At 48.8% G+C, this 115343-nt stretch carries 101 protein-coding genes (2 of these 101 cut by a window edge); 53 read left to right on the top strand and 48 right to left on the bottom strand.

All coding sequences use genetic code 11. From position 1 onward, the window contains the following. The 3 genes in view from LRP49_RS10630 to LRP49_RS10620 are tightly spaced (each overlapping or abutting the next) and all read right to left on the bottom strand, a layout consistent with a single transcriptional unit that may run on beyond the window. Positions 1–2233, bottom strand: the 5' portion of a protein-coding gene (locus LRP49_RS10630; protein WP_274142107.1) for an efflux RND transporter permease subunit. It extends 875 nt beyond the left edge of the window; the window shows 2233 of its 3108 coding nt (coding positions 1–2233); it begins with the start codon at positions 2231–2233; its stop codon lies off the left edge, out of view. Further along, the gene (locus LRP49_RS10625; protein WP_274142106.1) at positions 2230–3558 is read right to left on the bottom strand and encodes an efflux RND transporter periplasmic adaptor subunit; all 1329 of its coding nucleotides are present in this window, start codon (positions 3556–3558) and stop codon (positions 2230–2232) included. The genes LRP49_RS10630 and LRP49_RS10625 overlap by 4 nt, the downstream gene beginning before the upstream one ends. Further along, a complete protein-coding gene (locus LRP49_RS10620; RefSeq protein ID WP_274142105.1) occupies positions 3555–4199 on the bottom strand; it encodes a TetR/AcrR family transcriptional regulator in 645 nt (214 codons plus the stop codon). The genes LRP49_RS10625 and LRP49_RS10620 overlap by 4 nt, the downstream gene beginning before the upstream one ends. 495 nt (positions 4200–4694) lie before the next feature. Here LRP49_RS10620 and leuA point away from each other — a divergent pair, with 495 nt between their 5' ends. From leuA to LRP49_RS10565, 11 genes are all read left to right on the top strand, one after another. Next, positions 4695–6251 (top strand): 2-isopropylmalate synthase, encoded by a 1557-nt coding sequence (gene leuA / locus LRP49_RS10615; protein ID WP_274142104.1) that lies wholly within the window; start codon positions 4695–4697, stop codon positions 6249–6251. A gap of 2 nt (positions 6252–6253) precedes the next feature. Continuing rightward, positions 6254–7342, top strand: coding sequence for a 3-isopropylmalate dehydrogenase (gene leuB, locus LRP49_RS10610; RefSeq protein ID WP_274142103.1), 1089 nt, complete (start codon positions 6254–6256; stop codon positions 7340–7342). Positions 7343–7383: 41 nt separating this feature from the next. Then, on the top strand, positions 7384–8799 hold the full coding sequence (gene leuC, locus LRP49_RS10605) for a 3-isopropylmalate dehydratase large subunit (protein ID WP_274142102.1): 1416 nt from the start codon (positions 7384–7386) through the stop codon (positions 8797–8799). A gap of 9 nt (positions 8800–8808) precedes the next feature. Beyond that, complete coding sequence (leuD, locus tag LRP49_RS10600; RefSeq protein ID WP_274142101.1) at positions 8809–9411, top strand: 3-isopropylmalate dehydratase small subunit; 603 nt, start codon at positions 8809–8811, stop codon at positions 9409–9411. An 85-nt stretch (positions 9412–9496) separates the two neighbouring features. Next, a complete protein-coding gene (locus LRP49_RS10595; protein ID WP_274142100.1) occupies positions 9497–10249 on the top strand; it encodes a DUF4344 domain-containing metallopeptidase in 753 nt (250 codons plus the stop codon). Positions 10250–10301: 52 nt separating this feature from the next. Beyond that, positions 10302–11108, top strand: coding sequence for a DUF547 domain-containing protein (locus tag LRP49_RS10590; protein ID WP_420791540.1), 807 nt, complete (start codon positions 10302–10304; stop codon positions 11106–11108). Between the two features lie 257 nt (positions 11109–11365). Beyond that, complete coding sequence (gene thiB, locus LRP49_RS10585) at positions 11366–12364, top strand: thiamine ABC transporter substrate binding subunit (protein ID WP_274142099.1); 999 nt, start codon at positions 11366–11368, stop codon at positions 12362–12364. A gap of 24 nt (positions 12365–12388) precedes the next feature. Next, on the top strand, positions 12389–13981 hold the full coding sequence (gene thiP, locus LRP49_RS10580) for a thiamine/thiamine pyrophosphate ABC transporter permease (RefSeq protein ID WP_274142098.1): 1593 nt from the start codon (positions 12389–12391) through the stop codon (positions 13979–13981). Beyond that, on the top strand, positions 13974–14663 hold the full coding sequence (gene thiQ / locus LRP49_RS10575; protein WP_274142097.1) for a thiamine ABC transporter ATP-binding protein: 690 nt from the start codon (positions 13974–13976) through the stop codon (positions 14661–14663). Before thiP ends, thiQ begins: the two co-directional genes overlap by 8 nt. A 93-nt stretch (positions 14664–14756) precedes the next feature. Beyond that, positions 14757–15758 carry a GGDEF domain-containing protein gene (locus LRP49_RS10570; protein WP_274142096.1) on the top strand — a complete coding sequence of 334 codons (1002 nt, stop codon included), beginning with the start codon at positions 14757–14759 and terminating at the stop codon, positions 15756–15758. 182 nt (positions 15759–15940) lie between these two features. After that, positions 15941–17377, top strand: a complete 1437-nt coding sequence (locus tag LRP49_RS10565; RefSeq protein ID WP_274142095.1) for a transporter substrate-binding domain-containing diguanylate cyclase — start codon at positions 15941–15943, stop codon at positions 17375–17377. Positions 17378–17425: 48 nt separating this feature from the next. Here LRP49_RS10565 and LRP49_RS10560 read toward each other — a convergent pair whose 3' ends face one another. Further along, positions 17426–18799 carry a PhoH family protein gene (locus tag LRP49_RS10560; RefSeq protein ID WP_274142094.1) on the bottom strand — a complete coding sequence of 458 codons (1374 nt, stop codon included), beginning with the start codon at positions 18797–18799 and terminating at the stop codon, positions 17426–17428. Between the two features lie 357 nt (positions 18800–19156). Between LRP49_RS10560 and rapA the strand changes: the two genes are divergently transcribed. The 3 genes from rapA to LRP49_RS10545 all read left to right on the top strand — a co-directional run bounded on the left by rapA (position 19157) and on the right by LRP49_RS10545 (position 24011). Next, positions 19157–22075, top strand: a complete 2919-nt coding sequence (gene rapA, locus LRP49_RS10555; protein WP_274142093.1) for an RNA polymerase-associated protein RapA — start codon at positions 19157–19159, stop codon at positions 22073–22075. Positions 22076–22205: 130 nt separating this feature from the next. Further along, complete coding sequence (gene rluA / locus LRP49_RS10550; protein WP_274142092.1) at positions 22206–22958, top strand: bifunctional tRNA pseudouridine(32) synthase/23S rRNA pseudouridine(746) synthase RluA; 753 nt, start codon at positions 22206–22208, stop codon at positions 22956–22958. Positions 22959–23057: 99 nt separating this feature from the next. Continuing rightward, positions 23058–24011 carry a D-2-hydroxyacid dehydrogenase gene (locus LRP49_RS10545; protein WP_274142091.1) on the top strand — a complete coding sequence of 318 codons (954 nt, stop codon included), beginning with the start codon at positions 23058–23060 and terminating at the stop codon, positions 24009–24011. A 64-nt stretch (positions 24012–24075) separates the two neighbouring features. Here the strand turns inward: LRP49_RS10545 and djlA are convergent, their stop codons facing one another. After that, complete coding sequence (gene djlA, locus LRP49_RS10540; protein ID WP_274142090.1) at positions 24076–24903, bottom strand: co-chaperone DjlA; 828 nt, start codon at positions 24901–24903, stop codon at positions 24076–24078. A gap of 160 nt (positions 24904–25063) precedes the next feature. Between djlA and lptD the strand changes: the two genes are divergently transcribed. The 6 genes from lptD to LRP49_RS10510 are packed head-to-tail and all read left to right on the top strand — an operon-like array spanning position 25064 to position 31763. Beyond that, the gene (gene lptD / locus LRP49_RS10535) at positions 25064–27412 is read left to right on the top strand and encodes an LPS assembly protein LptD (RefSeq protein ID WP_274142089.1); all 2349 of its coding nucleotides are present in this window, start codon (positions 25064–25066) and stop codon (positions 27410–27412) included. A gap of 20 nt (positions 27413–27432) precedes the next feature. Continuing rightward, positions 27433–28731, top strand: a complete 1299-nt coding sequence (gene surA, locus LRP49_RS10530) for a peptidylprolyl isomerase SurA (RefSeq protein ID WP_274142088.1) — start codon at positions 27433–27435, stop codon at positions 28729–28731. Next, a complete protein-coding gene (gene pdxA, locus LRP49_RS10525) occupies positions 28718–29713 on the top strand; it encodes a 4-hydroxythreonine-4-phosphate dehydrogenase PdxA (protein ID WP_274142087.1) in 996 nt (331 codons plus the stop codon). The genes surA and pdxA overlap by 14 nt, the downstream gene beginning before the upstream one ends. Next, positions 29710–30516 (top strand): 16S rRNA (adenine(1518)-N(6)/adenine(1519)-N(6))-dimethyltransferase RsmA, encoded by an 807-nt coding sequence (gene rsmA / locus LRP49_RS10520; RefSeq protein WP_274142086.1) that lies wholly within the window; start codon positions 29710–29712, stop codon positions 30514–30516. The genes pdxA and rsmA overlap by 4 nt, the downstream gene beginning before the upstream one ends. Before the next feature lie 21 nt (positions 30517–30537). Beyond that, the gene (gene apaG, locus LRP49_RS10515; protein ID WP_274142085.1) at positions 30538–30912 is read left to right on the top strand and encodes a Co2+/Mg2+ efflux protein ApaG; all 375 of its coding nucleotides are present in this window, start codon (positions 30538–30540) and stop codon (positions 30910–30912) included. Positions 30913–30926: 14 nt separating this feature from the next. Continuing rightward, the gene (locus tag LRP49_RS10510; protein ID WP_274142084.1) at positions 30927–31763 is read left to right on the top strand and encodes a symmetrical bis(5'-nucleosyl)-tetraphosphatase; all 837 of its coding nucleotides are present in this window, start codon (positions 30927–30929) and stop codon (positions 31761–31763) included. Here LRP49_RS10510 and folA read toward each other — a convergent pair. The 6 genes from folA to rplU all read right to left on the bottom strand — a co-directional run bounded on the left by folA (position 31760) and on the right by rplU (position 35809). After that, the gene (gene folA / locus LRP49_RS10505; RefSeq protein WP_274142082.1) at positions 31760–32239 is read right to left on the bottom strand and encodes a type 3 dihydrofolate reductase; all 480 of its coding nucleotides are present in this window, start codon (positions 32237–32239) and stop codon (positions 31760–31762) included. The two genes, LRP49_RS10510 and folA, sit on opposite strands and share 4 nt — an antisense overlap. 42 nt (positions 32240–32281) lie before the next feature. Next, on the bottom strand, positions 32282–32746 hold the full coding sequence (locus LRP49_RS10500) for a threonine/serine exporter family protein (RefSeq protein WP_274142081.1): 465 nt from the start codon (positions 32744–32746) through the stop codon (positions 32282–32284). Further along, positions 32743–33510, bottom strand: a complete 768-nt coding sequence (locus tag LRP49_RS10495; RefSeq protein WP_274142226.1) for a threonine/serine exporter family protein — start codon at positions 33508–33510, stop codon at positions 32743–32745. The genes LRP49_RS10500 and LRP49_RS10495 overlap by 4 nt, the downstream gene beginning before the upstream one ends. Before the next feature lie 137 nt (positions 33511–33647). After that, positions 33648–34820 (bottom strand): Obg family GTPase CgtA, encoded by a 1173-nt coding sequence (cgtA, locus tag LRP49_RS10490; protein WP_274142079.1) that lies wholly within the window; start codon positions 34818–34820, stop codon positions 33648–33650. Between the two features lie 402 nt (positions 34821–35222). After that, the gene (gene rpmA / locus LRP49_RS10485) at positions 35223–35480 is read right to left on the bottom strand and encodes a 50S ribosomal protein L27 (RefSeq protein WP_002536479.1); all 258 of its coding nucleotides are present in this window, start codon (positions 35478–35480) and stop codon (positions 35223–35225) included. A gap of 17 nt (positions 35481–35497) precedes the next feature. Next, entirely contained in the window at positions 35498–35809 is a 312-nt protein-coding gene (rplU, locus tag LRP49_RS10480; RefSeq protein WP_002536481.1) for a 50S ribosomal protein L21, read from the bottom strand. A gap of 270 nt (positions 35810–36079) precedes the next feature. Between rplU and ispB the strand changes: the two genes are divergently transcribed. Together ispB and LRP49_RS10470 are read left to right on the top strand one after the other, a co-directional pair. Further along, the gene (gene ispB / locus LRP49_RS10475) at positions 36080–37051 is read left to right on the top strand and encodes an octaprenyl diphosphate synthase (RefSeq protein WP_274142074.1); all 972 of its coding nucleotides are present in this window, start codon (positions 36080–36082) and stop codon (positions 37049–37051) included. 61 nt (positions 37052–37112) lie between these two features. Further along, a complete protein-coding gene (locus LRP49_RS10470) occupies positions 37113–37796 on the top strand; it encodes a DUF3313 domain-containing protein (protein ID WP_420791539.1) in 684 nt (227 codons plus the stop codon). Positions 37797–37855: 59 nt separating this feature from the next. On the opposite strand, the gene mdh is transcribed toward LRP49_RS10470, so the two are convergent. Next, positions 37856–38791, bottom strand: coding sequence for a malate dehydrogenase (gene mdh, locus LRP49_RS10465; RefSeq protein WP_078751067.1), 936 nt, complete (start codon positions 38789–38791; stop codon positions 37856–37858). A 303-nt stretch (positions 38792–39094) separates the two neighbouring features. On the opposite strand from mdh, the gene argR reads away from it, so the two are divergent. The 3 genes from argR to LRP49_RS10450 all read left to right on the top strand — a co-directional run bounded on the left by argR (position 39095) and on the right by LRP49_RS10450 (position 43008). Beyond that, positions 39095–39565, top strand: a complete 471-nt coding sequence (gene argR, locus LRP49_RS10460) for a transcriptional regulator ArgR (RefSeq protein ID WP_274142072.1) — start codon at positions 39095–39097, stop codon at positions 39563–39565. Between the two features lie 396 nt (positions 39566–39961). Further along, positions 39962–42520: a TRAP transporter permease gene (locus tag LRP49_RS10455; protein ID WP_274142070.1), complete on the top strand. Its 2559-nt coding sequence runs from the start codon at positions 39962–39964 to the stop codon at positions 42518–42520. Between the two features lie 50 nt (positions 42521–42570). Then, complete coding sequence (locus tag LRP49_RS10450) at positions 42571–43008, top strand: universal stress protein (protein WP_274142069.1); 438 nt, start codon at positions 42571–42573, stop codon at positions 43006–43008. 70 nt (positions 43009–43078) lie between these two features. Here the strand turns inward: LRP49_RS10450 and LRP49_RS10445 are convergent, their stop codons facing one another. Next, a complete protein-coding gene (locus LRP49_RS10445; protein WP_274142067.1) occupies positions 43079–43708 on the bottom strand; it encodes a flavin prenyltransferase UbiX in 630 nt (209 codons plus the stop codon). Further along, complete coding sequence (mpl, locus tag LRP49_RS10440) at positions 43701–45038, bottom strand: UDP-N-acetylmuramate:L-alanyl-gamma-D-glutamyl-meso-diaminopimelate ligase (RefSeq protein WP_420791543.1); 1338 nt, start codon at positions 45036–45038, stop codon at positions 43701–43703. The genes LRP49_RS10445 and mpl overlap by 8 nt, the downstream gene beginning before the upstream one ends. A 373-nt stretch (positions 45039–45411) precedes the next feature. Between mpl and fbp the strand changes: the two genes are divergently transcribed. Next, on the top strand, positions 45412–46428 hold the full coding sequence (gene fbp, locus LRP49_RS10435; RefSeq protein WP_274142064.1) for a class 1 fructose-bisphosphatase: 1017 nt from the start codon (positions 45412–45414) through the stop codon (positions 46426–46428). Between the two features lie 69 nt (positions 46429–46497). Here fbp and tamB read toward each other — a convergent pair whose 3' ends face one another. Further along, on the bottom strand, positions 46498–50223 hold the full coding sequence (gene tamB / locus LRP49_RS10430; RefSeq protein WP_274142062.1) for an autotransporter assembly complex protein TamB: 3726 nt from the start codon (positions 50221–50223) through the stop codon (positions 46498–46500). Then, the gene (gene tamA, locus LRP49_RS10425) at positions 50220–51941 is read right to left on the bottom strand and encodes an autotransporter assembly complex protein TamA (protein WP_420791542.1); all 1722 of its coding nucleotides are present in this window, start codon (positions 51939–51941) and stop codon (positions 50220–50222) included. The genes tamB and tamA overlap by 4 nt, the downstream gene beginning before the upstream one ends. A 153-nt stretch (positions 51942–52094) precedes the next feature. On the opposite strand from tamA, the gene msrA reads away from it, so the two are divergent. Then, on the top strand, positions 52095–52736 hold the full coding sequence (msrA, locus tag LRP49_RS10420; RefSeq protein ID WP_274142059.1) for a peptide-methionine (S)-S-oxide reductase MsrA: 642 nt from the start codon (positions 52095–52097) through the stop codon (positions 52734–52736). An 88-nt stretch (positions 52737–52824) separates the two neighbouring features. Here the strand turns inward: msrA and LRP49_RS10415 are convergent, their stop codons facing one another. Continuing rightward, on the bottom strand, positions 52825–53034 hold the full coding sequence (locus LRP49_RS10415; RefSeq protein WP_274142057.1) for a DUF1107 domain-containing protein: 210 nt from the start codon (positions 53032–53034) through the stop codon (positions 52825–52827). Between the two features lie 398 nt (positions 53035–53432). On the opposite strand from LRP49_RS10415, the gene LRP49_RS10410 reads away from it, so the two are divergent. Both LRP49_RS10410 and LRP49_RS10405 read left to right on the top strand, forming a co-directional pair. Then, a complete protein-coding gene (locus tag LRP49_RS10410; RefSeq protein ID WP_274142056.1) occupies positions 53433–53987 on the top strand; it encodes a YtfJ family protein in 555 nt (184 codons plus the stop codon). A gap of 288 nt (positions 53988–54275) precedes the next feature. After that, positions 54276–55187: a TIGR03899 family protein gene (locus LRP49_RS10405; RefSeq protein ID WP_274142055.1), complete on the top strand. Its 912-nt coding sequence runs from the start codon at positions 54276–54278 to the stop codon at positions 55185–55187. Between the two features lie 33 nt (positions 55188–55220). Here LRP49_RS10405 and cysC read toward each other — a convergent pair whose 3' ends face one another. Genes cysC through cysG form a run of 5 tightly spaced genes read right to left on the bottom strand, consistent with a single transcriptional unit; the run spans position 55221 to position 61380 of the window. Next, positions 55221–55841, bottom strand: coding sequence for an adenylyl-sulfate kinase (cysC, locus tag LRP49_RS10400; protein ID WP_274142053.1), 621 nt, complete (start codon positions 55839–55841; stop codon positions 55221–55223). 17 nt (positions 55842–55858) lie between these two features. Beyond that, on the bottom strand, positions 55859–57586 hold the full coding sequence (locus LRP49_RS10395; protein WP_274142052.1) for an SLC13 family permease: 1728 nt from the start codon (positions 57584–57586) through the stop codon (positions 55859–55861). A gap of 5 nt (positions 57587–57591) precedes the next feature. Further along, entirely contained in the window at positions 57592–59025 is a 1434-nt protein-coding gene (gene cysN / locus LRP49_RS10390) for a sulfate adenylyltransferase subunit CysN (protein ID WP_274142051.1), read from the bottom strand. A gap of 10 nt (positions 59026–59035) precedes the next feature. Beyond that, a complete protein-coding gene (cysD, locus tag LRP49_RS10385) occupies positions 59036–59944 on the bottom strand; it encodes a sulfate adenylyltransferase subunit CysD (protein WP_274142049.1) in 909 nt (302 codons plus the stop codon). Positions 59945–59958: 14 nt separating this feature from the next. After that, positions 59959–61380, bottom strand: a complete 1422-nt coding sequence (gene cysG / locus LRP49_RS10380; RefSeq protein WP_274142048.1) for a siroheme synthase CysG — start codon at positions 61378–61380, stop codon at positions 59959–59961. Between the two features lie 286 nt (positions 61381–61666). On the opposite strand from cysG, the gene LRP49_RS10375 reads away from it, so the two are divergent. Together LRP49_RS10375 and LRP49_RS10370 are read left to right on the top strand one after the other, a co-directional pair. Continuing rightward, a complete protein-coding gene (locus LRP49_RS10375) occupies positions 61667–63619 on the top strand; it encodes a bifunctional 2',3'-cyclic-nucleotide 2'-phosphodiesterase/3'-nucleotidase (protein WP_274142047.1) in 1953 nt (650 codons plus the stop codon). Between the two features lie 155 nt (positions 63620–63774). Beyond that, the gene (locus tag LRP49_RS10370) at positions 63775–64227 is read left to right on the top strand and encodes a GNAT family N-acetyltransferase (protein WP_274142046.1); all 453 of its coding nucleotides are present in this window, start codon (positions 63775–63777) and stop codon (positions 64225–64227) included. Positions 64228–64246: 19 nt separating this feature from the next. Here LRP49_RS10370 and LRP49_RS10365 read toward each other — a convergent pair whose 3' ends face one another. Continuing rightward, the gene (locus LRP49_RS10365; protein WP_274142044.1) at positions 64247–64870 is read right to left on the bottom strand and encodes a LysM-like peptidoglycan-binding domain-containing protein; all 624 of its coding nucleotides are present in this window, start codon (positions 64868–64870) and stop codon (positions 64247–64249) included. Between the two features lie 224 nt (positions 64871–65094). On the opposite strand from LRP49_RS10365, the gene LRP49_RS10360 reads away from it, so the two are divergent. Continuing rightward, positions 65095–65715, top strand: coding sequence for a BamJ family beta-barrel-assembly machinery protein (locus tag LRP49_RS10360; RefSeq protein ID WP_274142042.1), 621 nt, complete (start codon positions 65095–65097; stop codon positions 65713–65715). 66 nt (positions 65716–65781) lie between these two features. On the opposite strand, the gene LRP49_RS10355 is transcribed toward LRP49_RS10360, so the two are convergent. Next, the gene (locus tag LRP49_RS10355) at positions 65782–66726 is read right to left on the bottom strand and encodes a LysR family transcriptional regulator (protein ID WP_274142039.1); all 945 of its coding nucleotides are present in this window, start codon (positions 66724–66726) and stop codon (positions 65782–65784) included. 148 nt (positions 66727–66874) lie between these two features. On the opposite strand from LRP49_RS10355, the gene LRP49_RS10350 reads away from it, so the two are divergent. The 8 genes from LRP49_RS10350 to LRP49_RS10315 all read left to right on the top strand — a co-directional run bounded on the left by LRP49_RS10350 (position 66875) and on the right by LRP49_RS10315 (position 73902). Further along, complete coding sequence (locus LRP49_RS10350) at positions 66875–67423, top strand: rhodanese-like domain-containing protein (RefSeq protein ID WP_274142038.1); 549 nt, start codon at positions 66875–66877, stop codon at positions 67421–67423. Further along, complete coding sequence (locus LRP49_RS10345) at positions 67420–68334, top strand: quinoprotein relay system zinc metallohydrolase 2 (RefSeq protein ID WP_274142037.1); 915 nt, start codon at positions 67420–67422, stop codon at positions 68332–68334. The genes LRP49_RS10350 and LRP49_RS10345 overlap by 4 nt, the downstream gene beginning before the upstream one ends. 16 nt (positions 68335–68350) lie before the next feature. Continuing rightward, on the top strand, positions 68351–69133 hold the full coding sequence (locus LRP49_RS10340; RefSeq protein ID WP_274142036.1) for a quinoprotein dehydrogenase-associated SoxYZ-like carrier: 783 nt from the start codon (positions 68351–68353) through the stop codon (positions 69131–69133). 583 nt (positions 69134–69716) lie between these two features. Continuing rightward, entirely contained in the window at positions 69717–71465 is a 1749-nt protein-coding gene (locus tag LRP49_RS10335) for a methanol/ethanol family PQQ-dependent dehydrogenase (RefSeq protein WP_274142222.1), read from the top strand. Positions 71466–71618: 153 nt separating this feature from the next. Continuing rightward, entirely contained in the window at positions 71619–72071 is a 453-nt protein-coding gene (locus LRP49_RS10330) for a plastocyanin/azurin family copper-binding protein (protein ID WP_274142035.1), read from the top strand. A gap of 18 nt (positions 72072–72089) precedes the next feature. Next, positions 72090–72464 carry a hypothetical protein gene (locus LRP49_RS10325; RefSeq protein ID WP_274142034.1) on the top strand — a complete coding sequence of 125 codons (375 nt, stop codon included), beginning with the start codon at positions 72090–72092 and terminating at the stop codon, positions 72462–72464. 13 nt (positions 72465–72477) lie between these two features. Beyond that, positions 72478–73350: a quinoprotein dehydrogenase-associated putative ABC transporter substrate-binding protein gene (locus LRP49_RS10320; protein WP_274142033.1), complete on the top strand. Its 873-nt coding sequence runs from the start codon at positions 72478–72480 to the stop codon at positions 73348–73350. Between the two features lie 45 nt (positions 73351–73395). After that, positions 73396–73902, top strand: a complete 507-nt coding sequence (locus LRP49_RS10315; protein WP_274142032.1) for a DUF2380 domain-containing protein — start codon at positions 73396–73398, stop codon at positions 73900–73902. A 308-nt stretch (positions 73903–74210) separates the two neighbouring features. On the opposite strand, the gene LRP49_RS10310 is transcribed toward LRP49_RS10315, so the two are convergent. From LRP49_RS10310 to nosP, 6 genes are all read right to left on the bottom strand, one after another. Further along, the gene (locus tag LRP49_RS10310; protein ID WP_274142030.1) at positions 74211–74972 is read right to left on the bottom strand and encodes a phosphoadenylyl-sulfate reductase; all 762 of its coding nucleotides are present in this window, start codon (positions 74970–74972) and stop codon (positions 74211–74213) included. Next, positions 74965–76683 (bottom strand): assimilatory sulfite reductase (NADPH) hemoprotein subunit, encoded by a 1719-nt coding sequence (gene cysI / locus LRP49_RS10305; protein ID WP_274142029.1) that lies wholly within the window; start codon positions 76681–76683, stop codon positions 74965–74967. Before cysI ends, LRP49_RS10310 begins: the two co-directional genes overlap by 8 nt. After that, the gene (locus tag LRP49_RS10300; protein WP_274142028.1) at positions 76683–78506 is read right to left on the bottom strand and encodes an assimilatory sulfite reductase (NADPH) flavoprotein subunit; all 1824 of its coding nucleotides are present in this window, start codon (positions 78504–78506) and stop codon (positions 76683–76685) included. The genes cysI and LRP49_RS10300 overlap by 1 nt, the downstream gene beginning before the upstream one ends. Positions 78507–78727: 221 nt before the next feature. Continuing rightward, positions 78728–78958 (bottom strand): thymidylate kinase, encoded by a 231-nt coding sequence (locus LRP49_RS10295; protein ID WP_274142027.1) that lies wholly within the window; start codon positions 78956–78958, stop codon positions 78728–78730. 102 nt (positions 78959–79060) lie between these two features. Next, positions 79061–81697, bottom strand: coding sequence for a NahK/ErcS family hybrid sensor histidine kinase/response regulator (locus LRP49_RS10290; RefSeq protein WP_274142026.1), 2637 nt, complete (start codon positions 81695–81697; stop codon positions 79061–79063). Between the two features lies 1 nt (position 81698). Next, positions 81699–82904, bottom strand: coding sequence for a nitric oxide-sensing protein NosP (gene nosP, locus LRP49_RS10285; protein WP_274142025.1), 1206 nt, complete (start codon positions 82902–82904; stop codon positions 81699–81701). A 311-nt stretch (positions 82905–83215) separates the two neighbouring features. On the opposite strand from nosP, the gene LRP49_RS10280 reads away from it, so the two are divergent. Further along, entirely contained in the window at positions 83216–83881 is a 666-nt protein-coding gene (locus LRP49_RS10280; RefSeq protein ID WP_274142024.1) for a response regulator, read from the top strand. An 11-nt stretch (positions 83882–83892) separates the two neighbouring features. Here LRP49_RS10280 and LRP49_RS10275 read toward each other — a convergent pair whose 3' ends face one another. The 12 genes from LRP49_RS10275 to pedF form a co-directional block, all read right to left on the bottom strand. Beyond that, entirely contained in the window at positions 83893–85929 is a 2037-nt protein-coding gene (locus LRP49_RS10275; RefSeq protein ID WP_274142023.1) for an insulinase family protein, read from the bottom strand. A gap of 9 nt (positions 85930–85938) precedes the next feature. Further along, positions 85939–87069 carry a pyrroloquinoline quinone biosynthesis protein PqqE gene (gene pqqE, locus LRP49_RS10270; protein WP_274142022.1) on the bottom strand — a complete coding sequence of 377 codons (1131 nt, stop codon included), beginning with the start codon at positions 87067–87069 and terminating at the stop codon, positions 85939–85941. Next, complete coding sequence (gene pqqD / locus LRP49_RS10265; protein ID WP_274142021.1) at positions 87041–87304, bottom strand: pyrroloquinoline quinone biosynthesis peptide chaperone PqqD; 264 nt, start codon at positions 87302–87304, stop codon at positions 87041–87043. Before pqqD ends, pqqE begins: the two co-directional genes overlap by 29 nt. Positions 87305–87315: 11 nt before the next feature. Next, positions 87316–88074: a pyrroloquinoline-quinone synthase PqqC gene (gene pqqC / locus LRP49_RS10260; protein ID WP_274142020.1), complete on the bottom strand. Its 759-nt coding sequence runs from the start codon at positions 88072–88074 to the stop codon at positions 87316–87318. Between the two features lie 8 nt (positions 88075–88082). Beyond that, on the bottom strand, positions 88083–89000 hold the full coding sequence (gene pqqB, locus LRP49_RS10255; protein WP_274142019.1) for a pyrroloquinoline quinone biosynthesis protein PqqB: 918 nt from the start codon (positions 88998–89000) through the stop codon (positions 88083–88085). A gap of 131 nt (positions 89001–89131) precedes the next feature. Further along, positions 89132–89203: a pyrroloquinoline quinone precursor peptide PqqA gene (gene pqqA / locus LRP49_RS10250; protein WP_081796241.1), complete on the bottom strand. Its 72-nt coding sequence runs from the start codon at positions 89201–89203 to the stop codon at positions 89132–89134. A 149-nt stretch (positions 89204–89352) separates the two neighbouring features. Continuing rightward, the gene (locus LRP49_RS10245; protein WP_274142018.1) at positions 89353–91443 is read right to left on the bottom strand and encodes a NosR/NirI family protein; all 2091 of its coding nucleotides are present in this window, start codon (positions 91441–91443) and stop codon (positions 89353–89355) included. A 119-nt stretch (positions 91444–91562) separates the two neighbouring features. Next, the gene (gene exaC, locus LRP49_RS10240) at positions 91563–93071 is read right to left on the bottom strand and encodes an acetaldehyde dehydrogenase ExaC (RefSeq protein ID WP_274142017.1); all 1509 of its coding nucleotides are present in this window, start codon (positions 93069–93071) and stop codon (positions 91563–91565) included. A gap of 204 nt (positions 93072–93275) precedes the next feature. Continuing rightward, entirely contained in the window at positions 93276–93908 is a 633-nt protein-coding gene (locus LRP49_RS10235; RefSeq protein WP_274142016.1) for an MOSC domain-containing protein, read from the bottom strand. 62 nt (positions 93909–93970) lie between these two features. Continuing rightward, on the bottom strand, positions 93971–95740 hold the full coding sequence (locus LRP49_RS10230) for a PQQ-dependent methanol/ethanol family dehydrogenase (RefSeq protein ID WP_274142015.1): 1770 nt from the start codon (positions 95738–95740) through the stop codon (positions 93971–93973). A 132-nt stretch (positions 95741–95872) separates the two neighbouring features. After that, the gene (locus tag LRP49_RS10225) at positions 95873–96826 is read right to left on the bottom strand and encodes a substrate-binding periplasmic protein (RefSeq protein WP_420791538.1); all 954 of its coding nucleotides are present in this window, start codon (positions 96824–96826) and stop codon (positions 95873–95875) included. Between the two features lie 11 nt (positions 96827–96837). Beyond that, positions 96838–97293, bottom strand: a complete 456-nt coding sequence (gene pedF, locus LRP49_RS10220; protein ID WP_274142014.1) for a cytochrome c-550 PedF — start codon at positions 97291–97293, stop codon at positions 96838–96840. Between the two features lie 255 nt (positions 97294–97548). Between pedF and LRP49_RS10215 the strand changes: the two genes are divergently transcribed. From LRP49_RS10215 to LRP49_RS10200, 4 genes are read left to right on the top strand one after another with little or no spacing between them, the layout of a single operon-like run. Further along, a complete protein-coding gene (locus LRP49_RS10215; RefSeq protein WP_274142013.1) occupies positions 97549–98697 on the top strand; it encodes an ABC transporter substrate-binding protein in 1149 nt (382 codons plus the stop codon). An 11-nt stretch (positions 98698–98708) separates the two neighbouring features. Next, positions 98709–99701 carry a PQQ-dependent catabolism-associated beta-propeller protein gene (locus tag LRP49_RS10210; protein ID WP_274142012.1) on the top strand — a complete coding sequence of 331 codons (993 nt, stop codon included), beginning with the start codon at positions 98709–98711 and terminating at the stop codon, positions 99699–99701. A gap of 9 nt (positions 99702–99710) precedes the next feature. Then, complete coding sequence (locus LRP49_RS10205; protein WP_274142011.1) at positions 99711–100436, top strand: ATP-binding cassette domain-containing protein; 726 nt, start codon at positions 99711–99713, stop codon at positions 100434–100436. Continuing rightward, positions 100436–101224 (top strand): ABC transporter permease, encoded by a 789-nt coding sequence (locus LRP49_RS10200; RefSeq protein WP_274142220.1) that lies wholly within the window; start codon positions 100436–100438, stop codon positions 101222–101224. Before LRP49_RS10205 ends, LRP49_RS10200 begins: the two co-directional genes overlap by 1 nt. 72 nt (positions 101225–101296) lie before the next feature. Here the strand turns inward: LRP49_RS10200 and LRP49_RS10195 are convergent, their stop codons facing one another. The 3 genes from LRP49_RS10195 to dusA form a co-directional block, all read right to left on the bottom strand. Continuing rightward, entirely contained in the window at positions 101297–101938 is a 642-nt protein-coding gene (locus tag LRP49_RS10195) for a TIGR04219 family outer membrane beta-barrel protein (RefSeq protein ID WP_274142010.1), read from the bottom strand. 139 nt (positions 101939–102077) lie between these two features. Beyond that, the gene (gene pspG, locus LRP49_RS10190; RefSeq protein ID WP_274142009.1) at positions 102078–102344 is read right to left on the bottom strand and encodes an envelope stress response protein PspG; all 267 of its coding nucleotides are present in this window, start codon (positions 102342–102344) and stop codon (positions 102078–102080) included. A gap of 191 nt (positions 102345–102535) precedes the next feature. Continuing rightward, positions 102536–103516: a tRNA dihydrouridine(20/20a) synthase DusA gene (gene dusA, locus LRP49_RS10185; protein WP_420791537.1), complete on the bottom strand. Its 981-nt coding sequence runs from the start codon at positions 103514–103516 to the stop codon at positions 102536–102538. A gap of 565 nt (positions 103517–104081) precedes the next feature. Here dusA and LRP49_RS10180 point away from each other — a divergent pair. Both LRP49_RS10180 and LRP49_RS10175 read left to right on the top strand, forming a co-directional pair. Beyond that, positions 104082–105062 (top strand): porin, encoded by a 981-nt coding sequence (locus LRP49_RS10180; protein WP_274142007.1) that lies wholly within the window; start codon positions 104082–104084, stop codon positions 105060–105062. 285 nt (positions 105063–105347) lie between these two features. Then, positions 105348–105926, top strand: a complete 579-nt coding sequence (locus LRP49_RS10175) for a MarR family winged helix-turn-helix transcriptional regulator (protein WP_274142006.1) — start codon at positions 105348–105350, stop codon at positions 105924–105926. 50 nt (positions 105927–105976) lie between these two features. On the opposite strand, the gene LRP49_RS10170 is transcribed toward LRP49_RS10175, so the two are convergent. Together LRP49_RS10170 and LRP49_RS10165 are read right to left on the bottom strand one after the other, a co-directional pair. Continuing rightward, entirely contained in the window at positions 105977–107125 is a 1149-nt protein-coding gene (locus LRP49_RS10170) for an iron-containing alcohol dehydrogenase (RefSeq protein WP_274142005.1), read from the bottom strand. A gap of 91 nt (positions 107126–107216) precedes the next feature. Beyond that, positions 107217–108209 (bottom strand): LacI family DNA-binding transcriptional regulator, encoded by a 993-nt coding sequence (locus tag LRP49_RS10165; protein WP_274142004.1) that lies wholly within the window; start codon positions 108207–108209, stop codon positions 107217–107219. 178 nt (positions 108210–108387) lie between these two features. Here LRP49_RS10165 and nhaC point away from each other — a divergent pair, with 178 nt between their 5' ends. The 4 genes from nhaC (at position 108388) to LRP49_RS10145 (ending at position 112255) form a co-directional block, all read left to right on the top strand. After that, positions 108388–109833 carry a Na+/H+ antiporter NhaC gene (gene nhaC / locus LRP49_RS10160; protein ID WP_274142003.1) on the top strand — a complete coding sequence of 482 codons (1446 nt, stop codon included), beginning with the start codon at positions 108388–108390 and terminating at the stop codon, positions 109831–109833. A 77-nt stretch (positions 109834–109910) separates the two neighbouring features. Further along, a complete protein-coding gene (locus LRP49_RS10155; RefSeq protein ID WP_274142002.1) occupies positions 109911–111080 on the top strand; it encodes a MalY/PatB family protein in 1170 nt (389 codons plus the stop codon). Positions 111081–111317: 237 nt separating this feature from the next. After that, positions 111318–111776 (top strand): zinc uptake transcriptional repressor Zur, encoded by a 459-nt coding sequence (gene zur, locus LRP49_RS10150; protein ID WP_274142001.1) that lies wholly within the window; start codon positions 111318–111320, stop codon positions 111774–111776. A 17-nt stretch (positions 111777–111793) separates the two neighbouring features. Beyond that, a complete protein-coding gene (locus tag LRP49_RS10145; protein ID WP_274142000.1) occupies positions 111794–112255 on the top strand; it encodes a chemotaxis protein CheX in 462 nt (153 codons plus the stop codon). Between the two features lie 73 nt (positions 112256–112328). Here the strand turns inward: LRP49_RS10145 and pgi are convergent, their stop codons facing one another. Next, the gene (gene pgi, locus LRP49_RS10140; RefSeq protein ID WP_274141999.1) at positions 112329–113981 is read right to left on the bottom strand and encodes a glucose-6-phosphate isomerase; all 1653 of its coding nucleotides are present in this window, start codon (positions 113979–113981) and stop codon (positions 112329–112331) included. A 295-nt stretch (positions 113982–114276) separates the two neighbouring features. Here pgi and LRP49_RS10135 point away from each other — a divergent pair, with 295 nt between their 5' ends. Further along, positions 114277–114696, top strand: a complete 420-nt coding sequence (locus LRP49_RS10135; RefSeq protein WP_274141998.1) for a secondary thiamine-phosphate synthase enzyme YjbQ — start codon at positions 114277–114279, stop codon at positions 114694–114696. A 455-nt stretch (positions 114697–115151) separates the two neighbouring features. Next, positions 115152–115343 carry the 5' end (the start) of a hypothetical protein gene (locus LRP49_RS10130; RefSeq protein ID WP_274141997.1) on the top strand. It continues 1542 nt past the right edge of the window, so only the first 192 of its 1734 coding nucleotides appear in the window; it begins with the start codon at positions 115152–115154; its stop codon lies off the right edge, out of view.

Raw genomic sequence — 115343 nt, 5'->3', positions numbered from 1 at the left:
GGCCAAAATACGCAGCGCGAAGCTGTCTTGCGATCATTTGACCATTGATACCAAATGCCTCAGCCCCGGGGCGCAGTGTCACTTTGACTTCTTCCTTTCCTGGGCGCATATCATCAAGCACCCCGGAAACCCCTTGAAACTTTGTAATAAACTGCTGAATAGCGACGGAGGCTTCTTTGAGCTCATCCAAATCATCATGCTGCAGCCGAATATCAAAGTCGCGACCGCCGGGCCCCATTGCAGGTTGCTTAAACACTAACGACACCGGATCAGTCAATACGCCCGTTTCTTCTTCCCATTGCGCGAGAAAGTCATCGATAAGGGTTGATCGCACTTCTGCACTGCGCAAATCTAAGCGGACTGTAGCGATATGCTGACCGCTTTCATCTGCATCCGCATTGACGTTGAAGTGCTCTGTGATGTGCTCAATGAGAGGTTCACCGCCCTCTTTTTCTTCGCTCCAACGTTGTCCAATCCGATTGGCTGATGCCACGAGCGCATCGACCACCTGTTCGGTTTGAACCAGCGATGACCCAGGAGGCAAAATTACCCGCGCTTCTGCGATATCGCCATCCAACTCTGGAAACCCAACAAAGCGCACCGCACCAGAGACAATCAAGGACGCTGAGATAAGCAGCATAGCGATGACGCCACCAACAAAGGCATACCGCCAATCCACAGCCTTAGTGACCAGCTCCGCTAATTTCCCGGCTCTAAATGCTTCAAACCTCTCGAGAAATACACGCTTAAATGCAAGGTCGGGCTTAGGACTCCCTGCATTGGCAAGCGAGTGTTGCAAGTGGTGAGGGAGAATTAAGAATGCCTCAATTAGACTGAGGGTTAAAACCAGAATCAAGACCATGGGTACGACACGCAGCACCGCACCCATTTCACCTTGCAAGAAGATCAGACTGCCGAAAATACACACCGTGGTGAGATACGAGGAAACAACACCGGGCAGTACTTTCTTCACCCCATTCACCACCGCCTCTTCAAGCTTTTGTCCTCGGTCTATATGCGATGCGATCGACTCAGAGATCACGATGGCATCATCCATCATGATCCCGATTGCCATAAGAAGTGCGACCAAAGACATGATGTTGATAGACAGGCCAAGCTGCGCCATCAAGAAAAAGCTGCCTAGGAAGGCAACAGGAAGACCTGCAGCAACCCAGAATGAATAACGCAGTGAGAAAAACAGCCACATGACACCAAATACCAAGATCACCCCTTGCCATGCATTTCGCGTCATCATGGTGAGGCGATCCCAGAGCAAGGAAGAGAAATCATTGGTCAGATTTAGCGTCACGCCATCAGGGGCGATCAACTGTTGATCATCGACAAACGTCGCGACGCGGTCTTTGATCCGCAGGGCATCGTCTGCCTTATTCTTGCTGATCTTAAGAATCGCAGAGGGCTTTCCATCGAACCACACTTTTTGCTCGTCCAGCTCAAAGCGTTCAGTCAAGGTGGCGATATCCTGTAGCCGCACAACACCGCCATTCGGATCAGCCGCGATGACAATCCGGCCTAACGTTTCAGCGGCGATACGCCTTTCATCAAAACGAATTAACAGGCTCTTATCGGCAAGTTCGACATTACCACTCGGCAAGTTGATGTTTTGCGCCGACACTTCTGCAGCAATATCGGCGATGCTAAGGCCAAGTTGCCTAAGCGCACTCTCTTTTACCTCAATACGGATTTGTTTATCGGAGAAACCTGAAACGGTGACCAAAGGAACGTCGTATTGGTGTTTGAGGATCTGTTTGAGATCTTCCGCGTACGCTTTCAGCCCTACCCAATCGGTGTCTGCAGCAATCGCAACATCAACCACAGGTTCGTTCCAGTCTAACTCTCTGACAACGGGCGGTTCGATATCACTAGGGAAATTGTTGATGGCATTAATCTGGGTTTGAATGTCCACCAGCATGCGGGAGATATCCGCAATAGGCGTGAGCTTCACCACTAAAGATGCCGCACCTTCCAGTGCCTCACAGCGCGTTTCTTCGATATTTGAGAGGCCGTCAATGGCTTCTTCCATCAACAAACAAATGTTTTGCTCTACCTGCTCAGGGCTTGCACCGGGATAAGCAACGCTGGCGAGAATATAAGGGGGAGCAAACTCAGGAAAAGTCTCTCGCTTTAATTGCGGCAGCGCGGTCAGACCCAATAGGATCAGCGTCAGCATAAGTAGGTTTGCTGCAGTGGGGTGTCGCGCAAAAAAGCGGATCATGACGCATCCCCTTTCGCCTCATTTGACGCCTTTACAGCCACACCATTGAGAGTAACTGCACGCAAGGTCATTCCGGGGACTGCGGGCAATATGTCGTTCAACACCACAACCTGCCCTTTTTGCAGTGCGCCCTCAATCGCCACCAAATCGTCTTTCCTAAATAGCACCTCGATAGGAAGGACACGCAATTTACCTTCTTCCAACAGGTAAATATTGTCACCACGCAATGCCTGTTCCGGTATCACCCAATGCGGTCTGGCTTGCCCTTCAATGGACGCTTTAACAAACATGCCATTAACTAACGGTGGCAGTATCGCGTCACTATGGGCCGTGACACCTGTTAACGGAATTTCCAGAATAACACCGACGGTTGCCTGATTGAGATTGACCGTATCACTGAGGCGCGCGACTTGCGCTTGCCAATCACCTTGAAACGAGCCGCTGGACAAGGTGACCTTGGCGGTAAGATCGTCGAGAGGTGGCGTGTGCGTATCGCTTCTATCCAAACTGTCGATCAGCGTCTGCATATCGTGGATGGAGACTTGCGCATCGACTTCTACATCGTCCAACCCATGTGATACCAACATGATCTGTTGAGGCGTCACGACTTGATCGAGTTCGATGTTCACATCAGCAATTCGGCTGTCGATGGGTAATGTAATCTCTGTTTTTTCAAGGTTTCGCTGCGCTTGTTTTAAGGCAAGTTCGCTGGCTGCAAGTTCGGCTTGGGTGATTTTCTTATCATCGGGTAAAACGTTTAGTTGGGCGTCGAGATCCTGAACACGAGATTGTTGAGAAAGAAAAGATTGCTGTTCAGCATCGAGAGCAGATTGGGAGGTGAGGCCTTTTTGTTGAAGATTTCGTTTTCGCGCAAGTTCATCTTTGCTGAGTGCTAGCCTGCGCTGTTCAATCGACAAGGTCGATTTTAGGTTTTTTTCATCTAAATTGAGCCTCGCCAATCGCGCCTGTTTGGCGTTGAGATCAGCTTCAGCTTGAGCAACGGCTATTTGGTAATCGGTTGGGTCAATCTTCAAAAGTACCGTACCCGCCGCGAGGATCTGTCCTTTTTCCAAATCTGGATGGCGATAGATCACCTTGCCATTAACTTCTGCTATCGCCTGCCAAATATGCTTAGGTGTCACGCGGCCAAAACCCGTCACTTCTGGCGCAATCGGTAATCGCTGAAGTGTTACTACATCAACGTAACGAGCTTTAGACAAAGAAGGTTTAACGGGAATATCCGGACGGGTTTTTAGCGCGATAAACAGCACGGCTACCCCCACTGCAAGCGCAGGGAAAAACAACAACTTTCTTTTTAGTGTCATAGAGGAGGCTCTCCCTGGACCTTGAAAATTCCATGTTGTAACAGCGCAGCATTATGCCCAGCCAACCGAAGCAAGTAGCTTTCGTTCAAGGATATACCCTGCAACGCAGCCATGCCTTGAGGCATGATAAAGGGCAACACCATCAGGCTAAAGAAACTCATACGCGCCAACTCGGGATCGATATCATCGCGAAGTACCCCTTTTTCCTGAAAACGTGCAAACAACATTTGCTGCACAGGCAGAATAATGTCGTGAAACAGCTTCTCAATTGCTTGCCGTTGCTGATCCTGACCATCGAGCATCATGCAGCGAAAGATCAAAGAAGGCAGATTGGGGCCGACAGACATGACCTTATAAAATGCCTCTACAGCGTCATTTAGTGTTTCTACCCTTCCATCTTGGATGGCTTGTCGAAGATTTGCGATGATGGGAGCGGCATTTTCTCTGACGGTTGCCTCAAAGAGTCCCGCTTTATTGCCAAAGTAGTAGCGAATAAGTGCCACATCCACACTCGCACTTTCTGCGATCTTTCGGGTGGATACTTTGTCATAAGGTTTAGACAGGAAAAAACGTGTCGCCTCTTCAATAAGGGCTTCTCTTGCACGGGAAGTGCCTGTCGGACGTCCGGGTCGTTTAGCCATACGGCACCTTAATTCAACGCTGTTGAATTAATACTACGCTGCTAACTGACACATTTCTCACACTTTAATTCTACAGTTCCCCGTTTTGTGATGAATTTCTGAACGCCAAAAACAAGCAGAGAATAAAACCAGACTTAAGGCACTTTTGTGGTATTTTTCACCACACTTAACATTTTGAATAACGCATTCTTGTTATTTTCTATTTTGATATTGACGTTTTGGTGAACGGTTTGGTATTCATTTGTGCAGACCATTAAAGGATTCTGTAACAATGATGATGCGTATTTTCCTCCTAGACCTTCTACTTCTCGTGAACAATTCGCGCGGGTAGGTCATGGACAGAAAATAACATCCAAAAGACTTATAAAAACCCGCGCAGAAGCGCGGGTTTTTTCGTATGACCTGCCAGCAGTGCGGATTACTCATATCAATCTCAGTAAGTAGTGAAAAAACTGTTTGCGACATTGGTACTCAACGGCAACAGAGGGAACGACCATGAAAGACCGAGTCATCATATTTGACACCACTTTACGTGACGGCGAACAAGCGCTGTCTGCAAGCTTGACGGTTAAAGAAAAATTGCAGATTGCACTCGCGCTCGAGCGTTTGGGTGTTGATGTGATTGAGGCGGGCTTTCCCGTGTCTAGCCCGGGTGATTTTGAATCGGTACAAACGATCGCGAAAACGATCAAGAACAGCCGAATCTGTGCCTTGTCTCGCGCGGTCGATAAAGACATTGATGTCGCTGCCGAATCACTGAAAGTTGCCGAAGCCTTCCGAATTCACACCTTCCTGTCTACATCGACTATCCACGTTCAAGACAAACTGCGCCGTAGCTACGATCAAGTTGTAGAAATGGGTGTGAATGCCGTTAAGCGCGCACGCCGTTATACCGACGACGTAGAGTTTTCATGTGAAGATGCAGGCCGTACACCGATTGATAATCTGTGCCGCATGGTAGAAGAAGCGATCAAAGCCGGTGCAACCACGGTTAATATTCCCGATACCGTAGGCTACACCGTACCGGGTGAATTTGGCGGCATCATCGAGACCTTGTTCAACCGCGTACCCAACATCGATAAAGCAATCATCTCTGTCCACTGCCATGACGATTTGGGCATGTCAGTGGCAAACTCAATTGCAGCAGTGCAAGCAGGCGCACGCCAGATCGAAGGGACAATTAACGGCATTGGTGAACGCGCGGGTAACTGTGCATTGGAAGAGATTGCCATGATCATCAAAACACGCGGCGAGCTGCTGGGTGTGGAGACTGGCATCAACCACAAAGAAATCAGCCGCACCAGCAAGATGGTTAGCCAACTGTGTAACATGCCAATCCAATCGAACAAAGCGATCGTTGGCACCAACGCGTTCAGTCACAGTTCTGGTATTCACCAAGACGGCATGCTGAAAAACAAAAATACCTATGAAATCATGACACCTGAGTCGATTGGTTTGGGCCAAAAAGCCTTGAACCTGACCAGCCGCTCCGGTCGTGCCGCTGTGAAGAGCCACATGGACACCATGGGCTACAGCGAGTCAGACTACAAATTGGATACCCTGTACGAGTCTTTTTTGAAGCTGGCAGACCGAAAAGGCCAAGTCTTCGATTACGACTTGGAAGCGCTGATGTTCTTCAACAACTTGCAAGAAGAGGACGACTTCTACAAATTGAAGTACCTGAGCGTGCAAAGTGGCAGCGTGATGGCAACCACCAGCGTGACCTTGCAGTGTGGCGATGAGACCATCAGTGACGCTGCGATTGGTAACGGTCCGGTTGACGCCTTGTATCAAGTCATTTACCGCGTTACTGGCTACGACATTGTATTGGACAAGTTTGACCTGACCGCAAAAGGCGAAGGGGAAGACGGCTTGGGACAGGCAGATATCATTGCCAACTACAAAGGTCGCAAATACCACGGCACAGGTGTATCGACAGACATTATTGAAGCGTCAGGACAAGCTCTGCTGCACGTAATTAACAGCATCTACCGTGCTGATCGCATCGCACAAATTAAAGAACAAGCAACTTTGAAAACGGAGACAGTTTAACCATGGCAGGTACTTATAAGATTGCCGTTCTACCGGGTGATGGCATTGGTCCAGAAGTCATGCAGCAAGCACACAAAGTGCTGGACGCAGTGGCGAAGAAATTCTCTATCACCTTCGAAAAAGAAGAATATGACGTTGGCGGTATTGCCATCGACAATCACGGCACACCGCTGCCAGAGGCAACACTGAAAGGATGTGAAGCAGCGGACGCTGTTCTTTTTGGCTCAGTGGGCGGTCCAAAGTGGGAAAATCTGCCACCGAATGAGCAACCTGAGCGTGGTGCCCTGCTGCCACTGCGTAAGCACTTCCAGCTGTTCTGTAATCTGCGTCCTGCGCAAATTCACGCAGGTCTGGAAGCGTTCTCGCCACTGCGTGCAGATATTTCAGCGCGTGGTTTTGATATTGTCGTAGTACGTGAACTGACTGGCGGTATCTACTTTGGTCAGCCTAAAGGCCGTGAAGGCTCGGGGCCAGAAGAGAAAGCGTTCGATACCGAAGTTTACTATCGCTACGAGATTGAGCGCATTGCACGCATCGCATTTGAATCTGCGCGTCTTCGCCGCAATAAAGTCATGTCGGTAGACAAGGCAAACGTACTGCAAAGCTCAATCCTGTGGCGTGAAGTCGTCGAAGAGGTGGCTAAAGACTATCCTGATGTCGAGCTGTCACACATCTACATCGACAACGCGACCATGCAGCTCATCAAAGATCCATCACAGTTCGATGTGATGCTGTGTTCGAATATCTTCGGCGACATCATCTCTGATGAATGCGCAATGATCACAGGCTCCATGGGCATGCTGCCATCTGCTAGCCTAAACGACAGTAAGTTCGGACTGTACGAGCCTGCGGGTGGTTCAGCACCAGATATTGCGGGTAAAAACATTGCTAACCCAGTAGCGCAAATCCTGTCTGCCGCTCTCATGTTGCGTTATAGCTTGGGCGAAGAAGACGCCGCACGCGCTATTGAAGCCGCGGTAAGCCATGCACTTGAGGCCGGTGAACTGACAGCAGATCTGGCGGGTGATAAAACACCGCTGACCACCTCTGAAATGGGTGACAAGATTGCAGCGTACGTAAACGAAGCCTAAACGCACTGGAAGCGATAACGAATTATAAGGAAGACAGGGCAATGTCAGCGAAAACCCTTTATGAAAAAGTCTACGACGCCCATGTGGTAGTAGAAGCTCCGGGCGAAACCCCGCTGCTGTATATAGACCGCCACTTGGTGCACGAAGTAACATCTCCGCAAGCTTTTGACGGCCTGCGCCAACATGGCAGACCTGTTCGTCAGGTATCAAAAACGTTCGCCACCATGGATCACAACGTTTCTACAGAAACCAAAGACATTAACGCCTCAGGCGAAATGGCGAAGATCCAGATGGAAACACTGGCAAAAAACTGTGAAGAGTTTGGTGTCACCCTTTACGACATCAATCACCCTTTCCAAGGCATCGTTCACGTCATGGGTCCAGAACTGGGTATCACCCTGCCGGGCACCACTATCGTTTGTGGTGACTCCCATACCGCCACGCACGGCGCATTTGGCTCATTGGCATTTGGTATCGGCACCTCTGAAGTTGAGCATGTATTGGCAACGCAAACGCTGAAGCAAGGCCGCGCTAAGACCATGAAAATTGAGGTCAAAGGCAGCGTTGCTGACGGCGTAACCGCAAAAGATATCGTGTTGGCAATCATCGGCAAAGTCGGTCATGCAGGCGGCACAGGTTACGTGGTTGAGTTCTGCGGTCAGGCGATTGAAGATCTGACCATGGAAGGCCGCATGACCGTGTGTAACATGGCTATCGAGTTGGGCGCAAAAGCAGGCCTTGTTTCACCAGACCAAACCACGTTTGATTACCTTGAAGGCCGCAAGTTTGCGCCGACAGGCGCAAACTGGGATGCTGCGGTTGAATACTGGAAAACGCTCAAAACGGACGTAGACGCAGAGTTTGACGCGGTAGTCACTTTGGAAGCGACGGACATCAACAACCAAGTGACGTGGGGCACCAACCCAGGTCAGGTTGTAGGCGTGAACGATGTCGTTCCTGCGCCAGAGAGCTTTAGCGACCCAATTGAACGCCATTCCGCTGAGCGTGCTCTGAAGTACATGGGCATAGAAGCAGGCCAGAAAATCACTGACATCGCCATCGACAAAGTCTTTATCGGCTCTTGCACCAACTCGCGCATCGAAGACATGCGTGCCGCCGCCGCAGTCGCGAAAGGTCGCAAAGTGGCATCTGGCGTGCAGGCACTGGTGGTTCCGGGTTCTGAGCAGGTGAAAGCCCAAGCGGAACAAGAAGGTTTGGATAAAATCTTTATCGACGCAGGTTTTGAATGGCGCTTGCCTGGCTGTTCAATGTGTCTGGCAATGAATAACGATCGCTTGGGGCCAAAAGAACGCTGCGCATCCACCAGCAACCGCAACTTCGAAGGCCGCCAAGGCCGTGAAGGGCGTACACACTTGGTAAGCCCAGCAATGGCGGCAGCCGCAGCCGTTGCCGGTCACTTCGTTGATGTAAACAGCTTTGACATTCAAAACGGTTAAGGAGTCACCATGTCAGGAATTAAACAACATAAAGGCTTGGTGGCACCGCTGGACGCAGCAAACGTCGATACTGATGCCATCATCCCTAAGCAATTTTTGCAGAAAGTCACCCGCATTGGCTTTGGTCAACACTTGTTCCATGACTGGCGCTTTCTCGACGAAGCGGGCCAACAGGACAATCCAGAATTTGTTCTGAACTTCCCACGCTATAAAGGCGCAAGTGTACTGCTGGCGCGTGAGAATTTCGGCTGTGGCTCTTCACGTGAACACGCCCCGTGGGCACTGGCTGACTTTGGCTTTAAAGTGATGATCGCCCCGAGCTTTGCTGACATCTTCTACGGTAACTCCATCAATAACCAAATGGTGCCCGTGCGTTTGACTGAAGCGGAAGTGGATGAGCTGTTTACGTTTGTAGAAGCCAATGAGGGCGCAGAGATTGCACTGGATTTGGAAGCGCAAACCGTGACAGCAGGTGACAAAACCTATTCGTTCGAAATTGATGAGTTCCGTCGTCACTGCTTGTTAAACGGTTTAGACAGCATCGGCCTGACGCTTCAGCACGAAGCGAAAATTTCAGAGTACGAAGCGAATATCCCCCCATTTCTTGCATGATTTAATATCTCGCAACTAAGCCGACTCATCGAGTCGGCTTTTTCTATGCTTGGGTAGAGATTCTGGGCACTAAGGAAGGTCTACCATGCCGATACGCATTCATCTTTATGCACTCTTACTACTTTTTTTGTTTGCACCAACACAGAGCACCGCTAACACGGTACTGGTCTTTGACCCTGCGACGTCTAAAAGTGACAAGCAAGCAAAAAGATTGATCGAAAGCATCTCCAAAGACATGGTTAAGCTCGTCAATGCGGAAATGCCCGTCCCTGAAACGCTCACCATTCGTTATGGCGATCTTGATGGCCCACTGTTCGATCCTCAAACCTTGACGATACAAATGCCGTATCAATTTGTGCATTATGCCAAAGAAAGATTCGACAGCGTGCCGCCCTCTCAAGAGGGGCTAACCTCCGACGAAGCAACAGAAGCTGCAGTGCTTCACACCTTGCTGCACGAGTATGGCCATGCCTATCTGGCAATATGGGATTTCCCTGCGCTTGGCAAAGAGGAAGACGCCGTAGACAATTTCGCCACACTCATGATGATCCATTACTATGATGATGACTTGGCTTATGCGGGCGTCGACTTGTTCGCCATCGAGGACATGGATACAGAGTATTTCGACGATGTCGCGATGTGGGATGAACACAGCTTAGATGGTCAGCGGTTCGCCCAATCACTTTGTCTGATTTACGGCAGTAACCCAAAGAAATATGCTGACATTATGGACGAGGATCTGATTGAAATGGAACGCGATCAGTTTTGTCCGTTTGAGTTTGAACTTCAAACTAGAAACTGGATGCGCGTGATAGAGATGCTCAACGACATCGAATAAAAATACCAACAATACGGTCTACATACACATTCAGGGAAATATGAGTTATTTGATGATGTCTATTCGCGCACTTTTACCGTCTGCGGTTTTGGCGGTTATGATCTTTCCAGCAACACTTCATGCTGCACCTAAAAGCGATTTGTGGCCGATCTGGAACCAAAGCAATGACGCTAATGCAGCCACGTTTGATCACCAGAAATGGCAGCAGCTTCTTGATACCTACATCGTGGTTAACGGCCAACACACCCTTTTTAACTACAAAGCCGTCACGCCCACTGACAAAGCCTTGTTGGATCAATACATCATCGACCTGACTGCTCTGGACCCAAGAAACTACAACAAAGCAGAGCAGTTTGCCTATTGGGTCAATCTCTACAACGCCCTGACAGTTCAGCTGATCCTTGATGAATACCCCGTAAAATCGATCACCAAGCTCGGCGGCTTTTTGAGCTTTGGTCCATGGGATGACGATATCACCAAGATTGCAGGACAAACGCTGACCCTAAATGACATTGAACACCGCATATTACGTCCAATCTGGAACGATGAACGCATCCACTATGCCGTGAACTGTGCCAGCCTTGGTTGCCCTAACCTCGCACAAACCGCCTTTACTGGCAAAAACTCCAACGCCCTATTGAACGACGCAGCAATACAATTCACCAACAGTGATAAAGGCGCGAAGATAGATGAAAACACACTGACCCTGTCCTCCATTTACGAATGGTACGGCGTGGATTTTGGCGATAACGAACAAGCGATTCTCCGCGCCATTGATACGTATCGCGATGGTCAGAAGCTCGAAGGTTGGACAGGAAAAATCAAATACGATTATGACTGGAAATTAAATCAACCCTAGTTATATCAACCAGATCTCATACTCACAACAAAGGGCGCAGATTGCGCCCTTTGCTATCTCTATTACAACGTTTGGTTTACAATACTGACCATCTCGTGGGGAGCTGACACTGTCGGCTGAGAATGCGAACGCTAAACCCATTATCCAAACCGAGTTTGGGTAGAAACCTGATCCAGATAATGCTGGCGTAGGAATGAGATGTCACAAGCTCCCCGCTTTCGACCTCACCCCTCGCCACACATTGATGTGAGGCAACGATGAAATATTCCCTTTCAGCTCTGATGATAGCGATGACCATGGCCGGTCCCGCAATGGCTGACGAAAAAAACACCCTGACAGTTTATACCTATGACTCTTTTGCAGCCGATTGGGGCCCAGGCCCTGCGATAAAAAAAGCGTTTGAAGAACAGTGCGGCGGTTGCACGCTGAAGCTTGTCGCATTGGAAGATGGTGTCACGATTTTGAACCGTCTACGTCTGGAAGGTAAAAACAGCAAAGCCGATGTCATTTTAGGCCTCGATACCAACCTGATGGCGGAAGCAGAAAAAACGGGCTTGCTGGCCACACACGATGTTGATACCAAAGCAGTGAACCTGCCACAGGGCTGGAACAACCAAACGTTCGTGCCTTATGACTATGGCTACTTCGCGTTTGTCTATGACAAAACCAAACTCGAGAACCCACCGAAAAGCCTGAAAGAACTGGTAGAAACGCGTGACGATATTTCAGTCATTTACCAAGACCCTCGCACGTCTACGCCAGGACAAGGCTTAATGCTATGGATGAAATCCGTCTACGGCGATGACGTGACAGAAGCTTGGCAACAACTCGCGAAGAAAACAGTCACAGTCACTAAAGGTTGGTCTGAAGCATACAGTATGTTCTTAAACGGCGAGTCAGACATGGTGCTCTCGTACACCACGTCACCTGCCTACCATTTGATTGCGGAAAATAACCCGAATTACACCAGTGCTAACTTCGAAGAAGGTCACTACATGCAAGTAGAGGTGGCCGCGAAAGTCAAAAGCTCTGACAACCCAAAGCTGGCCGATGAGTTTATGCAATTCATCTTAAGTGACGGTTTCCAAAGCGCAGTGCCGACTGGCCAATGGATGTACCCCGTCACCAACATCACGCTACCTCAAGGCTTTGAGACGCTGTCTGTGCCAGCCAAAAGTCTGCAATTCACGCCTGAAAAGGTCGCTGACAACCGTCGCGGTTGGATCCGTGAATGGCAATCGGCACTGGTAAAGTAATTCATTCTGAGTGATAGAAAAAACGTGCTGAACCCTTCTCGCACATGGCCAGGTGTTATCTCGGCCACAATCATCGCGGTGCTCATTGGCACCGCGTTGTTTTCGCTGGTGACGCAAGCCCCGACGCTTGATGTATGGTCACTTTGGCAAGATCCATATCTTCAACACGTCACCCTATTCAGTATCAAACAGGCTTTCCTGTCTACACTGCTGTCGGTAGGTTTAGCGATTCCTGTCGCTCACGCCCTATCGCGTCGGACCTTCCTCGGGAAGACGCTACTACTGCGTCTTTTTTCAATGACGCTGGTGCTTCCAGTGTTGGTCGGTGTCTTCGGTATCTTGGCGATTTACGGAAAAAGTGGCTTTCTCGCTGACTGGCTACCCGCCATCGGCTTATCTTGGGATGTGAGTATTTACGGGCTGTCCGGGATTTTGCTGGCCCATGTTTTCTTTAACCTGCCCTTTTCCGCGCAATTGTTAGTACAAGCACTCGATCAAATACCCAGTGACCAACAACGGATCGCCTATCAACTCGGTATGCATGGCTGGCATCGATTTAGGTTGCTCGAATGGCCGTTTATGCGCCAGCAATTGCCACATGCGATTGGTCTGGTATTCATGCTGTGTTTTACCAGTTTCGCCACCGTCATGGCATTGGGTGGCGGTCCAAGCGCAACCACGATTGAGCTTGCGATATATCAAGCGATTCGCTTCGATTTTGATTTGCAGACGGGTGCAATTCTTGCGCTGTGGCAGTTACTGCTCTGTGGACTTTTCCACGTGGTAGCACAACGTTTCACGCGTCCTATTTCGCAGCAAGGCAAGGACAGCCATATCGCCTTATCCCTGAAGCTGGATAGCCCTGTCGCCAAAGTGTGGGACAGTGTATGGATTGGTGCCGCCCTGTTATTGGTCTTGCCGCCATTGGCGTCAGTTGTACTCAGCGGCCTTAATCCTAAGGCCATCGGCGTACTTAGCCAGCCCGAGCTTTGGCACGCAACATTCAATTCCTTACAAATTGCAGCAGGAACAGCGTTGTGTGCATTCATCCTTGGCAGTGCCATTGTACTCACCAGTCGGTTTTGGCGCCTTTCAGGTAAAGTTAGACGAGCAGATAGCATTGAAATGACAGCGTCTTTGGTGCTTGTGGTACCAAGTGTCGTACTGGGTACGGGATTCTTTTTAATGCTGCGCGAGCATATTGATGTTTTCAGCTCACCCTATTGGCTGGTACTGACGGTGAACACACTCATGGCGTTGCCTTACATCGTCAAGGTGCTGAGCCAGCCCGCGTTTCAACTTGCTCAGCAATATCAAAGCCTATGTAACAGTCTTGGAATTAAAGGGCTAAACCGCTTACGTCTTATTGAATGGCGGGCACTTCGGGCTCCGATTGGCCGCGCATTGGCAATCAGTTTTGTGCTTTCAACTGGCGATTTGGGCGCAATTGCACTTGTAGGCAGTCAAGATTTTCAAACCTTGCCTCTGTACCTTTTTCACTTAGTTGGTAGCTATCAAATGGAAGCAGGTGCTGCGGCAGCCCTTGTACTTTTTGGTTTAAGCCTGGGCAGCTATGCCCTTATTGAAGCGTTTATCGCGAGGAAACGTCATGCTTAACGTCAGTGATTTGTCCTATCAGTATCAGACGGAGACACTGTCTTTTTCCTTTACCGCACCCTCTGGTTCTATAACGGCGATTCTAGGCCCAAGCGGCGCAGGTAAAAGCACACTTCTGACATTGCTTTGCGGCTTGTTGCCGCCAAGTCACGGCAGCGTCTCTTTCAACCATGAAGCCTTTACGGATAAATCAGCACATGAGCGGCCACTCTCCGTGCTCTTCCAAGAGCACAACCTGTTCAGCCATTTGAGTGCCTTTGACAATATTGCATTGGGTATCAGCCCAAGCCTCTCTTTAACAACAGAAGATAAGCAACGCGTGCAAAAGGCGGCAAAAACGGTAGAGCTAGATACCTATCTCGACCGATTCCCCGGGCAACTTTCTGGCGGCCAAAAACAACGCGTAGCACTGGCTCGGTGTTTAGTAAGAGATCGCCCCTTATTGCTGCTTGATGAGCCTTTCTCAGCACTAGACCCATCACTCAGAAAAGACATGCTGTCCCAAGTTAAACAGTTGGCACAACAATTCGGGACCACGATTTTGATGGTTACACACCACCCCGAAGATGCAATTGCGATAGCAGACAGCGTACTGATTATCGATAAGGGGCAGGTTTCCCATCATATTGATATATCAGAACTTACTGCGAAAAATGAAAAGATAAGGCCTTATCTTTCATAAAGATATAACACACGCACTGGTTAAACATTGCGCATCAAATAACCGCATCTATACTTGTTTTTAAGACATTCAATTCAAAAGAGAGATGCGATTGTGACTGTAACCAGTATTGATGTGCTGGACTCAGTGGTAGACATTACTGCACAAACAGAGTCCGATACCATTTCTGAGAGCCTGATCACCACGGTTTTGCAGCTGACGCCCGCGAATCAGGTTTTGGTGTTGGACTACAACCCAGATACTTCCCCTGAGTTTTTGGTTGTCGCTTGTTCCGACATTTTTCTCTATGAGGAGGAGAAGGATGCCATTGAGCGAGTGCTTCGTGATTGCATCGCGACGGGTGAAAATGTCGTTGAGTATTGTAAAAAAGAGAACCAGTCTTTGCTCGCAGTGCCCGTGCGTTATGGTGAGAAAGATGAAATTCACGGTGTGGTTTTTTGTAAGACAGACCAACTCAAAGGCGATGAAGTTCAGCTCATTGAAGGGCTTGCACGGATTTACGAAAACTACCAGAAAATCATTTCCGCCAGTGAACGAGATGGCCTGACAGGTCTATATAATCGCAAAGTCCTGACAACAAAAATTGATCTCCTCCTTGATCGTTTTCTCATTCAAGGCAGTAGCATTACTGACGATCCTAGTCACCACCATTGGGTGTGCATTTTCGATATCGATCATTTCAAGCAAATTAACGATGCGCTAGGCCATGTTTTTGGCGATGAGGTGATTTTGCTTATCACTGCGCTGATGAAGCAGGCCTTTGATGAAGAGGATATTCTCTTTCGTTATGGGGGGGATGAGTTTGTCGTCATCATGCACCCTCAACCTCGTCAAGAAATGGAAAAAACGGTGCGAGACTTCATCAAAAGCGTCAAAGACAGAGATTATGGTCAGGCAAAAGATGTCTCAATTTCTATGGGTGCCGCATCGATTAATGATCAAGAACTAAACGCTATCACAGTGCTCGGCTTTGCGGATCAGGCTCTGTATAAGGCCAAGCAAAACGGTCGCAACCAAGTGGCATTCTACGAAGATCTTATTGCCTCGGGTGAATTGCAGTCACTTGTTCCTGAAGATGATGTGGAACTTTTCTAGAATATTGCAATGTTCGCGTGCTTCAACTATTTTGAAGTGCGCGAATTTGCGATGATAGTTGCAAATTAACACAGATCAACATGTTGACAAAAATACACTTTTCCAATTCCCAGACCCCTCTCCCTTGCGTATAATCCTCCGACAGAAAATCTAGACAGGTTGGTCAATCGAGTTTTAAGTTTATGCCAAGCACCCGCCAGTTCGCCGCAATTTCATTGACGTTGCTATCCATTTTGTTTCCTTTCCCTTCAATGGCAGATTCTAAGCCGTTGATCGTTACAGGCTCTTCTACTTGGCAGCCGTTCTCTTTCATTAATAGAGATGGTGAAGCCGATGGCATCATGGTTGATTACTGGCGACTCTATGCCAAAGAAAATAATCTGAATATTCAGTTCAACTTGCTGCCGTGGAGCGAATCGTTACAGTATGTGGCGAACACAGACAATGTTGTGCATGGTGGGCTAGGCTATACAGGCTCTCGTGCCGAGACGTTAGCATTTTCACGAGAACTTCCTCTCAAACGCTACAATGTGAGTCTGTTTGTTCAAAAAGATCTCCCTGTTGATGATCTTAACTTGCTTGATTCAGCAGTGGTTGGCACGGTCAAAGACAGCACTAAACATGCGTTTTTAATGTCGCGTATCCCGGAAGAAAACATCAAGTTGTTCCCGACATTTGGTTCACTTAATGACGCCGCTTACCGTGGTGAAGTCGATGTTTTCATTGATGACTTCAGTACTGCGCTTTACGACATGCGTCACACCGGAAACTCTGGCCAATTTACAGCAAGACGTAAGCTGTATTCATTCCCTTTGCACTTCGCAGTTAACAAAAACTCTCAAAACAGTCTCGCAGATATCGAGCGCGGACTGGAAAAGATTGATTTGGATGAAGTTAATGCGATTTACGACAAATGGTTACCACAAAACAAGCTGCATTCCGCACTGCCTTGGCTAAATAAGCACGCGCAACTCACTATTCTGATCAGCTCCATGCTGGTGATGGTTATTGGGCTGTTTTTCTACCGAAAGCTTCTGAAAAATCGTACGGAAGAGTTAAAGAGTGCTGTAGAAGCACTAAAAACGTCAGAAGAGCGCTTGGAATGTGTTGTACAAAATGATGCCCTGACAGGTGCTAAAACGCGTCACCAGTTTTATACCCTGCTTGCCGAAAAACGCTTCTCACCCTCGCCTTACGTAGTTGCGGTCTTGGATATCGATAGTTTGAAGCAAATTAACGACAGTTTCGGCCAAGATGTGGGGGATATGGTATTGAAGCACCTTGCGAAGCTGATCAGGCTGCAGTTTAGCGGCAGCACTGTTTCTGCCCGACTAGGTGGTGGTGAGTTCGGCGTATTGTTTGATTTGACCGAAAGCACCCAAGCAATGAAGCGCATCAAACAACTGCACAAAGTGCTGCAACTTAGTCCGTTACACATCGACCAACAAATCATTCCGGTCAAATTCAGTGAAGGGATCGCTTGTTACCCTTATGACGGGGAAGATGGAGAATCACTGGTTGCTATTGCCACGACGCGCATGCGTGCCAATAAGCCCAATTACAGCATGTTCGGCCACACGGATAACGATACCGACGTTACCGAACGACGCTGGGCATAAAACACAAAAGGGCAGCTAATAGCTGCCCTTTTACTTACCGGTTCCCGATTAAAGGTTTTCTTCGGCAAACTCCGCCAGTCTGCTTCGTACTACCCCATTGAGGTAGACGGTAGCACTGCCTTCGAAGTTCTTGAATCTCTCTACGATATAAGTAAGCCCTGACGTAACAGGTGTCAGGTATGGACTGTCTATTTGCGCAAGGTTACCAGAACAGACGATTTTGGTTCCTTCACCACAGCGCGTAATGATGGTTTTTAATTGCGACGCAGTTAAGTTTTGGCACTCATCCAGAATCACAAAGGCATTTTGGATTGAGCGGCCGCGCATAAAGTTGATGGATTTGAACTGCAAATTGGCTTTGTCCATGATGTAACGCATTGAGCCATCGGCACATTCATCGTTCTTGTGCAGTGCCTCTAATGTGTCCGTCACTGCACCGAGCCACGGCAGCATCTTCTCTTCTTCCGTACCGGGTAAGAAGCCGATTGATTCCGCGATCTCTGGGGTATTCCGGGTGACGATGATTTTGTCATACATCCCTTTCTCAACCACCTGCTCAAGTGCTGCCGCCATCGCAAGGATTGTTTTACCACACCCTGCAGGACCGGTAAGAATGACCAAGTCCACATGCGGGTCTAGCAAGGCATCCATTGCCATCCCTTGATACACGTTTTTCGGCCGCACTCCCCATGCTTCGCGATGCATCAAGCGCTCACGGCTGATATCTTTCAGATGTAGTTTATCGGCCTCAAGGCCAACAACACGCCCGGCAAACTCATCACTTTCATCAAGAATGTATTGGTTCACAAAGGTGTTATCAATCATGTCTCGAGGCATGGTATGGAGTGTCGAACGCCCGCTGGTTTGAGATTCAACTTGGCCAACTTGATCCCAAAAACTGCCTTCAACAACTTGAAACCCCTTGGTCAGCAATTTCACGTCATCAATGAGCTGGTCTGTGCGGTAGTCTTCCACGTAACGAACACCTGCACCTTTAGCACGTAATCGCATATTGATGTCTTTGGTCACCAATACCACCGTACGAGGAGCTCGTTTTTCTTGGAGGTAAAGCACTGCATTGAGAATTCGGTTGTCACCTGCTTTGTCTGCAAAGGCCTGAACCGTCTCTTTGATTTCAAAGTCAGCGAAGATGGAGACGGTCCCCGTGCTGCCTTCTTTGCCCACCACGATACCCTCAGATATCTGTTCGGGGGTTGCATCTTTAAAAATGTCTTCCAATGCACGAATGGCCACTCGTGCATCACGCGCGACATCACGTTTACTGTCTTTGATTCGGTCGAGTTCTTCGAGGACGGTCATGGGAATGACCACGTCGTGTTCTTGAAAGGAATAGATGGCGAAAGGTTCATGAAGCAAGATATTGGTATCCAGCACAAAGAATTTCCGTTCGGCATCGCCCATAGGCACCTCCTTGGTTGCGTAGGCTGAGTGAGTGACCTCACATAGCCCTAATGACTGGGTAGCAAGGTGATGCGACACAGTTATTGGGCTTCAATCTTAATCCTAAGACAAATTTCAGTTTTAACGTGTTGTGTACTGCACAATTTCATTAATTTGTTACCCATATGTTACGTGAGCCATTTTTCCTACTTTGACCGTGACCACGTTCACAACTTCAAGTACCATTGGCAACCATTTTCTCTGTGCTCATGATGGCCTACACTGTAGTTCTCAGATGGGCACGCAGGGCGTTAGCCCTTGATAGCCACACGGCTTATTTCCAATTTGTGTCAGCTTTAACCAGAGGTTTCTCTCCATATGCCATACGCCCTCGGACAACGTTGGATCAGTGATACTGAAAGCGATTTAGGTCTGGGTACTGTTGTTGCCCTCGACGCTCGTACTGTGACTCTGATGTTTCCTGCCAGCGAAGAAAACCGCCTGTATGCGCGCAGTGACGCGCCAATTACGCGAGTGATGTTTAATGTGGGTGACACCATTGAAAGCCATGAAGGCTGGTTCCTCACTGTTAGCCACGTTGATGAAGACAAGGGCATCCTGACCTACGTAGGCCAACGCACCGATACGGGCGAAGAGAACGTCATTCTCCGCGAAATCCTGTTGAGCCACCAAATTCGCTTCAACAAGCCTCAAGACAAGCTTTTTGCAGGCCAAATCGATCGCATGGATCGTTTCGCGCTGCGCTACCGCGCGCTTAAAAATCAATACGAACAACACAAAAGTCCAATGCGTGGCTTGTGTGGTATGCGCGCAGGGCTGATTCCTCACCAGCTATTCATCGCCCATGAAGTCGGCCGTCGACACGCACCTCGCGTTTTACTGGCTGATGAAGTAGGTCTGGGAAAGACCATCGAAGCAGGCATGATTATCCACCAGCAAGTGCTGTCTGGACGCGCGTCTCGTGTGCTGGTTGTTGTTCCTGAAACACTACAACACCAATGGCTGGTTGAAATGCTTCGTCGCTTCAATTTGCATTTCTCCATTTTTGACGAAGAGCGTTGTGTGGAAGCATTTGCCGATGCCGACAACCCGTTCGATACCGCGCAATTGGTGTTGTGTTCTCTGGATTTCCTGCGTAAAAGCCGCAAGCGCGCTGAACAAGCTGCTGAAGGTGAGTGGGATCTGCTGGTTGTCGATGAAGCGCACCACCTAGAGTGGAGTGAAGAGAAGGTAAGTCGTGAATATCAGGTGGTTGAAGGTATTGCCGAAAACACCCCTGGTGTGCTCCTGCTAACAGCGACACCAGAGCAATTGGGCCGTGAAAGCCACTTTGCACGTCTACGCCTACTGGATCCCGATCGCTTTTACGATTACGAAGCATTTGTGGAAGAAGAAACCCAATATGCGCCGGTTGCAGATGCAGTAAGTCAGCTTCTGTCTGATGAAAAGCTCAGCAACGATGCGAAAAACAGCATCACTGAACTGCTGTCAGAGCAAGATGTCGAGCCTTTGCTCCGTATCGTTGAAGCGACAGATATTGATGATGAACAGCGTCGTGATGCTCGCCATGAGCTGATTGACAACCTGATGGATCGTCACGGTACGGGGCGCGTTCTTTTCCGTAACACCCGCGCGGCAATTCAAGGTTTCCCACAGCGTCACCTGAACCTCTATCCGCTGGCATTGCCTTCTCAGTATCAAACGGCAATGCGCGTAGCTGGCATCATGGGTGGTGGCAACCAAAGCCTTGAGCAAAAAGCAGTCCAGTGGTTGTATCCTGAAGATATTTACCAGCAGTTCGAGGGCGAAAACGCGAGCTGGTGGGGCTTCGACCCGCGTATCGACTGGTTGTTGGATCTATTGAAATCTAACCGTCAGGAGAAGGTACTGGTTATCTGTTCCCGCGCACAAACTGCGCTGGCATTAGAACAAGCCCTGCGTGAGCGTGAAGGTATCCGTGGCACTGTCTTCCATGAAGGTATGTCTATCCTTGAACGCGACAAAGCAGCCGCTTACTTTGCACAAGAAGAAGCTGGCGCACAGGTGCTGATCTGTTCTGAAATCGGCTCAGAAGGCCGTAACTTCCAGTTTGCAAACCAACTGGTGATGTTCGATTTGCCAATGAACCCTGACTTGTTGGAGCAGCGTATTGGTCGTCTAGACCGAATCGGTCAGCAGCGTGACATCGAAATCCATGTGCCTTTCATGCAAGGCACGTCACAATCACTGCTGGCACGTTGGTACAACGAAGGCCTGAATGCCTTTGAAGAAACCTGCCCAACTGGCCGTGCTATTTTTGAACATGTGCAAGAAGACCTGCTTCAACTGTTGGCGAAAGGCAGCATTGATGACTCTCTGGATACCTTGATTGAAACCAGTGCGGAAATGCACCATCGCCTGAAGGCAGAACTAGAGAAAGGTCGCGACCGTTTGCTGGAAATGCATTCCAACGGCGGTGAAGAAGCAAAAGCCTTGGCTGAAAAAATCAGTGCATTGGATGGCGACACCAATTTGGTCACCTTCGCATTGGGTCTGTTCGATACCGTGGGATTGAACCAAGACGACAAAGGCGAAAACGCCATTGTCGTGACGCCATCAGAACACATGCTGGTTTCCAGCTACCCAGGCTTGCCGTATGAAGGTTGCACCATCACGTTTGACCGTGACACTGCGTTGTCGCGTGAAGATGTACACTTTGTTAGCTGGGAGCACCCAATGATCCAAGGCGGTATCGACCTTCTTCTGTCTGAAGATGTGGGTACCACTGCGGTTTCTTTACTGAAGAACAAAGCACTGCCCGTCGGCACTTTGTTCCTAGAACTGGTGTACGTGGCAGATGCGCAAGCACCGAAAAGCTCAGGTATCCATCAGTTCCTGCCAGCAACACCTATTCGCGTGCTATTGGATGCAAAAGGAAACGATTTGGCTGCGCAAGTTGAATTTGACAGCTTCCATCGTCAATTGAGCCCTGTGAATCGCCACTTGGCGAGCAAACTGGTTTCTTCAGTGCAAAAGCAAATTCACAGCTTGATCGAGCTGTCAGAACCGTTTGCGGAGAAACAATTGCTCGTTATCCGTGAAACAGCAGAAGCTGAAATGACGGCGAAGCTACGCGCTGAGCTCGATCGTCTTCAAGCACTGAAAGCGGTCAACCCAAACATCCGTGACGATGAATTGGAAGCCATTGAATCTCAAATGGGTGAACTGCGTACTTACATCAGTCAGGCGCAAATCCAGTTAGATTCATTACGCGTTATCGTGGTGAGTCACCAATAACCGCCACGTATTCTCGTCAGGACAAAGGCACCGCATCAACGGTGCCTTTCTTTTTTGTGGCCCTTTTTCAGCACTTTTCTTTCGAGGCTGTCGTGCTACACTTCCGCCCGTCTAACTTTCGAGCAAAAAAATGAGCAGCGACTTTATCTACAACCCGCCGACGGAGCCTTGGTTGGATGTCATTTATCAGGACGACGACATCATCGCGGTCAATAAGCCAAGCGGTCTGTTAACAAACCCTGGCCGCGACCCTGCACATCACGACAGTGCTTGGTCTCGCATTAAAGCTGAATACCCCACCGCGGAGTTGGTGCACCGTCTTGATATGTCGACCTCAGGTTTGATTGTTTTTGGTAAGCATAAAGATGCAGAGCGTCACCTCAAGGCACAATTTCGCGAACGCGTGACACATAAGCTCTATTACGCGCGCGTATGGGGTAACGTCGAACAGGATGAAGGACGTGTAGATTTGCCACTTATTTGTGACTGGCCTAACCGTCCAAAGCAAATGGTGTGTTTTGAAACCGGTAAACCCTCAGTCACTGACTATGAAGTCATTAAGCGTGAGAAAAAGACATCATTAGTACGCTTATTGCCGATCACGGGGCGTTCACACCAATTGCGTGTGCACATGCTTGCGTTAGAACACCCGATTGTCGGTGATGAATTCTATGCGCATCCTCAAGCGTTTAGATATTCTCCCCGCCTTCAATTACATGCTGGTGAGCTGAGCTTTTTGCATCCGGGAACCGGTGAGCCGATGCATCTTGCTGCACCTTGTGAATTCTACGCAGGGGCACCCAATGACACTTTATTGCAACGTGGCATTGTGGCGGACGCGAGTTTGATGCCGGAAGAAAAGCCGAGTCGTCGACGCAGATAACCGCTAAAAAACAACCTGGAGATGACTTTCACTGGTGTATTTATTCGACCATTCATCTTCAGGTTGTTACAGTATGGTGGTCGAATAAGGATATCTGCCATGGAAAAAATCGTCTTTCTGGATAGAGCCACGATCCCGGCTCACATCTCTCTCCCTGCCCCTGACTTTGACCACACGTGGCTCAGTTACGACGAAACATCCCCCGATGACGTGCTAGAACGCCTTGCTGACGCAACAATTGTTATCACAAACAAAGTGGTTTTATCGGCAGAATTACTCACCAAGCTTCCCAAGCTCAAGTTGATCGCAATCGCAGCCACTGGCTACAACAATGTCGATATTGATTGGTGCCATAAGCATGGATTAACCGTCTGTAATATTCGCGGCTATGCCACCCAATCTGTACCTGAACATGTGATGGCAATGGCGTTCTCCCTTCGTCGTAACCTTAACGCGTATCACCGCGATATCGAACTGGGAGCTTGGCAGGAAAAAAACCAGTTCTGTTTTTTCACCCATCCAATCGGTGACATTGCGGGCGCGACCATGGGGGTTATCGGTGGCGGAAGTTTAGGGAAAGCCGTAGCCAAACTCGCCTCTGCAGTTGGAATGACGGTACTCTATGCAGAACACAAGAACGCAAAAGCAACCAGAGATGGATATACGCCTTTTGATGTGGTTTTGCGCCAAGCTGACGTGCTCACCCTTCACTGCCCACTAAACGAGCAGACCCAAAACCTTATCGGGACAGAAGAGTTGTCTGCGATGAAATCCACCGCAATATTGATCAATACTGGCCGCGGTGGTTTGGTTGATGAAGTGGCATTATGCGAGGCACTCAGGAAGGGCGAGATCGCAGGTGCAGGTGTGGATGTGTTTACGCAAGAGCCTGCAACCAACACCAACCCACTGCTTTCTCATGCAGGGTTGCCAAATCTACTTTTGACGCCACATGTTGCGTGGGGTGCTGACTCCAGCATCCAAGCCTTGGCAAATCAACTGACGGATAACATCAATGCATTTATCCAAGGCAAGGCTCAAAATACGCTTTGAGCCTCAAGGTGAAGTGCCCACGCAGCCGGAAGGAGCTGCGGTACGAAAGCATCAATGAAAAGGGCTATTTGTAGCCCTTTTCCTTTTTCACTAAATCGTATGCGGCCTGAATTTCTTGCGCTTTTTGTTTCGCAATTTCCATCATTTCCGGCGGGAGACCTTTGGCTGCCAGTTTGTCAGGATGGTGTTCGTTCATCAGTTTGCGGTAGGCACGTTTCACCGTTTGACTGTTTGCATCCTCATCTACACCAAGGATTCTAAACGCATCTTTCAATCGCGCACCAGAGAAATCACCTTGCCACTGCTGCTGCCCAGTGTGACCTTGGCCTTGCTGCTGATAGAAATTGAAGGCTGCTTCTTGCATCGCCAGACGTTGATCAAGTTGCTGACGTGAAAAGCCAAGAATGCTCGCAACGGTATAAAGCACTTGCCTCTCATTGGGATGAACCGAGCCATCCGCATAGGCGGCTTGAATTTGCACTTCCAAGAAGAACTGAAGTAAATCAAATCGACCACCACAGTTTTTGCGCACCTCTTGCAACGTCTCTTCTAACGGAAAAGCACTTTCTTTACCTTCCCGAAAAGCATCTTGAGCCGCCCGACGCGCTGCCCCCTGCAACCCCATGCGATCCATTAAGTTAGACGCAAGACGGATTTCATTTTCCGTGACCTTGCCTTTTGCTTTGGCAATGTGTCCCATTACCGCAAACGTGGCATGGAAGTAGGCTTGCTGCCTCTCTTGTTGGTTCCCGCGGTAAAAACCGCCGCCCAATGACGCATTTTGACGCGCTTTGTCGAACTTATGCCCCAAAAACAAGCCTAATGCTAAGCCAAACCATTTACCGAGCAGGAAGCCAAAGAATGCCCCCAGCACTTTTCCCCAAACTGCCATGTTTCTTACTCTATTTGTTTAATTTCTCTCGTTTACGCCAGCAAGCAGGTGCCGTCTGGGTTGAATTGCATTATCATAACCCACATTTTTCAGCAAAATTTGCTAGGACACAGCGCAAGAGTATACCAGCGCTTCGTACCAACAACAGGATTGAGTTTTAATGTCACTGACTGCCAGAAGTTTTTTGTCCACTATGATTTGGCTCGCGCTGTACGGCCAAGCAGTAGCGGGTGAAACAAGTGTCGCACAGGGCAATCCCAACGCCTTGGAGATACCGAAAGGAACCTGTCTTGCGCCTGAGTACCGCTGTCTGACCAAAGACGAGCAGTCAGACGATGTCAACAATGCCCCTATTACGATAGTGGCAGACTCCGCTGAAGCCAAAGCAAACGAAAAATCAATTTACCGCGGAGATGTTGTTGTAAAACAAGGTCACCGTACCGTTCGCGCCGACGAAGCAATTCTTCGTCAACCTGAAAACATTGTCACCGCGGAAGGTAACGTTTATTACCATGATGGCGATATCGCCATCAAAGGTAAAACCTTACAAACCAATTTAGACAATGAAGACACCACACTTACTGACATCAATTACCAAATGATGTGTGAGCCGGGCCGTGGTGAAGCCAAGCGTGTGTTTAAAAATGGTACCACCTTCTACGAACTGGAAGACGGCACCTACACGACCTGTCCTGAAAAAGATGACAGTTGGCGATTTGTCGCGGGCAAAATCGAAAAAGAAGACAACGATATTTTTGCCGATCTCTACAATGCGCGCTTTGAAGTATTGGACACCCCGATATTCTATCTTCCCTACCTGCGCGTCCCCGTGGAAGATGGGCGTTTAACTGGCTTTCTATACCCATCTGTCAGCTGGAATGACAGTGATGGTTTTGAGCTAGAAACCCCGTTTTATTGGAATATCCACCCTCAAGCCGACATGCTCATTACGCCTAAGTACATGTCCAATCGAGGTCTGTTCATGGCTTTGGAACCGCGCTATTTAACCCGCGCAGGGGCTGGCAGCATGGTCATGGAATACATGGGGAAGGATCGACTGTATCCTGAGTTTGATAAAAGCTGGGGATTTAACTGGCGCCATAGCGGCATCCAAGATCATTGGAAGTACGATGTTGATTACAGCAAGGTTAGCGACATTAGCTATTTCTCGCGCCACACAGACTCTCGCGTAGGTAGCCGCGAAGACAATACGCTCTTGCAAACGGGCGATGTTTCTTATCGTGATCTCAATTGGGACAGTACGCTTTCTGTAAGGAATTTCCAGGCATTAAGTGAAAACACGTCGGTGTACCGCCTGCTGCCACAGCTATCCATGAACTACTACCACTCAGACCTTGCCTATGGCGTCGATTTCAAGATGCCATTCCAAGTGAGTAAGTTCGCCACAGACGATGACAGCAAACCAGATGCGCTGCGCGTGAATATCGCGCCAACATTTGTTCTTCCTTATAACCTTCCTTGGCTCAGTGCGTCTGCAGAAGGTAAGCTCTATTACACCTATTATGACCAATCCAACATTGATGGCGTAACTGGCAGGAATGGAGAAAAGTTAGAAGACACTGTCTCCCGAGTCGTGCCAATGGCAAAACTACATGCTGCTATCACGCTTGAAAGAAACGGGACGCTTTTCAACGAAGGTTATACACAAACACTTGAGCCGCAACTTCAGTATTTGTACATCCATGACGTTGACCAAAGTGGTATCTACAACCCAGTTAACTATGCGGGTGGCGGTTATGATACTGCGCGATTGCAAACAGATTACTACGGTCTGTTCCGTGCTAATCAATTCAGCAGCATAGACTACATCAACCCCGCGAATCAGTTCACGGTGGGTGCCGCAACACGCTTTTTTGATGATGGCTATAAAGAGCGATTTAATATTGCCTTTGGCCAGATTTACTATCTCGACAGACCTAGCAACCAAGGTAACACCTTAGTCGACTATTCAGCGTGGGCGGTAGAAAGTGAATTGAACCTCTACGATAACTTCTTTGTTCGCGGTTCAGTAGAGTACGACAGCAATATCAGTAACATGCAGTTTGGTAATGCAACGGTCGAATACCGTAAAAACAGTTTCTTTGCTCAAACCAGTTATCGGTATGTGGCCAAAAATTACATTGCTAGTACCACAGGTAATGACAATCTGGATCAAATCACGGAAGACGGCATATCACAGTTAGGTTTTGTTACTGGCTTCCCACTAACAAACAATCTCAGTGTGCAAGGGCAATATTTCCACGATTTGACGCAAGATCTACTTTTAGAAAATCAGCTTGGCATTACCTATACCTCTTCATGTTGGGCGATAGGCCTGAGTTACAACAAGTATCTTATGTCACGCAATAACATTAATGACCCAGCGCGATATGATAACAATATCTCTCTGTCTTTCAGCTTACTCGGACTTGGTGCCGGAGCTGGTTTTGGGGGAAGTTCGGACGGCAACGCCCTGGGCTATCGCAACCCGTTTGGCTTAAAAAATTAATTAAAACCTTGGAATTGCAAATGAATAAATGGACGAAAGCAGTACTGGCCATGGCAATCTCTGCCAGCTCGTTATCTGTCTCCGCAGAGCCGACCGAATTGGATCGTGTCGTCACGGTCGTGAATGAAGGCGTGGTGCTTTCTAGTGACATCAATAATCTGAAAAAAACCGTGGCATTAAATGCGAAAGCTGACACTTTGCCACCTCCAGATGTCTTAGAAAAACAAATTCTGGATCAGCTCATCATTGAAGAGCTACAACTTCAAGAAGCACAGCGAATGGGGATTCGCATCGATGATTCTCGTTTAGAGCAGGCCATTGCCAATGTCGCCAAAGATAAGAACATCACCGTTGCCGCACTAAGAAATCAACTGAAACAAAATGGCATTACATGGGCAGATTATCGTGAGCAAATTCGCCGCGAGATGACCATCGGGGAAGTGCGAAATATCCAAGTTCGTCGTCGTATCAACATTTTGCCGCAAGAAGTGGAGTCGCTGGCCGCTGAGATGAATGCACAAAATATGGAAAACGTAGAATACCACCTGCGCCATATTCAATTACGTGTTGACGAAGATGCAGACAAATCAGAGCGTGACGCCGTGCTGGCGAAAGCCAACAAACTGGTCGCAGAGCTGAAGAAAGGCAAAAACTTCGCGTCATTGGCCTTAGCAAACTCAAAAGGGCCGAAAGCCCTTGATGGTGGTGACTGGGGTTGGATGCGTCAAGAAGAGATGCCAACAATCTTCGCCGACCAAATCGGCAACAAGGGTAAAGGTGCCATCATTGGGCCATTTCGCAGTGGCGTTGGCTATCACATTCTAAAAATTGATGACGTAAAAGGCCTAGAGTCTGTTGCGGTCACGGAAGTGAAAGCACGCCATATCTTGATCAAGCCATCTATCATTGTCAGTGATGAGGGAGCAAAGCGTCAGCTCAATCAAATGATTGAACAAATTAAAAATGGCGATAAGACCTTTGAAGAACTGGCGAAACAATACAGTGCTGACCCAGGTTCTGCCGTTAAAGGCGGTGATTTAGGCTGGCAGACAACAGATATCTATGTCCCTGAGTTCAAGGACAAAGTCGATACTCTGCCAGAAGGACAAATCAGCGAACCCTTTAAAACGGTCCATGGTTGGCATATTGTCGAAGTTGAAGACCGTCGACAAGCCGACCGAACAGACGCTGCAATGCAAAACAGAGCATACCGCATCCTGTTAAACCGTAAGTTCAATGAAGAAGCGCAAGCTTGGCTTCAAGAACTGCGTGCAGGCGCGTATGTGGAACAAGTAGGTAATCTTGATGACAACAGTTAAGCCACAACGCATAGCAATCACACCTGGCGAACCGGCAGGTATTGGTCCTGACTTAGTACTAAGCCTTGCTCATGGTGACTGGCCCCATCAATTGGTTGTTTGCGGTAACAAAAACATGTTGGCAGAGCGTGCAACATTGCTCGGCATTGACGTGCGCTTTGAAGATTATGACCCAACCCTCGCACCCAAAGCACATGAAAAGGGTGTGATGGTTGTTTGTGACGAGCCTTTAGACGCCGATGTAATTCCTGGTGTGCTAAATGAAGCAAATGGTCGCTATGTCTTGAATACACTCACCCGTGCAGCCGAAGGCAACATGCAGGGTGAGTTTGCAGCCGTTGTCACTGGCCCTGTACACAAAGGTGTAATTAATCGCTCTGGGGTATCTTTTAGCGGTCACACCGAGTTTTTTCAGCACCATGCCAATGTTCAACAAGTGGTAATGATGCTGGCGACAGAAGGGCTACGCGTAGCCTTGGTAACAACACATATACCCTTGGCCTATGTGTCAAAAGCCATTACGGAAGAACGTTTATTTCAAGTTATTGAAATCCTAAATGAAGACATGAAGTCCAAATTTGGTATCAAAGAGCCTAAAATTTACGTCTGCGGCTTAAACCCGCATGCCGGTGAAGACGGCTGCTTAGGCCGAGAAGAGATTGAGGTCATCGAGCCAGCACTAGAAAAACTGCGTGAGCAAGGGTTGAAGCTGATTGGCCCATTGCCTGCCGATACTCTCTTCCAAGAGAAATACTTAAAAGATGCAGATGCAGTACTTGCGATGTATCACGATCAAGGTCTGCCTGTGTTAAAATTCAAGGGATTTGGAAAGTCGGTCAACATTACGCTTGGCTTACCTTTCATCCGAACTTCTGTAGATCATGGTACCGCATTGGATTTAGCGGGTACCGGAACGGCGGATACTGGAAGCCTGCGGACCGCGCTATCCCACGCCATCGAGTTAGTAGATAAAAAAGCATGAGCGATAATGTCCACTTAGGTCACCGCGCGCGTAAGCGTTTTGGCCAAAACTTCCTGAACGATCCGTACATCATTGACGGAATCGTATCTGCCATTAACCCATTGCCAGGTGAAAACTTGGTAGAAATTGGTCCAGGCCTAGGTGCGTTGACCGAGCCTGTCGCACGCGAAGTTGACAAACTCAGTGTTGTTGAGCTCGACCGCGATCTGGCGGAGCGTCTTCGTCACCATCCACAACTGGCTGACAAACTGACCATCTATGAAGGCGATGCGATGAAATTCGATTTCACGCAATTGGCTTCAGAAGAAAATCCACTGCGTATTTTTGGTAACCTGCCATACAACGTGTCTACGCCTTTGATGTTCCACCTCTTCACTTTTGCAGGCGCAGTGAAAGACATGCACTTTATGCTGCAAAAAGAAGTGGTTAACCGTCTGGCTGCTGGCCCAAACAGCAAAGCTTATGGCCGTTTGACCGTCATGGCACAATACTACTGCAAAGTGGTTCCGGTATTAGAAGTACCACCAAGTGCCTTCAAGCCTGCACCAAAAGTGGATTCAGCCGTTGTGCGTCTTATCCCGCACAAAGAGCTGCCACATCCAACAACCAACCTTAAGTGGTTGGAGCGCGTTTGCCGCGAAGGTTTTAACCAACGTCGTAAAACCGTCCGCAACTGCTATAAAACATTAGTAGATGTGGAAACACTGGAATCATTGGGTATCGACCCTACAGTGCGTCCGGAAAGCCTGACGCTGGCACAATTTGTGGCACTGGCAAACTGGATGGATGCTAATCACAAATAAGAAAAAGGAAACGCAACAGGGATGGTTAATAACAATTTTACGGTTCGGGTGCTCACGCACTACGTAGCAGAGCAGTCTGAACCGGATAAAAAGCGTTACGTTTTCTCTTACACGATCACCATTGAAAATAATGGTGATCGTGAAGCTCAACTACTACGCAGAAAATGGCTGGTTACCGATGCTAACGGTAAGAAACTGGTCATTGAAGGGGAAGGCGTGGTCGGCGAGCAACCTCTTATCGAGTCTGGTGATGAGTACACCTACACCAGTGGAACCTTGCTGGAAACGCCTGTGGGTGTTATGCAAGGTTTCTATACCATGCTCGGCCCTATCGAAAAAGAATTCGACATCGAAGTCGCTCCCTTCCGTCTCGCGATGCCTAACATTCTTCACTAATTTCAGGAGCTCGCGTGGCTACATACCTTGTCGGCGATATTCAGGGTTGTTATCGCGATCTACGCGATCTTCTTGATCTCGTTCACTTTGACCGTTCAAAGGATCATCTCTACATTGCAGGCGATCTTGTTGCACGTGGACCGGATTCACTTTCTGTCCTTCGCTTTGTGCGCGATTTAGGAGAGCACGGGCACACCGTGTTGGGTAACCATGATCTTCACTTGCTTGCTGTTGCAGAAGGGATCATGAAACCGAAAGCCAAGGACAAAACCCAGCCTATCCTTGATGCTGAAGATTGTGCTGAATTGCTTCTGTGGCTAAGACATCAACCTCTTTTGATCCACAAAGCTTTCCCTAATGGCCAAGCCCCGGGCTTTGTAATGACACACGCCGGAATACCGCCTTGCTGGAGCTTAGAAACAGCCACACAACAAGCACAAGGCGTAGAAGCAATATTGCAGAGCGACGACTACGTTTGGTTACTTCAGCATATGTACGCCAATGAGCCAGCAGTTTGGGATGCATCTTTGAAAGGTATTGAGAGCTATCGCTTTACTATTAACGCCTTAACCCGCATGCGATATCTCACCCCTGAGGGCGGTCTAGACATGCACTGCAAACGACCTCCTGAAGACGTTACCGACGGTAGTCTTGTCCCTTGGTTTGACGTTAAGAAACGCCAACCTATAGATGAAACGTGTATATTTGGCCATTGGGCAGCGCTTGGCGGCGTGATCAACGACCAGTTTATGGGATTGGACACTGGGTGTGTCTGGGGCGGATCACTAACGATGGTTCGATGGGAAGATGGGCAAAGATTCAGTCTTCCTTGCCCTATTCATGCGAGTTAACGATCGAGGATCGTGAATTCCATATCAAAGGCGTTTTTCTCATCCGACGCGTAGTGCTCTGAGTGGCTGGTTCGCCAGCCTTCACCCCATTCAGGAAATTGGGTATCGCCATCAACCTCTGCATTGATAAAGGTCAGGTACAGTCGATTGGCCAGCGGTAAACAGGCGGCATAAATCGCACCACCGCCAATGATCACCGCCTCATCAACGTCGTTCACCAACATCAATGCATCATCAATACTCACCACACTCTCTACGCCCTCAGCAGACCATTCTGCATTGCGGCTGATGACAATATTGCGACGACCAGGCAAAGGGCGGCCAATGGATTCATAAGTCTTCCGACCCATTATCACAGGCTTACCGAGTGTGTTTTGTTTAAACCAACCAAAGTCAGCAGGTAAATGCCAAGGCATGGCATTGTCTTTTCCAATCACTCGTCCTTTTGCCATTGCGGCAATCATGCTGATCTTCATTACGTTTACGGTTCCTATCCCCAAGAATGTTCTCGATACATGCTACACCACAGGCCTACGTCGGTAAAACAACAAGCCGGGCATTGCAAGGCCAATGGCTAACGCCGCAATAATAAATAGCGCACTGATCGCATTGTTGATCAACATGGTCCAAAGGGCGTCGCTGTAGCCTAGACTGTTGATCTCAACCAACGCAATCATGGCCTTAAAGGCAAAGACCCCAGGCACCATGGGAATGATAGCGGCAACGGTGAAAACTTTGGGGTGCGCAAGCAAACGCTGCGACCAGTACACACCAATCATGCCCACCAGCGTCGCACCACCGAGCGATGCCCATTCAATAGGTACACCCACATGCATCATTAAAAACCGACTTCCGTGCCCAAGTGCGCCACCTAATGCACAATATTTCAATGCTTTAACCGGCACGTTAAACACGAGTCCAAAGCCGACAGCAGGGATAGCGGCAAACAGCATGTCATGCAGCAATGCCAACAACAGTGTCATAACCACCCCCAGATACCCGTCAGATTCATCGCACCGATGATCCCAAGACTTGTAGCTAAGGTAAGCAGACTCGCCATTACCCATCGCGCAATGCCCATATTGATATAGCCTTTGACCATATCTGACACGGCGTTAATCAGCGGAAACCCGGGTACCAGCATCAGCACAGAAGAGGCCATTGCAAGGTAAGGCTGGTTACCCACTTGATGCATGGCACCTAGGCTAGAAACCAACGTGGTTACAAACGCGGTAATACCGAAATTTAGCAAGGGGTTAAAATGACGATGAGCAATTTCCTGCCTGACCAGCATGCCAACGAATGAAGCGACAAATGCCACCATAAATACCGCTGCATCGCCGCCGGATAAGCGACTGAAGCTCGCACAAGACAACGCAACCATAATGGCGACAAGCCAGCGGTTGTAACGCTCAGGAGAGAGTTTACCCAGCCGCTTTTTAACGGCGTCCTTATCCAATAATCCTTTTTCTGCCATGATGACAATGCGTTGGATCTCGGTGATCACACGCATGTTGATCCCGCGATCCGGACAACGACGCGCGGTTGTAATGCAATGTTGGTGGGTGATGGTCGTGATCACCATTGAGCTTGCAGATAAAGACAGTTCAACGCTGTCTAATCCCAATGCTTCTCCTAACCGACAGCACATATCACTGACTAATTTACTTTCAGCTCCGTGTTGAAGCAGCATTTGTCCCGTATGACTGACAAGCCGAGAGATATCCCTTTGTATCGGCTCACTCATTCCAATGACTTCTTGCACCCGTCTCTTTCCTTGTGACTTCTGATGTGAGGTATGTTTTTACGCCAGGTTGCGCTGAAATACTTTGATTTGGACAAAAAAAAACCGCCAATAAATGGCGGTTTTCTGAAATCAATGATTTACGGACGGTAAATGATCTCGACGTCGTAATCGTCTTCGTTCCAATCATCCCAGTCATCATCGTCGTCATCAGACTTAGACTGTTTCTTGATTTCTTGCTCGTGGTAATCATCCCACTTGAATTCCACTTTGCCTTCTTCTTCAGTTTGTTGAACAAGCTCAGTAGGCAGAGTGTCGATGAATTCCATCAAATCGTACGTTAGCTGTTGCGTGTGACCACGGTTAATAGCCGAAATCGCGTAATGAGGTTCATCCCACGCCAGAGCATCGAGCACGCGCTCCATTTGCTCTTCCGCATCTTCCTCTGACATCAGATCCAGCTTGTTGAATACGATCCAACGTGGTTTATCCGCCAGCTTATCACTGTAGCGTTGTAGCTCTTCAATGATGGTGAACGCATTGTCCACAGGATCAGAACCATCAACCGGCATCAGATCAATCATGTGCAGAAGTACACGACAACGTTCTAGGTGTTTCAAGAAGCGAATACCCAGACCCGCACCTTCCGCTGCACCTTCAATTAGACCCGGGATATCAGCAACAACGAAGCTCTTGTTATCCGCTACGCGCACAACACCCAAGCTAGGAACCAGCGTCGTAAACGGATAATCCGCGACTTTTGGTTTCGCCGCAGAAACGGCACGGATAAAGGTTGATTTACCTGCGTTAGGCAAACCCAACATCCCCACGTCAGCCAGCAGAAGCAGCTCAAGACGCAGGTGGCGTAGTTCACCCTTGGTACCCATACTCTTTTGACGAGGAGCACGGTTTACTGATGATTTGAATCGGGTGTTACCCAGACCGTGCCAACCACCTTTAGCAACCATGATCTTCATACCATGTTGAGTAAGGTCAGCAATGATTTCGCCGGTGTCTTCATCAACCGCACGCGTACCTACAGGCACGTTCATTACCAGATCGTCACCACGTTTACCGGTACAGTTACCGCCACGGCCATTTTCACCACGACCCGCAGCGTGGAAACGCTCAAAACGATAGTCGATCAGGGTGTTAAGGTTTTCATCTGCCAGCAGATATACGTCACCACCATCACCGCCGTCGCCACCATCTGGGCCGCCTTTCGGTACATATTTTTCGCGACGGAAGCTAACGGTACCGTTACCGCCATCTCCCGCTTCAACGCGGATCACCGCTTCATCTACAAATTTCATTTAATCTTCTCCATACCCTTCACATCCTTTTCGATAGAAAAGGTTTTACGTGTCATTGGGTTAACAATGGCGAATTAGCAGCACCCTGATGGAGCACTTCTGATTAATGATCCTAATGATCTTAGGATCAAAAAACACCCTGCGTTCAGATTCGTCTTCCTATATTCACGGTCTTATTTAATCGTGACAGGTGTGACGGTCGCGTGACGAGATCCTTTCTTATTCGTTGGGAATACCAATTACGAATGACGCGTTAGCTGCTCTGTCGCCTATGAGCGCTATCTACCCAAGTCACGTCTAAACTAAGCCGCTATATAAATGTGACATAGCGCAAAAGTCACTTGGATATACAACAAAAAGCCCCGCCGTAAGGCAGGGCTTCGTAATTAGAATCGAGTGCTATTACTCAGCTTCGATGCTAACGAATTTACGGTTCTTAGGACCTTTAACTTCGAATTTCACTTTGCCATCAGACAGAGCGAAAAGAGTGTGGTCTTTACCGCAACCTACGTTAGTGCCTGCGTGGAACTTAGTACCACGTTGACGAACGATGATGTTACCTGCAAGTACAGATTCGCCACCGAAACGCTTAACACCTAGGCGTTTGCTTTCTGAGTCACGGCCGTTACGAGTAGAACCGCCAGCTTTTTTATGTGCCATTTATCTCTTCTCCTAAATTAAGCGCTGATGCCAGTGATTTTGACTTCAGTGAACCACTGACGGTGGCCCATTTGCTTACGAGAATGCTTACGACGACGGAACTTAACGATTTTCACTTTGTCGCCACGACCGTGGGTAACTACTTCAGCAGTTACTTTTCCGCCTGCTACGAAAGGTGCGCCAACAGTGATTTCTTCACCGTTTGCTACCAGCAGAACAGAATCAAACTCAACAGTTGAGCCAGTTTCAATGTCTAGCTTTTCCAAGCGAATTGTTTGACCTTCGCTTACACGGTGTTGTTTACCACCACTTTGGAAAACTGCGTACATGGTTTTCTCCGCATTTCCGCACAGCCTACCGCGTTCAAAAAGTGTGCAGTGAGGGGTGCGCATTTAATTCATCAATAGGGCGCGAATTCTACGGCAAGAATCGCCTTCTGGCAAGGGGGTAATGAAAGAAAATTGGTGAAAACCTGTTCACTACTATTAACCTGTTTAAATACCACCTATAGCACAGTGTAGAGCGCGAATTTTTAGTGTACTATCTTCGCCAAAAAGACAGCAGTTTAACTGCATTCTTCCCTTGGACCGGACGCATCAATGGATTTTAACACCATCCAAGCACTTACTGCCGATGATATGGCAAAAGTGGATAAAAAAATACTCGCACAGCTTGATTCTGACGTTGCATTAATTAACCAACTTGGTTTTTATATCATCAGCGGCGGCGGTAAGCGTTTACGCCCTATGCTTGCCGTTCTGGCAGCGAAGGCACTCAACTATCAAGGTGAAGGCCACGTGACAGCCGCGGCCTTCATCGAATTCATTCACACTGCAACCCTGCTTCATGACGACGTGGTAGACGAGTCAGATCTTCGTCGCGGGAAAGCTACCGCCAATGCCATGTTTGGAAATGCGGCCAGTGTCTTAGTGGGCGATTTCATTTATACCCGTGCATTTCAAATGATGACCGAGCTTCGATCCTTAAGGATCCTCGATGTCATGAGCAGTGCAACCAATGTGATCGCAGAAGGTGAAGTATTGCAGTTAATGAACTGCAACGATCCTGACACCACCGAAGAAAGCTACATGCAGGTGATCTACTCCAAAACTGCACGTCTTTTTGAAGCGGCGACTCAGATTGGTGCGATCTTAGCTGATAGCCCAGAAGATATTGAAGCTGCACTTCAAGACTACGGCCGCTACCTCGGCACAGCATTCCAATTGATCGATGATGTGATGGATTACACCTCGCAAGGCGAGGAGATGGGCAAGAACACTGGTGATGATCTCGCTGAAGGTAAACCAACCCTGCCTCTATTACACGCCATGGCGAATGGTAAGCCTGAGCAAGCAGCAATGATCCGCGAAGCGATCGAGCAAGGTAATGGCTTAGACAAGCTCGAACCTATTCTCGCTTGCATGGAAGAAGTGGGCTCACTCGACTACACGCGACAAAGAGCAGAAGAAGAAGCTCAGAAAGCAATTGATGCGCTCGCACCACTGCCCGAGTCCGACGAAAAAGAAGCGCTCAAAGCACTCGCACTCATTGCGGTCCACCGCAAGAAGTAAGCAATACCAAACGCACCCACTGTGGTGCGTTTTTTTATACCTTGAGTTTAAGGAATATATTTTGAAGCCAGCATTAAGGAAGGCGGCCATTGCCGTGCTAAGCAGCGCATTGCTATTTGGGTGCGCCGCAGGAAACCGACCCCACGCAACCCAATTCACCTCTTATGCAGACTTTCAAGCGGGCCCTGAAGATGGTGTTGATCTCGTATGGGCACGCGTAGGACTTCGCAGTGAAGAGAGACTGAAAAACAAGCTAGCGCAATATGATTCAGTGGTTATCGATAGGATCTACGTGCTTACTACTGAAGAAAACCCATTGGATGACGAGCAAATTAATGAGCTCACTGCTTATATGGCAGAGCAGCTCAAAGAAAAGATCACCCCTTTTAAGCGTGTTGTAGACGTACCCGAAGAGAATACACTACGTCTTAGCATTGCTCTAAGTAACGTAGAAACTCCGAATCCTATTCTGGCCGTGACAAGCAGCTTACTGCCCGTAGGGCTGGGTATTTCCACGATATCCAAGATAGCCACTGGCGAGCACACAAATGTTGGCAGTGCGACTGTGGAGCTATTGGTTAGCGATGCAAATAATGACCGCCCTCTTTTTGCTGCCATCGATCGCGAATCAGGAAACAAAGATCTTTCTACAATGATCGACTCATTGGACGATGCAAAAGATGCGATCAACTGGTGGGTAGATCGTTTAGGCCGCACCATGGAAGGTAAGATCGCGATTCAATAACAAATCACAGGCACAAAAAAAGCGGCCAATGGCCGCTTTTTTTACATCAACAACATTCACTACTTAACGAATTCTTCGCCCAGTTTGATGTCGTTGCGCAGTGTGTCCAGCATCGCATCCAGTGCATTTTGCTCAAACGCGCTCAGAGGGCCGTGGTCCAGAATTTCTTCTACACCGTTTTTACCCAGACGAACTGGCTGTGCGAAGAAACGTGCATATTTGCCGTCACCTTCCACATACGCACACTCAACAACACCTTCCTCACCTTGCGCTGCGCGAACCAGTGATAAACCAAAGCGACATGCTGCTTGGCCCATAGACAGGGTTGCTGAACCGCCGCCTGCTTTCGCTTCTACCACTTCCGTGCCCGCGTTTTGGATGCGAGGTGTCAGTGCTGCCACTTCTTCTTCCGTAAACTCCACACCTTCAACCTGAGAAAGCAGAGGAAGAATGGTGACACCAGAGTGACCACCGATAACCGGTACACGTACTTGGCCTGGATCTTTGTCTTTCAGTTCTGCAACGAAAGTTTCAGAGCGGATGATATCCAGAGTGGTAACACCAAACAGACGGTTTTTATCGTAAACACCTTTTGCTTTCAGCACTTCCGCTGCAATCGCAACAGTGGTGTTAACTGGGTTAGTGATAATGCCAACCAGTGCTTTTGGACACACATCAGCAATTTTTTCACTTAGAGAACGAACGATGCCCGCATTCACATTGAACAGATCTGAACGATCCATACCAGGTTTACGCGCGACACCTGCAGAAATCAATACTACATCCGCACCTTCCAGTGCTGGAGATGGATCTTCACCGCAGTAGCCTTTAATCGATACAGGCGTTGGGATGTGGCTAAGGTCCACAGCAACACCAGGGGTCACAGGGGCAATGTCATACAATGCCAGATCTGAACCCGCAGGCAGACGGTTTTTCAAAAGCAGGGCTAAAGCTTGACCAATGCCACCGGCGGCGCCAATCACAGCAACTTTCATTTCGTTCTCCTTATATACGATTTTTAATTCAGACCTTCGGTTAACGTATAGGGCCCGCATTATGGTTTACTTTTTAGATAAGCGGGCGTACGTATGATAAAACCTAGCTGCATCATACGTGGCTTGGAAGGTTGCCGACAAGCTTATCACTCTAAGGATAAGCCCAGCCTCTCATTTTTCCTTCTTCGACCAGACAGCTAAGTTGAAAGGTGATAGGTGCGTCACTTTAATGCTGATTTTATTGCCCCAGCCTGAATCCTTATGCAAAAATGCGGCTTCCTGACATGGGGAAAAAGAAGACATATGCGCAATTCAGATAAACAAGATCTATTAGTAAAAGCGTTTAAAGCGATCTTAAAAGAAGAGAAATTCAGCTCGCAAGGCGAAATCGTCGAAGCACTGAAAGCGCAAGGCTTTGAAAATATTAACCAGTCAAAAGTCTCTCGCATGCTGACCAAGTTTGGTGCCGTGCGAACGCGCAACGCAAAAATGGAAATGGTGTACTGCCTTCCTGTTGAGCTAGGCGTCCCGACCACCAGTAGCCCGCTTAAAGAGTTGGTCATGGATATTGATTACAACGACGCATTAGTTGTTATCCATACTGGCCCAGGCGCAGCGCAACTTATTGCACGTCTACTCGATTCATTAGGAAAAGCAGAAGGCATACTGGGTGTTGTCGCTGGCGATGACACCATCTTTATTACGCCAACGCGTGCTACCACTACGTTGCAACTGTTTGATGCTGTGTGCAGCCTGTTTGACTACACGCGCTAATCAACCCTAACACGTCAAACTAGGCAGACTGTCAATGCAGACACTCTGCCTATTTTTTTGCCCATAAATATCCACCCATTTACCAATAACTGTCTCACAGTTAATACTTTCGTATTTTTCTCCACCCCTAGACCACATTTCAATGTGAAATATCATGACAAAATATTTCTTCGGTTTTAAATTTCGGAGAATGATTTGTTATCCTCATGGTCGCAAACTCAGATTTTCACCCAATAAACCAAGCCTTAATAGAGGCACCGCATTACACCAAAAGTCATTAGCCGGAGAGAGAAGCCGTAGGAAACGCGCTGTGAAGATAAGTCAGCAACATGGGATTTATCAGCCACTGATGTCAGGTGTTTTTACACTTTTATTTGCCAATTAAAGGACAATGGCATGACGAAGACGACCGAGACACCGCAAGAAGCGCAGGATATTGTCGCTCAAGCGGACACCGGGGCCCGTGCTCCATCCGGGATACCGGGACGAATCCTTTGGTTTGTTCCTTTGTGCTGGTCAATATTCCAGCTGTGGTATGCCTCACCATTCACCGTTGCGCTCAATGATACTGAAGCGCGTTCTATACATTTGGCGTTTGCTATCTTCCTGGCATTCACCGCGTACCCTGCTTTGAAAAATTCACCTCGTGACCGTATTCCACTGCAAGACTGGGTCTTTGCACTGGCAGGCAGTTTCTCAGCTGGATACCTTTTCCTTTTCTATTCCGAACTTGCGTCTCGCGCGGGTGCTCCCACCTCGTTTGACATTGTCGTCGCCGTAACGGGCATGATCCTGTTGCTCGAGGCTACGCGACGTGCGTTAGGCCCACCATTGATGGTGGTTGCGCTGGTGTTTTTGGTTTATACCTTTGCCGGCCCACATATGCCGGACGTCATCGCTCATAAAGGTGCAAGCCTCAACAAAGCCATGTCACATATGTGGCTTACCACCGAAGGGGTGTTTGGGGTTGCACTTGGCGTATCCACGTCTTTTGTTTTCCTGTTTGTTTTATTTGGTGCGTTGCTCGATAAAGCAGGCGCAGGTGGCTACTTCATTAAAGTGGCGTTCTCAATGCTCGGCCACATGCGTGGCGGTCCTGCAAAAGCGGCGGTTGTCGCTTCAGGCCTATCCGGACTGATCTCCGGTTCATCCATTGCCAACGTCGTAACCACAGGTGTATTCACCATTCCTTTGATGAAGCGTGTCGGCTTCCCAGGGACCAAAGCGGGTGCAGTAGAAGTCGCAGCGTCAACAAATGGTCAGCTGACACCACCTATCATGGGTGCGGCCGCATTCTTGATGGTGGAATACGTCGGTATTCCTTATATCGAGGTTATCAAAGCAGCCATTCTTCCCGCGATCATCTCGTACATCGCCCTAATTTACATCGTTCACCTTGAAGCCTGTAAGGCTGGCATGACGGGCTTACCACGCCGTCACCAATCCACTGTTGTCCAATCGCTACTGAGCTTTGTGACCATCGTGATTGGTATCTGTGTGCTGAGCTTTGCGGTTTACTACGGTATCGGCTGGACCAAAGATGTGTTTGGTGCTGCTGCTAGCCCAATCATCGCCGTCGCTATTTTCGCTGCGTATATCGCGCTGGTCCGCTACTCCTCACAATACAAAAAAGAAGCTGTAGAAGATCCTGCAGATACCGATCTTTCTGAACTACCTGATCCAGGTCCAACCGTTCGCTCTGGGCTTTACTACCTTTTGCCTATCGTTGTATTGGTCTGGTGTTTGATGGTCGAGCGCTTCTCTCCAGGGTTATCTGCATTCTGGGCCACCTTGTTCATGATGTTTATCGTTGTGACTCAGCGCCCTCTTATCGCCTTATTTAAAGGCGATGCGGCGTTGGGGACAGCACTGAAAGATGGTTTTGTCGACCTTGCTGAAGGCTTTGTCGCGGGCGCACGTAACATGATTGGTATCGGTGTGGCGACAGCCGCAGCGGGCATTGTTGTAGGTGTAGTGACCCTGACGGGGATTGGCTTAGTCATGACAGACTTCGTCGAGTTCATCTCCGGCGGTAACATCATGCTGATGCTGCTGTTTACAGCCATTATCAGCCTGATCTTGGGCATGGGCCTACCAACAACAGCAAACTACATTGTTGTTTCTACCCTCATGGCACCCGTTATTGTCACCTTGGGGGCACAAGAAGGCCTGATCATCCCTCTCATCGCCGTTCACCTGTTCGTGTTCTACTTCGGTATTCTGGCTGATGATACACCGCCAGTGGGTCTCGCGGCATTTGCCGCAGCAGCAATCGCAAAGTCGGACCCGATTAAAACCGGTATTCAAGGCTTTACCTACGATATTCGTACTGCGATCTTGCCGTTCATGTTCATCTTTAACACACAATTGTTATTAATGGATATCAGCGGCCCCGTTCACCTAATGCTCACTATCCTCTCGGCGACTGTCGCCATGCTAGTGTTCTCAGCCGCGACGCAAGGGTGGTGGTTTACCAAGAACAAGTGGTGGGAAACCATTTTCTTACTGCTGATTACCTTCTCGTTGTTCCGGCCTGACTATTGGTGGGATCAAGTGTATCCACCTACCAATGACTACCCTGGCTCTGCGGTCATTGATGTTGCAGAAAAACTTCCGGACGGACAGACGCTAAACCTACAAGTTCGTGGAGAAACGATTGATGGTGATATCGTGACTAAGCACGTACACCTGCCTATCGATACCGCGCAAGCGGAAGGCTTAGCCCGAGTCATGTCGACGGGTCTGGAGCTCCGTGATGAGGAAGGAGCCAAAGTCGTCGATATGGTTCAGTGGGGTAGCCCAGCCTCTAAAGCTGGTATCGATTTTGATTGGGAAATCGTTCAAGTCAGTACGCCAGCTGAGCGCCCGTCAAAAGAATGGGTTTTCGTCCCCACCTTCTTATTGCTGGGTGTGTTGGCTTGGAACCAACGCCGCCGAATTAAACAAGCTGCATAATTGCCGGGGCCTTACGGCCCCTTTCATCACAAAAATAGAGAGAATATTCAATGTATAAACACATTCTTGTCCCTGTTGATTTGAATGATGAAAGCTTTGCTGACAAGGCGGTGGAGCATGCTATTTGGCTTGCAGGGCAAACAGGTGCAACATTGCACTTGCTTACTGCGTTGCCAGGCATTCACAACTCAATGGTGCAGTCATATTTTCCTGAGGATGCCGCGAGGCAAATGAAGCAGGATGTGAGAAACAACCTTAAAGCCTTTGCAGAACGTATGATGCCAGAGGGCGTAGCCTATGATTTGTCTGTGGCAGAAGGTAAGCCTTACAAAGCTATCGTAAAAACGGCTGAGTCACTGGGCTGCGACTTAATCATCATGCCAAGCCACAAACGGTCGAGAGCGAATAAGCTCATCATCGGCTCCGTGGCGTCAAAAGTATTGGAACAATCCAAAGTCAACGTACTGATATTAAAGCCACAAAGCTGATGTAGGACGGGACAATCAAACGAAAAAAGGCGGTGATATACCGCCTTTTTCTATTTCGTCTGAGCCTATTTTATTTCCGCTGATCATAACCCCAGCGTGGCACTAACACTTGCTCGATCCCAAGATGATCCAAGATCCTTGCGACCATAAAATCGACCAAATCTTCGATGGTTTGCGGCTGGTGATAAAACCCTGGTGCCGCTGGCATGATGGTCACACCCATTTGAGAGAGCTTGAGCATGTTCTCAAGGTGCAATGTCGAGAAAGGTGTTTCTCGCACCACCAGCAGCAATTGACCCCGCTCTTTCAGTACGACATCCGCTGCGCGTTCAGCGAGATTATCTGACATGCCATGTGCAATCGCTGCTAACGACCCTGCAGAGCATGGGCATACGACCATTTTTTTCGGTGCCGCTGACCCTGATGCCACTGGTGAGAACCAGTCTTCCTTGCCGCAGACAACCAACTTATCGGTTGGCGCATTAAGATGCTCAATCAGTGCTGCCTTCGCAGCATCAGGCCCTGCTGGTAATTTGAGGCCGTGCTCAGTGGCAAGCACAACACGGGCAGCTGACGAGATCAGAAGATACACTTCATAGTCTGCTGCCAACAAACATTCGAGCAATCGAAGCCCGTAAGGAGCACCAGATGCGCCGCTCCATGCCAATGTAATGCGTTTATCCGTATTTGAATTAGCCATGAACTTCCTGAACGCTATTTTCAAGTGCAGACTGCAGTTTTCCGTGAATACCGCCAAAGCCGCCGTTACTCATCACCAAGACGACATCCCCTGCTTGCGCTGAACGGACAACGCCCTCTACCAACGCATCAATGTCACGATAAACCGAAGAAGGAGCTCTGCAATGTTTCGCTACGTCAACGACGTCCCATTTGATCTCTTCCGGTTGGAACATCACCACTTCATCTGCGGCATCCAGTGACGGCGCAATGTCGTCTTTGTGCACACCCATTTTCATGGTGTTAGAGCGCGGCTCTAATACAGCCAGAATACGACGTTCACCTACTTTGGCGCGAAGACCTTCTAGCGTCGTTTTAATCGCTGTTGGGTGGTGAGCAAAATCATCGTAAACCGTCACGCCACCAAACTCCCCTTTGTGCTCAAGGCGGCGTTTGGTGTTGATAAACTTGCCTAACGCTTCGCAGGCCAAATCTGGCGTCACACCGACATGACGGGCAGCGGCAATTGTCATCAATGCATTGTTGACGTTGTGGTCTCCAACCAAATCCCACATTACAGTGCCAACACAGGCCCCTTCGAACCAGACCTGGAATTCGCTACCGTCCGCCTTAAGCTTCTCCGCTTTCCAGATACCATCTTCGCCCGCGTACTCCAACTCGCTCCAACAGCCTTTTTTCAGCGTGTCGGCAATGTTCTGATCGTTTGACGGCGCGATGATGCGGCCGATTCCAGGCACGGTACGCACTAGGTGATGGAACTGTTTTTGGATCGCAGCAAGATCGTCAAAGATATCCGCATGATCGAACTCTAGGTTGTTCAAGATCAGAGTGCGTGGATGGTAATGGACAAACTTAGAGCGCTTATCGAAGAAGGCACTGTCGTATTCGTCAGCCTCAACAACAAAAAACATGCTCTCACCTAAGCGGGCCGACACGCCAAAGTTGCCCGGAACGCCACCAATCAGGTACCCCGGCTCGTAGCCGCAATCTTCCAATACCCACGCCAGCATACTGGCCGTGGTGGTTTTGCCGTGTGTCCCCGCAACCGCCATAACCCAACGATCTTTCAATAAGAAATCCAGTAACCACTGGGGACCAGACGTGTAATTCAGGTTTTTGTTAAGAACATACTCGACACACGGATTACCACGACTCATCGCATTACCAACCACCACGAGATCGGGGGCAGGGTCTAGCTGAGACGGATCATAGCCTTGAATGATGTCGATGCCTTGAGATTCCAGCAATGTGCTCATTGGCGGGTAAACGTTGGCATCACAACCCGTGACTTTGTGGCCCAGTTGTCTTGCCAAAATGGCTGCGCCGCCCATAAAGGTGCCGCAGATTCCCAAAATATGTATATGCATAGGTTCTAATCTGCCAAGAAACAGAGGGCGCTCGTAACTGTTTAGAGAAAATTCATGTGCCAATCTGGCCATTTCCTCGTTGACGGATCACAGTTCCGAATACGTCCAAATTACTTCGTTACGAATAAAAAGTTCTACACTATAAACTTTGCAACAAGTTGATTTTCTATCCAGTTATTGCAGAACTTTCTCGCGAATATGAGCTTTATGACTCAGATGACGCTTTCTGCATCAAAGAAAGTCAGCGTAGTTATCAGGTGCTTTTCCTGTTTTATCGCTTGCAGCTTTTAAAGCATCTTACCCAAGAATCCATTCTCAGACATCAAAAGGATCTGAAATGTCCGATATGCGTACACTGGGCGAGTTCATCGTTGAAAAACAACATGAATACCCAAATGCCAGCGGGGAGCTAAGCTCCTTACTCTCATCGATTCGACTGGCTGCGAAAATCGTTAACCGAGAAATTAATAAAGCCGGTTTGGCTGATATCACAGGAGCCTTTGGCGGCGAAAACGTTCAAGGAGAAGAACAACAAAAACTCGACGTTTACGCCAATGAGAAATTCAAAGCCGCCATGGCTGCACGTGACCAAGTCTGTGGTGTTGCCAGTGAGGAAGAAGACGAGGCGGTCATTTTCGACTCCGAAATCAGCCGAAATGCTAAATACGTCATTCTGATGGATCCACTGGACGGCTCATCAAATATCGATGTGAATGTTTCCGTCGGCACCATTTTTTCCATCTATCGTCGTGTGTCGCCGATTGGTCAACCCGCGACAATAGACGACTTCCTACAACCGGGGAATCAGCAGGTCGCGGCGGGTTACATTATTTATGGCTCGTCCACCATGCTGGTATACACAACGGGCAATGGTGTACACGGCTTTACCTACGACCCATCCATCGGTGCCTTCTGCCTTTCTCATGAAAACATGACGATTCCCAAGGACGGAAAGCTTTACTCGATTAACGAAGGTAACTACATCCGCTTCCCATTAGGCATTAAAAAGTACATCAAGTACTGTCAGGAAAATGTACCGGAAGACGGTCGTCCCTACTCTTCGCGCTATATCGGGTCGTTGGTATCAGACTTCCACCGCAACATGCTAAAAGGCGGGATTTTCTTATACCCCAGCACGGCAGCCTATCCGAGCGGTAAGCTTCGCTTGTTGTATGAGTGCAATCCTATGGCATTTATCATCGAACAAGCTGGCGGCAAAGCGTCTAACGGTCATTGCCGGATCATGGACATTAAACCCACCGAGCTGCACCAACGTGTGCCTTTTTTCGTGGGCTCAACCAACATGGTTGAAAAAACTGAAGCGTTTCTCGCCGAGTACCCTGACGAAGAATAAGATGACTGCATCGACTTGTTATGCATAAAAAAGCCCGCGAATGCGGGCTTTTTGTTTCAGGCTTGATTGTTATTTAATGCTGAATTGGTAGAGCAGATCAACCGCGTTGTCCGCGCCAGATACGGCTTCCAGATACAAGTCTTTGATCAAACGATACCGCACTGTAAACTCAGGCAAACTGGTGAAAATACCCACACCATATTTCACTTGAAGCCCCGGCAGAATATAGCCTGACACTTCCACTTTTTCGTCGTTGCCACTCCCAGCAGTATCTACCGTCAGATCCTGAACCCCAAACGCTTCACCAATCTGACCGACTAATTTCCCACTTTGCGACAAGCCTAGGCTAATAAGCATAGAGGTCATGGCGTTACCGTCAGACTCACTGTCCAGATTCCGCCCTCGCGTCAGGTAAGAAAGCGCATTTGCTTGAGGCATAGCGGGATCAGAGAAAACCTGAACTTCAGGCGCATCCGCTGGGCCTGTTACACGAATACCTGCTTCTACACCGTCTTCAATGTTGTCTGGGTTGCGGATTGCTTCCACCTGCAAATAGGGTTGCTCAGGCGGCCCATTGAAAAGGATTAATCCTTTTTTGATCAGCAAATCTTGGCCAAACGAACTGTACGTGCCGTCCACCAAGTTCACATCCCCACCAACGCTTGGGCCTTTCTTGTTGCTTTGCACATCAAGCTTACCCTCTAGGTTGGTTTTCAGACCAAACGCTTCCAACCTGACGTCATCACCAATATTGACCTTTATCTTGGCGTTAATGGTCAAAGGATCTTTGTTCTCTTCGCTGACAGGCTTCAGATCATCGTTCAATATCACCAAATCGCTGGAAACCTGAACCGCTGACGGCGGCAAAGATTCAACAATAATACGGCCCCATGGCACGGAAACATTGCCCGTGACATCCACTTGCTTTGGTGTGGCTTTAAGGGTCATATCGGGACTGACTTCCAACGCCACCATCGGCGGAACAACAACCTTCAGGTGTTGGCCTTTAACGTTAAGCGAGGCAAGCCATTCGTTGATATCTCGCCAGTCAGCTTCACCTTTCAACAGCAAATCGCCATCCGGCGTTTCAATTTTTCCGTCAATCTCACCCTGCTTGCCATTCAGTGCGATAGCAATTTGGCCCTGACGAACCTCGACAGGTGCTGACAAGCTTTGCAATTTGAGGCCTGTCAGCGTGATTTTGCCATCTGCAGTCGGAGCCTCGAGATCACCGTTCAATACCACTTTGCCGTTAAGTACGCCTTCGAGCTTTCCGTCATCACCCAGCAGCGGTTGCAAAGTAGACAGGCTGATCGCATCAATGCCTAACGTACTTTTCATGATTTTCTTATCAGAGGAAAGGTTCGTCATCTCTGCGTCCAACATCACCGAACCATTATTGGTCAGATCCAATTGCGCATCCGCGGTGAGTTTTTCATCTACCAATGCGGCCTTGATGTTGACCTTGTCCCATCCCAAGGTAAAAGGCTGATCGAGTTGCTCAACCACTTCGCCTTTTCCAAGTGACACCGTCGCCTTAAGTGTCGGCAATGCATTCGGTTTCCAAGCAACATCCACTAAACCACTCACCAATCCGCTTAAGGTGGTTGTAGTTGGTAAGAAAGATTGAATGATATCGAGGTTAAATTTGTCTACCGACACCAATGCACTGCCGCTGTCTGAGACAGAAATTGGCTTATCAAGGCAAATGCGGCTTTGATTTTGGCCCCAACAAAACGCCCCCACGTCCACTTTCCCGGTGTTTAGGTCATAGCCCAGTGGAACATCATTTTGCAGAGCCCAAGGCCCGACAGGTGTGCGGAGCGTGGAGTTATAAAGTTTTCCCTTCCAGCCTTTTTTCCTATCGAGGCTACCTCGAAGCGCAATCTCTGCACCCACCGGCTTACCATCTACATTCAGCGATATTGTCTGCTCAGCTTCCGTACCGGATGCGCGCAGCATCAGCGTTTGAATGTCCACACCTTCTGCTTTAATGCCATTTACATCCACAATCAATCCACCACTGACAAGTGGGAGTGGCTTCAACGAACCTCGTATTTTCGCATCTGCTATCGACACAAGATTCTGATAACGCAATTTATTGGCCGTCAAGTTCAGTGTTGCTACCGGCTCTTTCACCGTGCCAGAGAGCGAGATATCGCCCTGCACCGCACCACTTGCATCCGGTACGGATGCCGCCAGGGAAGGCAGCTTAAGTGCCAAGTCTAAATCCAGCGTATCGTTCACACGTCCTGTTACCGCAATTTCATTAGGACCATGGCTCAGTTTTAGCCCTTGCGTGTCCAGCTGGATATCACCTTTGCCTTTAACATCCGATGCCGAAACCTGTCCTTTCAAGACAAGTGCCTGTTTGCGAATATCTCCCTGTACATCAAGTTCCGGTACGTTAACTTTCCAGCCACCCGCTTTCGTCAATTCACCGTCGTTTTTGACCTTCCCACTGAGTGTTCCTTCCGCTTCAGGCCACTGTAATCCAGGTTGAATGTCAGTGAAGGTTAACGCGGTTTGCCATTTCACTAATTCCGACCAATCAACACTGGCAGAGCCTTTGATCTCGCCTCCCAAGGTGTCGAGTTCAAGATTGCCCAAGGCAATTTTGGACAAATCGCCACTCAACTGTGTCTTCAAAGTGATATCTGGTATTTCTTTACCCGACGCATCCGTTTTCAAGGTGGCGCGATAGCCTTTCAAGCTGCCACTGGCACGTAATGCAGATGCAGCTAAGCGATAATCAGGGCTACTCTCTATTGGCCATTGCAGATTTCGACTGGTCAACAAGGCTTCAAATGGCAAGTCAGGCTCAAGCACATTCAGTTTGCCTGAGAGCTTTGCCTGCAAGGTGCCAGTTAAATTTGCTTTAAGCTCCAGCGCACTTAAATCGCCTTTTGCATCCAACGTCAGGGCATGACCACCGAGCGGTTTCATTCGAATGTCAGCGTTTGCATCAAGAGTTAGTGGGTACTCACCTTTCAATGCGACCTCGCCGTTTAGCTCGACTTTGCCTTGCTCAGCATCCAACAGCAGTTGCTTTATGCTGACTTCATTACCACCCGCACGACCTTCCAAAACCAGCTGATGTATCTTTTGCGCTTGAGGCAGCAACAAATCCGCATGCTTCACTTCAAAGTGTTCGATTATGACATCGAGCGGTATGTTCACCTCAGGTAAAGTAAGTGCCTGCTTCGGCTCGGACGCCTTTTTAGGCGTCGTCTCAGTCTCACCTTTTGATTCCGCTAATTCGACCTCTATCCCTTGCCAGAGCGTTGGTTTAAGCGTCAAGGTGCTACGCTGCATTTGCGCGGCTGTGGTCAGGCTGTCCCAGTGCACTTTGTTACCCAGAATATCGAGGTCGATATCTGTCAAAGACACACCGTTTAGGAATATTGGTATGGGTGTTGAAATAGACGTGATAGGTTCCGATGGCGGCGTCTCTTCAGACGGTCCGGTGTCACCGACATTGACCTTGAGACCATCTGCATTTAGCGCATCAATACAAATCGCAGGACCAGAGAGGCACTTACTGTTTACATCAAGATAAAGAGACTTCGCCGACACCGAAACACCGTCCATATCGAACGTCACACCGTCAAGCGCAAATCCATTGAGCAGTGCGCCACTGCCTTTTTCAATCTTCAGTTCAGGAAGGGCTTTTTGCGCCCCCCACACCGCCAATTTAACACCTACCGGTGTCAGTAATATCGCACCAACACCGAGTACAACGAGAACCAATAGCAAAATGACCGCAAGGGCCAAACGTTTTATCCAGCGCATCATAGCTCTGGACCTAAACTAAAGTGGATCATGAAATCATCATCTGTATTTTCAAAACCGTGGGCGACGTCAAAACGGATCGGGCCGACTGGCGATTCCCAGCGAACGCCCACACCGACAGAGGTCTTCCATTGCGGATCACTGCTCGTCCACGCATCACCCGCATCGGTAAAGACTGCTGCCCACCAATTTCCGGTCACGCGATAGTTATATTCCAGTGTCCCTGTCGCCATGTAGCTCCCCCCTTCCAATTTTCCGCTGCTGTCTTTGGGGGAGATAGATTCGTAGCTGTAACCACGGATGCTGTTGTCGCCACCAGCAAAAAAGCGCAGCGACGGTGGAACGCGTTCAAATTCACTGGTAAATACGCCACCGGCATTAGCGCGAACAAGGAAGCGGTTATTCTCGTTGGCACTTCGGATCCAAGCCGTCTGACCAATTACTCGAAACAGTGAAATATCAGACAGCAACAAGGGGTCACCCGCTTCAAAGGTAATAGATTGCTTATCACCCCAATAGGGCATCGCACCGCCTCTGCTTCTCACACGGGAAAAGTTGATGCCCGGTAAGATTAAATTGGACTCGTCGGAAGTCACACCCTGCGTATAGTCAGAGTAAAGCCAGCGCAGATATACAGAGCGTTGCCAGCCCGTATCGTATTTCCAATGGCGAGAAATAGAGGATGTTAGCTCAAAGCTCTTGGTGTCATTGTTGTCGAGATTTTCCAAACCCACCTGAACTTGGTAATACTCACGCAATACATCTTCGAGCGGAATTTTGTAGGTGGACTCGAGAGTCTGCTTAGGCTTAGACACATAAAGATCGGTATTGAGGCTGTGCCCACGGCTATTAAACCACGGTTTTCGCCAACCAATTTTGACGCGCGGGCCCGTATCAGTGGAATAGCCAATACCGGTTTCGAACTGATTTCGAGGAGCGGGATCCAAACTGACAGCAATGGGTACACGATCATTGCGAAGATCATCTAACCCCGCTTCAACCAGTACTGATGAAAACCACCCCGTGTTAGATAAAGCTTGATTAAATGCACCCAGATCGCTGACAAGATACGGATCACCCTCCTTGTATGTCATCATACTGGAGAGGCGATCTTCATTAATTTGGCTGTTGTGATAAATGGTCGGCCCAAAGTGATAGCGCGCACCGCTGTCGAAGTGCAGCCGAATGAAGGCTTTGTTGAGTCCCGGCGCAACCTCAAGTTTGGCAAGCGTATATTCAGCATCAAAATACCCGCGACGAACCGCAAGACTCTGGATCGAAGATTTCAGCGCATCATATTGGCCCTGATTGAGTACATCGCCTTTTTGAGGTGCGGTTTCCAATAAAGTCTTGAATGCCGGGTCAGTCGCTGCACCACCCGTCAACGTAACATCCACGTCTGAAATAATTGTTGGCTTGCCCGGGTCAATATTCAGCACAACGGTCGCATCTGTGTCTGATTTTTTGTTTTCAACAGTGAATTTAATGACGGGATTAAAGTAGCCGAGAGCCTGAAGGGCTTTGTTTGCTTCGTCAGTGACGCGGGACTGAAGGCGAAAATCAATACGCCGATCGTTTTGAGAAATGGCATCAAGGTATACGTCGACATTGTCTTTTAACGCGTCGTCTAGGCCCTTGATATCAAAATCAACATCCGCGATTGCTACCCCTGGCACGCCCAGTACACCACAAATCACCCAAGGTATTAATCGTTTAATTATCATCAGTCGTACGTCTTATTCTTATCCTGAAAGTCATAATAAAACTAATTTCACCACAGTATGACCTTGAATATGGGGCTAAGTGCTGTTGCAAATGTGCATCAAAGCATAATAAAACTGAGTCTAAGATGACAGTCGACAAGGAGTCACGCCATGCTCAACACGAAACAAATCGCAATTACTGCAGAACAAGCCATTCCTGACAGAGTGCAGGAAATTATTCCGTCTGAGGCGCACGCCGTCAATGGGCGCGCTCTGAGTAAGGCTGTACTTCCCGGCGAAGAACAGATTTTGCTGGGGATGGGATGCTTCTGGGGAGCCGAGAGACTCTTTTGGAAGCTGGATGGCGTTACCTTGACATCTGTTGGCTACAGCGGTGGTTACACAGTGAATCCGACATACCAAGACGTATGCACCGCTCAAACTGGTCATGCAGAAGTTGTTCAAGTGGTGTTTGACCCAGCCCAAATAAGCCTAGAGAAGGTTCTGACGCATTTTTGGCAGAGCCATGACCCTACACAAGGGATGCGTCAAGGAAACGACGTAGGGACGCAGTATCGGTCGGCCATTTATTGTTTTAGCCCTGAACAGGAGCATGTTGCACTCGCCAGCAAAGAGGCTTACCAAACCGCCCTTAAGAGTGAAGGGATGTCAGGAGAGATTTCCACTGAAATCAAACAGGCAGATCCCTACTATTTTGCGGAAACGTATCATCAGCAGTACCTGCAGAAAAATCCCAATGGTTATTGCGGCATCGGAGGCACAGGTGTCTGCTTACCACCTTGGGAGAGATAAAACGAAAAAACGCCCGCGTTCGTGGGCGTTTTTCTCATTGGCTCTATGACATCAGAAAGTCAGATTCAGCCCTTTATTTACAACCAAGTCACGCTGCAGCAGCAGTCATCGCCCTGATTTCATTATTAACCTCTGTCATTACCGCCAATGCGCGCTTGTTATTGTTGGATGGCGGAAGCAATTTGCCCCCATCAAATTCAAACGCACCGATACCATCGATATAAACCCTGCCGCGGAAAAAACCTTTCACGTAGCGAGCAACCTGTCGTGGGCGGTACTGATGAAAAATACGCAACATTGAAGAACTCCTTTCATGCCAAAGATAAAGACCGGCATCACACACCAAGGCTTACAACCTTGGCTGACATTTCTGTGATGCAATCAAAATGCCAATTGTTCGCGGGGTGACTGCAAAACCTTTGACAACAAAATCTCTGACTCGGTTTCCCCATTTCTCATACAACGAAGTAAGCGTAGTAAAAAATAACCACATGGCAAAAATAAGACACAATTTGTTAACAATGATTCATTTTAACTCGACGAATTCTTACAAAACTGAGTGGTTGGATCTGTTATTGGTACGGAATATTGACGGCAATCAGCTATATTTAGTTATCGTAACTGCTTCTGTTATAAGCATTTCAGAGGCAATGCAATCACACAAATCACACCATAATTAAACGGGATACCAACCCTATGCGTTGTATTAAAATTCTTGCTCTGGCAACCGCTCTCCTGTCCACTTTTGCCTCAGCACACAACATTTCCAATGGCTCCCCGCTCCCACAAACCTCCGTTGAAAAATACGGTGAGCTGACGCTTAACGGTAACAAAGTAGGATACAAACCTTGGAACACAAGCGAATTGACAGGCAAAGTGCGAATCATTCAAGCAATCGCAGGCAGAAGCAGTGCCAAAGAAATGAATGCGCCTCTGGTTGATGCGATCACCGCCGCCAATTTTCCCGAAGATAAATACCAGACCACGACCATCATCAATCAAGATGATGCTATTTGGGGAACCGGTGGCTTCGTGAAATCGTCTGCAGAAGACAGCAAAAAAGAATTCAGTTGGTCTTCAATTGTCCTTGATGCAAACGGCACAGTTTCAGATGCATGGCGTCTTCAAGAGGAAAGTTCTGCCATTATCCTGCTAGACACAGACGGCGTTGTACGCTTTGTGAAAGAAGGGCCACTTAATGAACAAGAAGTCACTCAGGTCATTGATTTGGTCAATAAATCAATGAAGTGATTTCAGTCACTCATTTAAGTGAAAAACCCGCTAAATGCGGGTTTTTTAATGTTTTGGGATGATCAGCCGATAAACTGGGATAGGTAGAGCAAAGTACCGATATACAAGGCGACCAGCAGGGCATTAACAGAGTTTACTCTGAATTTTTTCATTGTAATCATCCTCCCTCGTCGTCAATCTCTTGCCAAATGTTAACAAATTTAAATTAATTTTAACATAGTTGATTGAGTGAGAATGCGGAATACCCTTGATGGAATATTCGCTTAATCAGATAGATAGGGATCGCATATGGTGGATGCAAACAAACCAGTTGTTGTCGACATCAAAGAAGCCTCATCAGAAAGGCAGGCAAAAAAAAGTGCTGGCAGACAAGAAAGTCACCTCATTTCGAGCATGCAACGGCTCAAAGCAATTGCAGCGCATCACCATATTGATGCAAAGTTGCACAGTGTTGAGCATGACAACCTTACAGCCCGCGCGGGTTATCGTCAGCTTGAACTGAAGCAACGCCAACAAGCAAACCTTGAGCAAATCATCAAACTCGCGAACGATCTCTGTCGCGACGAAACCGCCGGCACACCGGATCCTGACTGGCTATATCGATTCTTCGAGATGGCGCAGAAGATCTACGGTGACAGCATGCAAAAGCTCTGGGCACAGATCCTAAAGACCGAAATTATCCGTCCCGGAAGCACATCACTCAAGTCTTTGGCCCTGCTTGAAGTCATGACCCAGCGCGAGGCTCAGTCATTACAGCGAGCGTGCGCACTCGCCTGCTCATTTGGCAGTGATAGTTCGCTAAAACTGATCACAGGGTTCCGTCAGCCTGAGCAGGGCGTAAAACGCTACTTCAAGCCCGATCAGGCGGAACGGTTGGCATTAGGAAAGTTTAAACTTCCCTATAACGATCTTATCTTATTGATGGATCTCGGATTGATTATCCGAACCGAGCTGGAATCTGGTGCGCTGGATCCGTCAGAAAACCTCCCTTTTAACGGGCAAGGTAAGACGTTTATGCTAACGCCATTTAGGAAAGGGACGCGGATTTACTATTACCGATTTAGCCCGACAGGCAATGAACTCGCAAAATTGATCAGTCAGAAAGCGCATCCAGACTACATGGATGCATTGATGGGTATGCTATCCCACGCGTTTAACGTTGTTGTCGAACTCGGATCAACCATCGACACAACAGCTTAACGCGCTAGGATAACAAAACTGGAAATGAGGGGATTAAGCAATAATCCCCGCTTTTTTAAGTGCTTGAAGACATTGATCAACCAGAGCATCCACGGCGTACTTGTCAGTTTCCAACACAATCTCTGCAGACTCAGGTGCTTCATAGGCTGAACTTATCCCAGTGAACGCCTTGATTTCACCAGCTCGGGCTTTCTTATATAGTCCTTTAGGGTCACGCGATTCACACACGTTGAGCGGCGTATCGACGAAGACTTCAATAAACTCACCGTCAGGTAATAACTCTCTCACCAATTGGCGCTCTTCACGAAAAGGCGAAATAAAGGCAGACAGCACGATCAACCCTGCATCCGTCATAAGCTTCGCTACTTCACCCACTCGGCGAATATTTTCACGACGATCATGATCTGAGAAACCCAGATCGCGGCACAAACCGTGACGCACATTGTCACCGTCTAGCAAGTAGGTATGGTGCCCTAATTCCGCTAACCGGTTTTCCAACGCACCTGCGACGGTGGATTTGCCTGAACCCGACAAACCGGTAAACCAAAGCAGCGCGGGACGCTGCCCTTTTTGCTCAGAGCGATATGTCTTATCGACAGCATGCTTATGCCAAATTACATTTTCATCTTTTTGCGGCATATCAGCAGCACTCATAACTCAATCCTTGTTAATCAAAATGGAAAAAACACGGGAATTAACCCAATCACCAACGCGGAATACACGAGAGACAGCGGCAATCCGATACGCAAATAGTCTGTCAGTTGATAGTTACCCACACTGTAGACCAGAAGATTCGTTTGATAACCATACGGCGAAATAAAGCTCGCGCTAGCCCCAAACAACACTGCCATAATGAACGGCATAGGATCGACGCCATACCCCAACGCCAAGCTGTAGCCGATAGGAAACGACAATGCGGCAGCGGCATTATTGGTAACCAGTTCAGTCAAGATCAAGGTCAACAAATACGTCGCAATCAACGCGCCATAGACGCCCCAACCGTTGAACCATTCAATAAACAAGTCACCCATTTGTGCAGAGAGGCCGGAGTCGATCATTAATTGTGCGAGACTCAATGCACTGCCAACTATCACCACGATTTCAACCGGGAATCGACGTTTAAGCTCACCCAGATTTATTACGCCCGTCAGCAGCAGCACTGTCAGATACGCGGCCAATCCATTGAGAAGTGGCATCCATTCCATCAGCGCCGCACCAATGATGGTGGCAAACCCAGCAAGCACCCAAGTACTCAATGTGCTGTCCAATCGAACGCTAGAATCTAGGCCCGTCACCAAGACAAATTCGCGCGACATACGCTGCTGTTCTTTTGCGAACCCTTTGCCAGGCACGATGACCAGAGTGTCTCCTGCCAACAGAGGAATGTTGCCTAATCCGCCTTCCAGCTTCTCATGTCCGCGGCGAATGGCAACCACTACGGCGTCAAAGTTTTCACGAAACTTGGCTTCTTTGAGGGTTTTTCCCAATATAGATGCACTATGGCTCACCACCACTTCAAGCAGGTTTTGCCCATTGATATGGTGCTGTCCAAACAGTGCTAAGCCTTCAATTTCCTGCAAGGTTGCTACGCTTTCAACATCGCCACAAAATTGCAGTTTATCTCCTTCCCGCAAAACAGTGTCGGGACACACAGGTGCGATCACTTCGCCATCACGCACGACTTCTGCTAAATACAAACGTCGTAATGCACGCAAACCATTCTCTGATACGGAATTCCCTGCCAGTGGCGATCCTCGTGTGATCGCCGCTTCCAGCACATACGGCAAATCATCTTCATTGTGATCATCATAATCCGGCAGAAGGTAGCAAAACGGGATCAACACCAGCAAGCCGCCCGCCAATACCGCAAGCCCTATTACCGATGGGGCAAAGAAATCGAGGGCGGGCAAGCCCGAGCTTTCAACAAAGCTGTTGATGATGAGATTGGTTGAGGTACCAATAAGCGTTAAGGTGCCCCCCAAGATGGCCGCGTAAGACAGGGGGATAAGCAACCTTGAAGGGGCATGGCGACGATTTCGTTTAATCGCACCAATCAAAGACACGACGACAGCCGTGTTATTGGTGAACGAGCTTAAAAACGCCGTGGATAATCCAAGTTTGGCGACAACCGTGCCAAGCTTTCCACTGGAAAGCTGTCCACTGACCCAGCTTACCAGTCTGGTTTTCTCCAGTGCGGCTGACGCAAGGATCAACAGCACCAGAGTTAGCAAGGAACTATTGGTAAAGTTCCCTGCCATTGCTTCCACGCTGATCAATCCAGATTGAAAGGCGATAAACGCCGAGGCTGCAAACAAGATCGCAGGTTTGATCTTGGTGAACACCAAGCCTGCGACTATCGCTAACAGCAACCCCAATACCAGTGATTGATCCCACGTCATCTGCGTTACCCCAGCAACTTGCTGATATCGCGTGCATTCCAATGCGGGAAGTGCTTACGAACCAGCGCATTGAGTTCTACTTCAAACGCTGAAATGTCCACGCCGTTTGTGGTCGCACTCGCATCGTCAAGCAGCTCATTGATCATGCCAGCACCGACAGTCACGTTTGTCAGTCGATCAATCACAATAAAGCCACCGGTGTCTGCACAATCTTGGTAAAGATCCAGTGACACCGACTCTGTCAGTTCAACTTCACATTCGGCAATACCATTTAGCGGCAAGCTATCAGTATCAAAGGTTTCCAGCGAGTTAATGTCCACTTGGTGACGAATTTTACTCACCGAGCCAACCGTTTTCTTACCCGCCACTTTGATGTCGTACTGACGGCCTATTTCAAGCGGCGATTCATCCATCCAAACAATACTGGCGGCCAGCTTGCTCGTTGCTTTTTGCTCTTCAGAGACAGGAACAATCAGATCACCACGGCTGCAATCAATTTCGTCCATTAGGGTTAGCGTCACAGCTTGGCCTGCGTGGGCAAACTCAAGGTCGCCATCAAACGTGACAATACGTTCAACCGTTGATGTTTTGCCCGATGGCAACACTTTCACTTCATCGCCAGGGCGCACGGAACCACTCGCAATGGTCCCAGAAAAACCACGAAAATCGAGATTTGGACGATTAACGTATTGCACAGGAAGACGGAAAGCACCTTTATCTTTGTCGCTGCTTACGTCTACGGTTTCCAGCATGGTTAACAAGGTTTCACCGTCATACCATGGGGATTTTGCGCTACGTTCAACCACGTTATCGCCTTCGAGAGCCGACAACGGAACAAGCTGAATATTAATATTGCTGTTCAGCTTTTTAGCAAACTCCAAGTACTCCGCTTTGATTTCTTCAAAGCGTGATTCCTCAAAGCCCACCAAATCCATCTTGTTCACAGCAACGATAAACTGACGGATACCTAGCTGGCTCGCGATGTACGAGTGACGACGGGTTTGATCCAATACGCCTTTGCGCGCATCTATCAAGATCACCGCCAAATCACAGGTCGATGCGCCTGTCGCCATGTTACGGGTGTATTGCTCGTGTCCCGGGGTATCCGCAATGATGAATTTACGTGGACGCGTTGAGAAATAGCGGTATGCCACGTCGATCGTGATCCCTTGCTCACGCTCTGCTTGCAAGCCGTCAACCAGCAGTGCCAGATCCGGCTTTTCACCCGTGGTACCTACTTTTTGGCTGTCTGAATGGATCGCGGCCAATTGATCTTCATAAATCTGGTGAGAATCATGCAGAAGACGGCCGATAAGCGTGCTCTTACCGTCATCTACAGAACCACAGGTCAGAAATCGTAGCAGGGATTTGTTCTGGTGTTGCTCCAGATAGGCCTCAATACCCAGCTCGGCCACTTGTTGTTCAATTACGCTGTTCATGCTTAATCCCTTAGAAGTATCCCTGACGTTTCTTCAATTCCATCGATCCCGACTGATCGTGGTCAATCGCTCGCCCTTGGCGTTCACTTGAGGTGGCTACCAGCATTTCTTCAATGATGCCCGGCAACGTATTCGCTTCAGACTCAACCGCGCCGGTCAGAGGGTAACAACCCAAGGTTCTAAAACGCACACTCTTGTATTCCACTTTCTCACCGTCACGTAACTCCATGCGATCGTCATCGACCATGATCAACATGCCGTCACGATTCACGACAGGACGAACTTCGGACAAATACAGCGGCACAATATCGATGCCTTCAAGGTAGATGTATTGCCAGATATCGAGTTCAGTCCAGTTCGACAGTGGGAATACACGGATGCTTTCCCCTTTGTTCACTTGGCCGTTATAGGTATGCCAAAGCTCTGGACGCTGATTTTTCGGGTCCCAGCGGTGGTTCTTGTCGCGGAAGCTATAAACACGTTCTTTGGCACGGCTCTTTTCTTCGTCACGACGCGCACCACCAAAGGCAGCATCAAAACCATATTTATCTAAGGCTTGTTTCAGGCCTTGGGTTTTCATGATGTCCGTGTGTTTTGATGAGCCATGTACAAATGGGCTACACCCCATGGCGATGCCTTCAGGGTTTTTATGTACCAGTAGTTCAAACCCATACTTCTCTGCGGCTTGGTCACGAAACTCAATCATTTCTTTGAATTTCCAATCCGTATCGACATGAAGAAGCGGGAAGGGAATTTTCCCCGGATAAAACGCTTTTCGCGCCAAATGAAGCATGACGGAACTGTCTTTACCGATGGAGTACATCATCACCGGGTTATCGAATTCTGCCGCCACTTCACGAATGATGTGGATACTTTCTGCCTCAAGTTGCTTGAGGTGGGTAAGAGTCTTGGCTTCCATTCTTCGTACTTTCCTTAGCCTAAATTAACCACGGTAGATGCATGAGCGTCACCTGCCGTATGGAATGATTGCTTTCCAAACCAGCTCAACTGGTCTGCGAGTTCAACGACTTCACCGACAACAATCAGTGCAGGCGAACCTACTCCCTCTGCCAATGATTCCAGTTCGCTTAATTGTCCTTTGTAGATTTTCTGATTTGCGCGGGTGCCATTTTCAATAATGGCAACAGGGGTATCCGGTGCGCGGCCATGTTGGATAAGTTGTTGTTGAATATGTCCGCTTTTCATCAGCCCCATGTAGATAACAAGTGTCTGACGGCCGCGTGCCAACGTCGCCCAGCGGAAACTGTCATCTTCTTTTTTCAAATGACCCGTAATGAACATCGCCGTTTGCGCGTAATCGCGATGGGTCAACGGGATACCTGCGTAGGCTGTCGCACCAGCAGCGGCAGTGATGCCCGGTACCACCTGAAAAGGCACACCGGCTTCTTGCAACACTTGCAACTCTTCGCCGCCGCGGCCAAACATAAACGGGTCACCGCCTTTCAAACGCACGACACGTTTCCCTTTTTGCGCATGCTTGACCAACATGGCGTTGGTTTCTTCTTGGGATACGCTGTGGTAACTCGCCCGCTTACCGACACAAATCAATTCTGCATCACGGCGACACAGCTCCATGATTTCATCCGAGACCAGATAGTCATAAAGCACCACGTCGGCTTGCTGCATCACTTGCAACGCACGCAGCGTTAACAGACCAGGATCGCCAGGGCCAGCACCAATCAGTGCGACTTCGCCTTGCAACGAAACACCCGTTGTCAGGGTTTCAAGTTCTGCCTTCGCGCCTTTTTCATCGCCAGCAGCAACCAAGGAGGCGAAACGACCATCAAAGGCCATCTCCCAGAATTTACGACGCCCAGTCAGTGTTTTTACTTTGGTTTTCAACGTGTCACGAAACTCACCCGCCAGCGTCGCCATGCGACCGATATGTGCAGGGATCAGCGTTTCGAGTTTTTCACGCAGTAATCTTGCAAGGACGGGGGATTTCCCCGCAGAAGAAATGGCAATCACAATGGGGCTGCGATCAACAATAGAGGGAACGATAAAACTGCATTTAGGTGTGTCATCGACAACATTCGCTAACACGTTGCGGGCGTTAGCCGCATTGGACACTAGCTCATTCACCAATGGGTTATCGGTGGCTGCAATGACCAAAAACACTCTGTCTAGGTGCTGTGGCGCAAACGCCTCTTGTATCCACACCAACTCACCACGCTCAGCAGCCGAAGCCACTTCATGATCTGCGTCGGGGGACACAACAGTAACCGCGGCACCGGCTTTAAGCAGCATGCGTATTTTGCGCCACGCGACTTCACCGCCGCCGACAACGAGACACGGTCGTCCATCCAGTTTTGCGAATATTGGCAAGTAATCCATAGTGAAACCTTTTCCGTCCTTTGAACGACACTATAGAGATTTCGCGATATTACTTGAAATTCTAAAATTTCATTTTTTATAACAGTTTGGTTATTAGCACTTCACACACACGCCTTCATTTCAGCCACAAAATACTATGCCTGTATGCTTTTTTAGTCACCTTGCTTTAATAAAAGGGCACCAAGGTAACGATGAAGATCACACAATCAGATGAAATGTAACCTTTTGCTGCTATGAGTATGCAAAATACGCATGTTTTCAGTCCTTGATCCTTTTGGAGACCTCCATGAAACCGACAGCTAAACCGCTTTCTATCGCCATTCTTGCGGGCATGATGACGATGGCAAGCCCAGCTATGGCAGAAACCATCAAACTGCGCATTATCGAAACCACCGATATTCATACCAACGTGATGGATTACGACTACTACAAGGACACACCAAGCGACAAAATTGGCTTGGTTCGTACAGCCACACTGGTCAAAGCTGCTCAGGAAGAAGCGGTAAACAGTGTCTTGGTCGACAACGGCGACCTGATCCAAGGCAGCCCAATGGGCGACTACATGGCCGCAAAAGGCATTGAGAAAGGCGAGATCCACCCTGTCTACAAGGCAATGAACCAGTTGGATTACGATGTGGGTAACATCGGTAACCACGAATTCAACTACGGGCTGGACTTCCTTGATACCACACTGGAAGGTGCTGAGTTCCCGTATATCTCAGCCAACGTTTACGATGCTAAAACTGGCAAGCCTTACTTCCAGCCTTACATCATCAAAGAACACACCATGACTGACACAGACGGCAAAGCGCATCTGGTAAAAGTCGGTTATATCGGGTTCGTCCCACCGCAAATCCTTGTATGGGATAAGAAAAACCTAGAAGGCAAAGTGATTGCCGAAGACATCAAAGCCAGTGCCGAGAAATGGGTACCGGAAATGAAGGCAAAAGGTGCTGACGTTATCGTAGCTATCCCGCATTCAGGCTTGTCACAAGATGAATACAAAGCGATGGCGGAAAACTCTGTTTACTACTTAGCAGATGTTGACGGTATCGACGCGATTGCCTTTGGTCATTCTCATGCGGTTTTCCCAGGCAAAGGGTTTGATAACATCCAAGGCGTCGACAATAAAAAAGGCACCATCAAAGACGTCGCCGCTGTGATGCCGGGTCGTTGGGGCAGCCATGTCGGTATCATGGATCTGCAACTGGATAAGCAAGGTGACAGCTGGGTAGTTACTCCTGTTCAAAGTGAATCCCGCCCTATTTTTGACGGCAAATCACTGGCCGATGCAGATCCTGCGATGCGCAAAGCCTTGGAGCACGACCACACGGCAACACGTGAATTTGTGAATCAGCCTATCGGTAAAGCCAATGACGTGATGTACAGCTTCTTGTCGCTGGTACAGGACGATCCGACCGTACAGATCGTTAACTCGGCGCAGAAAGATTACGTGGAACGCTTCATACAAGGCGATCCGGATCTGGCAGGGATCCCTGTATTGTCCGCTGCAGCACCGTTTAAAGCGGGCGGCCGTAAAGACGACCCATCTAACTTCACCGAAGTAGAATCTGGCGAGCTGACGTTCCGAAATGCCGCGGATTTGTACCTGTATCCAAACACGCTGGTAACGGTCAAAGTCACAGGTAAAGAAGTCAAAGAATGGTTGGAATGTACCGCAGGTCAATTTAATCAAATCGACCCGAACTCATCAGCACAACAATCGCTGATCAACTGGGATGGTTTCCGCACCTACAACTTCGACGTGATCGACGGTGTGAACTATCAGATCGATATCACCCAACCCGCTCGCTACGACGGCGAATGTAACCTAATCAACCCAGGTTCTGAGCGCATCAAACAGCTGACCTTCAATGGTAAGCCAGTAGACCCTGCACAGCCGTTCTTGGTGGCAGCGAACAACTACCGTGCGTACTTGGGTAAATTCCCGGGCACAGGCAACGACTTCATCGCATTTGCATCACCAGATGAAAACCGCACCGTGGTTGCTAACTACATCAGCAAAGTGACGGCAGAGAAAGGCGAAGTCACACCAACAGCTGATAACAATTGGTCGTTTGCTCCAATCGCGACAGACACAGATTTAAACATTGTGTTTGAAACATCACCAAGCGAGAAAGCAGCCCAATTTATTAAGGAAAAAGGCCAGTACCCAATGAAAAAAGTGGGCACAGATGATGTTGGCTTTGCGCTTTATAGCGTTGATTTGAAAAAATAATTAACGAAATGTTTCAATATTGAAAAATCTCGTTATGAGGACAAAAAAATCGCGGCCTAGGTCGCGATTTTTTTATATGTTGTCGGACGGCAGATATCGAAATGAGCTAAACCCAACTTAGCCCAAGATTATTTAAAACATTTGGAATAATAAAAATGCAATGGATAACCCTGACGTTTGGTCAGCTGTCGACCAAACAGCTATATGACCTGCTAAGGTTACGGACTGACGTTTTTGTCGTAGAGCAAAACTGCGCCTACCCAGAAATGGACGGTCACGACCTTCATCCAGAAACCCGCCACCTACTTGGCTATCGCGACGACAAAATGACGGCGTATGCGCGCATATTGCCAGCTGGATTGACCTACGATGAAATCAGTATCGGAAGAGTGGTTACCGCCAACACCGAACGAGGAAATGGTTGCGGCCACGATCTTGTTAGTCAGGCCTTGATCCAAGCAAATGACACCTGGCCTAAGGCAGCGATCACCATTGGCGCACAATACCATTTGCGCGAATTCTATCGTCGTCATGGTTTTGAAGAGATTTCAGAACAGTATTTGGAAGACGGTATTCCACATATCGACATGCGAAGAGTGGCGGCTTAACAGCCGCCTTTACCGCGTATTAGTTTCTGCGGGCGAAACTGCCGTCAGATAGACGGAAGAAAATGACCGATTTGTCTTTGCTAGCCTCAATCTGCAGCATATCGAGCTCGCCTTGCGTATTTCGTTTAAAGCGCAGCAACTGTCCTGGCTGAATGCGACTCAGCGGTTTGTCTGCGCCTTCAATCGCTGATATTGCGTACAAGTCAGGCAGTGGTAGTGATTGATTGCGGAAAATATTCGACAGCGTGTCACCGCGTTGCACTTCGTAATTGACCCAATCCGTATCTACTGTTTGGGTGGAGACAACAGGTTCCGCTTTATTGTCAAAGTCTTCATCGTCTACTTGCTGCGCCGATTGGGTATTTCCACTGAGATCCAACGGCAAAGAGACACGCTCGCCTTCCGCAACGACAACCTCTTTACTTTCATCACTGGACGGCCAAATTAACAACACAACCAATAACGCCGCTAATACCGAGACACCTATACGATGTGGTTTCGGTAACGCCTGCCAGTGCGGCTTCACTTTTTCGATAAGCGGTACGAGTTGAGCTCGTGCTTTTTCTAACGCGGCTTTGATTACCTCACCCATAGGCGGTGTGGTGGATGCACTTTTTTTCACGCGTTTTCCTTTCAGGGTCATAACCTCTCCCAATTTCCTCATCAGGATCCTGCTAGCAACTAAAACCGCGCATGCTAGCCGTGCTTTATCAGCAAATTGTCAGCAACCGCAATCTACTGGCTGACAATTGTACTTTCCTGTATTTCGTGCGCATATTCAATAACCAATCTGTAACCCGATTTGTCCCTGACTACCTGCACCTGTTATCCTTCCACACTTTAAACCCGCAAATAAAGAGAGACGACATGTCTGATGTAAAACTGGAGACCGTAGAGCAAAAAGCAAGCTACGGCATCGGCCTGCAAATGGGTCAGCAACTGGCTGGCAGCGGCTTGGAAGGTCTGAACGTTGATGCAATTGCGAAAGGTATCGCAACCGCTCTGGCGGGTAACATGCCTGAAATCGAAATTGACGAAATCAACAACGCACTGCGTGAACTGCACACGCAAGCTGAAGAAGTTCGTCAAGCTGCAGCGAAAGAAGCAGCAGCAGAAGGCGAAGCATTCCTGGCTGAAAACGCGCAGCGTGCAGAAGTAACCGTGACTGAATCAGGCCTTCAATACGAAGTACTGGTTGAAGGTAACGGCGAAATCCCAACGTCAGACAAGCAAGTACGTGTTCACTACCACGGCACCCTGACTGACGGCACTAAGTTCGACAGCTCTGTTGAGCGCGGTCAACCAGCTGAGTTCCCAGTAACTGGCGTAATCAAAGGTTGGGTTGAAGCACTGCAAATGATGCCTGTTGGTTCTAAGTGGAAACTGTACATCCCACAAGATCTGGCATACGGTGAGCGCGGTGCGGGTGCAGCAATCCCACCATTCGCTGCACTAGTATTCGAAGTTGAGCTACTGGATATCCTGTAAGCCAACTGGAAAAAGCCAGCATCATTGCTGGCTTTTTTATACCGGCTCACTTTACGAAGTTAAGTGTTAGCTGGCTTCTTGGTTCGGCTCATCGTCGGAAAGTTGCCCCTCCTGATGCTCTTCCTCCAACCACGGTAAATGGTGAGAGTACGAATCTGAGAGGAAATCAACAAACAACCTCACCTTCGCAGACAAGTTGCGATTAAATGGATACACCGCCCATACCGCGGAATCAGGCGCGTGATACTCTGTCAGCACTTCCACCAGCTCACCCGAAACGATCTTCTGATGTACATAGTAATCTGGCAATTGCGCTAGCCCTAAGCCACGCAGTGTTGCATCCAGTACCGCACTTCCACTGTTCCCATGCCAGCGGCCTTTAGGCTTAAACTGTATGCAAGACCCGTTTTCCGAAAACGTCCAATTGTCCACTAACCCAACCAAACAATTATGAGATTGCAAATCTTCTAATGTCTGAGGAATGCCATTTTCACGAAGGTAAGACGGTGACGCGCAGGTATACAGTTTTCGCGGGGCCAATTTTTTGGCCATAAGCGTACTGTCTTTGAGCTCCCCGGTACGGATCGCGAGATCATACCCGTCGTGAACAATATCAACGACATCATTGGTAAAGTGAAATTCAACGCTGAGTTTGGGATGCACTTTAATGAAGTCATTGGCCAGTGGCGCAATGAACTTCTCCCCAAAAATTGACGGCGCGGTGATTTTTAACGTCCCCACAGGTTCCGTCTGCATCTGGGTCACCAGTGCTTCGACTTCAGCAAACTTCTCGATCAAGTTGTTACAATGATCGAAATACATCTTGCCGACTTCCGTCAGCGTTATTTGTCGGGTTGTACGATAAAGGAGTCTTGTGCTCAATCGGCTCTCCAGCGCATCGATTCGACGGCTGACATGAGATGTAGAAACACCAAGCTTCCTTGCGGCGGCGGTAAAACTGCCACTGTTGACAACTTCAACAAATTCTTCAACACCACTCCAACGGTTCATCTTTGCTCCACTGAAAAGAAGTTTATTGATGGCTGCAACAATAAAATCCGCCCCATGACGGTCTGATTGTTATCCTAATGTTAATCCATAATGGATAACTCTCCGCCCTTCTCCTACCAAGGTAGGAGATTTATCGGAAGAAAGTAGTATGAAAGTCCGTAGTTTAATTAAGGCTTTATGTGTTAAGTGTGCGATTTTTCTTTATTTTTGCGCCACTAGCATCAATGCAGAGACAGTTCCTGAGCCAGACGGCTATCGCAATGCGCAGTATCGCGCACCGGTACCGGAGACGCTTCAAGGTGCTCAGGTGATAGAAACGCCTGAGGCTCTGAAACTCTTCATGGCTAATGCCAACGCCGTGCTCATTGACGTCTATCCGGCACCAAACCGTCCAGAAGGCTTATCCAAAGACACGCTGTGGATTGAGCCAAAACGCGACACCATTCCGTCATCCCTTTGGCTTGCCAATGTCGGGCATGGCATCGTGCCCGATTCATTGGTTTCACTACTGGCAGAGAATATTCCGCAACAGGGTCCCGTTGTGGTTTTCTGTGAACCAAGCTGCTGGCACTCATGGAACGCAGGGAAACGTGCGATTGAACTCGGAGCCAAAGACGTCTATTGGTATCGCGCAGGCGTTAAAGGCTGGCAGGAGGCGGGATATGAGCTAGAAACTCAGACCCCGGTAAGACCATGATGCTCCCTATTCGCCATACCCTAATGCTGTTAGGTACATTGATAAGCTTCACCACGTCAGCAGAGACTCCCAATCTCACCTTTAGTGAGGTTGCTCCCGGTGTTTACTGTCATCAAGGCGAAATTGCCGATCTCTTCACAACGCAAACCGATCCGGTGGCCAACATGACGTTTATTGTGGGCAATGACGCGGTCGCTGTGATTGATACAGGGGCGAGCCAACGTACAGGGGAAGCGTTACTAAAAGGGATCCGGCGCATCACTAAACTGCCTATTACCCATGTCATCACCACTCATGTACATCCCGATCATCACTTTGGGAATCAAGCTTTTATAGAAGAGGATCCCCAATTTGTCGCCCATACCCGTTACCCAGGGGATTTTGCAGCCAAGGTCGGGTACTACATGGAAAGGTTGAACAGCCCTTGGTTCACAGGAACAAAGCCCGTTGCCCCCACACAACTCGTCGAAACGGAAACTGTGATTGATCTCGGTGATCGTCCTTTGGTTTTAACGGCACATGATAGAGCCCACACCCGACACGATCTTACCGTGTTTGACGAAAAAACCGGCACGCTGATCACTGGTGACTTACTGTTTATCGACCACACACCAACGTTGGACGGCAGCTTGATTGGTTGGCTCAACGTCACCAAACAACTGGAAGCTATGCCTTATAAAAGGGTGATCCCCGGACACGGTGCCGTTCAAACCGGCCCAGACGCATTCAAAAAACAGACGCGCTATCTCTCTTCTTTGGCACAGGAGGTTCGTGCCGCCATTCAAAAAAACATTGATATCAACACCGCCAGCGAGACGGTATTAACGTCCCAATCGTCCGAATGGAAGTTGTTTGAGCTGTTCCATCCGCGCAATGTCATTCAGGCATATAAAGAGCTGGAGTGGGAGTAACGAAAGGAGAAACGTCATGAAATCCATTATCGTGATGCTGTCAGCACTATTGTTCATGCTGCCAGCCACATCACAAGCTCAAAGCAATTTGGAAAGTGCCAACTGGCCCTTGATAAGAGACAGCCTCTTCCCCAACGCCGGTCCGCTTATTGAAGATGATGTCGTCACGCTCATCTCACCCGTACGCGCCATTGATGCCGCGATCGTCCCTTTAGATATAAAGGTGAATGTTAAGCAGGATGACCCAAATCCCGTAGAAAAAATTTATCTCATCGTCGACAACAACCCCTCCCCGATTGTGGGCACATTCGACCTCAGTCCTAACAGTGGCATTGCGAATATCTCGACTCGGGTAAGGATTAACGCCTACAGCCCAGTAAGAGCGATCGCCAAAACTAAAGATGGAAAATTACATATTGCGAGTAATTTTGTAAAAGCGTCAGGCGGGTGCTCTGCCCCAGCGGGAGCTGACGATGTATTAGCGCGTCAGCGAATGGGTAAAATGAAACTCAAAGATCTTGGGGTCAACGACACACGACAACTACAACTGCTGATCAGTCATCCCAATTACAGCGGCTTACAAATTGATCAACTGACCCGTCACTGGATTCCCTCTGACTATGTCAGTGACGTGAACATCACGTTAGAAGGCGAACCTGTTATGCGCTTCAATGGCGGTATTTCCATTAGTGAAAACCCAACATTCACCTTCCATGTTGACAGTGAAAAGCAGGGAAAACTGAAAGCGGATGTAAAGGATTCAACAGGACGCGAATTTTCCAATGAATGGGACATTTGAATCACCACTGTATCCGTCTCAATAAAAAGGCATGTTGACCCGGGCTTTATATCCAACTGATTTCCTTGTAACAAAGTCCGGGGTCACACGCACTTTTTCATGTGAACCCCACATGCGAACACCCCAAACAAAATCAATTATATCAATGCAATAACTACCATTATTAATGGTGTGGACATTGTTGCCGCCGAACAAAAGTGTTGTGTCTTTTTCCCGCTCACACAAGCCGAAAAGCTGCCATAAACTCAAAACACCAACATTTTCTTAACACCGTTTGGCAACATGATGTAGCCGGACATGAAATGCTGGAATGAGTTGGCATACGGGTTCAATGCTAAATCGCGAAACCGCCTCGTTGTCCTTCGCCGGATACACCAAGGTGCCCTACGCTTTTTATAAATAGTCGGACATTACTGGTGAGAAGGGCGAAACCTAAACCTGCGGATTGCACCCCTTAATTGCGACATAAAGGCATCATATGCAAAGCAGATTTTTTGCATATGCCGTCATGGAGGAAGTAAACATGATAGTTGTAGAAAAGTTGCGGAGCTCTTTATTAGCCGTCGCAACGGTTTCCCTTGCCATGCTGTCTCCGACAGTTGCTCAGGCAAATGATGAGTTGCTCGAGCTACAAAAAGATCCTAATCAATGGGTAATGTGGGGTGGTAACTACGACGGTACCCGTTACAGCCCACTTGACCAAATCAATGCTAAAAATGCCAAAGACCTTCAGGTTGCTTGGACATTTTCAACGGGCGTTTTGCGCGGTCATGAAGGTGGTCCATTGGTACTGGGCGATACCATGTATGTCCACACACCATTTCCAAACAAGGTCTTTGCCATTGACTTAAATAACCAAACATTGCTTTGGGAGTATGAACCGAAGCAAGACTCTTCCGTCATTGCCGTGATGTGTTGTGACACCGTTAACCGTGGTCTTGCCTATGCGGATGGGAAAATTTTCCTTCAACAAGCAGATACCACACTCGTCGCGCTAGATCAGAAAACCGGTAAAGTGGTTTGGAAAGTGATCAACGGCGATCCCAAAGTCGGTGCCACCAATACCAACGCACCTCTTGTCGTAAAAGACAAAATTATCACTGGTATCAGTGGTGGTGAGTTTGGTGTTCGTGGTTATGTCACGGCCTATAACATCAAAGACGGCAGCGTCGCTTGGCGTGCGTACAGCACTGGGCCGGATGACGAAATGTTAGTTGACCCAGAAAAAACGACCGCAATGCTCAAACCTATCGGTAAAAGCTCCAGCTTGGACTCATGGGAAGGCGACCAATGGAAAATTGGTGGCGGTACAACCTGGGGCTGGTTCACTTATGACCCTGATCTGAATCTTGTTTACTACGGAACAGGTAACCCAAGTACGTGGAACCCATCGCAACGTCCGGGTGACAACAAGTACTCCATGACCATCATGGCGCGCGATGCGGATACAGGCATGGCGAAGTGGCTATATCAAATGACGCCGCACGATGAGTGGGATTATGACGGCATCAACGAGATGATTCTTGTCGATAAGAAGTTCAACGGTAAAGACAGAAAATTGCTGGTGCACTTCGACCGTAACGGCTTTGGATATACCTTGGATCGTGTAACGGGTGAACTGCTGGTCGCTGAGAAATTCGACCCTGCCGTTAACTGGGCAACGCATGTCGACATGGAAACCGGTGTTCCACAAGTCGTGGCGAAGTACTCAACTGCGCAAAACGGTGAAGATGTCGACACCAAAGGAATTTGTCCAGCAGCACTGGGTTCAAAAGACCAACAACCTGCAACATACAGCCCTCGTACAGGCCTGTTCTACGTACCTACCAACCACGTGTGCATGAACTATGAACCTTTTGAAGTTTCCTACACGGCGGGTCAGCCTTATGTAGGGGCGACACTATCTATGTTCCCTGCACCAGGTAGCCACGGTGGCTTAGGTAACTTTATCGCGTGGGATGCGGAAAAAGGCGAGATCGTCTGGTCATTGCCTGAGCCATTCTCAGTATGGAGTGGCGCATTGGCAACGGGCGGTGGCGTGGTGTTCTACGGCACACTCGAAGGTTACCTCAAAGCCGTCGATGAGAAGACAGGTAAAGAGCTTTACCGCTTCAAAACACCATCTGGCATCATCGGCAACGTGAATACCTATATGCATGACGGCAAGCAATATGTTGCTGTGCTTTCAGGTATTGGTGGCTGGGCTGGTATTGGTATGGCAGCCGGACTTGAAGGTGACACCGACGGCCTAGGTGCGGTAGGTGCGTATCGTAAACTCTCAGATTACACCCAACTAGGTGGCGTTCTGACCGTATTTGCACTACCCAATTAATATAAGAATCAATAAGCCCACAGCGTTCTGACGCAGCCTGGGCATGAGGAAGGGGGAGTTTATTCCCCCTTTTTCTTAAATCTGAATCAATGCATCAGGTTGAATTTGCGCCACGCCTTCTACACTCAAATTGGAAAAGAAAAAGGATTTCATATGTATAAACGTATCTTTCTATCATTCTGTTTATTTTGGGGATTGATTGGTCAAAGCATTGCAGAAGAAGAACATGAAATACGTGCTGTCGGCGTGAAGTTCGATCCCATGTTTGTTGTCATTGAGCCTGGAGATCGCGTGAGTTGGACCAACATGCCTGCTCACTTGATTGAAACCATCGATGTCATGGTGCCGGAAGGTACAGAGAAAATAAAAACCGAACTCGGTGTTGATGTCAGTTTTATTTTCGACAATGAAGGGGTTTACGTCTACAAATGCACACCACATTGGGGGGCACGAATGGGCGGTATTTTGCTGGTTGGTAACCCCGATGACATTGGCGGAATCATAGACGCCTACTTCGAAGAAATTCAAAAAGACAAATCCCTACTGCCCGCCAAGGGCTTGCTGAAAAAATTCCGAAAACACTTACAAAAAGAAGGTTTGCTATAACCTTGTAGGAGGCAACTTATGGTCAAAGTCGTCAAAATAAGTTCGCTTTTCATTTTACTGGCTGGGGTGCTTGCCGCCCCTGTCAGTGCCAACGATTTCCCTACCGTTGAAAGAGTGAAATTCGTCCAAGAATGCATGGCCCTCAAAGGCGGCCCAAACTACGTCAATATGTACGGATGCAGTTGCGTCATTGACAAAATCGCCAGTGAGATGACCTTTGATGAGTACACTTATGCCGATGCATTTGTTCGTTTAAAGAATATGCGTGGCGAGCGGGGAGGCTATTTCCGCTCATCAAAAGACAGCAGAACGGCAAGAAAGGGCTACCTCACCATCAAAGAGGATGCGGAACATCAGTGCTTTGTAGATCAACAAATCACACGAGCCCAGTAGGTAGGAGGCGAACATGACATACTTTTTGAATCGACTCCTTATCGCGGTATTTGTACTTCTATTTGGTGTCACTGCGCACGCGGCGCAGGCGACCTTCCCCTCGCCACTGCCCGATAAGCTTCGGGTCTGTGCCGACCCCAATAATTTGCCCTACTCCAATCGAAACCAACAAGGCTTTGAAAACAAAATCGCAGAGCAACTGGGGGATTATTTTGGGCTGGACGTAGAATATGTCTGGTTCCCACAGCGCATGGGATTTATACGCAATACCCTCAAAAATTGGTCTGATGAAACTGGCCGTTTTGCTTGCGACTTAGTCATTGGTGTCCCCGCCCAATTTGACATCGCCGCCACTACCAAACCTTACTATCGCTCTGCCTACTCGTTGTTGCTACGCAAAGAAGGCGCGTTAGCGGATGTTAAAACGCAACAAGATCTCGCCAACCTCCCTGACGAGATTAAACACACTCTGAAAGTGGCTGCTTTCACGCCCTCTCCTGCCGTTTCTTGGCTGAGAGACAATGGGTTCAAAGACAACACCTCTTTTTTCCGTATCATGAACGGCGACCCAGAAGACTATCCTGGCAAGATGGTAAAACGCGTTTCAGACGGTGAGTTTGATGTGTTGCTGATCTGGGGGCCTATTGCTGGCTATTTTGCTAAACCTCAACCCAATTTAACCGTTATTCCTATGACATCTGAAGGCAGCAAGGTGTTTGATTTCGCGATGTCTATGGGCGTGCGCTATGGCGAGCGACCATGGAAAAAAACGGTAGAAATGGCCATAGATGCAAATGCTCCCGAAATCGCAATGATCCTCGAAGATTACGGTATCCCCGTGGTTGAAGCGTCGTCTAAACCTCGCAAATATGACGATGATGACTAGCATAAAAACGGCACCGGAAGGTGCCGTTTAACCCAGGAGGTAGAGATGTTGAAGCGTTATCAACGTCACTGTTTGTTCGCGTTCCTTTTGCTGTCATTTCAGGCCACGGCAGAGGTTCCTAGTCGTATCACGGTGCTTGACTTCGAACTAAATGACCTTACATATACAGAAAATAATGAGGCCGAAATCAAACGAACAGCATCCCTCGCGCCTTTGCTTAGGGACGCCTTGTCAACGTCATTCACCATCGTTCCTGTCTCTCACTCTGCCTATCAAAGGGCTAATCAAGGGTTTGGCTATCTGATTCAACATCCCACAGCCGCCGCAGATCTCGGTCGCGCAAATCAGGCGGATTGGGTTGTAGTGACGCGACTACACAAACCTAGCTTTCTCTTTGCATATCTGATTGCCCATGTTGTTCATGTCCCTTCTGCGACAGCTCTGCCCAAGCGTATCGTCGAAATTAAAGGTCAGCAGGCCAAATTGAACCAACGAGGCATCAACAAACTCGCCGAGCAAATTACTCGGCAAACCTCGGCGTTTAAACAATAAATGGTGTTATCTCGCCAATGCAACTTGAGGAGCTGCCGGCCCAACGCCTAGACTGTTAGCTCAAGTTACTAAGCACGTCAGCCCTATGAAATACCTTCTTTCCGCGATTGCTGTGGTCTTTTTATTGTCTGCCTGCACACCTGAGGCGGGACGACACATGGCCGAAGATGAATGCTACAAAATCCGCAATACCAAAGAACGCCATCAATGTTTTGAAGAGGTTGATAGAACATATCACGGCTATTGACTGAATTTTGGGAATAAAAAAAGTGACGTTTTGAACGTCACTTTTTATTCCCAAATGGCGATTAAATCCCTTCGCCATCACCGCTTACGTCATCTTCATGCAGGCCACATTCTCGCTTAAGGCCGAAGAAACGCGTTTCTTCTTCACTCATGCCTTCTTCAAGTTTGCGCGTGGTGTGCACGTCGCCGACTGACACATAGCCTTGGTCCCACAACGGATGGTACGGAAGGTCATTGTCTTTCAAGTAGTAGTGAACGTCTTTGTTGGTCCAATCAATAACAGGCAAGAACTTAAACACACCATTTTGAATACCCAAAATTGGCAGCGTCTGGCGCGAGCTAGATTGATCACGACGAAGCCCTGAGAACCAAGTACCGACATTCAGTTCGTCCAATGCACGACGCATAGGCTCCACTTTATTTAGTCGGTTGTATCGCTCAATGCCTTCCACGCCTTGCTCCCACAACTTTCCGTATTGCGCTTCCTGCCACGCCGAGCTCTGCGCGGCGCGATAGACGCGTAAATCTAAAGACAGCTTGTCGGTTAATTCATCGATAAACTGATACGTTTCGGGGAACAGATAACCCGTGTCCGTCAGGATCACAGGGGTATCGGGTTTTTCTTGTGTGACCAGATGCAGCATTACTGCAGCTTGAATCCCAAAGCTTGAAGACAGGGCGAATTCACCCTGAATATTTTCCAACGCCCAGCGAACCCGCTCCTGCGCTGACATGCTTTCGAGCTCAGCATTAATGGGTGCCAGTTCTATGACTTGCCCAGCCTTGGTGCGGCCAAGCAGATCGGACAGTTGAAATTTAGGCATAGAAATCCCTCTTAGAGACTTTCACTTCCGCAATAATTCCAGCGCGGATAACAAAATCACCGAAGCCTTCACCATCGTTGCGCTCGCTTGCCCAACGACCAACCAATGCGTCGATCTCTTCTAGGATCTGAGCGTCAGTGATGTTCTCTTTGTACATTTTGGGTACGCGTGTACCTTCACGATTACCGCCAAGGTGCAGGTTATAGCGTCCCGGTGCCTTACCGACCAAACCAATTTCTGCCAACATGGCTCGACCACAACCGTTAGGACAACCCGTTACACGCAAAATGATGTGATCATCTTCCAAGCCGTGTTTTTCTAAAATCTCTTCCACGTCCGTCACAAACTGTGGCAAGAAGCGCTCAGCTTCCGCCATCGCAAGCGGACACGTTGGGAAGGCCACACACGCCATAGAGTTTTTACGCTGCTCACTCACACCATCATCAATAAGGCCGTGTTCGCGTGCAATTTTCTCTATTTTGGCTTTGTTCGACTTAGACACACCCGCCACAATCAGGTTTTGGTTTGCCGTCATACGGAAATCGCCTTTGTGGATCTTCGCAATCTCGGCCACACCGGTTTTCAGTGGCTTACCCGGATAGTCCAACAAACGACCGTTTTCAATAAACAATGCCAAGTGGTGCTTTCCGTCTATGCCTTCCACCCAACCGATGCGATCGCCACGGTCGGTGAATTCATAAGGACGGCTTGCTTCAAACTTGATGCCAGCACGTTTTTCCACTTCCGCTTTGAACACATCTGTACCGACGCGATCCAGTGTGTACTTGGTTTTGGCATTTTTACGGTTTGAACGGTTACCCCAATCACGCTGTGTAGTCACAACTGCGGCAGCCACATCGAGCGTTTTCGCCAGCGGGATAAAGCCTAGATCGTCAGCGCGACGCGGATAGGTGTTGGTATCACCGTGAGTCATGGCTAGGCCACCGCCCACCAACACGTTAAAGCCAACCAATTTGCCGTTGTCTGCTATAGCCACGAAGTTCAGGTCATTCGCGTGAACGTCTACATCATTTTGCGGCGGGATCACCACCGTGGTTTTAAATTTACGTGGCAGATAGTTAGAACCCAGAATAGGCTCCTCGTCCTGATGCCCTTCTACCTTTTCACCATCCAGCCAAATCTCTGCATAGGCACGCGTTTTTGGCAGCAAGTGCTCACTGATTTTGGTTGCCCATTCATAGGCTTCCTGATGCAGCTCTGACTCTACCGGATTCGTGGTACACAACACGTTACGGTTTACGTCACCTGCAGTGGCAATTGAATCAATGCCAATCTTATTCAGAGTTTGGTGCATCAGTTTGATGTTTGGTTTCAGTACGCCGTGGAACTGGAACGTCTGGCGCGTCGTCAGACGGATACTGCCGTACATGGTGTGCTCTGTTGCAAACTCATCAATCGCCAGCCATTGCTTCGGCGTGATAATGCCACCCGGCATACGCGCACGCAGCATGACGTTATGTAGCGGCTCGAGTTTTTGCTTTTGACGCTCGGCACGAATGTCGCGATCGTCTTGCTGATACATGCCATGGAAACGGATCAGCTGAAAGTTGTCAGCGGTAAAACCACCCGTTACCGGATCAGACAGATCTTGCTCTATGGTGCCACGAAGGAAATTACTTTCTCTTTTAAGGCGTTCATTGTCAGCCAAAGGCCCCAACTCTTCACCCAACACGACTTGCTTGTCACTCATTAATACACATCCTTTTGATAACGCTTAGCCTTACGCAGTTCGTTTAAGTAGTTTTCTGCGTCTTCTCGGCTCTTGCCACCGTGCTCTTGGGCAACGGTAATCAATGCTTCATGAACGTCCTTGGCCATGTAGGTCGCATCTCCACAGATATAGAAATACGCGCCATCTTGCAGCCACTGCCAAACCTCTTTGCCTTGCTCCACAATCTTATGCTGAACATACACTTTCTCAGCTTGATCACGGCTAAAAGCAAGGTCGATTTTGGTCAATAAACCGTCTTTTAGGAATTTTTGCCATTCAACTTGGTACAGGAAGTCTTGGGTAAAGGTACGGTCACCGAAGAACAACCAGTTTTTACCGTCCGCACCGCGTGCATCACGTTCTTGCATGAAAGCGCGGAATGGGGCAATGCCTGTACCCGGCCCCACCATGATCACTGGCGTATTGTTGTCTGCTGGCAGTTTAAAGTTGTTGTTGTGCTCAATGAACACTTTCACCGACGCCGCATCCTCTGCGCGCTGGGAAAGGAAGCTCGACGCGCCCCCAAGTCGGGTGTTTTCACCGTGTTGGAATTCCACCAACCCGACAGTCAAGTGCACTTCTTCACCCACTTCTTCTTGGCTCGATGCAATCGAGTACAAGCGCGGCGTCAACTTACGAAGCAGACCAGCAAGTTGCTCTGCGGTCAGCTTGGTTTTCTTCTCGCTAAGCACATCTACTACTTGGGTGTTGTTGGCGTACTGGCGTAATTTATCTTTATCTTCAGCCAGCTTTTGCAGCTTCTTACTGCCTGACAGTTCTGCAATCGCAGCAACCTGTTGTGGGTTGGATGCTGTGATTTCAAACTTCTCGATTAGAGCCTGACGCAAAGATATCGACTCACCGGCAACCTCAACACTTTCGTCACCGGTCAGGCCAACCTTCGCCAGAATTTCATCAGCAAGCTCAGGGCTGTTGGTATAGTAAACACCCAGCGCATCCCCCGGTTGGTACGTCAGGCCAGATTCACCTAAATCGATTTCGATATGGCGAACATCTTTACCCGAATCGCGTCCCGTGATTTTCTGGTTTGCAACCAACTCCGCCGCATACGGATTTTGCTTGCTGTATGCCGAGGCTGCCCCCGCTGACGTTGCGGCGTGCAAAGGAACAACCACTTCGTCAGCTTCACCGACGAGGGTATCCTTTACCTTGCCCAGCACATCCGCGCTCCAGCTTTCTGCTTCCGCGTCATAATCCACGTCACAATCAACACGTGGAAGTATCGCCTTCGCGCCTTGCTTAGACAGGAAAGCATCAAAATCTTTACCGGTTTGGCAGAAAAACTCGTAGCTTGAATCACCCAAACCAATGACTGCATATTGCAGCTTGTCGAGTTTTGGTGCTTTTTTCGATTGCAGGAATTCATGCAAAGAAATGGCATTATCAGGCGGCTCACCCTCACCGTTGGTCGACGCCACGATAATAAGATGCGTTTCTTTCGCCAGATCACGCGGTTTGTAATCATCTGCCGAGTACAAAGAAACCGCTACGCCGTCTGCCTTCGCTTTGGCTTCCAATGCTTCGGCAACACCTTTCGCATTGCCCGTTTGCGAGGCATAGATGATCGTCAGCTTACCCGCTGGCTTAGCGGCAGTAGCGACGGCTTGAGCCAAAGGTTGTGGGTTGCTGCCAGCAGTTGCTGGGGTTTGGCTTAATCCCCAAAAATAACCGCTGATCCACGCCAGCTGTTGTGGCGACAACTCTGCCACTGCTTGCTGCAACTGACCGATTTGCTGGTCGTTGAGCGGACTTGCCAACGCAGATAGTTCCTTGAGTAACATGTCACGACATTCCTTTATTATTGCGTGAGCATAGATTAGCCACTCAGCGTAATAACTAAAAATAATAGAAACGCATGTTTTATAACCTTGGGTTAGAACAACCTGGGAGAAAGAAGCAAGGATGGGATAAGTGTTAGAAATCTCGTGAGTGAAAGGCGTATGGGCATTCTACAACGCCCAAAGACGTCGTCAGGGAAAAGACTATTGCAAGGAGGAAACAGTCAGGCGTCGACGATCCGCACCTGATGAAAACCAATGTCGAGTGCATTTTCGGTGGCCATATCGACATCGCCAAAACATTGTTCGACACCGTTTCCATCGGTTAACGGCACCAAACCACCGCGTGCATGGCGAAACTCGACAATCCACCCGTCGCTTGATAGCGATGGCTCTACAACCGCTTCAACCAGCATTTGCTGAGTGTAAAGCGAGCGCAGTTCATTCTTTGTCATTGCTTAATTCCAGTCCGTAAAAACAGAGAGTTACTCGAAGTAACCTTAATAATTGTTTGGATTAAGCTTAGACGCAGAGCCTGCAATACGCCATTTCGTATCTTATCGATTGTGAGACGCGCCCGAGGCGGCTTTGGGCACTTCATTATCGTGGTGATCACCACTGAGAAGGTGAATTAATGTCATTTTTAGGCGCATTGGAGAAACCGGTTTATGGAGCACCATATAGCCGAGTTCTCTCGCCTGATATTGCAACTCCTCACTGCGATTTGCTGTCACTATGACGGTGGGGACATGCTGCATTCGTTGCGCATTTAGCATTTGGGCGAGGGCAAGCCCTGTCAATTCAGTATCGAGATGATAATCAACAATAAGCAGCTCCACCGGATCTTTAATGGTATCTCGGCCAATTTGCAGTTCTTGCAGCGATGCCGCTGCGGTGACATCACAGCCCCAACGTTTTAAAAGCTCCTCCATCGCATGACAGATATTATGATCGTTATCGACGACCCAAATTCGTGCGCCCTGCAATACCACACCACCATCAGAAACTAACGCCTCCACACTGGGTGTGGCCACCGTTTCACGGTTGCCATAGGGAACGAGAACAGAAAACCTCGACCCTTTATCAGGCTCTGAATCAACCCAAACAGCATGCCCAAGGACGGTAGCAATTTTATCAACAATTGCTAGCCCTAAACCTAATTGCGTATGGTGATGATCATGCTCGTTGGTCAACCGCTTAAACTCTTGGAAGATTTCTTTTTTCTTGTCTTCTGGGATCCCCACTCCCGTATCCAACACTTCGATGCGCACACCATCAGTGCATCGACGGCAACCCAACAGGATTTTGCCAGAATGGGTATAGCGCAGTGCATTGGTCATTAAATTGCGAATAACGCGCGCCAACAGTTGAGAGTCGGTATACACGTACGCCGAACTTTCTACATAACGCACATCGACACGGCTTCCTTCCGCGGCGTGGATAAAATCATCGGCAATGTTGTCGAGCAACTCTCTGATCGGAAAAGACTGCTTGTCGGCTCTGACGACACCCGCATCCAACTTGGAGATTTCAACCAAGGTGGTGATCAACGACTCGACGTCCTCCAAGGAATGGGAAAGCGACGTAACCAGTTTTCTTGCAGACGGAGACATCCGATGGCTCAGCAACGAGCCAAGATATAGCTGAGCAGCGTTAAGTGGCTGCAGAAGGTCGTGGCTTATTGTCGCCAAAAACTTGGTTTTCGACAGGTTTGCACGCTCTGCCTCTTGCTTGGTTTCGAGTAACCTTTCTTGAATTATTCGCCGCTCTTCAACCTCGTCTTGGAGCTGGTCATTTAGCTCTTGAAGTTGGGCCGTACGCTCTTGTACACGCAATTCCAATGTTTGGTAGGCGCGCTCCAGTTCATCAGCATTTTGTCGACGTTCTGTAATGTCCCAATTAAGGACAAACAAGCCGGAAATCTTGCCCGACGGCGACTGGTTAGGAACATAGCTCTTCACCACATATCTCGGTCGCCCACTCGCATCAATTTCATCAATCTCAAAGACTACAGACTCACCCGACAGTGCCCTATCCACATACGGCTTCAAGGCAGCGAATTTTGACTCACTGCGAGAAAAAGAGATGTGTTTACCAACCAACTCCCCACGGGGAAAGCCGTACCATTGGTCATAAGCGCGGTTGGTAAATTGATAGCGAAGATCATCGCCAACATACGCAATCAACGCCGGGACATTATCGGTAATGAGTCGAAGCCATTGTTCCGTTTCACGAAGCTCTTTGGCATCCAGATAACGCTGTGTGATATCCGTGTATGTATTAACGTAATCCGCATCGTCCATCGCATGGCTGCGCACTTCAATCACACGTCCATCCGGCAGGGTTTGAACACGAACGCCTTCTGGGGGGAAAGTACCGCCTCGCCCAATACGCCATAAGGTCACGGGCGATTTAGCCATAAGTGCCTCAATGTTCGCACCGCTCATCTGCGCTTGCGAAAAACCAGAGATGGCGAGAAAGCGCTGGTTAAAGACTTGGATCTCCCCCGCTTTGTCCACCATCAAAACCCCTTGGGAAAGATTGTCGACCATGGCTTGCAGCAAGCGGCTTTTCTCCGCCATAGCCGCCTCAAAACGAGCAGTCTCTGCCAATTTAAGTTGGGTAATATCCGAATAGAGCATCACCAAGCCACCATCACTGGTTTCGCGCTCTTTGACCTGAAGCCAGCGATTCCCTTGTAACCTGATGGTTTGTCCGTTTCGCCGCCCTTCCATTTCTCGAACAATCAATCCGTGCTCTTTGGCCAAATCTCGAATTTTTTCGGGCGTCAGTGAAGGCGTATTGAGAGAAACAGCATTGTCCTGCCAATAGCGTTGAAAACGACTGTTCGAATACACCAGTTCGCGGTCAGGTCCGTACAAAGCAAAGCCATCTGATATGGACTCAATCGCATCAATAAAGCGTTGGTGTGCTTGTTCTGCTTGATATTTGGCGAGTGACAGTTGACGGTTGGTTGATTCGATAGACTGAAGTGCGTGATTTAACTCTTCGGTTTTATCCCGCACCTGATCAGCAAGCACGACTGAATGCTGAAAAGCCCCCCAGGCATCAACCTGCGTGCTGCTTCCCTGTTCTACACGATGAACCAGAGCATCGATCATTTTCTTTTGACGCTCGTTTTCAGCCTTAAGCTCTGCAACTTGCGCTTCCAGATCCTTGTCTTTCTCTGCCAATTCAACCCGCCTTTTTGTTCAAATAAGGTGCAGCCCAAGAACCAGAGGCTGGCGGATGTCCTATCATCACCCCAGTAAGCGTCTGGTTCATATGGATGCCATTGAGTTGCTCTCCGTAGGTATTAAAGCCAAGTAACCTAAAACGACTAAAAATAGCTTTCGCTTTATCTCGGGCCAGATTTTGTTCAATTTCCAAACGACGTAAAAAGCAATCACACCCTAAGGTGAGCTCAGGCTCACCTACACGGGAAACGATGGTCTCAAGCTTACTTTCCATGTCGGCAAAGATATCCCCCGGACGCATCGCGGTAACGACAATGCCATCATCCACCGCGCAGTAGAAATCGAGGCTCAAGTCCTCGTTCACCTTCTGAATGGATCGCACGTAGTACTGGTCGCCAATCAACGCCGCTAACGGGTGCAACGCATAAATTTCAGGTCTTAGCTCAGTTAAGTCTATGCCAATTTCTCGGGCATAAACGGCGGCAGCGGGCTCGGCATTAAATTCATAGACACGACGAGCCGTGCTATCAGCCTGAGTCACCACCAGCTTACTGTCCAAACTTTCAATATGGTGCGTCGTAAACACTTCAAACGGACAATGGGTGTTAAACATCACCACGATGGCGGAGTCGGTATGAAAAGAGCCCTTGTTGTATACATGCGTATTGGCAAGATTAACGTCGTCTCCCGCTGACCCACCAAAGTGGGGAATTCGCCCCAACGCAGTATCTAATGTCACAAGGAAGCGCTCTTCAATGGGGGATAACCCATCAATCAGCGTCAGCACAAAGGTGCCCGTGCTGATCGGGGCTTTTTGATTGTTCTGGCAAGCATCAATGAGTGACGTAATGCACAATTGGGCGGATTGGAGATCAAAGCCATCCAACGGCACGTGCATACCACTTATCTGGAAATCACGCCGAGAAAAGCCCAATGCTGAAATACTGCTTTTCGCATAACCTGCATCGGTAATTTCACCCGCGGAGGTACAGCCCATTACTTCGCAATGCGAAAAGGCCTGCTGCATTTCTTTGCCTAAGGCATTCAAGTCATAACCAGAAGAACAGAAAAACAGGACAAACCCGATTTCTTCACTATCAAGTTGCATCGCAAGCTCACGCGCTGCTTTTGTTGCATCCAACTGGTACGTTGCGGCGCTAAAAATGGCCTGATGGTGCTCACTGGAGGTTTTTGGTGCGGCCATATGCCCTCTCCCGCTCAATGAAGGTGTAAAGGTCCTTCAAATAACCCACCTTAAGTTTACTCTCTGAACGGTTGAGAAGCGCTCCTACTAAAGAAGGAAATTTACACTTTTGCAAACTCTGTAGATCAAAAGTTTCAAGAATGTGACATATAAAAGGTCACAATTGATACTGACCTCACTACACTGGTGAATAGACACCTTAGTTATGGGGTCTCCATTGAATATGACGAGATACCTTAACGGTATCAAAGACTTTCGCTTACCTCTCAGGATTGAGAGGTGGTTGTAGGGAAGAAATAAGGGATTAGACCATGCATAAGTTTCTTGTTGCTGATGATCATCCGTTGTTCAGAGATGCGTTGGTGGCTGTGATCCGCGCAAGGTTTGAGCACTGCGAGATCCTCCAGTCCGAAGACATTGAAAGAACACTCGACACCGTCAAAGATCACCCCGATCTTGATCTGGTTTTGCTCGATCTCAATATGCCTGGTATGGCGGGACTTAAAGGCCTTTTAGAACTTAGAAACCAATACCCTACCATTCCTGTTGCCATCATCTCTGCCGAGACAAATAAACAGATCATTCTTCAAACCATCGCATACGGTGCTGTCGGGTTTATCGCCAAAAGTGCCCCTAAAGAAAAAATGCGAGAAGCCTTTGAGCAGATCTTGGATGGGCACGTTTATCTGCCTGCTGACATCATTCGCGCAGAAAGCGATCAAAGTGGCGTGCACCGAAGAGATGACCCTCAGTTTTCCCCCGAAATGCTCCATACACTCACTCGTCGCCAACTGTTGGTGTTGAAATCCATGGCGCAAGGAGCTGCAAACAAACAGATCGCTTATGACCTAAATATTTCGGAAACCACGGTAAAAAGCCATGTGTCTGCCATTTTGAAAAAACTGGGTGTACATAACCGGATACAAGCGGTGGTAGGCGTAACAAATATCGACTTTGACCGTTATTTAAAGCGTTAAATTACAGAGTATTAGTGCACGGTAGGGTGCTTCAATGCCGACAGCACTGTGGTCGCCAATTGAGACAGGGTTTGGATATTGATAGAGGCAAAATCGACGGCCACTGACTGACCCACCATACCGAGTAAGGCGCGATGAAAACGTGCCTGTGATTTGTTATAGCGTGCCGACACTAACCCCAGCCCACCTCGACAAGCCCTTTCAAAGCACTCTTTATCAATCGGGCTGGCAAGCTCCTCAAACGCTTTTAGCAGCGCAATAAAGCTAACACTGGGATCACTGTCCGAGACGGTGTCGAAAGTCAGTTCATAGTTCATCAGATCCAGATTCACCCCAAAGCTATAACAGCGCCCACCCAGCCGTCTTTTTTTCACTAACGACGTCGCCATAACCGCCTGCCCCAGCACTGCAATCGCTCCCGCATCGATATGGTGTGGAAAAGAGAGCGTCACATGCATTGCATTGTCATCATCCTTATGGCTCGCCATGATGGCACCCGTGCGAAACACGGGATCACTTTTCACACAGGTAAATGTCAGCCCGTTCGACGTGTGCGCCCATTCGCCATCAATGGCACTGATCTCGGTGTCACTCAAGGTGTTATGCCAAAAATCACGTAATGCTTTCACATCGGATTCTGGAAGATCAACGGTATAGCCCAACACCAACGCATTGGCACACTGCCATTCTCCCATCGAACCCAGCATGGGTTTACTCTGCATCCACGCCCATCGTAACGTGCGTTGCTGACTGAGAACCAACCATTGCCTTAAACTTGCCCGCGTCTCTTCATCACGCATATTACATCGACAGAGGATCGACATTCTCCGCAGTGAGGGGCAAGGTGAAAGCCACTCTCCATTCGATGTATTTTCACGGCGTACAGGCAGGTTAAGCAGATCATTCGCGTCGTCACTTTTTAAAAATGCCGGCGCAAAAGGCGTTATCGAAAAGTCGTGATACAAACGTTGAAGCCCGTCCCCCCAACGACAGACCATGTCCCTACCTTGCTGAATACAAAAATAGCCAGATTGCCAAATCGCCCGTTTTGACGGTGTCCGACGATGCACATCGTCCACAAAAAGCGTTAGCCTTTCGATGTCCGTCACGTCAGACACGGCAAATCGTAACGCTGGCTCAGGTTGAAAGTCACTCATTAACGGAAGCAACGTTGCCCCGAGTGTCTGCAGTTTCTGTTGGGTGCGAAATGTGCTCAGCGAAGGATGCAAGATAGCCGCCCACTGAGGTGTGTATGACAGGGTGTGAATCCTTAACGGAGGACCATCCTGATAGTCGCTTTGCAGTGAGAAATCCGACGGGGGAACTGGCATCGGACCGCCTAAACCATCCAATGCTTTAGAAAGTTGCTGCCAAAGTGCCACCATGGGCCATGAACCTGCCGTCAGTATCATTGAAAACTCAGGGCGGTAATGTGCTTGGTGGTAACGCCTAAGTGTCACTATGTCTAGATCTTCCAAGGTATCTGGCATACCACCAAAAAGCGGTGCACGAGGCGAACTGCATTGCGCTCTCGCGATGGAATCTCGAAATGTGGGGTTACGAATATAGGCTTCAAGTTCACGATACAATGCCCCATCAAAGTCACAGCCTTGCTCGCGAATAATTTCCTCCTCAAAATCTTCATCAGCTAACTGAGGGGAGAACACACTATCTGCGAAAAACCCTACCGCTCGCAATGCTGACGACGGATCGTAACCGGTCAAATGAAAACGCGTGCTTTGTATTTGTGTTGTCGCATTGAACTCAAGCAGGGCAAGCTCTGCCCTCAAAGAGAGAAAGGTTTCAGGATCGGGATAACGCATCGACCCTCGCAGAACCATATGTTCGAGTGCGTGAGTGACACCGCTGTCATCCTCGACAGGTGTAGGAATGATAATAGAAGCGCTTAAACGATCTTCATCTGACGCGGCATGATGCCAATGCAGCATGCCACTTGTGTGTCGATAGCCTACCCACCCCGTTTCCAACTGTTGTTGATCTGGGGGTAACAAAAACCAATCCGGCGCAGCAGGATGCGGTTTCGCCATTCAGCTCCCTCACGGTTTGACGGACAAAATCAATTGGCTATTTTTGATGGTTCTCGAAAGTGCGGTTGAATGGCAGCCTTGGTTTGCTTTCTCCACGGCTTTTTCAATCACACCATGATGCGACGACTTACTGCAAACGGGATCGGCATTCGCCGCGTCGCCAGTAAGCAGCAATGCCTGACACCGACAACCACCAAAATCTTGTTCTTTCTCATTACAGCTTCGGCAAGGTTCAGGCATCCAGTCAAATCCGCGGAAGTGATTAAAGCTCTCCGAGTTATACCAAATGTCAGAAATGTCGTGTTCTTTCACATTTGGGTGAGGTAAATCAAGCAATGCGGCACTGTGGCAAGGCAGTGCTTTTCCATCCGGCGCGATGTTGATGAAAATCGCGCCCCAGCCACTCATGCACGGCTTTGGGCGCTCCTCGTAATAATCTGGGGTGACAAAGATAAATTTAGGCCCCTTACCCTGCTGGCGATCACGTATCGCATTGACACGGTTTTCAGCACGTTCTATTTGTTCTCGAGAAGGCAATAACGCATCCCTGTTGTGCAATGCCCACCCGTAATACTGCGAGGTCGCCAGTTCGACAAAATCCGCATCGAGTTCGATAGCCAGTTCCATGATAGCTTCAATGGATTCGATATTTTGCCGAGTGATCACGGCATTCATCACCATGGGGAAACCATGATCTTTCACCGCCTTGAACATCGCTTTTTTGTGCTGGAAGGCATTGCGTTTCCCTGCAATGGCATCATTAAGATCAGGATCGGCCGATTGAAAGCTGATCTGGATATGATCCAGCCCCGCCAGTTTTAACGCTTCAATCCGTTTTTCATTTAACCCGACCGAAGACGTAATGAGATTCGTGTAGAAACCCAGTTGGTGTGCATGGGCGACAAGCTCTTCAAGATCTTTACGAAGTAATGGCTCACCACCAGAAAAACCGAGCTGAACCGCCCCTAACTCTCGCCCCTGTTCAAGCACTCGCTTCCACTCTTGCGTAGAAAGCTCGTCTTCAGGCTCACCAAGGTTGATCGGGTTAGAGCAATACGCGCAATGCAGCGGGCAGCGATATGTCAGCTCCGCCAACAACCACAGCGGCGGGCTAATTGCTTTCGAGCCATTTTTTGTCACAGGCCACCTCCACAAATTCGCGCACATCATCGGCAAGATCGACGCCCGGGAATTTGGCTTCTAACCGCGCAATTACTGCCTGAACCGAGCTTGGCTCCTCAAATTGCTGGAGAATTTCAGCGGCACTGTCACTGAGCTTTACCATCCCCTCAGGAAAGAGCAGCACATGGCAGTCTTGCGCCTTTTCGAACTGCAGGCGAAACAGCGGATTTCGCGTCAAAATAGAATGCTCCATCGTATTCCTCCTTATCGGTCCAGCGCATGGTGCCAAACTGGCTCTTCGGTGATCCCCACATAGGGCGGACGCTCAAACTCATAAGCCATACTGATGGCATCGAGCAGTGACCACAAAATGTCGAGCTTAAATTGAAGTATATTCAACGCATGCTCTTGCTGCTCAAAGGTTTTGAAGTGATCCAGAGTAATTGACAGCCCATGTTGCACATCGCGCCGCGCTTGGCTTAAACGCTGACGGAAGTAAGTCAATCCTTCAGGATCAATCCAACTGTAATGCGTTGGCCACGAATCAAGACGAGATTGGTGGATCTCGGGCGCAAACAATTCAGTCAATGACGAACAGGCAGCCTCCTGCCACGTCGCGCGCCGCGCAAAGCTCACGTACGCATCCACCGCAAAGCGCACGCCGGGTAACACCCACTTTTCGTCAATGACCTCTTGCCTATCGAGGCCAACGGCTTCCGCTAACCTCAGCCAAGCTTCAATGCCGCCCCATTTGCAGTCGAGTGACTTGTGCCCGTCGTGATCGAGGATGCGTTGAACCCATTCACGGCGAATGTCAGGGTCACGGCAATTGGCCATAATCGCCGCATCTTTAACAGGGATTGAGGTTTGATAGTAGAAACGATTCGCCACCCACATACGGATTTGCGTTTTAGTGCATTTCCCGCTGTACATGGCTTTGTGAAAAGGATGATGAATATGGTAGTACTGCCCTTTTTCCAACAACTTATGCTGGAATTCTTCTCTACTCATTGCTTTGCTCATCACCCCTCCTAAATATGAATTTCCATGCCATCAAACGCCACTTCAACGCCTGCATCCAGCACCGCTTTATGCTGCGGGGAGTCAGGGTCGAGAATGGGATTGGTGTTATTGATATGTATGAGTACTTTTCGCGGTTTATTGAATTGGGAAAGCAGAGCCAGCATGCCATCGTCGCCAGAGACAGACAGGTGCCCCATCTCACTCCCTAGAGATGTTCCCAGCCCCTCTCGGATCATTTCATCGTCCGTCCAGAGTGTGCCATCCATCATCACGCAATCCGCCTTGCCCATGGCACTTAACACAGCGGGAGCGGGAGCTGCCAATCCTGGCGCATAAAATAGCGATGCGCCTGTGCGAGTATCTAAAATCTGCAAGCCAATGTTGTCGCCCGGACGCGGACGATCGCGATAAGGTGAAAATGGCGGTGCATTAGACTCAAGCACGATGGGCACAAAGCGTAGTGACGGCACGCTTGGAATTTGCCACCCTTCTGCGGAAGAAGGATCGACCGTAGTTGTGCGATAACCACCTTGCCAATGCGTCATCATTGAGAGAATGGGATAGCTGGAACTCAACTCATCGGCGACTTCTTTAGTGCAATACAAATCAAGCGGCAAACCTTCACGCAAGATCAGAAGGCCCGTGGTGTGATCGATTTGTGCATCGGTAACGATCACTGCACGAACGCCCGATCCTCTGGCCCCATCAGCTTTGGCGAGTTGCGGTGACGCGTTGATTTGTTGGCGAATGTCCGGCGAAGCGTTAATGATGACCCAGTTGTCGCCATCGTCGCTAACGGCAATAGAGGATTGTGTTCGCGGTTGTGCCCGACTGGTTCCCTGTCGGACGGACTGACACATACGGCAGTGGCAATTCCATTGCGGAAACCCACCACCTGCGGCTGAACCTAGTACAACAATCTGCATCGATTACTCCCTTCAACGCGCTGCCCCATTCGTTTTATTAAGCATAAGAAATATTTTGAAAAAGAAAGGTTTTGAATAAGAAATAAAAAACGGGATGAGTCCGGGGCTGGCCTCATCCCGATCGTGCAAACTTAGCGGTTACTGATGTACAGAGTAACTTCGAAGCCAAGTCTCAGTTCGGTGTAGCTCGGTTTTTTCCACATAGAATTCACTCCTTTGTATCCAGATACAACAAGGCAAATATTGCCTCTTACATAGACTAGCCTCGACTGAAAAACTACCAATCCTACTTTGTGATGATTTCCCTTTTCTAAGACACTTTTACTGGCAAAAGTCTTTTGAAAAACTCGGGCTAACCGGTCACATCCACCGTTTTTATCTTCGACACACTGCGGTTTCTTTTTCCATAACGCTCTGCCACACAACGGTTTTTATCGGTAATAATGACAGCACACTCCATACATTGAATGCACTCGTTGTAATCAATCTCCCCACTTTTGGCGATCGCATGAATACCGCAGCTCTTTTCACATAACCGACACGGACTGCCGCACTCCTTTCGCCTTGTCAGCCAGCTAAAGAGTCGAAAACGCCCTAACACCGCTAGCCCCGCACCAAGGGGGCATAAGTAGCGACAATAGGCTTTGTGTACACGCGCACTGAGCACCAGAAGCAGCACGGCATAAGCGACAAAGGGAATGCTTCGGTCAAAAACCAAGGTCACTGCGGTTTTAAAGGGCTCAACTTCCGCCATGGTTTCCGCCAAAGAAAGGCTATAAAACGCGGTACTGACCAGCACCAATAAGATCACATATTTGAGGTAAATCAGTCGACTGTGTAACGTCTCATTGATTTGCCATTGCCGTATTCGCAGCTTCTCTGCAAGCACGGCCACCGCTTCTTGCATCGCACCAAACGGGCACAGCCAGCCGCAGAAAAGTCCCCGTCCCCACAAAAACAAACTGACGAAGACATAGATCCAAAGCACAAACAAAATCGGATCAAGCAGGAAGACGGTAATATCAAACCCCTGCCAGAGCGACAGCAGAAAGGTGTAAATATTAACGACAGAAAGCTGCCCCTGTGCGTAGAAACCAATAAACAGCACCACAAATGCCAGTGCACCCCAGCGCACAGGATGAAGGTAGTGGCCATAAGCCGAAAGACGATGCTGAAAGGTGAAAATCGCAGTTAATGCCAATAGGTAGACACCTAAAATGGCGATCTCCAACTGCCTATCAATCCAAAGCCGTTGCCACAAAGGCAAAGGAGGTTTCGGAGGCTCCACTGCGACCAACAAGTGCTCGGGCAACACATATTGTGTGGCCGCTTCCACAGATTCAAATTCAAGGAAATTCTTCTTCAACTGAACCCGCATTCCCACCGTGATGGGCTCTGCGGGATCAAAACCACTTTGGTCTGAAAATGTAAAAATATAAACCTGATCAAAATCAAGCAGCGGCGAGGCAAAGGAAGGCGGTGCAATGTGGAAGAGATCCGAGTCTCGAAGCACCAGTGGACTTCCATCTTGCATCAAAGAAAATCGCGCAGGTGTCGAGCCTCGTACAAAGTCGTCCGCCACCAACTGATAGCCACCGCTCGACCCAACCAGCACTGCTATATCCCCGGGAGCCAAAGCCTCCATGATGCGAAGATACTCAGCTTCTCCCAATACATTCACGCCAATGGTGGGAGAGTTCAAAACAGCAACAGAGAGATCGATAAACGGCCAATCGTTGTTTTCGTCATCTCGTGCATCTCGCAGTAAATTAAGATCTCTGTCGAACAGTATCGCGGCCTGTTCATCGCTCAATGTCCATTGCAGAAGAGCACCATCAAGAAGAAGTTCATTCAGCGTTTTTTGCGTATACAACTCTGTATTGAGCCGCGCCTTGGTGGCTGAGCCAAACCCAGTCAACCGCGTTTGGGCAACCTTTCTCGCCGCAGAGAGAATAGTGTCATGCACCACCAATACCGACACGGTCGCCTTTGTCACGCCGTCAAAATAAGTAACCTTATCGCTGGCAATTCGCTGCTGGTTGCTACCAACAAAGACCTGCTGCTTCAGCGATAACCCTTGGTATTGGTCGATAAAATCCGTTAACGCTCCTTCGCCCAACCCATGTAGAAAAATCGGTTCATGGTGGCGAAGCACTGCCAACCCTACAATGCGCCCTTCGGTATCCAGCCCCACTCTCAAGTTAATGGTTTCACCTGAAAAGCCCGGAAAGTCAGTAAGATCGTCGGTTTCAAACACGTAACCAATCGGTTGGTCGAGTTGGTAGACTTCCGTAATGGGCAGATGATCGGACGACGCTTTCATACGTGTGGCACTGGGGAAAAGAGACTCCGCCTCTTCTGAGAGTTCTAGCCACTCAGCAGACACAAAAAACGGCAATAGCATGAGGAGAATCCAAAGTAACCAGGTACTACGCCACTGCATGACAACCCCGCACAAAAGAAGGCAAATAAAAAAGCGGGGCAAGCGCCCCGCAATATGTCTGCCTCCGACAGCGTCGGGAGTATCACGCTGTCGTCAAACAGACGGACAAGGACAAAGAACTAGAAGAATCCGAGTGGGTTGATGTCGTAGCTCACCAGCAGGTTCTTGGTTTGCTGATAGTGATCCAACATCATCTTGTGGGTTTCACGTCCGATACCTGATTTCTTGTAACCACCGAACGCAGCATGCGCAGGGTACAAGTGGTAACAGTTAGTCCAGACACGACCCGCCTGAATAGCGCGCCCCATGCGATAAGCGCGGTTCATATCACGCGTCCAAACGCCGGCACCCAAGCCATATTCTGTGTCGTTAGCAATGGCTAAAGCTTCCGCTTCATCTTTGAAAGTCACCACGCTCACGACGGGACCAAAGATTTCTTCTTGGAAGACGCGCATATGGTTTTCGCCTTTCAAGATGGTTGGTTGTACATAGTAACCACCACCAAAGTCCGCAGCTTGACCACCCACTAACACCTCGGCACCTTCTGCGCGACCAATGTCGAGATAGCCCATGATTTTGTCAAACTGCTCATCAGACGCCTGTGCACCCACTTGGGTTTCCGTGTCGAGCGGGTTGCCATGCTTGATCGCGTTCGCGCGCTCAATGACACGAGCGATGAACTCGTCATAGATGCTTTCTTGCACCAATAGACGAGATGGGCACGTACACACTTCACCTTGGTTAAAGAAGGCCAGCACACAGCCTTCGACCGCTTTGCTGATGAATTCTTCTTCCTGATCCATCACATCTTCGAAATAGATGTTTGGTGATTTACCGCCCAACTCGACGGTAGAAGGGATAAGGTTGTCAGCAGCGCAACGCAGAACATGGTTACCGATAGCCGTAGAGCCTGTGAAGGCAATCTTCGCTATGCGGTTTGACGTTGCCAGTGCCTGACCGGCTTCTGGTCCCATGCCGTTGACGACATTAAGCACACCCGGCGGCAGCAGATCGCCCACAATTTCCATCAACAGCAAGATAGTCGTTGGAGTTTGCTCGGCGGGTTTTAAGACGATGCAGTTACCGGCTGCCAGAGCAGGTGCAATTTTCCACGCCGCCATTAACAGCGGGAAGTTCCACGGGATTATTTGTCCAACGACACCGAGGGGCTCGTGAATGTGGTAGGCCACGGTATTGGCATCGATTTCAGCCGTAGAGCCCTCTTGTGCCCTAATCGCCCCTGCAAAGTAGCGGAAGTGATCGACACAAAGCGGGATGTCAGCGGCGAGGGTTTCGCGCACAGCCTTGCCGTTTTCCCACGTTTCAGCAACTGCGAGGTATTCAAGATTGGCTTCGATACGGTCAGCGATTTTAAGCAAGATGTTGGAACGTTCAGTAGCCGATGTAGCCCCCCAAGCGGCTTTTGCTTGGTGAGCGGCGTCGAGAGCAAGTTCAATGTCTTCAGCACTGGAACGTGGGATCTCTGCGATCGGATCGCCTGTACAAGGCGATGTATCGGTGAAGTATTGTCCTTTGATTGGTGACACCCAATCCCCGCCGATGTAATTGCCATAACGCGCCTTAAAATTAACGACAGCTCCGTCGGTATTCGGTTTTGCGTAAATCATTGTCCACCTCTGTATGTTGGCGTTGTACCTTGTTTCTTCCCTGAAGTGCCCACCCTTAGAGGACAACGTCAGGCGCTTAACATAAAGAGTATGGAGAGTTTGCCATTCTCACCATCGCCCCTTGGTCGACAAAATCTCATACTTTCGATGGAGTTTTTTTTCGCCAAGGGAGTTACTGACAAAATTATTGATATATAAGGCATTTCACCAGTCAAATCGCCATTGTGTGGAGAGACCGGGAACCGGAACAGAACCAACGACTTGCTTCTTTTGTGCTCGCAGGTCAAGCCAATGCGTCCAGATAGCTTCAACTGTCCATGCTTCCTGCAACCTGTCTTCCAGTATGAAGGTATCTCCCGCGCTTACGTGTCCTGTTTCCAACACACGGTAATACCAACCCGTTTTCATCAAGGAAACCAACAAGGCCATGACATGGCTGTTGCCGACATGCTGATTGAGTTTCCAACATGGCATACGAGGCTGACTAACCTGAAGCAACGCGGATCCAACGCGATAGCAATCGCCAATGTAGACCGTGTTATCTGTCATTCCTGATGAGGAGAGGTTCTCACCAACACACGGTGATGAAAAACGGTCGGCAAGGTGTGGAAAGGCTTCAGCCAACGTCGTGTAGGTTTCAAATGGGAACTGGTAGACGGCTTTATCCAGCCCTCCATGGACACGACTGTCGACTTGAAAGTCGCCTTCAAGCCCCATTTCAGTGACCTGAATCTTGCCTTCAATGGGCTGTTTTACTATGCCTGTCGAGACAGCCCGAGGGCCAATGACAGACGGTGTCGCAATGCATACGGTTTTCAGTCGTGGCGAATCAGACATGGTGTACCTCCTGATCGCAACATGCCGGGCAGTCGCCCGGCATGATATTTACGCAAATATAACTAGCTGTTTTTCGGGAGCTTAAACGTCCAGACCATACCGCCTTGGTTGAAGTTCTTAACGCGCTTGGCAACGTCACCACCCCAAAGTGGTACCGCACCACCCCAGCCAGACAGAACGGAAATGTACTGTTCACCGTCCATTTCCCACGTCACAGGTGTCCCGACGATGCCAGAGCCCGTATTAAACTTGTACAGCAGCTCACCGGTTTTATCATCGAACGCCATTAAGTAGCCTTCAGGGTTACCCGTGAATACCAGACCACCTGCTGTCGTCATCACACCACCCCATAGCGGTGCATAGTTTTTGTATTCCCAAACACGCTCGCCAGTTTTCGGGTCATACGCACGAAGCACCCCAATGTAGTCATCATTGATGGACTTGATGGTAAAGCCAGCCCCTAAGTATGCCGCACCTTTTTTGTACGACACGGGTTCATTCCAAATATCCATCTCCCATTCGTTGGACGGCACATAGAACAAGCCAGATTTCGGGCTATATGCCATTGGCATCCAGTTTTTCCCGCCTAAGAACGACGGTGTCGCCACCACGGTTTTGCCTTTTTTACCGTCACTGGCATCGGTTGGATTACCTGGGCGGTTGCTCTCGATATACAGCGGACGACCTTTGTCATCCAGCCCTTTTGCCCAACTGATCTTATCAACAAATGGGAAGCCACGAATAAAATCGCCATTGGTACGGTCAAGCACATAGAAGAAGCCATTACGATCTGCCGTCGCAGCCGCTTTTACCGTTTTACCGTTTTGCTCGTAATCGAAGGCGATCAGTTCGTTAACGCCATCAAAATCCCAGCCATCATGCGGGGTCGTCTGGAAGTGCCAAACAATCTTGCCGTCATCAGGATCAATCGCTAAACGCGAAGAAGAGAAGAGGTTATCACCCGGACGCATATGGGAGTTCCAAGGTGCCGGGTTACCCGTACCAAAGAACAACAGATCCGTATCGGCATCGTAGGTGCCGCCTAACCATGGCGCAGCCCCGCCGCTTTTCCAAAGGTCTGCTGGCCAAGTTTTTCCTGGCGCACCGCCGGAAATGCCGTTTTCAATTTTTTTGCCGTCTTTCCATACGTAGCCCATGTGGCCTTCAACGGTCGGACGTTCCCATACCAACTTGCCGGTCTTGGCATCATATGCCCTCACTTTACCGATAATGCCAAACTCACCGCCGGAAACACCGGTAATTACGTTGCCTTTCACCACGATAGGTGCAGCAGTAATAGAGTATCCATCCTGATAGTTATCGACGGTTTTTTTCCAACGTACTTTGCCGGTTTTGGCATCCAAGGCCACCAGCTTGGCGTCCAAGGTCCCGAAGATCACCAGATCATCGTATAGTGCTACGCCACGGTTGATCACATCACAACACGGCATGATCCCGTCTGGTAATCTCGCATCGTATTGCCACAGTTCTTCACCGGTTCTGGCATCGATGGCATATACACGCGAATACGATCCCGTGATATACATGACGCCATCTTTGATCATGGGCTGACTTTCTTGCCCACGCTGCTTCTCACCACCCAGAGAAAAGCCCCAGACCGGGCGAATTTCCGAAACCGTTTCTTTGTTGATGCTGTCCATCGGACTAAAACGTTGTCCTCTAAGGCCCATGCCGTAAGTGACCACATCATCGGTCGTTTGCTGATCGGCCATGATATCCTTGTCTGTGACACCCGCGGCAATCGACGGCGCGGTCAGCACGAATGAGAGCGCGGCGAATAGTCCGCACCGTTTAAACGACATAGCAGTCATAGAAAAATACCTCTTCGTTGGCTGTTGGCTAACAAGCCGATTTGCTTGTTAGCGATTCCTGCCTGCGCTACCCCGTATGTCCTTATAGGGTAAGTAAAGTTTTAGGAGCAGATAGAGAAACAGGCGTTCAATTTAGGGTGTTTGTGCAATGGCTTCAGATTCGGGCTGAAAGCGTGCGGGTAGACGGTAATCAACGCCGTACTTTTCTCCCCAGCGAGCAAAGTCGCCGTTTTGAATATGCGCCATAACAATGTCTTCCAGTGCATAGGCCAGCTGACGGTAGTCTGTTTGCACTGCCATTCCCAACTCCCAGTTCGAACGACCAAGTAGTGGAAATGCCAGCTCAGTGAGTGATTCGCTCGCATCTGTGGACGATGCGTTTTGTTGATGTAGCCATTCCAGTTGGGAGCTCATGCCCATCACAATGGCAACTTCTCCCTGCCCTAACGCCGTGAAGGCATCAGTGATAGAAGGGTAAGTGTGGCTTTTTTCTCTGAGACGCCCCCCATAGGCCGTCGTCAGATAAAACTGTGGAACCGTATCGACTTCAACGCCGACGGGGTGATACATAAAACGGGCTGCGGTTTGTGGCGCATCAAGCTTTTTCGCATCAAACACCATACGCCAGCGCTCTTGATGGTACGGCGCAAACATGTGAACTCGCTCGTGCGCAGGGTGACCGACATCGTCCCTTTGCATCGCAAACTCTCTGTCATAAGGCACACGCAACATGACATCCGCTTTGACACGCTGGCCATCTTCACTGGTCAGGTTCATTCCTTTCCAGAGGTAGTTACGCATATCATCTTCGACCGTTTCATCGGGGGTCATCCAATGCAACTCAAGATCGACATTGAGTCCGTTTGCTAATGCCTTCGCCAGCTCGATATCCATCCCAGCTGGGTTGCCATCGTCATCTTTGAACGAATACGGCGGGAAGTCGTTATACACCGCCACTCGAATCACGCCTTTGGCTTGAATATCGTCATACGAAAGCGCATATGTCGGCACGGCCACGCCAATCCAGAGTGCCAAACTCATTAATACATCTCTGAGCTTGATGCCTTTAAACCCGATAGTGACCATACCAACGCCCCCTAACCGTTTCCTTCCGGTGCAACCGACTCAAGCCAAGTTCTAATGGCCCACAGTGCTTCTTGGTTAAGGTGCTCTGTCATTTTTGGCATGTACACCGCGCCGTTTCTTACTGCACCATTTTGAACGCGATAGATGTACCATTCGTCCCCGTCATAATCAGGGGAAAGCAAGCGAAGATCAGGGGCGATACCACCAGAAATCCCTTCTAATCCATGGCAACGCGCGCAATTTTGGTTGTAGGCGGATGCGCCAATGCGTTCTACTTCGGATCTGACATCACCATCCAACTCTCGATAGGGATTAGTCTCGGTCCAATCCGCCCCTAAAACGGGGATAGATGACGTATCAATTGACTGTGGTGTTACGTCGCCATGCGCCCATGCCCACTGAGATACAAGCGCAGAAACCAACGCTATCGCAGTGAAAAAACACACCTTTCGTTCGGCCTTTTCCATGTCACAAAACTCCTTTGCACTGAGGTTTTGGGAAAAGTGTAGGAGCAGTCGCCCTTCAGTGACATGCTACAAAGGCGGGGGGTATCCTCATTCTTTGGGAGGATATTCTTATTAGCTAGACGTGGGGATTTGGCAAAATTCGCCGTCCCTGCTTACAGTAAAAACGTTACCTTTTTCGGAGTGCTGTACTTGATGAAAAGTTGCCGAGTTTGCTGCCATAACACCCTCATTGCTTTTATTTTTTTGGTGTGGGGCATGATTATTCCCACCAGTGTTAGTGCTGAAGTGAACGTTCGAATTGGTATGTTGCGTCTGCCTGTCGAAGAAACACGAGCGGTGCCTGAATACCTGCGAGAACCCGAAAACAATGGGGAAGCAGGTGCAGAACTCTCGATAATAGACGCTAATGGGACAGGCAAATTTCTCGGTCAAAAGTACGCGCTGATCGTCGAAACCTCCGACGATATTCATCGCCTCAAACAAGCCGCGACCAAATGGTATAACGACGGTATCCGTTATTTTCTCATCGACGTGGACACGGCATCTCTTGTGGCACTGAGAAAAGCGATTCCTGAGGACGCACTGCTGTTCAACGTGGGCAATCAAGACGTAGCATTGCGCGCCGAAACCTGCTTACCGAACACACTGCAAACCGCACTGAGCTATGCCATGCAAGGCGACGCACTTTCCCAGTGGTTACGAGTAAAGCGCCTCAATAAAATCTTTCTCGTCTCTGGTGTGACAGCCGCAGACAACGCCTACCTCGACGCGGTTAAAACCACACTCAAGAAATACAACCACAATGTGGTAGACGAGAAAGTCTGGGACTTTGATACCGACCTTCGCCGTTCTGCCTCGGCCGAAATCCCGTTATTCACTCAAGCAGGCAACTATGATGCAGTACTGGTGATCGATGAGAGCAACCTGTTTGGTCAGCACCTTCCCTATAACACTTGGCTTCCTCGCCCAGTGATAGGAACACATGGATTACGTGCCGACGGTTGGAGCTATGTAGTTGAGCAGTTTGGGGCTATTCAGTTTCAAAATCGCTTTACCAAACGTTTTGACCGCCACATGACGGCAAAAGACTATGCAGCTTGGGTCGCGGTGCGTTCTGTCAATGAGGCCGTTACCGCTCTCAACAAAGGCGACGTAGAAACCGTTTTGCCCTTTATCATGAGCGATCGCTTCCAATTGGCGGCCTACAAAGGCCGAAAGCTCACTTACCGGCCTTGGAATGGTCAACTTCGCCAAACAGTCCCGCTGTTTGACGCTCAAGCACTGGTTGCCACCGCCCCTTTCGAAGGCTTCCTTCATCCACGCAATGAGCTCGATTCTCTGGGCATTGATGAAGCACAGAGCCAGTGCCGTCTTTTCAAATTTAACACTGCAAACAATCAGTAAGGATACCGACGATGCATAACGCCAAATCAATACTCGCTTTAACACTTGCAACGCTGATGGCTTCGCCGCTTCTCTCTTCAGAAGCGATGGCGAAAGAGCTTGCCTACGTGGCAAACGAAAAAGATGACACCGTTAGCATCATCGACATGGATTCGATGGAGGTGATCAACACCATTGAGGTGGGCGATCGCCCCCGAGGCATTGAAGTCAGCAAAGACGGAAAACAACTCTACATATGTGCCAGTGAGGACGACACAGTGCAAGTGCTGGACCTGACTAGCAATACCATTGTTGGCGATCTCCCCTCAGGCGAAGACCCAGAATTATTCGCGTTATCGCCTGACGGCAAACGCCTTTATGTCGCCAACGAAGACGATGCGCTTATGACGGTAATCGACATTCCGACATCCAGCGTCGTCACCCAAGTAGAAGTGGGCGTTGAGCCGGAGGGTGTCGCGGTAAGCCCTGACGGGAAAATCGCCATCATTACCTCAGAAACATCCAACATGGCGCACTGGATCAACACAGAAACCAATGAGATGTTCCACAACACCTTGGTTGATGCGCGTCCGCGCTATGCGCAGTTCACCCCTGATGGCAAACAGCTTTGGGTGAGTGCAGAAATTGGCGGTACAGTGTCAGTGATCGATACAGACAGTAAAGAAATCATCAAAAAAATCGGCTTCGCGCCCAAAGGTGTTCACAAGGATAAAGTGCAACCTGTTGGCGTAAAACTTACGTCTGATGGCAAAACAGCATTTGTTGCCTTGGGCTCCGCAAACCATGTGGCCGTTGTAAATACAGATACGCTGGAAGTTGAGGATTATCTCTTGGTAGGCCGCCGCGTGTGGCAAATGGCACTTAACGCAGAGGAAGACAGACTGCTTGCCACCAATGGCGTTAGCGGTGATGTCTCCATCATCGATGTCCCAAACCGTGAGGTGATTAAAACGGTAAAAGTCGGTCGCTACCCTTGGGGTGTAGCCGTTCGTACCGTCGAGTAACCACACCCTATGATTGAGGTTATCACTCTCAACCACCATTACGGTTCACGCCACGCCTTGAATGACATTTCACTGTCTCTCGGGCGTGGCCTTCACATGCTACTCGGGCCAAATGGTGCAGGAAAAAGCACCCTGTTTTCGCTGCTGACACGGTTAACGCCCGTTCAATCAGGAGAAATCAAACTTCTTGGTGAAGTACCTCAACGTCAAACCATGGCAAAGCTGGGCGTGGTCTTTCAGCAAAACACGCTCGACCTAGATTTGACCGTGGCGCAAAACCTCAGTTACTACGGTGCACTGCATGGCTTCAGTCAATCGCAAAGCCTGGAAAAAGCCGCGCCACTGCTCGAACACTTTTCTCTCGCCGACAGGCTAAACGACAAAATTCGATCTTTGAACGGTGGTCACCGACGTCGCACAGAGCTAGTCCGCGCCCTGATGCACTCGCCTGAAATTCTGTTGCTCGATGAACCCACGAGTGGCCTTGACCCCAAGGCGCGGGCATCGCTATCTGACGCCGTGCGATCGCTTTGTGAAAAGCAGCCTTTATGCGTACTTTGGGCGACCCATTTAATTGAAGAAGTGGATGACGACGACGACGTGCTTATCCTGCATCGAGGCACCTTACGTGCTCACAATCTTGCGCATACTCTGCGGGAAATTCACCAACATCCAACGCTGGCAAAAGTCTTCGCCAACCTCACCACAGACAGCACATCGGAGGCAGACCTATGATGCGCTACTGGTTCGCTTTTAAAGGTATCTGTTATCGCGAATGGTTGCGCTTTTTCCAACAACGCGCCCGCTTTGCCGCAAGCTTAGTGCGACCGCTGTTGTGGCTTATTGTGTTTGCCGCTGGCTTTCGCGCCGCCCTTGGCATCGCCATCATGGAGCCGTACGCCACCTACATAAACTATGAGGAATATATTCTGCCCGGTCTGTGCGCCATGATTTTGCTGTTCAATGGCATGCAAAGCTCGCTGTCTATCGTCTATGACAGGGAAATGGGCAGTATCAAGGTTCTGCTCACTAGCCCGCTGCCACGGCCATTTTTGTTGCTTTCAAAACAAATAGCCAGTGCCTTAGTGAGTGTGTTGCAAGTGGGTGCATTTTTAGTGATTGCCGCACTCTATGACAGGCCGCTTTCTGCGTTGGGCTACATCATGGCGATTCCTGCACTGTTTATTACCGCATTAATGCTGAGTGCCCTCGGGATTGTGATTGCATCGCGCGTAAAACAATTAGAGAACTTCGCTGGCGTGATGAATTTCGTCATCTTCCCGATGTTCTTTTTATCCTCTGCTCTGTACCCGCTTTGGAAAATGCAGGAAGCAAGTATTTGGCTCTACGACATATGCCGATACAACCCCTTCACCTTTGGTGTGGAGCTCATTCGCTTTGCCCTTTACCAACAACTGAATGTCACAGCTCTTTTGGTGGTCTCCGCCTGCACGCTTGTGTTTATTGTGCTTGCCGTCGCGGGGTTTCAGCCAACACGCGATCAAGGGAAAAAAGGCGGCTAAGGAACAACGAATATCGGGCACAAAAAAACCGCGCCAATGCGCGGTTTTTCATTTCCACTGACAAGCAGCGAATTAGAAGTTAAATTCTGCACCAACGAAGAAACCGTCGTTCATGAATTTACCGTTGTTTGCACCGAAGTAGTTGAAGTCGTAATCCTGAACGCGGTAACCCGCTTTCATGTTCAGATCCGCAGCAACCAGACCCAGCGTAAACAGAACACCGGCTTCTGCATCTACTGTGCTCGTTTCGTCGTAGCTACCAAAGCTGAAGGTACCGAACAGAGACAACGGCGTTGCTGGGATACCCAGACGCACATCACTGTATACGTTTGGTTGCCACTCATCGAAGTTCTGGTTGTTAAAGCGACCATCGAATTTTTGTAGGTTCAGACCAATGTCAAAAGAGATCAGGTCATTGTCCAGAATTTCGTAGTAAGCAATCAGGTCAACCTGAGTAAAGTCGGTATTAAACTTGTTTGACTCAACACTGGTGTGACGGATTTTTGCATTTGGAATTAGCGGGATAAAGTGCTCAAATGCAGCGTAGTAAGACATCTGTACGTTTGCATCATCCGCGCGAACATCATTGATCTTCGCATCAGCGTACCAAGCATCCGCGCCTACTTTGGCCCCTAAAAGTACAGCTGCTTGCGCAGGCAGTGCAAACGTGCCCGCCACTGCTAATGCAGCAAGAGATAGGTTTAGTTTTTTCATTGAAAGGGCTCCGCCTTACATTTTTAGGATTATGTTTGCGGGGACTATAGCAAAAAACCAATAAAGATTCCGCACAAAACTGACGGTTTTTTATGCGGAATCATCGATTTAAACTTAGTGCATAACACTACGTATTGGCTTAATAGCGGCGTGCTCGGTTGTATCTGCGCGAGCGTTTATAGCAGTAATCACGCGCATTTTGTGCTGTTTTATCGCGCCCTTTGAGCAGCCAAATAATCGCGGCAATCAAGATAATCCACGGCAACATCTTGAACAATAAGCCGATCATGCCAACCAATGCCATGACGATAAAGCCCACTGCCATCGCAGCGACAATGCCGAGGAAACTAATACCTGTTGCCAACAACACTAATGTAAAACCAACCAGAAACAGAAACTCAATCATCAGACCCTCCTAAGGTACACAGAGACTTTCTTTTTCTAGCTTATTGCACGAAGTAGGCCAACTTTACTAATTCTATACATTTCAATGAGATAATAAAAAACCTCAGTCCTAAGAGGACTGCGGCTTCAATGTTTTTAGTAATTTACGCCAAGTATTGCGGTAAATTTAACCAACCATTCAGACAAAAGCGGTTATACATCCAACTCCGCAGGGATTTTCGCCAACGCCGCTTCCAGTACTTCAATACCCGAACCAGGCTTATGTGCGTTTTCACTGATGTAACGACGCCATTGACGCGCACCTGGCATGTTCTGGAAAATACCCAGCATATGGCGGCTGATATGGTTCAGGTATGTACCTTTGCTCAGTTGCTCTTCGATATACGGGAACATGGCTTTTACTGCCTCAGAACGCTTGATAATTGGCGTATCACTACCGAACAAGCGGCTATCTACTTCAGCCAGCAAGTAAGGGCTTTGGTAAGCTTCGCGACCGATCATCACACCATCCATAAATTTCAGGTGCTCTTCAGCCTCATCCAGCGACTTGATACCACCGTTAATTGCCATCGTCAGGTGCGGGAAATCTTTCTTCAGTTGGTAAACGCGTGGGTAGTCCAACGGCGGGATTTCACGGTTTTCTTTCGGGCTTAAGCCTGACAACCATGCTTTGCGTGCATGAATAGTGAAATCATCACACCCGCCTTTCTCACTCACTGTTCGCACGAAGTCGACCAGAAACTCATAGCTGTCCTGATCGTCGATACCGATGCGGGTTTTCACCGTCACAGGAATATCGACCACCTCTTTCATTGCCGCGACACATTGCGCGACCAAATCGGCTTCACCCATCAGGCAAGCACCGAAGCGACCATTCTGTACGCGATCAGACGGACAACCTACGTTCAGGTTAATCTCGTTGTAGCCGCGCTCTTGCGCCAGCTTCGCGCAATGCGCCAAGTCCGCCACGTTTGAACCGCCTAGCTGTAATGCAACCGGATGTTCTTCTTCATTGAACATCAGGAAATCGCCTTTACCGTGAATAATGGCACCGGTCGTCACCATCTCGGTGTACAGCAGCGCGTTTTGCGACAAGATACGGTGGAAGTAGCGACAGTGGCGATCCGTCCAATCAAGCATCGGCGCAACAGAAAAACGGGCAGTAGGATACATAGTTAACATCTCACTAAATTTCAGCGCCTTAGCTATATATTCCACTTCGGCGAAGCAATGTAAAATTTTGTTGTGGCTAGCGATTTCTTTCCTGACCATCGCCCTTTTGGGGGTAGGTTCGGAGCGGGTTTCGAGCCTTTGGAGGCGGGATTATACATACCCCTTACTACCGCTTCAAATTTAGTCAGTGCAACCCATCCCCTCCGTCAAAACCGTCAAAATAAGCAACACGGATCGCAAAACTCACTACAACAACCCTCATCAAGCCTCATTTTAATGAACGTTTAGTCGCAGTTTTATCTTCGCTCTGACGTCGCTCAAAACACGCCTACCGAATAGATAAAAAAATGAGCAGCAAGGTAAATCAAATATCAACCAAACACTTCTCAAGCTATTGATAGAAATAACATTTATTAAATTTTTTATTCTTTGAGAATGTTTCATGAGTTAAATCATTCACTTATGAAATACATTCGTGGCGAGCCTGTTAACAAGCCACCAGTGTCTCAGACACTTTTTGGCTGTTTTGGACATAACAGACCATCAATTAAACGGAATAAAAACAATGAATAAGAAACTACTCGCTATTGCTATCGCCACTTCTGCTTTCACTTCTCAAGCGGTTGCAATCGAGCTTTATAATGCAAACGGTTCAACATTCGCGATCGGCGGTCACGTATCTGTGGCACTGAGCGATTCAGACAAAGGTGAGCTTGAAGTTATCTCTGCATCACCACGTCTGAACTTCAACGCGACTCACGACATGGGCAACGGTTTTGTTGCTGATGCAAAAGGTGAGTGGGCACTGAACTACCTGACCAACGGCGAAAACGCATTCACTACCCGTCTGGGCTACATCGGCCTGACACATGAAAATGCAGGTCGTGTTGTTGTCGGTACCCAGTGGGCACCTTACTACAACGCAGTTGCAACCGTTGATAAGCCAATCTCTTACGCAAGTGACTTTACTTACAGCGACCACGCTAACCTAGGCACTGGCCGTGCTGACAAAATGGTGAGCTACACCAACACGTTAGCACTGGGTGAGTCACAGTCACTGACAGTGGCAGGTGGCTGGCAGGGCGCACATGGCGACTATGAAACTCGCCTGCAAGCAGCGATCAGCTACAATATCTCTGATTTTGCGGTTAACTACGCTTTCACCACGGGTGATGTAGCGACTGATAACGCGCAATCTCATATTGTCAGCGCAAGCTACGGTTCTTGGGGCAACGGCCTGTACGTCGCGGGGGCTTACGCGATGGGCGAGTACATGATTACTAATTCAGACAAAGAAGTACTACCAGAAACCAACGTGATTGAGTTTCTGGCTGGCTACGGTCTGAGCAACGGTGTAAACCTGATTGCAAACTACGAGTCAGTGACTGACGAGAAGAAAGACAGCTCAGTGTATGAAACTGCTGCGGTTCAAGCTGAATACAAGTTCACGCAAACCTTCGTTGGTTTCGCAGGTTACCAGTTTGGCCTAGATGGCTCAGAAGACAACAACAACCAGTGGAAACTGGGTGTTCGTTACTACCTGTAATCCAGATAACGCCTCAAAACGGACTTCCGTTTAGCGCAAAAATCCCTGAGTTCTGCTCAGGGATTTTTATATCGACACTTATTATCACGTCGCAATGCCTCCCCCAAACTCTGCTGTGGTAGTGACCAGCCCGATAACGCATGAACAGCACCTCACGAACGTCTTCTTTTCTATAGCGTAATTGCGTTTTTGCTAATATGGTTTCGCATCAACACTCTATTTGGATTAAAATATTGATCTGGCAGTAAAAACAGATTTACCCAAAGACTTGTTGAGGAAACGCGTATGAGTAATGAGGATCCGCTCTGCGACATCATTGAGCGCATTACAACGTTATTCAGAAATGAAGTTCGCCTTGCTGGCTTGGAATATGGGTTGCACCCTGTTCATTTGGAAGTACTTTACTACCTCTCTCGCTGTAACCAATTCAGTGACACCCCAGCCGCTGTGACCGAATTTTTAGGGATCACGAAAGGCACGACATCTCAGTCGATCACCTTGTTGGAAAAAAAAGGGTTTCTGACCAAGGAAAAAGACCCCATTGATCGTCGCGTCACGCACTTGCGGCTCTCAAAGCAAGGATTAGCAGTTTCACAACAAGCGATACCGCCTGCTTCTATTCGCCGTGGCATAGAAAGTTTGGGTGATGCTCAAGATACGCTAAAAACGCAGCTTGAGGCTTTGCTGAGGGATATTCAGAAATCAAATAACTGCGCAAGTTTTGGCCTTTGCAAAACCTGCCGTTTTCACAAGCCCTATTCAGATCAAGAGTTCTTCTGCGATTTGACCAAGATGACGTTGAACATTTCGGGTGGTGATCTGATTTGTCGTGAACATTCAGCACCGACCGAAGACACATTGTAAAAAAGCCGGACATTGCGAAAATGGCCGGCTATTTCATGCAGAATTTACCGTTAGATAAACGCGTTTTCCAGAATACGGAGTGAAACGTCAAGCGTGATCGCTTCATGCTCACCCAGAGCTGTCATGCCATGCTTATCGAGGCTCGAAACCACTGCCTCTGCCGCTGCATCCTTTTCCATGCCAGGTGCTGAGAAGGTGGTTTCAACCCCAAGAGAACGGTAGAAGTCTTCGATTGCGTCAACAGTGCGAGATGCCAATTCCTCGTCACCAGCCAAACCAAACACATTTTGACCCATTTGCGCGAGCTTACTGCGCTTTGCATCGATTTGATCGCGCAGCAAAGAAGGCTGAACAATCGCCAATGAACGCGCATGATCCACATTCCAAATCGCGGTAATTTCATGCCCAATCATGTGTGTTGCCCAGTCATGCGGAACGCCAGAACCTAACATGCCATTCAACGCTTGGTTTGCCGTCCACATCAAATTCGCGCGCCACATATCACTGTCACGGGCATCAAATTGCTGACCCAGTACCAGTAGGTTTTTCAACAAGCTTTCTGCGTAGCCTTCTTGCACCCTATTGCCCGTTGGCACGGTAATGTACTGCTCACAGATGTGTACCCACGCATCCACAATGCCATTGATAACCTGATGTTCAGGCAACGACTTGATGACATCTGGGTCTAAAACCGCAAATTTGGGCTGAACAGCTGATGACATGAAACAAAGCTTCGATTGCTCTGCGGCATACGTGATAACGGCACCACTGTTAGATTCAGAGCCCGTTGCTGGTAACGTCAAAATCGCGCCCAACGGCGTCGCTTCTGTCACATGATGACCTTCGGACATGATGTCCCAGCTGTCACCGTCATACTTCGATGCTGCAGCGACAAACTTCGAGCCATCAATGACCGACCCGCCACCGACTGCCAAAATGAAATCAACACCTTGTTCTTTCACGATCGCTACCGCTTTGTCGAGCGTCTCACGTGTCGGGTTTGGCTCAACGCCTGAAAACTCCAGCCACTTGTGACCGTCCAACGCTGCAGAAACTTGCTCATAGACGCCATTGCGCTTGATAGAGCCGCCGCCATAAATCACCAACACTTTGCTGTCAGCGGGAATAGCTTGTTTGATTGCCGCAATTTGGCCTTGGCCAAAATGGATAACCGTTGGATTGACGTAGGTAAAATGCATGTCTTGTCCTAATAAAACGCCGTTGAGAATGTGGGGCTGAGGCTCCCTGCTTTTCCGGATAGTACTCTCATTCTCAACGTCGTTCATCGACTTAATTGTTTGCAGATGAAACCGAATCTCGTTTGATCAAAAGTGGCTGAAAACCTCTCACCAACGCGCTGTCCTTCCCTTCAATAGACAGCCTTGCTGCATTCATGCCCATGCTTTCTATCGGGTTGCGAATGGTCGTCAATTTCGGGCTGAAATAGCACTCTGGCAACACGTCATCAAACCCGACAATCGACAGCCTTTCAGGAATACTAATCCCGTGCTCTTTGAACACTTGCATGGCTGCGGCTGCAAAAAAGTCATTGAATGCCACCAATGCCGTCACCGGCAGGCCTTTGTTAAGGAGGTTGTTTGCGGCAGTCACACCACCTTGCTCGCCAAATGGCACCTCTTCAACCCAATCTGGGTTGAGGTCAATGCCCGCTTCAGTGAGCGCGCGGCAATACCCATCGAAACGATCGGCTTTATCATCAAGGGCCATTTCACAGGAAATATAGGCAATCGCTCGGTGGCCTTGGTCAATCAAGTGTTTGGTCGCCAGATACGTCCCTTCGCCGTTATCCAGCCATACACACTGGTTCGTCATCTCTTCAACGTGACGGTTCACCAAAATTAATCCCGGAAGTTGCTTAGCAAGCTTGATCAGCGCGTGGTCTGGCATGCCTTTACTGTGAAGAACAATGTTGCGACATCCTTTCGCCAACAGGACATCAACCGCTTCTTGCTCCTTCACTTCATCATACTCACCACTGAGCACCAAAAGATTGCGACCATGCTTACGTGCAATTTTTTCGACGCCTTGCGTCAGCAAACCATAAAACGGGGAATTGAATCGGCTGATCACTAAGCCCAGCAGGTCGTTCCCTTGGTTGATGGTAAGGCGGCGATTTCCTTTTGTTTCAAAGCCAAGTTCACACATGGCAGCTTCGACCTTGGACACGGTCGCTGGTACCACGTTGTTTGCCTGATTAATCACTCTCGAAACGGTTGCGATGGATACCCCAGCAGCCTTCGCAACATCCTTGATAGTCGCCATTTGTGTCCCCGATCATACTTTTGAATCATGTAAATTACATTGAAATCATATTGTTTTGCATTGGTGAAATCCATCACGGATCGTAGGTGTTTTAAGGATTATTTTAATAATGCGACTTAGAACTGATTAGAACTTTTATTTATCTCTGTTTTTTCTGGCCCTACCGGATGTAAATTACATGAATAACAAAGTAACATCTGCTCCATCTAACGTTTTGGCATTGCTACCCTTGATTGCAATGCTTGGTTTTCTGGTAATTGGATACGGTGTATTCGGATTACCCATCGAAAGTCTTCTTCTGGCATCGGCTGTGGTTGCAGCTGGCGTTGCTTGGAAAATGGGATTTAGCTGGGACGACATTCAAAAAGCCATTATCGATCGTCTCGCTCAAACCCTTCCAGCGGTATTCATTCTGATCCTCGTTGGCGGTCTGATTGGCAGCTGGATGGTCGGCGGCACCATTCCAATGCTGGTTTACTACGGCTTGAAAGTCATCAGCCCTGAATATCTGGTGCTGACCTCATTCCTTGTGACTTGCATGGTCTCGCTATGTACAGGTACCTCTTGGGGTTCGGCTGGTACAGTGGGTGTCGCGCTAATGGGCGTGGCAGCAGGTATGGATGCAAACTTGGCAGCTGTTGCAGGTGCTGTGGTGTCGGGTGCTTACTTTGGTGACAAAATTTCTCCGCTTTCAGACAGCACCAACTTTGCACCAGTGGTGGCGGGCACTGACTTGTACTCCCACATTCAGCACATGTTGTGGACGACTATCCCGGCGTTCATTCTGTCTGCGCTAGTGTTCTTCTTTGTGGGCAGCAGTGATGTCTCTGCAGATACGCCTGAAAAAGTGATTTCGATTCTGGCAAACCTTGAACAACTGTTCTCACTGAATGTGTTCCTGATTTTGCCGCCACTGCTGATTCTGTGGGGTGCCATTCGCAAGCTGCCTACCATTCCTTTGATGCTGGCCGCGATTGCAATCGGTGTGCTGAACGCAGTAATTTTCCAAGGATTCAGCCTGCAGACAGCGTTGACTGCGATGATCAGTGGCTTCAATGCAAGTATGTTTGCTGGCGCAGGTCTTGGTGATGTAGAGATTGTTAAGGATGTGCTGACACTGGTTAACCGTGGTGGCATGACTTCCATGATGGGTGTGGTTCTGCTGGTATTCTGCGCCTTCTCTTTCGCTGGCACACTGGCCCTGACTGGCGGCCTAAAAGTGCTGGTAGACACCATGGCAAAAGGCATCAAAGGGACCACCAGCCTGATTGGTGCAACCATCGTGACTACCATCACTGTTGTGTGTACTACCTCTGACGGCAAACTGGCCCTGCTTATCCCTTCAGAGCTGTTCCGTGATACCTATAAAAAAATGAAGCTGGATGCGAAGAACCTTTCTCGCACCATTGAAGATGCAGGCACCATCATTGAACCTTTGGTGCCTTGGACTAACGCGGGTGTATTCATGGCTGCAACCTTGGGTGTATCAACGCTGGACTACCTACCTTGGGCAATTCAAAACTACTCAGCGATTTTCTTTGCGATGATTTGGGCGGTAACCGGCATCGGTATCGCACAAGCGAAAGATCACATGAAAAGCGCGCAACCTGCTGCGGCAATGTAGAAGAACATAAAAACTAATAATGAAATAACCCTTGGAAGCCTTGCCCCCTCAAGGCTTCCACTTTTTCTGAGGACGTTATGGCTCACGAACTGGATACAGTAATTAATCGCTACGGCACCGACTGCTTGAAATGGGACTACATGGAAAAATGGTTGGGCGTGCCGGAAGGTGAAGCTTTGCCTAGTTGGGTATCTGACTGGGATTTCAAAGCCCCTGACTTTATCACCAAGCCGCTTCAAGAACGTTTGGACCACGGCATTTTCGGCTACTCCGAGCGCGGTGAGGAGTACTTCAATTCAGTGATTGATTGGTGGAAAGACCGTCATCAAGTCACCCTGAAAAAAGAGTGGTTCCACACTACACCTGGCAGCCTGCCTGCTATTGCGATGCTGGTTGAACGTTGGAGCAAGGAAGGCGATAAGGTTCTTATCCTAAGCCCTGTCTACCATGCGTTTTACCGCACCATCGAGCATACAGGCCGAACCGTTGCGACATCAAAAATGCATAACGACAACGGCTACTACACCATCGATTTTGACGATCTTGAAGCGCAGTTCAAAGACGGTGTGAAAGTGATGATCTTCTGTAATCCACATAACCCAGGTGGTCGTGTGTGGACAGAAGAAGAAGTGACTCGCCTTTGTCAGCTTTGTCATGAGTACGGCGTGTATCTGATCTCGGATGAAATCTGGGCGGATATCGTTTTCGGTGAAAACACTTTCTTCAGTTGCCTGCGTGTTGACCCAATCTATTTTGAAAAAATGGCCGTGTGCATTGCGGGCACCAAAACCTTTGGTTTGCCGTCACTTCGCCTGACCAACACCATGATCCCGAACGAGAAAGAAGCCGAAGCACTGAAATCAAAATTGCTGGCTTACGGGATTGATGTCTACAGTGCGTTCAGTATTTTGGCAAACCAATCAGCATATCGTAACGGTAAAGAGTGGGTGGATGACACACTGAAATACCTCGATGCGAATAATCAGTTGCTGGCCGATTTCATTGGCAAAGAGCTTACACAAGTGACCTACCGCGTCCAAGAGTCTACCTATCTTGCATGGGTTGATTGCCGCGCAATGGGACTTACAGATGAAGAACTGGAAAAACAGCTACACGCTGCCGGTGTTATCCCTACCATGGGCTATAACTTTGGCGAGGAAGGCCGCGGTTTCATTCGTTTGAACTTGGGTTGTCCTAAGTCCATTTTGGAAGAAAAAATTCGTCGCCTTCGCACCGTCCTAAAATAAACAACTGGGCACTAGGTGGGCTAAATGGCCCGCCTTTTTTCTATTTTTCCTCCTTCTTGATGCCCACTCCCTCGTAATGAAACAACGAACAAAGCGAGATTCGAAACGTTAATCCAACCAACTTCCTGATATTCATCAACTACAATTACCCAAAGACCAACCGCCGTCACGATGCTGCGGGTGCGCGTTGAAAATGCTGTGATAGAATAAAGCCTTCAGCCTGATTTCTGAGGTCTTATGGCCAACCTTTCACACCTTATTTCTCGCGCGCAGTCATTATGCGAACAGCGTGGCGTGCGGATGACAACGCAGCGCGAGCGGGTTTATGAAATTATTATCCAAAGCAAACGCGCGATCAGTGCCTATGATTTGCTGGATATACTGAGGGAAACTGAGCCTCAGGCAAAGCCGCCGACAGTCTACCGTGCTCTTGATTTTCTTCTTTCTCAAGGGTTTGTGCACAAGGTAGAGTCGACAAACAGTTTTATTGCCTGCTGCCATATTGGTCACGAACCGCACTGCTCTCAATTGTTAATCTGTGATTCGTGCGGTACGGTGGAAGAGTGCCATGCCGACGCTCTCTCTGAGGCACTCCAAGAAAGAGCTCGTCAGGTTGGCTTTAAAGTGAATCATCACGTCGTTGAAACACATGGAACTTGTCACACTTGTCAGGTGGCGACACAGAAAATGCAGTAGGACGGTGAACTAACATTATGCGCGCAGAATTTGTAAACCCTTTTTTGTCTTCATTGGTCAATGTATTGACCACTATGGCGCAACTCGAAATCACGCCTAAGAAGCCGCAAATTAAGAAAACTGAAGTCGCTAAAGGCGATGTGTCAGGTCTTATTGGTATGGTGGGAGCGCAAACGAAAGGCTCTTTTTCAGTGACGTTTGAAGAAGATCTCGCACTGGAAATCATGAGCCGTATGCTAGGTGAGCGACCCGCTACCATCGATGCTGATGTAACCGATATGGTTGGCGAAATCACCAACATGGTTACAGGTGGCGCAAAGCGCATCCTTGCAGAAAAAGGCTTTGATTTCGACATGGCAACACCCATCGTGGTATCTGGCCGTGAGCACACCATCACGCACAAAAGCGAAGGTCAAATCATCATCATGCCATTTGAGTCAGAATATGGCCGTGCATATATCGAAATTTGCTTCGACTAAGTGCCAATTACAAGCTTAAAAAAAACGCCGCTTATAGCGGCGTTTTTAATTTCTAGACATCAGCGAACAGTGATTACGCGCGCCATTGTTTGAATGTGTTGATCAAACCATTGGTCGAGCTATCGTGGCTTTCCACTTCATCTTGGTCAGCCAGTTCAGGCAAGATTTGGTTCGCCAGTTGTTTACCCAACTCCACGCCCCACTGATCGAAGCTGAAGATGTTCCAAATGACACCTTGCGCGAAGATCTTGTGCTCGTACATCGCAATCAGCGCACCCAGTGAACTTGGGGTCACTTGTTTTACCAAAATCGAGTTGGTTGGGCGGTTACCTTCAAACACTTTGAACGGCACTAGCTCAGCCACCTCTTCTGCTGTTTTACCAGCAGCAGTGAATTCAGCTTCAACTTGTTCGCGTGTTTTGCCGAATGCCAGTGCTTCAGTTTGTGCGAAGAAGTTTGCCATCAGTTTAGGGTGATGGTCGCTCAGCGGGTTATGGCTGATCGCAGGTGCAATGAAATCACACGGGATCAATTTGGTGCCTTGGTGAATAAGCTGGTAGAACGCGTGCTGACCGTTAGTGCCTGGTTCACCCCAAATGATTGAGCCAGTTTGGTAATCTACAGGGTTACCATCGCGGTCTACGTACTTACCATTTGATTCCATGTTGCCTTGCTGGAAGTACGCGGCAAAACGATGCAGGTATTGGTCGTAAGGAAGGATTGCTTCAGACTCTGCGCCATGGAAGTTGTTGTACCAAATACCGATCAGTGCCAATAGCACTGGCAGGTTTTCAGTGAACGGCGTGCTTTGGAAGTGCTTATCCATCTCGTGAGCACCCGACAACAGTTCGATAAAGTTGTCGTAACCGATAGACAGACAGATAGACAGACCAATTGCTGACCACAGTGAGTAGCGACCGCCAACCCAGTCCCAGAACTCAAACATGTTGTCCGTGTCGATACCGAACTCAGACACAGAAGCCGCGTTGGTAGACAGCGCTGCGAAGTGTTTTGCTACGTGCGCTTGGTCTTCCGCTGTTGCCAAGAACCAGTCACGCGCAGACAGCGCATTGGTCATGGTTTCTTGGGTAGTGAAGGTTTTAGACGCAATCAGGAACAGCGTGGTTTCTGGGTTTAAACCCTTCAGCGTTTCTGCAATGTGGGTGCCATCTACGTTAGACACAAAGTGCAGGTTTAGGCGAGATTTGTAAGCAGCCAGTGCTTCGCTCACCATGTAAGGACCCAGATCAGAACCACCGATACCGATGTTCACAACATCCGTAATTTCTTTGCCAGTGTAACCTTTCCACTCACCACCAATAACACGGTCAGAGAACGACTTCATCTTCTCAAGTACCGCATTGACTGCAGGCATGACGTCTTCGCCGTCAACCATGATTGGGGTGTTACTGCGGTTACGCAGAGCAACGTGCAGCACTGAGCGATCTTCCGTTTGGTTGATCTTGTCGCCACGGAACATCGCGCTGATTGCGTCTTTCAGCTCAGTTTCATCTGCCAGCGCAAACAGTTTGTCCAACGTCTGCTCACTGATCAGGTTTTTAGAGTAATCCAGCAGAATGTCATTGCCGAACTGAACGGAGAATTTGTCAAAACGATGAGGGTCGTTGGCAAAAAGCGAGGTAAGGGTCAAATCCTGCGCATCTTCAAAGTGAGCAGTCAGCGCTTTCCACGCTGCTGTTTGCGTCGGATTGATAGACTTCAACATAATTATTGTTCCTTTGTAGACAGAGTCTGTGCGTGGATCCTGTCAGTCCACGTTTTACAGAGGTCGACCGCTTTCATAGAAGCCGTCGCCAGATTCGCGTAATGTTACGATGTCATTCGCACTGATGCTAGGGGGAACCCCAAAACCATTGGCGCAGCAGTTTGAAAAGGGTGTCAATGTTGGCATGATTATATGGCAATCATTTTGCGCTAGGTCAGTGTTCGTATCATAACCAAGGCAGGGTTGCTCCGCCGCCCAATACTTTAACCAATTTCAAAAAAACAGAGTGCTTAAAATGTGGTACCAAAAGACCTTTACGCTGCGCGCACGCTCACGTGGTTTCCATTTAATTACTGATGAAGTGCTTTCTAATTTGCCTGAGCTTCGCGATGTTCGCGTAGGGATATTGCACTTGTTTATTCAACACACGTCCGCAAGCCTGACGCTCAATGAAAACGCAGACCCAACCGTTCGTTCTGACATGGAAGCGCACTTTAATAAATTTGTGCCCGAGCGCGCGCCCTACTACCAGCATACCTATGAAGGTGATGATGATATGCCCGCACACATTAAGGCATCATTGTTAGGTGCCAGTATCTCTGTTCCCATCAGTAACGGAAGATTGGCCACTGGCACGTGGCAGGGTGTTTATCTGGGCGAGCACAGGGACAACGCTGGTGCACGACGTCTTGTTGCAACCATTCAGGGCGAATAACGCTATCCCCATCGTCGTCAGAAGTACGACAACAAGGTGCATCATATTTCATATGTAACAATTGCTATCCACTTGCTCCAAATGATATCAACCTCCCCTCTGAAAAATGACCAAAACCTCATGCATACCTATGAAAAATAAAGGTATGCGGTGCTTGTTGTGATGACACAACGCGATCAGTCTTTACCCATGCCGTTGTTCATACTTTCGTCATAACATCACCGCCATCCATTCATTTTTATCTCACCCTATCTCCATAAAAGATGCATGGCTTTCTCATCAAAAATCATCATAAGCCCACGCGTATCGATTTCGAGACAATAATACACACCACAACTCAATACACTCCTCTTCCACTGACGTGCTGCGGGCAGAAAGCAATGGCCCCAACACCTAGCTAGACCAGTATTGGCTAACAGGCTGGTCAACGTATAACGGAATATGTAGGTGTCTTTATGATGAAAAAATCACTTCTAGCCTTAGCCATTGTTGCGGGGTCACTGACTTCAGCTCAGGCGAATGCCGGGTGTGCTGGCAATGTGTATTCGATGAATGCAGGGCGAGGACATGCCGGTTTATTGCTTGATGTAAAAGAAGCACAAAAGATGTCAACACAGTACTTTTCTGACGCGGGTGACAGAGCAACC

Source organism: Enterovibrio qingdaonensis, from assembly GCF_028683135.1.
Taxonomy (GTDB): domain Bacteria; phylum Pseudomonadota; class Gammaproteobacteria; order Enterobacterales; family Vibrionaceae; genus Enterovibrio; species Enterovibrio qingdaonensis.
This window is presented reverse-complemented; position numbering and strand designations above follow the sequence as displayed.

Coding starts and splice junctions, on each gene's coding strand:
- LRP49_RS10625 (WP_274142106.1), bottom strand. CDS start 3,558: ATGACACTAAAAAGAAAGTTGTTGTTTTTCCCTGCGCTTGCAGTGGGG.
- LRP49_RS10620 (WP_274142105.1), bottom strand. CDS start 4,199: ATGGCTAAACGACCCGGACGTCCGACAGGCACTTCCCGTGCAAGAGAA.
- leuA (WP_274142104.1), top strand. CDS start 4,695: ATGAAAGACCGAGTCATCATATTTGACACCACTTTACGTGACGGCGAA.
- leuB (WP_274142103.1), top strand. CDS start 6,254: ATGGCAGGTACTTATAAGATTGCCGTTCTACCGGGTGATGGCATTGGT.
- leuC (WP_274142102.1), top strand. CDS start 7,384: ATGTCAGCGAAAACCCTTTATGAAAAAGTCTACGACGCCCATGTGGTA.
- leuD (WP_274142101.1), top strand. CDS start 8,809: ATGTCAGGAATTAAACAACATAAAGGCTTGGTGGCACCGCTGGACGCA.
- LRP49_RS10595 (WP_274142100.1), top strand. CDS start 9,497: ATGCCGATACGCATTCATCTTTATGCACTCTTACTACTTTTTTTGTTT.
- LRP49_RS10590 (WP_420791540.1), top strand. CDS start 10,302: ATGATGTCTATTCGCGCACTTTTACCGTCTGCGGTTTTGGCGGTTATG.
- thiB (WP_274142099.1), top strand. CDS start 11,366: ATGAAATATTCCCTTTCAGCTCTGATGATAGCGATGACCATGGCCGGT.
- thiQ (WP_274142097.1), top strand. CDS start 13,974: ATGCTTAACGTCAGTGATTTGTCCTATCAGTATCAGACGGAGACACTG.
- LRP49_RS10565 (WP_274142095.1), top strand. CDS start 15,941: ATGCCAAGCACCCGCCAGTTCGCCGCAATTTCATTGACGTTGCTATCC.
- LRP49_RS10560 (WP_274142094.1), bottom strand. CDS start 18,799: ATGGGCGATGCCGAACGGAAATTCTTTGTGCTGGATACCAATATCTTG.
- rapA (WP_274142093.1), top strand. CDS start 19,157: ATGCCATACGCCCTCGGACAACGTTGGATCAGTGATACTGAAAGCGAT.
- rluA (WP_274142092.1), top strand. CDS start 22,206: ATGAGCAGCGACTTTATCTACAACCCGCCGACGGAGCCTTGGTTGGAT.
- LRP49_RS10545 (WP_274142091.1), top strand. CDS start 23,058: ATGGAAAAAATCGTCTTTCTGGATAGAGCCACGATCCCGGCTCACATC.
- djlA (WP_274142090.1), bottom strand. CDS start 24,903: ATGGCAGTTTGGGGAAAAGTGCTGGGGGCATTCTTTGGCTTCCTGCTC.
- lptD (WP_274142089.1), top strand. CDS start 25,064: ATGTCACTGACTGCCAGAAGTTTTTTGTCCACTATGATTTGGCTCGCG.
- surA (WP_274142088.1), top strand. CDS start 27,433: ATGAATAAATGGACGAAAGCAGTACTGGCCATGGCAATCTCTGCCAGC.
- pdxA (WP_274142087.1), top strand. CDS start 28,718: ATGACAACAGTTAAGCCACAACGCATAGCAATCACACCTGGCGAACCG.
- rsmA (WP_274142086.1), top strand. CDS start 29,710: ATGAGCGATAATGTCCACTTAGGTCACCGCGCGCGTAAGCGTTTTGGC.
- apaG (WP_274142085.1), top strand. CDS start 30,538: ATGGTTAATAACAATTTTACGGTTCGGGTGCTCACGCACTACGTAGCA.
- folA (WP_274142082.1), bottom strand. CDS start 32,239: ATGAAGATCAGCATGATTGCCGCAATGGCAAAAGGACGAGTGATTGGA.
- LRP49_RS10500 (WP_274142081.1), bottom strand. CDS start 32,746: ATGACACTGTTGTTGGCATTGCTGCATGACATGCTGTTTGCCGCTATC.
- LRP49_RS10495 (WP_274142226.1), bottom strand. CDS start 33,510: ATGAGTGAGCCGATACAAAGGGATATCTCTCGGCTTGTCAGTCATACG.
- cgtA (WP_274142079.1), bottom strand. CDS start 34,820: ATGAAATTTGTAGATGAAGCGGTGATCCGCGTTGAAGCGGGAGATGGC.
- rpmA (WP_002536479.1), bottom strand. CDS start 35,480: ATGGCACATAAAAAAGCTGGCGGTTCTACTCGTAACGGCCGTGACTCA.
- rplU (WP_002536481.1), bottom strand. CDS start 35,809: ATGTACGCAGTTTTCCAAAGTGGTGGTAAACAACACCGTGTAAGCGAA.
- ispB (WP_274142074.1), top strand. CDS start 36,080: ATGGATTTTAACACCATCCAAGCACTTACTGCCGATGATATGGCAAAA.
- mdh (WP_078751067.1), bottom strand. CDS start 38,791: ATGAAAGTTGCTGTGATTGGCGCCGCCGGTGGCATTGGTCAAGCTTTA.
- argR (WP_274142072.1), top strand. CDS start 39,095: ATGCGCAATTCAGATAAACAAGATCTATTAGTAAAAGCGTTTAAAGCG.
- LRP49_RS10455 (WP_274142070.1), top strand. CDS start 39,962: ATGACGAAGACGACCGAGACACCGCAAGAAGCGCAGGATATTGTCGCT.
- LRP49_RS10450 (WP_274142069.1), top strand. CDS start 42,571: ATGTATAAACACATTCTTGTCCCTGTTGATTTGAATGATGAAAGCTTT.
- LRP49_RS10445 (WP_274142067.1), bottom strand. CDS start 43,708: ATGGCTAATTCAAATACGGATAAACGCATTACATTGGCATGGAGCGGC.
- mpl (WP_420791543.1), bottom strand. CDS start 45,038: ATGGGCGGCGCAGCCATTTTGGCAAGACAACTGGGCCACAAAGTCACG.
- fbp (WP_274142064.1), top strand. CDS start 45,412: ATGTCCGATATGCGTACACTGGGCGAGTTCATCGTTGAAAAACAACAT.
- tamB (WP_274142062.1), bottom strand. CDS start 50,223: ATGATGCGCTGGATAAAACGTTTGGCCCTTGCGGTCATTTTGCTATTG.
- msrA (WP_274142059.1), top strand. CDS start 52,095: ATGCTCAACACGAAACAAATCGCAATTACTGCAGAACAAGCCATTCCT.
- LRP49_RS10415 (WP_274142057.1), bottom strand. CDS start 53,034: ATGTTGCGTATTTTTCATCAGTACCGCCCACGACAGGTTGCTCGCTAC.
- LRP49_RS10410 (WP_274142056.1), top strand. CDS start 53,433: ATGCGTTGTATTAAAATTCTTGCTCTGGCAACCGCTCTCCTGTCCACT.
- LRP49_RS10405 (WP_274142055.1), top strand. CDS start 54,276: ATGGTGGATGCAAACAAACCAGTTGTTGTCGACATCAAAGAAGCCTCA.
- cysC (WP_274142053.1), bottom strand. CDS start 55,841: ATGAGTGCTGCTGATATGCCGCAAAAAGATGAAAATGTAATTTGGCAT.
- LRP49_RS10395 (WP_274142052.1), bottom strand. CDS start 57,586: ATGACGTGGGATCAATCACTGGTATTGGGGTTGCTGTTAGCGATAGTC.
- cysN (WP_274142051.1), bottom strand. CDS start 59,025: ATGAACAGCGTAATTGAACAACAAGTGGCCGAGCTGGGTATTGAGGCC.
- cysD (WP_274142049.1), bottom strand. CDS start 59,944: ATGGAAGCCAAGACTCTTACCCACCTCAAGCAACTTGAGGCAGAAAGT.
- cysG (WP_274142048.1), bottom strand. CDS start 61,380: ATGGATTACTTGCCAATATTCGCAAAACTGGATGGACGACCGTGTCTC.
- LRP49_RS10375 (WP_274142047.1), top strand. CDS start 61,667: ATGAAACCGACAGCTAAACCGCTTTCTATCGCCATTCTTGCGGGCATG.
- LRP49_RS10370 (WP_274142046.1), top strand. CDS start 63,775: ATGCAATGGATAACCCTGACGTTTGGTCAGCTGTCGACCAAACAGCTA.
- LRP49_RS10365 (WP_274142044.1), bottom strand. CDS start 64,870: ATGACCCTGAAAGGAAAACGCGTGAAAAAAAGTGCATCCACCACACCG.
- LRP49_RS10360 (WP_274142042.1), top strand. CDS start 65,095: ATGTCTGATGTAAAACTGGAGACCGTAGAGCAAAAAGCAAGCTACGGC.
- LRP49_RS10355 (WP_274142039.1), bottom strand. CDS start 66,726: ATGAACCGTTGGAGTGGTGTTGAAGAATTTGTTGAAGTTGTCAACAGT.
- LRP49_RS10350 (WP_274142038.1), top strand. CDS start 66,875: ATGAAAGTCCGTAGTTTAATTAAGGCTTTATGTGTTAAGTGTGCGATT.
- LRP49_RS10345 (WP_274142037.1), top strand. CDS start 67,420: ATGATGCTCCCTATTCGCCATACCCTAATGCTGTTAGGTACATTGATA.
- LRP49_RS10340 (WP_274142036.1), top strand. CDS start 68,351: ATGAAATCCATTATCGTGATGCTGTCAGCACTATTGTTCATGCTGCCA.
- LRP49_RS10335 (WP_274142222.1), top strand. CDS start 69,717: ATGCTGTCTCCGACAGTTGCTCAGGCAAATGATGAGTTGCTCGAGCTA.
- LRP49_RS10330 (WP_274142035.1), top strand. CDS start 71,619: ATGTATAAACGTATCTTTCTATCATTCTGTTTATTTTGGGGATTGATT.
- LRP49_RS10325 (WP_274142034.1), top strand. CDS start 72,090: ATGGTCAAAGTCGTCAAAATAAGTTCGCTTTTCATTTTACTGGCTGGG.
- LRP49_RS10320 (WP_274142033.1), top strand. CDS start 72,478: ATGACATACTTTTTGAATCGACTCCTTATCGCGGTATTTGTACTTCTA.
- LRP49_RS10315 (WP_274142032.1), top strand. CDS start 73,396: ATGTTGAAGCGTTATCAACGTCACTGTTTGTTCGCGTTCCTTTTGCTG.
- LRP49_RS10310 (WP_274142030.1), bottom strand. CDS start 74,972: ATGCCTAAATTTCAACTGTCCGATCTGCTTGGCCGCACCAAGGCTGGG.
- cysI (WP_274142029.1), bottom strand. CDS start 76,683: ATGAGTGACAAGCAAGTCGTGTTGGGTGAAGAGTTGGGGCCTTTGGCT.
- LRP49_RS10300 (WP_274142028.1), bottom strand. CDS start 78,506: ATGTTACTCAAGGAACTATCTGCGTTGGCAAGTCCGCTCAACGACCAG.
- LRP49_RS10295 (WP_274142027.1), bottom strand. CDS start 78,958: ATGACAAAGAATGAACTGCGCTCGCTTTACACTCAGCAAATGCTGGTT.
- nosP (WP_274142025.1), bottom strand. CDS start 82,904: ATGGCCGCACCAAAAACCTCCAGTGAGCACCATCAGGCCATTTTTAGC.
- LRP49_RS10280 (WP_274142024.1), top strand. CDS start 83,216: ATGCATAAGTTTCTTGTTGCTGATGATCATCCGTTGTTCAGAGATGCG.
- LRP49_RS10275 (WP_274142023.1), bottom strand. CDS start 85,929: ATGGCGAAACCGCATCCTGCTGCGCCGGATTGGTTTTTGTTACCCCCA.
- pqqD (WP_274142021.1), bottom strand. CDS start 87,304: ATGGAGCATTCTATTTTGACGCGAAATCCGCTGTTTCGCCTGCAGTTC.
- pqqC (WP_274142020.1), bottom strand. CDS start 88,074: ATGAGCAAAGCAATGAGTAGAGAAGAATTCCAGCATAAGTTGTTGGAA.
- pqqB (WP_274142019.1), bottom strand. CDS start 89,000: ATGCAGATTGTTGTACTAGGTTCAGCCGCAGGTGGTGGGTTTCCGCAA.
- LRP49_RS10245 (WP_274142018.1), bottom strand. CDS start 91,443: ATGCAGTGGCGTAGTACCTGGTTACTTTGGATTCTCCTCATGCTATTG.
- exaC (WP_274142017.1), bottom strand. CDS start 93,071: ATGATTTACGCAAAACCGAATACCGACGGAGCTGTCGTTAATTTTAAG.
- LRP49_RS10235 (WP_274142016.1), bottom strand. CDS start 93,908: ATGTCTGATTCGCCACGACTGAAAACCGTATGCATTGCGACACCGTCT.
- LRP49_RS10230 (WP_274142015.1), bottom strand. CDS start 95,740: ATGACTGCTATGTCGTTTAAACGGTGCGGACTATTCGCCGCGCTCTCA.
- LRP49_RS10225 (WP_420791538.1), bottom strand. CDS start 96,826: ATGGTCACTATCGGGTTTAAAGGCATCAAGCTCAGAGATGTATTAATG.
- pedF (WP_274142014.1), bottom strand. CDS start 97,293: ATGGAAAAGGCCGAACGAAAGGTGTGTTTTTTCACTGCGATAGCGTTG.
- LRP49_RS10215 (WP_274142013.1), top strand. CDS start 97,549: ATGATTATTCCCACCAGTGTTAGTGCTGAAGTGAACGTTCGAATTGGT.
- LRP49_RS10210 (WP_274142012.1), top strand. CDS start 98,709: ATGCATAACGCCAAATCAATACTCGCTTTAACACTTGCAACGCTGATG.
- LRP49_RS10205 (WP_274142011.1), top strand. CDS start 99,711: ATGATTGAGGTTATCACTCTCAACCACCATTACGGTTCACGCCACGCC.
- LRP49_RS10200 (WP_274142220.1), top strand. CDS start 100,436: ATGCGCTACTGGTTCGCTTTTAAAGGTATCTGTTATCGCGAATGGTTG.
- LRP49_RS10195 (WP_274142010.1), bottom strand. CDS start 101,938: ATGAAAAAACTAAACCTATCTCTTGCTGCATTAGCAGTGGCGGGCACG.
- pspG (WP_274142009.1), bottom strand. CDS start 102,344: ATGATTGAGTTTCTGTTTCTGGTTGGTTTTACATTAGTGTTGTTGGCA.
- dusA (WP_420791537.1), bottom strand. CDS start 103,516: ATGTATCCTACTGCCCGTTTTTCTGTTGCGCCGATGCTTGATTGGACG.
- LRP49_RS10180 (WP_274142007.1), top strand. CDS start 104,082: ATGAATAAGAAACTACTCGCTATTGCTATCGCCACTTCTGCTTTCACT.
- LRP49_RS10175 (WP_274142006.1), top strand. CDS start 105,348: ATGAGTAATGAGGATCCGCTCTGCGACATCATTGAGCGCATTACAACG.
- LRP49_RS10170 (WP_274142005.1), bottom strand. CDS start 107,125: ATGCATTTTACCTACGTCAATCCAACGGTTATCCATTTTGGCCAAGGC.
- LRP49_RS10165 (WP_274142004.1), bottom strand. CDS start 108,209: ATGGCGACTATCAAGGATGTTGCGAAGGCTGCTGGGGTATCCATCGCA.
- nhaC (WP_274142003.1), top strand. CDS start 108,388: ATGAATAACAAAGTAACATCTGCTCCATCTAACGTTTTGGCATTGCTA.
- LRP49_RS10155 (WP_274142002.1), top strand. CDS start 109,911: ATGGCTCACGAACTGGATACAGTAATTAATCGCTACGGCACCGACTGC.
- zur (WP_274142001.1), top strand. CDS start 111,318: ATGGCCAACCTTTCACACCTTATTTCTCGCGCGCAGTCATTATGCGAA.
- LRP49_RS10145 (WP_274142000.1), top strand. CDS start 111,794: ATGCGCGCAGAATTTGTAAACCCTTTTTTGTCTTCATTGGTCAATGTA.
- pgi (WP_274141999.1), bottom strand. CDS start 113,981: ATGTTGAAGTCTATCAATCCGACGCAAACAGCAGCGTGGAAAGCGCTG.
- LRP49_RS10135 (WP_274141998.1), top strand. CDS start 114,277: ATGTGGTACCAAAAGACCTTTACGCTGCGCGCACGCTCACGTGGTTTC.